The organism is Arthrobacter sp. MA-N2 (genome assembly GCF_000517125.1).
GTDB lineage: Bacteria > Actinomycetota > Actinomycetes > Actinomycetales > Micrococcaceae > Arthrobacter > Arthrobacter methylotrophus.
This window is the reverse complement of record NZ_KI912155.1, coordinates 229,764-345,106: the sequence shown is the minus strand read 5'-3', so window position 1 is coordinate 345,106 and position 115,343 is coordinate 229,764. Positions and strand designations below refer to the sequence as shown.

General features: G+C 62.9%; 93 protein-coding genes and 2 tRNA genes (2 of these 95 cut by a window edge). 59 read left to right on the top strand and 36 right to left on the bottom strand.

Going from position 1 to position 115,343, the window contains the following annotated elements; all coding sequences use genetic code 11:
• Nucleotides 1–969: the 5' portion of a glutamyl-tRNA reductase gene (locus tag A3M3_RS0101890; protein WP_028264910.1), read on the bottom strand. The gene continues 357 nt to the left of window position 1, outside the view; only the first 969 of its 1,326 coding nucleotides appear in the window; it begins with the start codon at nt 967–969; the stop codon falls past the left edge of the window.
• Nucleotides 970–1,117: 148 nt separating this feature from the next.
• On the opposite strand from A3M3_RS0101890, the gene hemE reads away from it, so the two are divergent.
• The 10 genes from hemE to A3M3_RS0101840 all read left to right on the top strand — a co-directional run bounded on the left by hemE (nt 1,118) and on the right by A3M3_RS0101840 (nt 12,462).
• Complete coding sequence (gene hemE / locus A3M3_RS0101885) at nt 1,118–2,260, top strand: uroporphyrinogen decarboxylase (protein WP_028264909.1); 1,143 nt, start codon at nt 1,118–1,120, stop codon at nt 2,258–2,260.
• A gap of 71 nt (nt 2,261–2,331) precedes the next feature.
• Nucleotides 2,332–3,753 carry a protoporphyrinogen oxidase gene (gene hemG, locus A3M3_RS0101880; RefSeq protein WP_035742092.1) on the top strand — a complete coding sequence of 474 codons (1,422 nt, stop codon included), beginning with the start codon at nt 2,332–2,334 and terminating at the stop codon, nt 3,751–3,753.
• A 72-nt stretch (nt 3,754–3,825) separates the two neighbouring features.
• The gene (gene hemQ, locus A3M3_RS0101875) at nt 3,826–4,527 is read left to right on the top strand and encodes a hydrogen peroxide-dependent heme synthase (protein WP_028264907.1); all 702 of its coding nucleotides are present in this window, start codon (nt 3,826–3,828) and stop codon (nt 4,525–4,527) included.
• Complete coding sequence (locus A3M3_RS0101870) at nt 4,524–5,768, top strand: ferrochelatase (RefSeq protein WP_028264906.1); 1,245 nt, start codon at nt 4,524–4,526, stop codon at nt 5,766–5,768. The genes hemQ and A3M3_RS0101870 overlap by 4 nt, the downstream gene beginning before the upstream one ends.
• A complete protein-coding gene (hemC, locus tag A3M3_RS0101865) occupies nt 5,765–6,766 on the top strand; it encodes a hydroxymethylbilane synthase (protein ID WP_028264905.1) in 1,002 nt (333 codons plus the stop codon). The genes A3M3_RS0101870 and hemC overlap by 4 nt, the downstream gene beginning before the upstream one ends.
• A 19-nt stretch (nt 6,767–6,785) precedes the next feature.
• The gene (locus A3M3_RS0101860) at nt 6,786–7,679 is read left to right on the top strand and encodes a uroporphyrinogen-III synthase (RefSeq protein WP_051422882.1); all 894 of its coding nucleotides are present in this window, start codon (nt 6,786–6,788) and stop codon (nt 7,677–7,679) included.
• Nucleotides 7,676–8,656, top strand: a complete 981-nt coding sequence (gene hemB, locus A3M3_RS0101855) for a porphobilinogen synthase (protein ID WP_028264903.1) — start codon at nt 7,676–7,678, stop codon at nt 8,654–8,656. The genes A3M3_RS0101860 and hemB overlap by 4 nt, the downstream gene beginning before the upstream one ends.
• Nucleotides 8,656–9,732, top strand: coding sequence for an LLM class flavin-dependent oxidoreductase (locus A3M3_RS0101850; RefSeq protein ID WP_028264902.1), 1,077 nt, complete (start codon nt 8,656–8,658; stop codon nt 9,730–9,732). Before hemB ends, A3M3_RS0101850 begins: the two co-directional genes overlap by 1 nt.
• Nucleotides 9,733–9,772: 40 nt before the next feature.
• Nucleotides 9,773–11,095 (top strand): glutamate-1-semialdehyde 2,1-aminomutase, encoded by a 1,323-nt coding sequence (gene hemL / locus A3M3_RS0101845; RefSeq protein ID WP_028264901.1) that lies wholly within the window; start codon nt 9,773–9,775, stop codon nt 11,093–11,095.
• A 62-nt stretch (nt 11,096–11,157) separates the two neighbouring features.
• Nucleotides 11,158–12,462: a glycoside hydrolase family 3 N-terminal domain-containing protein gene (locus tag A3M3_RS0101840; RefSeq protein WP_231497158.1), complete on the top strand. Its 1,305-nt coding sequence runs from the start codon at nt 11,158–11,160 to the stop codon at nt 12,460–12,462.
• A 91-nt stretch (nt 12,463–12,553) separates the two neighbouring features.
• Here the strand turns inward: A3M3_RS0101840 and A3M3_RS0101835 are convergent, their stop codons facing one another.
• The 4 genes from A3M3_RS0101835 to A3M3_RS0101820 form a co-directional block, all read right to left on the bottom strand.
• Nucleotides 12,554–13,291: an amino acid ABC transporter ATP-binding protein gene (locus tag A3M3_RS0101835; protein ID WP_028264899.1), complete on the bottom strand. Its 738-nt coding sequence runs from the start codon at nt 13,289–13,291 to the stop codon at nt 12,554–12,556.
• Complete coding sequence (locus tag A3M3_RS0101830) at nt 13,288–14,052, bottom strand: amino acid ABC transporter permease (protein WP_028264898.1); 765 nt, start codon at nt 14,050–14,052, stop codon at nt 13,288–13,290. Before A3M3_RS0101830 ends, A3M3_RS0101835 begins: the two co-directional genes overlap by 4 nt.
• A gap of 12 nt (nt 14,053–14,064) precedes the next feature.
• A complete protein-coding gene (locus A3M3_RS0101825) occupies nt 14,065–15,018 on the bottom strand; it encodes an ABC transporter substrate-binding protein (RefSeq protein ID WP_028264897.1) in 954 nt (317 codons plus the stop codon).
• A gap of 354 nt (nt 15,019–15,372) precedes the next feature.
• Nucleotides 15,373–16,083, bottom strand: a complete 711-nt coding sequence (locus tag A3M3_RS0101820) for a 3'-5' exonuclease (RefSeq protein ID WP_028264896.1) — start codon at nt 16,081–16,083, stop codon at nt 15,373–15,375.
• Between the two features lie 88 nt (nt 16,084–16,171).
• Here A3M3_RS0101820 and A3M3_RS0101815 point away from each other — a divergent pair, with 88 nt between their 5' ends.
• The 3 genes from A3M3_RS0101815 (at nt 16,172) to A3M3_RS0101805 (ending at nt 23,453) form a co-directional block, all read left to right on the top strand.
• A complete protein-coding gene (locus A3M3_RS0101815; protein ID WP_028264895.1) occupies nt 16,172–16,588 on the top strand; it encodes an MGMT family protein in 417 nt (138 codons plus the stop codon).
• Between the two features lie 80 nt (nt 16,589–16,668).
• On the top strand, nt 16,669–19,920 hold the full coding sequence (locus A3M3_RS0101810; RefSeq protein ID WP_028264894.1) for an ATP-dependent helicase: 3,252 nt from the start codon (nt 16,669–16,671) through the stop codon (nt 19,918–19,920).
• On the top strand, nt 19,917–23,453 hold the full coding sequence (locus A3M3_RS0101805; RefSeq protein WP_028264893.1) for an ATP-dependent helicase: 3,537 nt from the start codon (nt 19,917–19,919) through the stop codon (nt 23,451–23,453). Before A3M3_RS0101810 ends, A3M3_RS0101805 begins: the two co-directional genes overlap by 4 nt.
• 39 nt (nt 23,454–23,492) lie before the next feature.
• On the opposite strand, the gene A3M3_RS0101800 is transcribed toward A3M3_RS0101805, so the two are convergent.
• Complete coding sequence (locus A3M3_RS0101800) at nt 23,493–24,731, bottom strand: macrolide 2'-phosphotransferase (RefSeq protein WP_051422881.1); 1,239 nt, start codon at nt 24,729–24,731, stop codon at nt 23,493–23,495.
• Between the two features lie 144 nt (nt 24,732–24,875).
• Here A3M3_RS0101800 and nudC point away from each other — a divergent pair, with 144 nt between their 5' ends.
• From nudC to A3M3_RS0101785, 3 genes are read left to right on the top strand one after another with little or no spacing between them, the layout of a single operon-like run.
• Entirely contained in the window at nt 24,876–25,862 is a 987-nt protein-coding gene (gene nudC, locus A3M3_RS0101795; RefSeq protein ID WP_028264891.1) for an NAD(+) diphosphatase, read from the top strand.
• A complete protein-coding gene (locus A3M3_RS0101790; RefSeq protein WP_028264890.1) occupies nt 25,859–27,991 on the top strand; it encodes an ATP-dependent DNA helicase UvrD2 in 2,133 nt (710 codons plus the stop codon). The genes nudC and A3M3_RS0101790 overlap by 4 nt, the downstream gene beginning before the upstream one ends.
• The gene (locus tag A3M3_RS0101785) at nt 27,991–28,593 is read left to right on the top strand and encodes a M48 metallopeptidase family protein (protein WP_028264889.1); all 603 of its coding nucleotides are present in this window, start codon (nt 27,991–27,993) and stop codon (nt 28,591–28,593) included. The genes A3M3_RS0101790 and A3M3_RS0101785 overlap by 1 nt, the downstream gene beginning before the upstream one ends.
• Before the next feature lie 40 nt (nt 28,594–28,633).
• Here A3M3_RS0101785 and A3M3_RS0101780 read toward each other — a convergent pair whose 3' ends face one another.
• Nucleotides 28,634–30,079, bottom strand: coding sequence for a zinc-dependent metalloprotease (locus tag A3M3_RS0101780; RefSeq protein ID WP_028264888.1), 1,446 nt, complete (start codon nt 30,077–30,079; stop codon nt 28,634–28,636).
• A 214-nt stretch (nt 30,080–30,293) separates the two neighbouring features.
• Between A3M3_RS0101780 and A3M3_RS0101775 the strand changes: the two genes are divergently transcribed.
• The 9 genes from A3M3_RS0101775 (at nt 30,294) to A3M3_RS0101735 (ending at nt 40,366) form a co-directional block, all read left to right on the top strand.
• Nucleotides 30,294–31,481 (top strand): YlbL family protein, encoded by a 1,188-nt coding sequence (locus A3M3_RS0101775; protein ID WP_442853087.1) that lies wholly within the window; start codon nt 30,294–30,296, stop codon nt 31,479–31,481.
• A gap of 132 nt (nt 31,482–31,613) precedes the next feature.
• The gene (locus A3M3_RS0101770) at nt 31,614–34,610 is read left to right on the top strand and encodes a UPF0182 family membrane protein (protein WP_028264886.1); all 2,997 of its coding nucleotides are present in this window, start codon (nt 31,614–31,616) and stop codon (nt 34,608–34,610) included.
• A 201-nt stretch (nt 34,611–34,811) separates the two neighbouring features.
• A tRNA-Met gene (locus A3M3_RS0101765) sits at nt 34,812–34,885 on the top strand.
• Nucleotides 34,886–35,109: 224 nt separating this feature from the next.
• A complete protein-coding gene (locus tag A3M3_RS0101760; RefSeq protein ID WP_155854258.1) occupies nt 35,110–35,247 on the top strand; it encodes a hypothetical protein in 138 nt (45 codons plus the stop codon).
• A gap of 917 nt (nt 35,248–36,164) precedes the next feature.
• Nucleotides 36,165–36,238, top strand: a tRNA-Met gene (locus A3M3_RS0101755).
• Nucleotides 36,239–36,404: 166 nt separating this feature from the next.
• Nucleotides 36,405–37,172 (top strand): electron transfer flavoprotein subunit beta/FixA family protein, encoded by a 768-nt coding sequence (locus A3M3_RS0101750; RefSeq protein ID WP_028264884.1) that lies wholly within the window; start codon nt 36,405–36,407, stop codon nt 37,170–37,172.
• Nucleotides 37,173–37,184: 12 nt separating this feature from the next.
• Entirely contained in the window at nt 37,185–38,156 is a 972-nt protein-coding gene (locus A3M3_RS0101745; protein ID WP_028264883.1) for an electron transfer flavoprotein subunit alpha/FixB family protein, read from the top strand.
• A 90-nt stretch (nt 38,157–38,246) separates the two neighbouring features.
• Nucleotides 38,247–39,179, top strand: a complete 933-nt coding sequence (locus tag A3M3_RS0101740) for a cytochrome b/b6 domain-containing protein (RefSeq protein ID WP_028264882.1) — start codon at nt 38,247–38,249, stop codon at nt 39,177–39,179.
• Nucleotides 39,180–39,229: 50 nt separating this feature from the next.
• Nucleotides 39,230–40,366 (top strand): acyl-CoA dehydrogenase family protein, encoded by a 1,137-nt coding sequence (locus A3M3_RS0101735; protein ID WP_028264881.1) that lies wholly within the window; start codon nt 39,230–39,232, stop codon nt 40,364–40,366.
• Nucleotides 40,367–40,478: 112 nt separating this feature from the next.
• Here A3M3_RS0101735 and A3M3_RS0101730 read toward each other — a convergent pair whose 3' ends face one another.
• Nucleotides 40,479–41,267, bottom strand: coding sequence for a PspA/IM30 family protein (locus A3M3_RS0101730; protein ID WP_028264880.1), 789 nt, complete (start codon nt 41,265–41,267; stop codon nt 40,479–40,481).
• A gap of 100 nt (nt 41,268–41,367) precedes the next feature.
• Entirely contained in the window at nt 41,368–43,413 is a 2,046-nt protein-coding gene (locus A3M3_RS0101725) for a TPM domain-containing protein (protein WP_028264879.1), read from the bottom strand.
• Nucleotides 43,414–43,743: 330 nt separating this feature from the next.
• Here A3M3_RS0101725 and A3M3_RS0101720 point away from each other — a divergent pair, with 330 nt between their 5' ends.
• The 6 genes from A3M3_RS0101720 (at nt 43,744) to A3M3_RS0101695 (ending at nt 50,227) form a co-directional block, all read left to right on the top strand.
• Entirely contained in the window at nt 43,744–45,393 is a 1,650-nt protein-coding gene (locus A3M3_RS0101720) for a S1C family serine protease (protein ID WP_028264878.1), read from the top strand.
• A 281-nt stretch (nt 45,394–45,674) separates the two neighbouring features.
• Complete coding sequence (locus tag A3M3_RS0101715; RefSeq protein WP_028264877.1) at nt 45,675–46,475, top strand: electron transfer flavoprotein subunit beta/FixA family protein; 801 nt, start codon at nt 45,675–45,677, stop codon at nt 46,473–46,475.
• A 14-nt stretch (nt 46,476–46,489) separates the two neighbouring features.
• Nucleotides 46,490–47,443: an electron transfer flavoprotein subunit alpha/FixB family protein gene (locus A3M3_RS0101710; protein ID WP_028264876.1), complete on the top strand. Its 954-nt coding sequence runs from the start codon at nt 46,490–46,492 to the stop codon at nt 47,441–47,443.
• A 5-nt stretch (nt 47,444–47,448) separates the two neighbouring features.
• Nucleotides 47,449–48,228, top strand: a complete 780-nt coding sequence (locus A3M3_RS0101705) for a PIG-L deacetylase family protein (RefSeq protein WP_028264875.1) — start codon at nt 47,449–47,451, stop codon at nt 48,226–48,228.
• A gap of 74 nt (nt 48,229–48,302) precedes the next feature.
• Complete coding sequence (locus A3M3_RS0101700) at nt 48,303–48,857, top strand: gluconokinase (protein WP_035741210.1); 555 nt, start codon at nt 48,303–48,305, stop codon at nt 48,855–48,857.
• Nucleotides 48,854–50,227 carry a GntT/GntP/DsdX family permease gene (locus A3M3_RS0101695; protein ID WP_028264873.1) on the top strand — a complete coding sequence of 458 codons (1,374 nt, stop codon included), beginning with the start codon at nt 48,854–48,856 and terminating at the stop codon, nt 50,225–50,227. Before A3M3_RS0101700 ends, A3M3_RS0101695 begins: the two co-directional genes overlap by 4 nt.
• Before the next feature lie 87 nt (nt 50,228–50,314).
• Here A3M3_RS0101695 and A3M3_RS0101690 read toward each other — a convergent pair whose 3' ends face one another.
• The 6 genes from A3M3_RS0101690 to A3M3_RS0101665 form a co-directional block, all read right to left on the bottom strand.
• Entirely contained in the window at nt 50,315–51,076 is a 762-nt protein-coding gene (locus A3M3_RS0101690) for a MerR family transcriptional regulator (RefSeq protein ID WP_028264872.1), read from the bottom strand.
• Nucleotides 51,077–51,124: 48 nt separating this feature from the next.
• Entirely contained in the window at nt 51,125–52,012 is an 888-nt protein-coding gene (locus A3M3_RS0101685) for an anti-sigma factor (protein WP_028264871.1), read from the bottom strand.
• A gap of 1 nt (nt 52,013) precedes the next feature.
• Complete coding sequence (gene sigK / locus A3M3_RS0101680; RefSeq protein ID WP_028264870.1) at nt 52,014–52,628, bottom strand: ECF RNA polymerase sigma factor SigK; 615 nt, start codon at nt 52,626–52,628, stop codon at nt 52,014–52,016.
• Nucleotides 52,629–52,867: 239 nt separating this feature from the next.
• On the bottom strand, nt 52,868–53,335 hold the full coding sequence (locus A3M3_RS0101675) for a tRNA (cytidine(34)-2'-O)-methyltransferase (RefSeq protein WP_028264869.1): 468 nt from the start codon (nt 53,333–53,335) through the stop codon (nt 52,868–52,870).
• Nucleotides 53,336–53,355: 20 nt separating this feature from the next.
• Nucleotides 53,356–54,309 (bottom strand): J domain-containing protein, encoded by a 954-nt coding sequence (locus A3M3_RS0101670; RefSeq protein WP_028264868.1) that lies wholly within the window; start codon nt 54,307–54,309, stop codon nt 53,356–53,358.
• A 107-nt stretch (nt 54,310–54,416) separates the two neighbouring features.
• Nucleotides 54,417–54,848 carry a hypothetical protein gene (locus A3M3_RS0101665; protein WP_028264867.1) on the bottom strand — a complete coding sequence of 144 codons (432 nt, stop codon included), beginning with the start codon at nt 54,846–54,848 and terminating at the stop codon, nt 54,417–54,419.
• A 90-nt stretch (nt 54,849–54,938) separates the two neighbouring features.
• On the opposite strand from A3M3_RS0101665, the gene A3M3_RS0101660 reads away from it, so the two are divergent.
• Both A3M3_RS0101660 and A3M3_RS23475 read left to right on the top strand, forming a co-directional pair.
• Complete coding sequence (locus A3M3_RS0101660) at nt 54,939–55,604, top strand: helix-turn-helix transcriptional regulator (protein ID WP_028264866.1); 666 nt, start codon at nt 54,939–54,941, stop codon at nt 55,602–55,604.
• Nucleotides 55,605–55,629: 25 nt separating this feature from the next.
• Nucleotides 55,630–56,910 carry a cysteine desulfurase family protein gene (locus tag A3M3_RS23475; protein ID WP_051422880.1) on the top strand — a complete coding sequence of 427 codons (1,281 nt, stop codon included), beginning with the start codon at nt 55,630–55,632 and terminating at the stop codon, nt 56,908–56,910.
• On the opposite strand, the gene A3M3_RS0101650 is transcribed toward A3M3_RS23475, so the two are convergent.
• Nucleotides 56,889–58,127 carry an NAD(P)/FAD-dependent oxidoreductase gene (locus A3M3_RS0101650; RefSeq protein WP_028264865.1) on the bottom strand — a complete coding sequence of 413 codons (1,239 nt, stop codon included), beginning with the start codon at nt 58,125–58,127 and terminating at the stop codon, nt 56,889–56,891. The two genes, A3M3_RS23475 and A3M3_RS0101650, sit on opposite strands and share 22 nt — an antisense overlap.
• A gap of 220 nt (nt 58,128–58,347) precedes the next feature.
• Between A3M3_RS0101650 and mnmA the strand changes: the two genes are divergently transcribed.
• From mnmA to A3M3_RS0101625, 5 genes are all read left to right on the top strand, one after another.
• Complete coding sequence (gene mnmA / locus A3M3_RS0101645; protein ID WP_035742083.1) at nt 58,348–59,469, top strand: tRNA 2-thiouridine(34) synthase MnmA; 1,122 nt, start codon at nt 58,348–58,350, stop codon at nt 59,467–59,469.
• Nucleotides 59,470–59,771: 302 nt separating this feature from the next.
• Nucleotides 59,772–61,400: an ABC transporter substrate-binding protein gene (locus A3M3_RS0101640; protein WP_028264863.1), complete on the top strand. Its 1,629-nt coding sequence runs from the start codon at nt 59,772–59,774 to the stop codon at nt 61,398–61,400.
• A 115-nt stretch (nt 61,401–61,515) separates the two neighbouring features.
• On the top strand, nt 61,516–62,604 hold the full coding sequence (locus tag A3M3_RS0101635; RefSeq protein WP_028264862.1) for an ABC transporter permease: 1,089 nt from the start codon (nt 61,516–61,518) through the stop codon (nt 62,602–62,604).
• A gap of 1 nt (nt 62,605) precedes the next feature.
• Nucleotides 62,606–63,640: an ABC transporter permease gene (locus A3M3_RS0101630; protein WP_028264861.1), complete on the top strand. Its 1,035-nt coding sequence runs from the start codon at nt 62,606–62,608 to the stop codon at nt 63,638–63,640.
• On the top strand, nt 63,637–65,346 hold the full coding sequence (locus A3M3_RS0101625) for a dipeptide ABC transporter ATP-binding protein (protein ID WP_028264860.1): 1,710 nt from the start codon (nt 63,637–63,639) through the stop codon (nt 65,344–65,346). Before A3M3_RS0101630 ends, A3M3_RS0101625 begins: the two co-directional genes overlap by 4 nt.
• Before the next feature lie 78 nt (nt 65,347–65,424).
• On the opposite strand, the gene A3M3_RS0101620 is transcribed toward A3M3_RS0101625, so the two are convergent.
• Nucleotides 65,425–66,084: an NAD(P)-binding domain-containing protein gene (locus A3M3_RS0101620; RefSeq protein ID WP_028264859.1), complete on the bottom strand. Its 660-nt coding sequence runs from the start codon at nt 66,082–66,084 to the stop codon at nt 65,425–65,427.
• Between the two features lie 78 nt (nt 66,085–66,162).
• Between A3M3_RS0101620 and A3M3_RS0101615 the strand changes: the two genes are divergently transcribed.
• Complete coding sequence (locus tag A3M3_RS0101615; RefSeq protein ID WP_028264858.1) at nt 66,163–66,549, top strand: chorismate mutase; 387 nt, start codon at nt 66,163–66,165, stop codon at nt 66,547–66,549.
• Nucleotides 66,550–66,553: 4 nt separating this feature from the next.
• Nucleotides 66,554–67,591: a hypothetical protein gene (locus A3M3_RS0101610; protein WP_028264857.1), complete on the top strand. Its 1,038-nt coding sequence runs from the start codon at nt 66,554–66,556 to the stop codon at nt 67,589–67,591.
• Between the two features lie 4 nt (nt 67,592–67,595).
• Here the strand turns inward: A3M3_RS0101610 and A3M3_RS0101605 are convergent, their stop codons facing one another.
• Genes A3M3_RS0101605 through A3M3_RS23465 form a run of 6 tightly spaced genes read right to left on the bottom strand, consistent with a single transcriptional unit; the run spans nt 67,596 to nt 73,649 of the window.
• Complete coding sequence (locus A3M3_RS0101605) at nt 67,596–68,327, bottom strand: DUF4166 domain-containing protein (protein WP_028264856.1); 732 nt, start codon at nt 68,325–68,327, stop codon at nt 67,596–67,598.
• Nucleotides 68,328–68,379: 52 nt separating this feature from the next.
• Complete coding sequence (locus tag A3M3_RS0101600; protein ID WP_028264855.1) at nt 68,380–69,672, bottom strand: DUF58 domain-containing protein; 1,293 nt, start codon at nt 69,670–69,672, stop codon at nt 68,380–68,382.
• A 50-nt stretch (nt 69,673–69,722) separates the two neighbouring features.
• Nucleotides 69,723–70,775, bottom strand: a complete 1,053-nt coding sequence (locus A3M3_RS0101595; protein WP_028264854.1) for an AAA family ATPase — start codon at nt 70,773–70,775, stop codon at nt 69,723–69,725.
• A gap of 11 nt (nt 70,776–70,786) precedes the next feature.
• Nucleotides 70,787–71,977 (bottom strand): DUF4350 domain-containing protein, encoded by a 1,191-nt coding sequence (locus A3M3_RS23470; protein WP_155854257.1) that lies wholly within the window; start codon nt 71,975–71,977, stop codon nt 70,787–70,789.
• Nucleotides 71,974–72,660: a DUF4129 domain-containing protein gene (locus A3M3_RS0101585; protein WP_051422879.1), complete on the bottom strand. Its 687-nt coding sequence runs from the start codon at nt 72,658–72,660 to the stop codon at nt 71,974–71,976. Before A3M3_RS0101585 ends, A3M3_RS23470 begins: the two co-directional genes overlap by 4 nt.
• Nucleotides 72,657–73,649 carry a hypothetical protein gene (locus tag A3M3_RS23465; RefSeq protein ID WP_051423277.1) on the bottom strand — a complete coding sequence of 331 codons (993 nt, stop codon included), beginning with the start codon at nt 73,647–73,649 and terminating at the stop codon, nt 72,657–72,659. The genes A3M3_RS0101585 and A3M3_RS23465 overlap by 4 nt, the downstream gene beginning before the upstream one ends.
• A 399-nt stretch (nt 73,650–74,048) precedes the next feature.
• On the opposite strand from A3M3_RS23465, the gene mtrA reads away from it, so the two are divergent.
• The 7 genes from mtrA (at nt 74,049) to secA (ending at nt 84,587) form a co-directional block, all read left to right on the top strand.
• The gene (gene mtrA / locus A3M3_RS0101575; protein ID WP_028264852.1) at nt 74,049–74,723 is read left to right on the top strand and encodes an MtrAB system response regulator MtrA; all 675 of its coding nucleotides are present in this window, start codon (nt 74,049–74,051) and stop codon (nt 74,721–74,723) included.
• Nucleotides 74,695–76,698: an MtrAB system histidine kinase MtrB gene (gene mtrB / locus A3M3_RS23460; protein WP_081736663.1), complete on the top strand. Its 2,004-nt coding sequence runs from the start codon at nt 74,695–74,697 to the stop codon at nt 76,696–76,698. Before mtrA ends, mtrB begins: the two co-directional genes overlap by 29 nt.
• Nucleotides 76,695–78,431, top strand: a complete 1,737-nt coding sequence (locus A3M3_RS0101565) for an LpqB family beta-propeller domain-containing protein (RefSeq protein WP_035741206.1) — start codon at nt 76,695–76,697, stop codon at nt 78,429–78,431. The genes mtrB and A3M3_RS0101565 overlap by 4 nt, the downstream gene beginning before the upstream one ends.
• Nucleotides 78,432–78,559: 128 nt before the next feature.
• Nucleotides 78,560–79,552, top strand: a complete 993-nt coding sequence (locus A3M3_RS0101560) for a ComF family protein (protein WP_035741204.1) — start codon at nt 78,560–78,562, stop codon at nt 79,550–79,552.
• A gap of 158 nt (nt 79,553–79,710) precedes the next feature.
• Nucleotides 79,711–80,436: a ribosome hibernation-promoting factor, HPF/YfiA family gene (hpf, locus tag A3M3_RS0101555; protein ID WP_028264849.1), complete on the top strand. Its 726-nt coding sequence runs from the start codon at nt 79,711–79,713 to the stop codon at nt 80,434–80,436.
• A gap of 32 nt (nt 80,437–80,468) precedes the next feature.
• Nucleotides 80,469–81,710, top strand: coding sequence for a winged helix-turn-helix domain-containing protein (locus A3M3_RS0101550; protein ID WP_028264848.1), 1,242 nt, complete (start codon nt 80,469–80,471; stop codon nt 81,708–81,710).
• Between the two features lie 132 nt (nt 81,711–81,842).
• A complete protein-coding gene (secA, locus tag A3M3_RS0101545) occupies nt 81,843–84,587 on the top strand; it encodes a preprotein translocase subunit SecA (RefSeq protein ID WP_028264847.1) in 2,745 nt (914 codons plus the stop codon).
• Between the two features lie 131 nt (nt 84,588–84,718).
• On the opposite strand, the gene A3M3_RS23455 is transcribed toward secA, so the two are convergent.
• Both A3M3_RS23455 and A3M3_RS0101535 read right to left on the bottom strand, forming a co-directional pair.
• Nucleotides 84,719–85,141, bottom strand: a complete 423-nt coding sequence (locus A3M3_RS23455; RefSeq protein ID WP_231497157.1) for an Rv3235 family protein — start codon at nt 85,139–85,141, stop codon at nt 84,719–84,721.
• A gap of 65 nt (nt 85,142–85,206) precedes the next feature.
• Nucleotides 85,207–85,995, bottom strand: a complete 789-nt coding sequence (locus tag A3M3_RS0101535) for a LysM peptidoglycan-binding domain-containing protein (RefSeq protein ID WP_051422878.1) — start codon at nt 85,993–85,995, stop codon at nt 85,207–85,209.
• A gap of 183 nt (nt 85,996–86,178) precedes the next feature.
• Between A3M3_RS0101535 and A3M3_RS0101530 the strand changes: the two genes are divergently transcribed.
• A complete protein-coding gene (locus tag A3M3_RS0101530; protein WP_331280351.1) occupies nt 86,179–86,700 on the top strand; it encodes a hypothetical protein in 522 nt (173 codons plus the stop codon).
• A gap of 32 nt (nt 86,701–86,732) precedes the next feature.
• Here A3M3_RS0101530 and A3M3_RS0101525 read toward each other — a convergent pair whose 3' ends face one another.
• Nucleotides 86,733–86,948, bottom strand: coding sequence for a helix-turn-helix domain-containing protein (locus A3M3_RS0101525; protein ID WP_028264844.1), 216 nt, complete (start codon nt 86,946–86,948; stop codon nt 86,733–86,735).
• A gap of 148 nt (nt 86,949–87,096) precedes the next feature.
• Between A3M3_RS0101525 and A3M3_RS0101520 the strand changes: the two genes are divergently transcribed.
• The 4 genes from A3M3_RS0101520 to A3M3_RS0101505 are packed head-to-tail and all read left to right on the top strand — an operon-like array spanning nt 87,097 to nt 95,461.
• The gene (locus A3M3_RS0101520) at nt 87,097–87,741 is read left to right on the top strand and encodes an SAF domain-containing protein (RefSeq protein WP_028264843.1); all 645 of its coding nucleotides are present in this window, start codon (nt 87,097–87,099) and stop codon (nt 87,739–87,741) included.
• Complete coding sequence (locus A3M3_RS0101515; RefSeq protein ID WP_028264842.1) at nt 87,738–89,051, top strand: AAA family ATPase; 1,314 nt, start codon at nt 87,738–87,740, stop codon at nt 89,049–89,051. The genes A3M3_RS0101520 and A3M3_RS0101515 overlap by 4 nt, the downstream gene beginning before the upstream one ends.
• A 57-nt stretch (nt 89,052–89,108) precedes the next feature.
• Nucleotides 89,109–93,962 carry an NAD-glutamate dehydrogenase gene (locus A3M3_RS0101510; RefSeq protein ID WP_028264841.1) on the top strand — a complete coding sequence of 1,618 codons (4,854 nt, stop codon included), beginning with the start codon at nt 89,109–89,111 and terminating at the stop codon, nt 93,960–93,962.
• Nucleotides 93,963–93,991: 29 nt separating this feature from the next.
• The gene (locus A3M3_RS0101505; RefSeq protein ID WP_028264840.1) at nt 93,992–95,461 is read left to right on the top strand and encodes a sensor histidine kinase; all 1,470 of its coding nucleotides are present in this window, start codon (nt 93,992–93,994) and stop codon (nt 95,459–95,461) included.
• A gap of 160 nt (nt 95,462–95,621) precedes the next feature.
• Here the strand turns inward: A3M3_RS0101505 and A3M3_RS0101500 are convergent, their stop codons facing one another.
• Entirely contained in the window at nt 95,622–95,870 is a 249-nt protein-coding gene (locus A3M3_RS0101500) for a WhiB family transcriptional regulator (RefSeq protein ID WP_003804966.1), read from the bottom strand.
• A gap of 228 nt (nt 95,871–96,098) precedes the next feature.
• Here A3M3_RS0101500 and A3M3_RS0101495 point away from each other — a divergent pair, with 228 nt between their 5' ends.
• Entirely contained in the window at nt 96,099–96,596 is a 498-nt protein-coding gene (locus A3M3_RS0101495; RefSeq protein ID WP_028264839.1) for a hypothetical protein, read from the top strand.
• Nucleotides 96,597–96,601: 5 nt separating this feature from the next.
• On the opposite strand, the gene A3M3_RS0101490 is transcribed toward A3M3_RS0101495, so the two are convergent.
• A complete protein-coding gene (locus A3M3_RS0101490; RefSeq protein WP_028264838.1) occupies nt 96,602–100,648 on the bottom strand; it encodes an FtsK/SpoIIIE domain-containing protein in 4,047 nt (1,348 codons plus the stop codon).
• Nucleotides 100,649–100,859: 211 nt separating this feature from the next.
• On the opposite strand from A3M3_RS0101490, the gene glf reads away from it, so the two are divergent.
• From glf to A3M3_RS0101470, 4 genes are read left to right on the top strand one after another with little or no spacing between them, the layout of a single operon-like run.
• The gene (glf, locus tag A3M3_RS0101485; RefSeq protein WP_028264837.1) at nt 100,860–102,047 is read left to right on the top strand and encodes a UDP-galactopyranose mutase; all 1,188 of its coding nucleotides are present in this window, start codon (nt 100,860–100,862) and stop codon (nt 102,045–102,047) included.
• Nucleotides 102,048–102,061: 14 nt separating this feature from the next.
• Nucleotides 102,062–104,026: a glycosyltransferase gene (locus A3M3_RS0101480; protein WP_081736868.1), complete on the top strand. Its 1,965-nt coding sequence runs from the start codon at nt 102,062–102,064 to the stop codon at nt 104,024–104,026.
• Nucleotides 104,027–104,896, top strand: a complete 870-nt coding sequence (locus A3M3_RS0101475) for an ABC transporter permease (RefSeq protein WP_028264835.1) — start codon at nt 104,027–104,029, stop codon at nt 104,894–104,896.
• Between the two features lies 1 nt (nt 104,897).
• The gene (locus tag A3M3_RS0101470) at nt 104,898–105,665 is read left to right on the top strand and encodes an ABC transporter ATP-binding protein (RefSeq protein ID WP_028264834.1); all 768 of its coding nucleotides are present in this window, start codon (nt 104,898–104,900) and stop codon (nt 105,663–105,665) included.
• 38 nt (nt 105,666–105,703) lie between these two features.
• Here the strand turns inward: A3M3_RS0101470 and A3M3_RS0101465 are convergent, their stop codons facing one another.
• From A3M3_RS0101465 to A3M3_RS0101430, 8 genes are all read right to left on the bottom strand, one after another.
• Complete coding sequence (locus A3M3_RS0101465) at nt 105,704–107,668, bottom strand: DUF6541 family protein (protein ID WP_028264833.1); 1,965 nt, start codon at nt 107,666–107,668, stop codon at nt 105,704–105,706.
• Between the two features lie 9 nt (nt 107,669–107,677).
• A complete protein-coding gene (gene rfbA, locus A3M3_RS0101460) occupies nt 107,678–108,541 on the bottom strand; it encodes a glucose-1-phosphate thymidylyltransferase RfbA (RefSeq protein ID WP_028264832.1) in 864 nt (287 codons plus the stop codon).
• A gap of 65 nt (nt 108,542–108,606) precedes the next feature.
• Nucleotides 108,607–109,521, bottom strand: coding sequence for a glycosyltransferase (locus A3M3_RS0101455; protein WP_197023095.1), 915 nt, complete (start codon nt 109,519–109,521; stop codon nt 108,607–108,609).
• Nucleotides 109,522–109,531: 10 nt separating this feature from the next.
• Nucleotides 109,532–110,419, bottom strand: coding sequence for a glycosyltransferase (locus A3M3_RS0101450; protein WP_028264830.1), 888 nt, complete (start codon nt 110,417–110,419; stop codon nt 109,532–109,534).
• 8 nt (nt 110,420–110,427) lie between these two features.
• A complete protein-coding gene (locus A3M3_RS0101445) occupies nt 110,428–110,811 on the bottom strand; it encodes a DUF2304 domain-containing protein (RefSeq protein ID WP_028264829.1) in 384 nt (127 codons plus the stop codon).
• On the bottom strand, nt 110,811–111,563 hold the full coding sequence (locus A3M3_RS0101440) for a glycosyltransferase family 2 protein (protein WP_035741199.1): 753 nt from the start codon (nt 111,561–111,563) through the stop codon (nt 110,811–110,813). The genes A3M3_RS0101445 and A3M3_RS0101440 overlap by 1 nt, the downstream gene beginning before the upstream one ends.
• Nucleotides 111,564–111,577: 14 nt before the next feature.
• Nucleotides 111,578–112,510 (bottom strand): glycosyltransferase, encoded by a 933-nt coding sequence (locus tag A3M3_RS0101435; protein ID WP_028264827.1) that lies wholly within the window; start codon nt 112,508–112,510, stop codon nt 111,578–111,580.
• A 10-nt stretch (nt 112,511–112,520) separates the two neighbouring features.
• Nucleotides 112,521–113,759: a polysaccharide biosynthesis protein gene (locus A3M3_RS0101430; protein ID WP_028264826.1), complete on the bottom strand. Its 1,239-nt coding sequence runs from the start codon at nt 113,757–113,759 to the stop codon at nt 112,521–112,523.
• A 123-nt stretch (nt 113,760–113,882) separates the two neighbouring features.
• On the opposite strand from A3M3_RS0101430, the gene A3M3_RS0101425 reads away from it, so the two are divergent.
• A complete protein-coding gene (locus A3M3_RS0101425; protein WP_028264825.1) occupies nt 113,883–114,653 on the top strand; it encodes a glycosyltransferase in 771 nt (256 codons plus the stop codon).
• A 34-nt stretch (nt 114,654–114,687) separates the two neighbouring features.
• Nucleotides 114,688–115,343 carry the 5' portion of a dTDP-glucose 4,6-dehydratase gene (gene rfbB / locus A3M3_RS0101420; protein ID WP_028264824.1) on the top strand. It continues 343 nt past the right edge of the window, so only the first 656 of its 999 coding nucleotides appear in the window; its start codon is at nt 114,688–114,690; its stop codon lies off the right edge, out of view.

The following is a 115,343-nucleotide window of genomic DNA, read 5'->3' as shown; positions in this document are numbered from 1 at the left end:
GGAAACAATGGTGCTCGCCTGTGCCAGGGATTCCGCCTGTTCCTGAGGTGCCGCCAGCCGCACGGATTCGAGCGTCAGCAGTTCAACGCCGTCGAGCTCGCCGACTGCGGGATCGAAGTCGTGGGTGAGTGCGAGGTCGATCGCGATGAGCGTCTGGGTGGACGCCGCGCGGACCTTGGCAAGCTCTGCGGCCTCAACGCGGGTGTCCGATCCGCTGCAGCCGATCATGACATCGGCGGCGGCGACGGCGGCGGGGAGGGTTTCGGCGTCGAGCGCGGTACCGCCGCGGGTCGCCACGAAAGTCCCGGCCCGGCCGGACGACGAGTACACCGAGACGTCCGTGCAGCCGCGTTCACGGAGCAGCGACATCGTGGCGCCGGCGTAGGCGCCCGTTCCGAAGACCACGACCTTCTTGGTGCTCCAGTCGGCGTTCTCCGAAAGATCTGTAGCGAGGTCCAAGGCGACGGACACGATGGACAGGCCACGCGAGCCAAGAGCGGTCTGCGCCCCGACATCCTTGGCGGTCTTGGAAGCCGCCTGGAACAGCCGGACCAGTCCGGGGCTTGCGGTTCCTTCATGCTGGGCGGTGATGAGGGCGCGGCGTACTTGGCCGGCGATTTCGCGTTCGCCGACGACGGCGGAATCCAGTCCGGCGCTGACGGTGAAGAGGTGCCTGCTGACCTCAGGACCGGTGCGGGTGCTGAAGGCACGCGAAACGACTTGTTCGTTGAGCCCACTCAGTCCGCTGATCTGGGCGACGAGTGCCGAGCGGGCGGCTTCAAGGTTCTCAGCGTGGGGCGTTTCGCCATAGATTTCGTAGCGGTTGCAGGTGGCCAGGACCACGGTGCCGGAGACAAGTCGGGAATCGGCCAAGGCGAACGAGGCAACCTCGGATGAACCGTTGCTCAACTGAGCGACGGTCTCAAGATCGATGTCGGCGTGTGTAGCCACCAATGAAAAAAGAACCACAGCAGAGTAATCATAGCTTTTTCGTCGCCATGTAGAACAACGCGCGCCAGTGGTTCTCCGCACTGTCAGGAGTGACGTCCGTCACGTCGTTGCGCGCGGGACAGGCTGTCGTTATCTTTTGACCCCGAACTTCGGCACAATCGAAGGCATGACTTCCAGTTCTGCATTGCCTCACTCCGTGTCTGTCGACGGCGGACCGGCCAGCGGTGTTTCAGGCGCCGCCGCCCCAAGCCTGGACGCAAACCATCCGCTCATGGATGGCCGAACCGCGGACTCCCCGCTGATCCAGGCATATCGTGGCGGCAAACCGTCCCGCCGTCCGGTGTGGTTCATGCGGCAGGCCGGCCGATCGTTGCCCGAGTACCTCAAGGTCCGTGAGGGTGTGGCGATGCTGGAATCCTGTTTACGTCCCGAGCTCGCATCCGAGATCACCCTGCAGCCGGTCCGCCGCCACGATGTTGACGCTGCCATCTTTTTCTCCGACATCGTCATCCCGCTCAAGCTGGCAGGCGTCGGCGTGGATATCGTCCCCGGCGTCGGGCCCGTCCTGGACAAGCCGATCCGCAGCGCCGCCGACGTCGCGGCGCTGCCGCAACTGACGTGGGAGGCTCTCGAGCCGATCCGCGAGGCCGTACGCCTGACGGTCGCTGAGCTGGGGACTACGCCCCTGATCGGCTTCGCCGGCGCGCCGTTCACCCTCGCCGCGTACATGGTGGAAGGCAAGCCTTCCCGTGACCACCTGGGCCCGCGCACCATGATGCACGCCGACCCGGAAACCTGGACTGCCCTGGCCAACTGGGCTGCGGACGCTTCCGGCATGTTCCTGCGGGCCCAGTTGGAAGCCGGAGCTTCGGCCGGTCAGTTGTTCGACTCCTGGGCCGGTTCCCTCGGCCTGGCCGACTACGCAAAGTACGTTGCCCCGGCCTCGACGCGCGCCCTCGACCATGTCCGCCACCTCGGAGCGCCCTTGGTCCACTTCGGTACCGGCACGTCCGAGTTGCTCGTCGCGATGCGCGACGTTGGAGTGGATGTCGTGGGCGTGGATTACCGCCTCCCGCTGGACGAGGCAAACCGGCGCCTGGGCGGCACCGTGCCGTTGCAGGGCAACATCGACCCCGCGCTGCTTTCGGCGCCGTGGGAAGTCCTGGAAGCCCACGTTCGCGAAGTGATCGCGGCCGGCTCCACGGCCCCGGGCCACGTCCTGAACCTTGGTCACGGGGTACCTCCGGAGACTGACCCTGCCGTCCTGACCCGCGTCGTGGAACTCATCCACTCGATCCCGGCGGTCTAGTGCCCATGCGCGGCGGACGTCCACAGCCCGGACACGCACTCAATGGGGAGGCGCCAGCCGGACTAGGAGCCATCGTCGTGGGCGGCGGCATCTCCGGTCTGCTCGCCGCGTACCGCCTGGCCAAAGCCGGGATAACGGTCACCGTGCTCGAAGCGAACGACGCGTGGGGCGGTTGCGTGGGAAGCCACACCGTTGGTGGCCTTGCGCTGGACAGCGGGGCGGAATCCTTCGCCACGCGTTCTACCGCGGTGGCCGATCTTGCCCGCGAGCTCGGACTCGGGGACAACATCGTTGCGCCACATCCAGGGGGCGCCTGGGTGCAGTTGCCCGGCGGTGCCCAAGAACTCCCCAAGACCGGCGTGCTCGGAATTCCCGCGAACCCGTGGGATCCCGAGGTTCGGCGTTCCCTGGGGTTCGCGGGATCGTTGCGAGCCTCCGTGGACCGCTACTTGCCCAGCTCGGTGGGCACCTCCGCCGAGGTTACGAGCGTTTCCGCGTTGGTCCGGGCGCGGATGGGCAAGCGGGTGCTCGAACGGCTTGTGGCGCCGGTGGTCGGGGGAGTGCACTCTGCCGATCCAGGTCTGCTCGACGTCGACATGGTGGCCCCCGGCCTCCGTTCAGCTTTGCGTCAGCACGGCTCGTTGGCCGGGGCGGTGGCCAGCCAGCGCAAGGCCGGGCAAGCGTCGTCAAGTCCAACAAGACCAAGCGGTGCCGTAGCAGCGAAGGCCGGATCCGCGGTCGGTGGCTTGAAAGGTGGAATGAACACCCTTGTCTCCGTCCTCGTTGCGGAGTTGAGCTCGCAAGGCGTGACTCTCGTTACGGGAGCGCGGGTGGATACCATCAACCATGTTGACGGCGGTTGGCAGGCCATAGCGGCAGGAAAAACCTACGACGCCGGGCGGCTGGTAGTGGCGCTCGACGGTCCGTCCGCCGTCGGGCTGCTGGAGAACGTGCTTCCGGAGCTGTCCGGGCTGCGTCCCGCCGCCGGCCCCTTGGTGAGCCTGGTGACGCTCGTGGTGGACGTGCCCGAACTGGACCGCCACCCCCGCGGCACCGGGATCCTCGTCGCCCCGCAAACCGCCGGCATCGAGGCGAAGGCACTGACGCATGCTACGGCGAAATGGGACTGGCTGGCAGGGGAAACCGGCCCCGGTACGCATGTGCTGCGTCTTTCCTACGGGCGGGGGGAAGGTCGGGATGCGCCTGGGTCGGCGGCCGCGCTGGATGACGATGCATTGTTCGAGGCTGCGCTCCGTGATGCCTCGACGTTGCTGACTGTGCCGATTGTCCGCGAAGACGTCCTCGACTGGGACGTGGTCCGTTGGGCTGGCGCCTTGCCGTTTGCCGCCGTCGGTCATAAACAGCGCGTTGCCGAGGTGCGCCGCATCTGCGCCGAAGCCGACGGTTTGTCTGTTGTGGGCGGCTGGCTTGCCGGAAACGGCCTGGCGGCCGTAGTCGCGGATACTTCCGCGTGCATCGACGCAGTACTGTGAAATGTATCACTTCTACGCTTTGTAGAAGTGATACATTTCGACTTAGCGGCATCGACGGGGCAGACTTGGATCATGAGCCACACTTCTGCCGAATCTGTCACTAAAACTGCTGAATCCGAAGAGCAGTACTTTACGCTGTGGACCGTGTTCAAGCGGTCGGGAGATGTCTTGCGCAGCGCCGATGCTGCCCGGGATTTCGATCAGCTGACTGCCAAGCTCGCCGAGGACGGCGTCGTCCTTCGCGGAAGCTATGACGTCTCCGCCATGCGTTCCGACGCCGACATCATGGTGTGGCTCCACGGGGCCAAGCCCGAAGCCCTGCAACAGGCCGTCCGTGACATCCGTCGCAGCACGCTGTTCGCCGGCACCGAGATCGTATGGTCCGCCATGGGTGTCCACCGCGAAGCCGAATTCGCCAAGAACCACGCTCCGGCCTACGCCCGTGGCGTGGAACCCAGCACCTGGCTGTGCGTCTACCCGTTCGTCCGCTCCTACGAGTGGTATATCCTTCCGGCCGACGAGCGCGGCAAGATGCTGCGCGATCACGGCATGCTTGGCCGCGACTTCCCGCAGGTCCTCTCCAACACCGTGTCCTCCTTCGCCCTGGGCGACTGGGAATGGATCCTCGGCCTGGAAGCGCCCGAACTGGTTGACCTGGTTGACCTCATGCGCCACTTGCGGGCCACCGATGCCCGCAACCACGTGCGGGAGGAAATCCCGTTCTATACCGGTCGCCGAATCACAACTGCGGAGATCGCTGAGGTTCTTGCATGAGCGGCCGCCACTCCACCGGGTCCACCAGCCTCACCGAAGTCAATGAGGTCACCGAGGCCGGGCGCATGGCTCCCAAAGAGTACGACGCCGTCCTCCTCGCCTCCTTCGGCGGTCCCGAAGGCCAGGACGATGTCATTCCCTTCCTGCGCAACGTGACCCGCGGGCGCGGCATCCCGGATGAGCGCCTCGAAGAGGTATCCCACCACTACCGCGCATTCGGCGGCATCAGCCCCATCAACCAACAAAACAGGAACCTCAAGGCGGCCCTCGAGGCAGAGCTCGCTGGCCGCGGCATCAGCCTGCCGGTGTTGTGGGGCAACCGCAACTGGGACCCCTACATTCCGCAGACGCTCCAGGAAGCCTACGACGCCGGCCACCGAAAGCTGCTGATGGTCACCACCAGCGTCTACTCCTGCTACTCCAGCTGCCGCCAATACCGGGAGGACATCGGCATCGCGCTGACGGAGAGCGGCCTTGACGGCAAACTCGAAGTAGACAAAGTCCGTCAGTATTTCGACCACCCCGGCTTTGTCGAGCCCTTTGTCGAGGGAACTGCGGCAGGACTGGCGGAAGTCCAGCAAAAACTGGCCGAAGCCGGCCTCCAGGACGCTCCGATCCACATCCTGTTTGCCACCCACTCCATTCCCACGCGTGATGCCGAAGCCGCGGGCCGTTCAGACGCCGAGCCGCGCGCTTTCGAGGAGGACTCGGCCTACGTGGCCCAGCACTTGGCCAACGGCGCCGAGGTCGTCCGGCGGGTCGAAGCGGAATCCGGACTCACCGCTCCGTGGTCCTTGGTGTACCAGTCCCGCTCCGGTGCTCCGCATGTTCCCTGGCTTGAGCCGGACATCAACGATGCCATCGAAGAGTTGGCCGGGCAGGGGATCAAGGGAGTCGTGATCGTTCCCCTCGGCTTCGTTTCCGACCACATGGAGGTGGTCTGGGACCTGGACACCGAGGCCCTGGAAACGTGCAAGAACCTCGGCCTCGCCGCCACGCGGGTTCCCACCCCGGGAACGCACCGCACGTTCGTTTCCGGCCTCGCGGACCTCATTTGCGAGCGAACAGTGGCGAACTATATCGCCGAGCGTCCTGCCATGACGGGCTTGGGGCCGTGGTATGACGTCTGCCGGCCCGGCTGCTGCGCAAACTTCCGCGGAGAGAAGCCCACGATTGCGGGTGCGGACACCACCGTCGGCACCGGCCATGATGCGTACCCCGCAGGAGAAGGCGCGAAATGACGGTCCGGATCGGCACCCGCGCGAGCAAGCTTGCGCTCACCCAGAGCCAGCAGGCAGCGGATCAGCTCGCCGCCGTCGGGGGCTTTCCCGTGGAATTGGTGCGCGTCAGGACCGAAGGCGATGTACGCACGGGCTCGCTCTCCAAGATGGGCGGCGCAGGTGTGTTCGTGGCCGCCCTTCGCGACGCGCTCCTGGACAATGCGTGCGACGTCGCGGTGCACTCCCTGAAGGACCTCCCCACGGGTGCGGCGCCGGGACTCACCATCGCCGCAACGCCCAAACGGGTCGATGTCCGGGACGCCCTGTGCGCCCGGGATGGCCTCAAGCTGGCGGATCTTCCGGCAGGCGCCAAAGTCGGTACCGGATCGCCGCGCCGCGCCGCACAATTGCGGGCCGCCCGTCCAGACCTCGACGTCATTGATATTCGCGGCAACGTGGATACCCGCTTGGGCCGGGTTCCAGGGCTGCCGGGGAACATCGACGACACGTTGGTTCCCGGGAAGTGCGGCGACCTCGACGCCGTCGTGCTTGCTGCGGCGGGGCTGGAACGGATCGGCAGGCTCGACGTCGTGACTGAGTTCTTCGAAACGGACGTCATGCTCCCGGCCCCTGGACAAGGCTCGCTCGCCATCGAGTGCCGCACGGCGGATGCTCCGGGCCCGGCCGGCTCAGCCGACGGTGCCCCGAATGCCCTGGCCCAGGCCCTGGCCGCGCTGAACGATGAGGACACCCGACTGGCCGTCACCGCGGAACGCTCCGTTCTGGCGCGCCTCGAGGCCGGTTGTGCTGCCCCCGTGGGCGCCTACGCCTACCGCAAGGGCAGCATGCTCTACCTGGAAGCCGTGGTCTGCGCCGTAGACGGCAGCAAGACCGTTCGCGAGAAGAAAGCGACGGACGGGCTCACGGAAGTGGGCGCCACCTTGCTGGGCATCGAAGTCGCCGAGCTCCTGCTTGCCGGGGGCGCCGCGGACATCGCAGATCTTGCCGCGTCACGATAGCAGGAGCTGACAGGAGATTATGGGGCGGCATAGCGCGGTGAAGTCCGGGGAGACCCGGGCCCTTGTCGGCGCCCGGGTCCTCGTGACGCGCAGCCCGGACCGTGCCGCCCCGCTCATCACTGCGCTGCGCGAGGCAGGGGCCGAACCGCTCCTGTTGCCGTTGATCGACTTCGAACGCGCCCGGGATCAGCACTCCCTCGAGGTTGCCTTGGACGCGCTCCGTGCAGGAGCATACGGCTGGCTCGTGGTCAGCAGTATCACCACCGTGCGGGCCCTGAAGGAAAAAGCCGCCGAACGTCGTCTTGACCTGAGGGACATGATTCCGGAATCGGTCAGGATCGCGACGATTGGCCCGTCGAGCCGGCGGGTCCTCGAAGCGGAGGGCGTTGCCGTGGACCTCGCGCCCGACGATGTCCAGTCGGCTGCGGGACTGATTGCCGTCTGGCCGTCTGGCCCCGGTAATGTGCTCTTGCCGCAAGCTGACATCGCCGGTGCAGCGTTGTCGGCCGGGATTGAGGCCAAGGGAGCCGTGGTCCAAGCCGTCACGGCTTACCACACCGTGGAGTACCCGGCCGCCCCCGAACGCCGACTCACAGCTTCCCTCGCCGCGGCGAATGGCTGGCAGGCCGGGATCGGATCCGGAGCGCCGGAACTCACTCCGGCAGCGGCCAAAGCCGAACTCGCCAGGGGCCTGCTCCATGCCGTCATCGCCGCGTCGCCCAGCGCCGCGCGGCGCATCCACGCCGCACTGGCACCGCTTCAGGACTGCCGCTTCATTGCGATCGGGCGCTCGACGGCGGCCGAGGCTGCTGCCCTCGGCATGCCGGTAACGGCAATCGCCAAGGAACCCACCCCGGCAGGCATCGTGACTGCCCTACGCACCGTATTCGCCACCGAAGGGAACGAAAGTTGAGCTTTCCACACCACCGGCCCCGCCGGCTCCGCACCACCCCTGCCATGCGCCGGATGACGGCCGAACACCGCTTGGCGCCCGCCGACCTCATCCTGCCGGCCTTCATTCGCGAAGGACTCAGCGAGCCGGCTCCAATCACGTCCATGCCCGGCGTTGTGCAGCACACCACCGATTCGCTCAAGCGTGCAGCCGTCGAAGCCGTGGAACTTGGCGTCAGCGGCATCATGCTGTTCGGGGTGCCCGCCGTCCGTGATGCCCGCGGCACAGCCTCCCTGGATCCCGATGGCGTGCTGAACAAGGCCATCCGCGACGTCCGTGCCGAGGTGGGCGATGACCTGGTGGTCATGGGCGACGTGTGCCTGGACGAATTCACGGACCACGGCCACTGCGGGGTCCTGGATGCCAACGGCTATGTGGACAACGACGCCACGCTGGAAATCTACGCTCAGATGGCCGTAGCGCAGGCCGACGCCGGTGCCCACGTCCTGGGGCCGTCCGGGATGATGGATGGCCAGATCGCAGTGATTCGGCAAGCCCTCGAAGAGGCCGGACACCAGAACACCGCACTCCTGGCCTACGCGGCGAAATACGCCTCGGCCTTCTACGGTCCGTTCCGGGAGGCCGTGGATTCGCAGCTCAAAGGCGATCGCCGCACATACCAGATGGATGCGGCCAACCGTCGTGAGGCCATCATCGAAGTGGAACTCGACCTCGAGGAGGGCGCCGACATGGTGATGGTCAAGCCCGCGATGAGCTACCTCGACATCCTTGCGGACGTTGCGGCCATGAGCCCGGTTCCCGTGGCGGCCTACCAAATCTCCGGTGAATACGCCATGATCGAAGCGGCCGCCGCGAACGGATGGATCGACCGACGGGGTGCCATCACAGAATCCGTGCTCGGCATCAAACGAGCCGGCGCCGACATGGTGCTGACATACTGGGCCTCAGAGCTTGCCGGCTGGCTCAAGGAGTCCTGATGACCGATTCCCCTTCCACCCCGACAGCCCCGGTCGGTCCTGCGGAAATCCTGCTCGGGCTGAACACCTTCGGTGACGCCGGCGTGGACGCCGAAGGAAACCCGAAACCGCATGCCCGGGTCCTACGGGAGCTGCTGGCCGAAGCCGAGCTGGCGGACGCCGTCGGACTTCATGCCTTTGGCGTGGGAGAGCATCACCGCCGCGACTTCGCCGTCTCGGCGCCCGAAGTGTTCCTTGCAGCCGCGGCCGCCCGGACATCGCGGATCAAACTCGGCTCGGCCGTCACCGTGCTCAGCTCTGACGACCCCATCCGGGTCTTCCAGCGCTTTGCCACCGTTGACGCGCTCTCCAACGGCCGGGCAGAAGTGATGCTGGGCCGTGGCTCGTTTGTGGAATCCTTCCCGTTGTTTGGCCTGGACCTCGCCGACTATGAAGTCCTGTTCGAGGAAAAGCTCGAACTCTTCGACAAGGTCCGGACGCAAAAGCCCGTGTATTGGGAGGGCCGCACCCGGCCGAATGTGCACGGGATGAGCGTCTTTCCGCCGCTGGAACACCACTTGCTGCCCACGTGGATCGGTGTGGGTGGCACTCCTGAATCGGTGCTGCGCTGCGCCCAATACGGCTACCCGATCATTTTTGCCATCATCGGCGGAGAACCGCGCCGTTTTGAACCGCTCGTGAAGCTCTACCGCGAGGCAATGGGCAAGTATGGGCACCCCATGCAGCAAATCGCCACGCACTCGCCGGGGTATGTCGCTCCGAGCGATGAACAGGCCCGCGAGGAACTGTTCCCGCACTGGCTGGCCCAACGCAACCGGATTGGTGCCGAACGTGGCTGGGGGCCGGCCAGCAGGGGGGAGTTCGACGCCATGTGCGGGCCGGAAGGCGCCCTTTACGTTGGTTCCCCGGAAACCGTCGCTCGAAAGATCGTGCTGCTGAAGCAGAACCTCGGCGTGGACCGTTTCGACCTCAAATACAGCAATGGAACCCTGCCCCACGAATCCATGATGCGCTGCATAGAACTCTTCGGCACGGTCGTGGCCCCGTTGGTGGCCGAACTGCTTGCCGACTCCTGAAGGCGCCTGACCTCACCGAATCCCTGAAAGAATGGACACCATGACTTCACACACCCCTGTCTCCGACCAGCTGTTCGACCGTGCCCGTTCCCTGATGCCCGGCGGCGTCAACTCGCCGGTACGCGCCTTCGGCTCCGTGGGCGGCACCCCGAAGTTCATGGTCTCCGCGAAGGGTCCCTACCTGACCGACGCGGACGGCCGCGAGTACGTGGACCTCGTCTGCTCCTGGGGGCCCGCGTTGCTGGGGCACGCCCATCCGGCCGTGCTGGACGCCGTCCACGCAGCGGTGGACCGTGGGTTGTCGTTTGGCGCGTCGACGCCTGATGAAGCAAACCTCGCCGCGATCGTCAAGGAACGCGTCCCGGTCGTCGAACGCCTCCGCATGGTGTCCACGGGCACTGAGGCCACCATGACTGCCGTCCGCTTGGCCCGGGGGTTCACCGATCGCAATCTGATCGTGAAGTTCGCGGGCTGCTACCACGGCCACCTCGATGGACTCCTGGCCGCCGCGGGCTCGGGCCTGGCGACCATGGCGCTGCCCGGTTCGGCTGGGGTCACCGCGGCGGCCGCTGCTGAGACCCTGGTGCTGCCGTACAACGACCTCGCTGCCGTGGAAGCGGCCTTCGCGGCTCACGGCAACAACATTGCGGCCGTCATCACCGAGGCTGCTCCCGCCAACATGGGGGTCGTCACCCCGAACGAAGGCTTTAACGAGGGACTGTCCCGCATTACCCGCGAACACGGCGCACTGCTGATCCTCGACGAGGTGCTCACAGGCTTCCGCACCGGCTATGCAGGCTACTGGGGACTGACCGGCCGCCAGGAAGGCTGGGCGCCGGACCTGCTGACCTTCGGCAAAGTCATCGGCGGCGGGATGCCGACGGCGGCACTCGGTGGGCGTGCCGACGTCATGGACTATCTCGCGCCGCTTGGCCCGGTCTACCAAGCCGGTACCCTGTCCGGGAACCCCGTGGCCATGGCCGCCGGCGTCGCTACCCTGACGCACGCGACGCCGGAGGTGTACAGCTACGTGGATGCCCGGTCGTTGGAACTCTCTGCGGCGCTCTCATCGGCGCTTGACACCGCCGGCGTGGACCACTCGATCCAGCGCGCAGGGAACCTTTTCTCCGTGGCGTTCGGCACCTCGGCCAACGGCGTCCACAACTACGCCGACGCCCAGGCCCAGGATGTGTTCCGCTACGCGCCCTTCTTCCACTCCATGCTGGACTCCGGCGTCTACCTGCCGCCGTCGGTCTTCGAAGCGTGGTTCCTGTCCGCAGCCCACGACGACGCCGCAATGAACAGGATCTTCGACGCGTTGCCGGCCGCAGCCAAGGCGGCCGCGGAGGCCAGTGCCGTGTAGAGGCACTTTCCCGATGTAATGCAGCCTGCTCCCCGCGCGTGCCTACGGGCCGGGAGCAGGCTGTGGGCAACGATCGAATCGACAAGGCGATGATTCATCTGCTCAAGCCGTCCAAAATTCCACTGCTTATCCTCACAGCGCTGGTGGCAGCGCTGTTTGCGGGCGTTGCGCGTTCCGATACCGCCGGGCAAACGCCGGATCCGGTGGCCGCACCGACTCCCCATCCCACATATTCGGCGTCGGCGATGGCCGCGCCATCGGGTTCCTCGGCTCCGAGCGATCGGACGCCGATTGCTCCTGCGAAGCCTCATGAGCTGCCGTCTCCTCCGCCCCCGACGCCGGAACAGCGGCTCACGGCCCTGACCTTGGAGCAAAGGGTAAGGCAGTTGTTCATGGTCGCAGCCAAGGCTGACGGAAGCGATGCGGGCCCGGTGTCCGGTCTCCTGAACGACTACGTGGGCAACATCTACCTGGCCGGACGCAGCCAAGCAGGCGTCGCAGCAACGGCATCGCTCGTGGCGGAACTGAAGGCCGGCATATCGCCGGCCGCAACGCGGGGGCTGCCGCTGTTTGTCGCGACGGACCAGGAAGGCGGCTCGGTCCAAGTCCTCAGGGGACCCGGATTCCTGCCTATTCCCGCGGCCTTGGACCAAGCAAAGTCAAGCCCGGAACAACTTCGCGCCGACGCTCGGAGCTGGGGTAGCCAGTTGCTGCAGGCCGGGGTGAATGTTGACCTGGCGCCAGTGCTGGACACGGTTCCCAGCCCCGAATTCGCGCCGTCGAACAAGCCGATCGGTGCCTTCCAACGCGAGTACGGTTACACCCCCGCCGCGGTCTCCGAGCACGGGAACGCGATGGCGGCCGGGCTGCGGGACGCCGGGGTAGCGCCGGTGGTCAAGCACTTCCCCGGCATGGGACGCGTGAATCTGAACACGGACGTCAGCGCCAATGTCCACGACACCGAAACAACCCGGAGCGATCCGTACCTGGCGCCATTCCACGCGGCAATTGCAGGCGGGGTCCGCTGGGTCATGGTCTCGAACGCGTACTACGACAAGATCGATCCAGACCACGTCGCTCCGTTCTCGCCCATCATCATGCGCACCATGTTGCGGACCGATGCGGGATTCACCGGAATCATCGTGTCCGATGATCTCTGCAATGCCGTGCAGCTGTCGGCGTGGAGCATGGGGGACCGGGCGACGAATTTCATCGGTGCAGGCGGGACCATGGTGCTGTGTGCAAACACAGCAGCCGTTCCGGTGATGTATGGCCAGGTCCTGCAGCGGGCGAAGACGGATCCTGACTTCCGCAAGGCAGTGGATGCAGCAGCCCTGACCGTTCTCGAGGTCAAAACAGGGAAGTAGCCGGGATGCGAAGAATCCCCGGCCTCCGGACGATTCACTACCGCATACGCGGGTATTCAGTCCGGCCGCCGGGGATTCCCGTGGCGAAGGCCTAGAGTACGTCCGAAAGGAAGCCCTTCAGACGATCGGTCCGAGGCGCGGAGAAGAGCTGTTCCGGCGAGCCTGTCTCCACAACGACGCCTGCGTCCATGAACGTCACGGTGTCCGACACGTTCCTTGAGAAGCCCATCTCGTGGGTCACCACCACCATGGTCATGCCGCCCTTGGCCAGCTCGGCCATGAGCGCCAGGACGCCCTTGACGAGCTCAGGATCGAGGGCGGATGTTGCCTCGTCGAAGAACATGACCTCGGGCTTCATGGCCAGCGCCCGGGCAATGGCAACACGCTGCTGCTGCCCGCCGGAGAGATTCGCAGGCCGGGCGTCGGCCTTGTGCTTGAGTCCCACGAGGTCCAGTTGCGCCAGGGCCTCTTCCCGTGCCTGATCCTTGGACATGCCGCGCAGTTTGCGCAGGGCCAAGGAAACATTCTCCGCCACGGTCTTGTGGGGGAACAGGTTGAACTGCTGGAAAACCATGCCGATCCGCCGACGCAATTCGTCCGGATTGTCCTTGAGCACCGAACGCCCGTCCAGCAGAATGTCCCCCTGCTCGGGTTCGATCAGCCGGTTCATGACCCGCAGGAGCGTGGACTTGCCTGAACCGGAGGGGCCTATCACGGAAGCCGTGGTGCCCTTCTCGACGTGCAGATCGATGCCGCGCAGGACACGGTTGGACCCGAAGGACAAGTGGATGTTCTTTGCGGTCAGCGTTCCGGAAACGAACTCGCTCATGCCTGGGCTCCCTTTCCGACGACGGCGGCAGCCTCGTCCGGTTCCTTCTTCTCGGGCCGGCCCGAGCGAAGACGGCGGTCAATCCAGTTCACGAAGTGCGTGAGCGGGATCGTCAATGCGAGGTAGAAGATGGCTGCGGCGACATACGGCGACAGGTTTCCACTGTTGGACGCCGCGTCCTTGCCGATCTGGAAGATCTCCCGCTCAGCCGCCACGAGCCCCAAGGTGAAGAGGAGGGACGATTCCTTGATCAGGGCGATGAACTGGTTGACCAATGCGGGAAGGACCCGCCGGACTCCCTGGGGGACCACCACCAGGCGCATGGAAGCGCCATAGCCGAATCCCAGGGCCCGCGTTGCCTCGAGCTGTCCCTTGTCGACGCTCTGGATCCCGGAGCGGAAGATCTCGCCGATGTACGCCGCCGACATCAGGGACAGTGCCGCGATGGCCAGCGGGTAGGGGCTCGTGGAACCTGTCAGCTGCTTGATGATCGGGCCGAAGCCGAGGCCAATCACCAGGATGGTCAGGACCGGCGGGAGCCCCCGGAGGATATCGGTATAGACGCGGGCGATCCACCGCGCCACTGCGTTCCGGGAGATCCCCATGAGGGCGAGCAGCATGCCGAGCACCGTTCCGATGACGCCGGATGTGACGGCCAAAACCAGGGTGTTCGGCAGCCCGACCGCGAACATCTTGGGAAGGACTTCGCCGATCGCCTTCCAGTCGAGGAAGGTCTCAGAGAGCAGTTTGAGGATATCCATGGAACGTCGGGCCTACTTGGCGGGAATCTGGACGGCCTTGCTGCCCGGCTTCCAGCCCTGCGGGGTCTGATCCGCCGTCGTCGGGCGGTCCTTGTACCACTCGGCGGTGAGCTTGGTCCATGTGCCGTCGGCGATCACTGCGTCAAGCCCCGAGTTGAGGGCATCGATCAGGGCCGTGTTGTCCTTGTTCACTGCGTAGGCGGTGAAGTTCTGGGTGTTGACGACCTTTTCGGCGATCTTGGTGTTGTCGCCATCCTTGACCTGGCCCGTGGCCTGCTGGGACGGGGCGACCCAGGCGTCCACTTGGCCGCTCTTCACGTTGGCGTAGACCGTGTTGTAGTCCGGAAAGCGGACGGGCTCCAGCTTCAGCGTGTTGGTGACGTAGTCGTCCTGGACGGTGCCCTGCACCACGCCGATGCGCACGTCGGACTTCAGGTCCGCGAAGCCTTTGACCTTGGAGTCGGTCTTGGTCACGACGGCCATGTAGCCAAAGTCGTAGCCGTTGGTGAAGCCGACGGTCTCGCGTCGCTTGTCCGTAGTGGAGATCGAGGAGGATCCGACGTCGAACTGCTTGTTCTTCACCTGGGAGAGCAACGCGGAGAAGTCGGTGGAGGCGAACTCGACCTTGAGGCCCAGCTTGTCACCAATGGCGCGCAGGAGCTCGTTGTCGTAACCCGTGAACTTGCCCGAGGGGTCGATGAAGATGTTGGGCGGGGCATCGGACAGGGTGCCGACGCGGAGGGTGCCGTCGGTGATGAGGCCCAGCTTGGACTTATCGATCTTGTCCAGCGGAGTGACGTCCTTGGTGGTGTACTTGTCCAGCGTCTTCTGGTCGCTGCCTTGGAGGGCATCGGTCGGCGAGGCGCTGCCAGTGCTGCCGGCTCCGCCACCGCAGGCGGCAAGGGAGACGGCGAGAACTGCAGCCACGGGGACAGCAGAGAACCACTTCAGGGCTTTGATTTTCATCAAGCAAATCACTTTCATCGGGGAACACGCGTTCGTATCGAGACGGGCGGGGAACGCAGCCAAAGCAGGTTTGGGCCGCAATATCAGAAGTCGACCCGCCAAACTTAATTATGTCATCAGCATATTCAAGGATGAATTGGCGACAGTAGGACGCGTGATTTGCTCAAATCCCGAATTAAATTCACTATTCTTTGCGGATATATTGTGAAACGCCGCGTCGTTTGGGGTAAGGAGGGAATCCGTGACTGGCGTGCAGCTGGCATTCAGGTAGCTCGGTAGATGTGACGTGCGTCCCATCATGCGGACGCAAGGAGACATGTCCAGTCCGTGGACCGTGCCGTTTGTCTATCCGCTCTAGAAGTCCCCGCGGCTGGCGTCTTCCGGGGGGAGCACCGGCCAGTTGCCTTCAATGACGGCTGTTGGTTTTGTCTTGCGCAGGTAGCTCTGGAAATCGGCGGCCTGCGCGGCCGCCCAATCGACCTGAAGGTGGTGCAGCTTGGAAGCGGGCATCTGCAGTTTCGGGAATTTGCCGGCCATGGCATCGAGGACCCGCAGGGTGGCAAGGGCGTCTGCGGCCGAAGTGTGGGCGTTGTCCAAGTCCACTCCGTATTCCTCGCATAGCGCCGTCAGGGTCCGCTTGCCCTTGCGGTACCGGTCAACCTGCTTGTTCATGACGTACGGGTCAAGCACGGGGAACCGGGTCAGCTGGGGCACCCCGTAGCGGGCGGATTCGGCGGCAAGGACAGTGAAGTCATAGCTGGCGTTGAACGCAATGACCGGCACGCCGTCGTCGAACAGTTCCTGTAGCGCGGCCGCAACTTCGCGTGTCACTTCTGCGGCCGGGCGGCCCTCGGCCCTCGCCTTTTCCGTGGTGATGCCGTGGATCTCACTGGCTTCCAGGGGGATCTCCACACCGGGATCCGCCAACCACTCGAGCTCCTTGACGACGCCGCCATTGTCTTCCACCACGGTGACGGAGGCGGTGACGATCCTGGCGGAACGGGAGTTCCGCCCCGTGGTCTCGAGATCGAACGCGGCGCGGGGGAGGGTGTTCCAGGAGCTCATAGTTCAACGCTACCGGCGCCCTCCGACAAGAACCGGAGCGACACTCCATCTGCACCGATCGGGCCACCTCTGCCTATACGCTGGAAGCATGCGGATGGAGTTTGTGACGGCGGTGTTGGCCGTCGTGGATCTCATGCCGCCCGGGGTTGCCGTGTCCTACGGCGATGTTGCGGAACTTCTGGGCTCTGGTGGTCCACGGCAGATCGGGTCCGTCATGAGCCACCACGGGAGCGCTGTTGCGTGGTGGCGTGTGCTGCGTGCCAGCGGCGAAGCGCCGCCGGGCCTCGAAGTGGAGGCGTTGCGCCACTATGTGGACGAAGGAACGCCTCTGCGCGGCGCCTACGCGGAGTATCTGCGGACCGGCGATGGCCGCTGGCGGGTTGATTTGGGCTTGGCCCGGTGGGCTCCGACGGACCGCGATTTCGACAGTATCGATGTGATCTCTGCCCAACTCGAGCGTCGGCTCCATAAATTGTCGCTGCCCGATGATGAGATGACTCTGTGAGTCCAACACCGGCACCGCAATCAAAAACACCGCAGCCTAAGCCAACCCAGCAGAAGCCAACACGGCAAACGCCGGCAAGGTTGCGCTTGCTTCCGCCGCGTGAGGTCCACTATGCAGCTCCCGTGTTCTCTGCCGACCAAGCTGCCGTCGTCGGGCTTCCGCACGGATCCGGGCCGGTATTGGTCCCGGGAGCGCCGGGCACCGGGAAGTCGACTGTGCTGGTGGAAACTGCTGTCCAGCGGGTTCAGCGCGATGGCGTGGATCCGGAACGGATCCTGATCCTGGCGCCGGGGCGGCATGCGGCGTCGGCGTTACGGGACACTTTTACGGGGCGGCTGGACCGCAGCTTGAGTACGACGCCGGCACGCACCTGGGCGTCATACGCCTTCGATCTGATCCGGCGCGCCAAAGCCGAGGGAGTGCTGCCGCTGCAGCGGCCACCCAAGTTGCTCTCGGGACCGGAACAGGACCTCATCATCAAGGAGCTGCTGGAGGGGCACGCCAAGCCGGGCTTTGAGCTTCCTTGGCCCCAGGACTTGGCGGCGGCGTTGCCCACTCGGGGTTTCCGGCAGGAGATCCGGCAGCTCTTTGACCGCATCATCGAATCCGGCCGCACGGCGGAAGACCTCACGGCGCTTGCTTACGAATGCGGCCGACCGGACTGGATCGCCGCGGCGGAGCTGTACACGGAATACCGCGATGTCTTGGATCTGCGCATGCCGGAAGCTTTCGATCCGGCAGGAATCATCACGGCGGCGCGCCAGATCTTCCAGGATTCCCCCGGGTTCCTGGCGGCGGAGCGCGAGCGGCTGCAATTGATCCTGGTGGATGACATCCAGGAGGCGAATCCTGCGGTTTTTGAACTTCTCGCGGACATTGCCGAGGGCAAGGACGTTCTCGTGGCGTCTTCTCCGGACACCGTGGTCCAGGGGTTCCGCGGTGCCCGCCCGGACCTTGTTGCCGAACTGCCACGGCTCCTGGGCGGGCTTGAGAACAGTGTGCGTGAGCTTCCGCTCTGGCACACCCACCGGCATCTCCCGGAGCTCGCGAGGGCCTGGACCGGCCTGGCGGCGCGAATTTCGCAACGGGCGGGTGGCCAATTGGCGCGGCGTCTGGATCCCCTGCCTGCGTTGGTGGAGGCGCGTGCCGGAAGTACGCAGGCTACTGGCCGGGTGGAAGCGCACGTCCTTCCCTCCGCAGTGCACGAACTGCGTTACGTGGCACAGCGCATTCTTGAAGCACAGCTGCGTGAGAACCACGAGTTCGGTGACATCGCAGTGATTGTGCGCAACGGGGGGCAACTGGCGCAATTGCAGCGCTACCTGGGAGGCCAGGGAATTCCCGTCCGCGTCCCGGTTGCGGATTCCGCCGTCCGCGACGAAGTGGCAGTCCGTCCCCTGCTCGAGGTGTACGGCGTGGTGCTGGACGCAACGAAACTGACACCCGAATCCGCGGTCTCGCTTCTCACGTCGAGGATTGGGGGAGCTACCGCCATCGAGTTGCGCCGCCTGCGGCAATCCCTGCGCAGGGAGGAATTACTGGGCGGCGGTGGACGGTCCAGCGATTCGTTGCTCGTCGAGGCTTTGCTGGAGCCTGGCGCCCTCGGTTCTTTGGGTATCGAGGGTAGCTCGGCACGGCGCTTGGCCCGCATGATCGCGGCAGGACGCCTGGCTGCCACCGACCCTGGTGCCAACGCGGAGACGGTGTTGTGGGCGTTGTGGCAGGCCACCGGGCTCGCCTCGCGGTGGACGGAAATGGCGCTCGACGGCGGCGCTGCGGGCGCCCGCGCGGATCGCGACCTTGACGCCATGATGGCTTTGTTCCACACCGCCGAGCGCTATGTGGACCAACTTCCGGGTTCCGGCCCCGAACAGTTCCTGGAGTATTTGCTCAGCCAGGAACTACCGATGGACACCCTTGCGGCGAGGGCCCAAGTGGAGGAAGCCGTCGAGCTGATGACGCCGGCAAGCGCGGCGGGGCGGGAATGGCCCGTCGTCATCGTCGCGGGCTTGCAGGAAGGCGTCTGGCCCAACACGAGGCTCCGTGGCGAACTCCTCGGAAGTACATTGTTCGCCGATGCCGTGGAGCATGGTGTTGAATACGCCTTGCAGCGGGGACCCCTCAGCCGGCTGCGGGATATCCGCTACGACGAATTGCGCAGCTTCTCCACAGCCGTTTCGCGGGCTCGGGAAGTCCTTATCTGCACGGCAGTTTCTTCCGAGGATGAGCAGCAATCGGCCTTCCTCGATTACGTCGCGCCCCTCGATCCGGGACAATACCGTCGTGAGTTCACGCCGGTAGACCGGCCCATGACCCTGCGGGCCCTGGTAGCCGAGCTGAGGCAGCGTGTCCAGCCCGACGACGCGGGACTGGCCCGGCCAGGCGCTGCAGGAGAGGCGGTCGAAGCTGCCCGGGTTCTGGCCCGTCTGGCCACTGCGGAACCTCCAGTACCGGGAGCACATCCGGATTCCTGGTGGGGATTGGCACCACTGAGCAGCGAGGAGCCGGTAGTCCCGAAGGGCGGTACTGTGTTCGTTTCCCCCTCGAAAGTTGAGACCGTCCACAAATCGCCGTTGGATTGGTTTGTCCAGGCGGCGGGTGGCGAAGCCGCTACCGACTTTGCCCGTAGCCTTGGAACTTTGGTCCACGCGATTGCCCAGGAGCTGCCGGATGCATCTGGTGGCGAGTATGTCGCCGAGCTCGTGCGACGCTGGCCGACTCTTGGCATGAAGGACAACTGGGAGGGCAGGCTGGACTTCCAACGTGCGGAGCAGATGGTCCGGAAGCTTGCCCAATACGTACTTGTCATGCGGAGCGAAGGCCGAAGCCTTACCGGGGTGGAACAGGACTTCGAGGTCCCCCTTCCCGCGGTACACCTTGGCGACGTTGTTGGCGATCCTGACGCTACCCGGGATGCCGTGCTTCGGGGACAAGTGGACCGCTTGGAAATAGACCAGGAGGGCCGGCTGGTGATTGTCGACCTTAAGACGGGCAAGCGCCAGCCCAGCAAAGCTGAATTGGCGAAGCACCCGCAGTTAGGTGCGTACCAGGCGGCGGTGCTGCACGGGGCATTCCAGGGCCTGCCGGTTCCGGGGGGCGCGGTCCTGGCACAGCTTGGCACGAAGACCAAGACGCCGGCCGTCCAAGCGCAAGAGCCCCTGGACCCCGGCGACAACTGGGCGCAGGACCTTGTCAGCGAGGCCGCCGTGCTCATGGCCGGAGCCAGCTTCGAGGCGCGCCATGATCCTTCGAAAGGCAGCCACGGAGGCCACGGCTGCCGTCTACCCGATATCTGCCCGTTGTGCGCCCGGGGAAAGCAGGTTACCGAATGACCGTCCAAACACTCGCCGGAATCGGGACTGGAGATACCGTCGGGGATGCCGCGGTATTGCCTGAACCTCGGTTCTCGCCTGGCGAATTGGCGGAGGTCCTGGGCGAACGGAACCGCCCCACGGAAGAGCAGTCCGCCATCATTGCGTCGCCTTTGACCCCGCGGCTGGTCATCGCGGGCGCGGGATCCGGGAAAACCGCAACCATGGCGGACCGCGTGGTGTGGCTTGTGGCCAACGGGTGGGTGCGCCCCGAAGAAGTCCTCGGCGTCACCTTCACCCGCAAGGCTGCGGGGGAGTTGGCAAGCCGGATCCGCGCCAAATTGGCCACGCTTCAGCGCATCGCCGCCGAGGACAAAGGACAGCACGGTTTCCCCGAGGGAGTTGCAGGCTCCGACGAACTTGAGCCCAAAGTGTCCACGTACCACTCCTATGCCAGCGGGATCGTGGCCGACTACGGCCTGCGTTTGGGGATCGAACGCGATGTGGTTCTGCTCGGTGGTGCCCAGGCCTGGCAACTTGCGAGTGAAATAGTCGAGGCCTACGACGGCGACTACGAGCACTTCACCGCTGCCAAGTCCACGCTGGTCAGCGCCGTGATGCAGTTGGCCGGCGAGTGCGCCGAGCATTTGCGAGAGCCGGCCGAAGTTCAGCGCTGGTTGATGGACCGGGTGTCTGAATTCGCCCAATTGCCCTATGTGTCCGGCGCCAAAAAGAATCCAAGCCAAGCTGCCCGCGATCTCGACGCCATGTTGCGCACGCGGGCCAGCGTTGCGGACATGGTGGGGCGTTACCAAGAGGCCAAGAGGAACCGCGGGGTCCTGGACTTCGGCGACCTCGTAGCGCTCGCTGCGAAAATTGCCCGGGACATACCATTGGCCGCTTCCACCGAGCGGGCCCGCTACAAGGTGGTGTTGCTGGATGAATTCCAGGACACCTCGCACGCCCAACTGGTCCTTTTCTCCCGCCTATTCGGGGGAGGGCACGCCGTGACGGCGGTGGGGGACCCCAATCAATCCATCTATGGGTTCAGGGGGGCTTCTGCTGGCCAACTCTTCCATTTCGTCCAGGAATTCCCCGTCCGGGTACATGACAGCTTGGGAACGGCAGCCCTTGCCACCGCACCCACTTCATACTTGACCACCGCATGGCGGAACGGACGCAACATCCTGGCTGCGGCCAACGTCATTTCGGCGCCGCTCAACGGCGCGGTCTCTGAGCGAGCGGCTTCGAATGGAGGAGCCCCGGGTACAAGAACCTTGGAAGGCTCCGTGGCAGTACCGCCTCTCGAGCCGAGCCCAGCAGCTGTGAACGGCAACGTAGTTCTCGGACGCTTTGCCACGGACGAAGACGAGGCGGCAGCGATCGCCCGGGACGTCCGCCGTTACCGCCGCACAGTCTTTGAAAGCGAGGCCGATGGTGCGCCCGTTTCGCCTACTATGGCCGTCCTCTGCCGCCGCCGCGCACAGATGGAGTGCTTGCGGCGTGAATTCGAGGTCCAGGGGATCCCGTACGAGATTGTGGGTCTCGGCGGGCTGCTCGACACTCCGGAAATAGTGGATCTGGTGGCGGCGCTCCGGGTCCTGGCCGATCCGGGCCGCTCCGACGCATTGATGCGTCTTCTGGCAGGAGCCCGGTGGAGGATAGGGACGGCAGATCTCATGGCATTCCGGGACTGGTCCCAATTCCTGGCCAGACGGCGCTCGCAAAGCGGCTCGGGAGACGGAGGGGCAGACGCTTCGGCAAGTGCGGACGAAAGCCCCGCGGAGAAGGCCATGGAGAGCGACATTACGGACGCAGCCAGCCTTGTGGAGGCATTGGACTTCCTTCCGCGCCCGGGATGGACCTCAGGCCACGGACGCTCCCTCAGCCCATTGGCTTTGGAACGTCTCGGCCGGCTGTCAGCTGAACTTCGGAACCTCCGCGGATTCATGGGAGATGATCTCTCCACCCTGCTTGGCGAAGTGGAACGGGCCATGTTGCTGGACATCGAGGTCGCAGCGAAACCAGGCACGAGCATCCACCAGGCTCGTCGGAACCTGGACGCATTCCACGACGCCGCTGCGAGCTTCCTACGAACCTCGCAGCGCGTGGACCTCCTGGCTTTCCTTGCGTGGCTTGAGGCCGCCGCCGCCGAAGAGGGCGGCCTGGATATGGCAGACGCAGAGGTGAATCACGAGGCCGTGCAATTGCTGACGGTCCACGCTTCCAAGGGCTTGGAATGGGATGTTGTGTTTGTGCCCGGGCTCAATGCCGGAGCTTTCCCGAGCAACCGGGACTCCCGATGGAGCAGCGGTACCGCCGCCCTGCCATGGCCCCTCCGTGGCGACCGGGCAGACCTTCCTCAATGGGACCTGGACCAATCAGACCAGAAAGGTTGGCTGGACGCTGAGAAGGACTTCAAATCGGAGGTCCAGCATCATGGCGAGGCTGAGGAGCGGAGGCTTGCGTATGTTGCGTACACGCGTGCGAAGTACGTCCTGTGGGCATCGAGTGCCGCCTGGAACGGTTCCCGGGCAGGCATTGCGGAGACATCGCCGTTCCTTGCCGAGCTGGCATGCCTGGCCGATCAAGCAGCTGACGACGCCGGTGGAGCGTCGATCGCCTCAATTCACCCCCAGTCGCTCAGCGAAGACGCCCTGCCCACGGAGAGCCCCTTGACGGTCGGCACGGAAGTGGCGCTCTTCCCCTATGATCCGCTCGAAGGCCCCAGCGATCCGCGCACCGGGGAACGGCTCCGGCTGGTACCGGGGCGCCGGGCCGCTATGGAGGCCGCGGCAACCCGGGTCAGGGACGCCATCGAGGCGCTTCGGGAGGATGTGCCACTGGTCACCGATGACCCGCAAATATCCCTCCGTGGCGCGGCAGCCGGCTGGGCTGCCGAGGCAGAGTTGTTGTTGGAACGGCAATCGCGACGTAAACCGGTCCAGGACGTCCATTTGCCGGGGCACATTTCGGCGTCCATGTTCGTCGATCTCGGAGATGATCCCGGGGCGGTCCTCGCGCAGCTCCGGCGCCCGGTGCCGCGGCAACCCGGCATCTCCGCACGCAAAGGAACCGCTTTCCATTCATGGGTGGAAGAATACTTCGGAACCAGCGGCATGCTGGACCTCGACGAAGCACCCGGTTCCGATTCCCACATCGACGAAGCCTACGGACTCGAAGACATGGTGGCGACGTTCACCAACTCGGAATGGGCACACCGGGCCCCGGCATTCGTTGAAGTTCCCGTGGAGACACGCATCGGGGACGTCGTGGTGCGTGGCAGGATCGATGCCGTCTTCCTCGGCACTGACGGCACCTGGGAACTGGTGGATTGGAAGACGGGTAGCCGTCCGGCTGGAAAGCAGCTCGCCACCCGCGCCGTGCAACTTGCCATCTACCGCTTGGCATGGGCGCGCCTCAAGGGAGTGCCCTTGGAAAAGGTCAGCGCAGCGTTCTACTACGTTGCCGAAGACGCTGTGGTGAGGCCCCACGATCTGGGCACGGCCGAAGAACTGGAGAACATCATCGCCTCCGCGCTGGGCGGCGGCTAACGCCTGGGGGGCCGAAAAAACCGGGGGCGCCGAAAGTAGCTAGACGTCCTTGGCGTCCTGCAGGGGAGCGGGTTCCACTACCTGGAGGGCCGTCGTCGACGTGTCTTCGGTCTCGGATGGCGCCTCCGGCGTCGATTCGGCACCGCTCACTGGTCCTACTGGAAGCACAGGGGCCGCTTCCGGCAACGGTTGTACCGTAACTGCCGGTGCAGTGATGTCCGGTACGGGTACCACCGTAACCGATGGGGTTGCGGCTTTCGTCGTCGGACCGGCTGGCTGAATGGTCTCCGCAATGGCTGCCGCACTTACCGCGGGCTTCACGGGGTCCTCGCCTGGAGCCGCGGCTTCCTCGGCTGCCAAGGCGTTCTGTTCCTCGATATCGTCGGCGAGGGACGTGAGCATGGCCTCAGCCTCGGCCGTCATTTCACTGTGGCCTGCCGCCAAGGCCTTGACGAGATACTGTGCCAAGGCGAATTCGGCGAGAAGGGCTGAACGGCGCAACAGGTGACCATCAGGGGTGTCCCGCCGGGCTTTCGTATAGTGCCGCAGCACGGACTCCACAAATGTTTGTTCGTTCGAGGCCACGAGCCAGGCGAAGTCATCGGCAGGATCGCCGATGCGGAGCTCGGTCCATCCCGTCACGGCCGTGACACTGTCGCCGTCGATCAACAAATTATCCTCATGGAGATCGCCATGAACCACGCACGGGTTGAAGCGCCACAGCGCCACGTCCTCAAGTGCGTGCTCCCAACGGCGCAGCAGGGCAGGCGGAATCTTGCCCGTGGTGGCGGCCTGGTCCAGCTCGTTCAGCTTGCGCTGGCGGAATTCGTTCGCCGTGTAGCTGGGAAGATCGGCGTTGTTGACAATGGACTGGGGGAGGTCATGGATGGCCGCCAGTGCGGTCGCGATCTCCTTGGCCAAGGTGTCATTGCACGTGGACAGCTCTTCGATGCTGCGGGTGGACCCGCCCAAGTGGGCGTAAACAAAGGTGCTCAATGCGCCTTGGCGCACTGTCCCGGCCACAGTCGGCATCAGGAAGGGCAGCTCGGCCCGGATGGCCGGGGCGAAGGCACGCAGGATCATGAATTCGGTCTCCAGCCGGGCGCTGGCTTCCGGATGGCGTGGTGAACGAACGCGCCAACGTTTGCCTTCCGAGTCCAGCAGAAGCGCCGAATCGAAATCGGCAGCATCATCCGGGGCGGAAGCGGCAGCCGTCGGCGTCAGGCCGGGCACCGCCGCAGTTGCTATGGCGGCCAGTTCGAACGGTGTTCTTCTCACGTGTTCCACGGTAGATTGACTGACGCCTGTGGGAGCGATGCAGTGCGGCGAGTCTTGAGATCCGCAAGAAATCAGCAGGCAAGCAGTGTGCAGCGTCGATAGATCCAAATGTTATTTGTCGGTGGGAGTCAGTACGGTAGGTACATGAGTTTCACCGAGTTCCGGGCACCGGCAAATCACCTGATAGACACCGTTCTTCCGGTGCGCGCCGCCATGATTGACCGGGGATCGGCCGAACGCATGAAGCCAGGCATGCTTGACCACGTGATCTCCTCAGGCAAGGCCAAGGCCATGGTGTTGTCGCAGCGCCAAGCCTTGGTGGTCGGTGACACCCTGTGGCTTGGTGACGCCGAGCCGCTTTTTGAAACCCTTCAGGCAGCCGGTGGACCGCTTACCGCCGTCTATCTCGGCCGGACGCTGGCTCCCTCATCGGTTCCCGCGCAAACACCCATCGTCCTTTTTGTGCCCGGGGAGCCGATCGCTCCTGGAACGGCGGGGCTTCCGGCCGACGGTACCTGGACAGGATTCCGGGACATCGCTGCGCGCCTTGGTGCCATCGACACTGCCTTGTTTGTCGAAGCCAGCGCTATTTCCAATTGGCATGCCACCCACACCCACTGTCCGCAGTGCGGGACTCCGACCGGAATTGAGGCCGGCGGTTGGGTGCGCCGGTGTCCGCGGGACAATTCCGAACACTATCCGCGGACAGACCCGGCCATCATCGTCACGGTGGTTGGCTCGGACGGCAGGTTATTGCTCGGCGGAGGCGGGCCCGTTGACGCCAAGAATTATTCCACGTTGGCCGGCTTCGTTGAGCCGGGAGAATCGCTCGAACAGGCCGTCGTGCGGGAAATCGGTGAAGAGGTTGGTGTGCGGGTCACCGCTTGCCAGTACCTGGGCTCCCAGTCGTGGCCGTTTCCGGCCTCCCTCATGCTCGGGTTCACTGCCACCACGGACGACGCCGAAGCCCGGCCCGACGGCGTCGAGGTCACCCGGGCGCGCTGGTTCAGTCGCGAGGAACTCCAAGCAGCCGTGCTCGCCGGCGAGATCACGATCTCCACGAGGCTTTCGATTGCGCGTTCCCTGATCGAGCACTGGTACGGCGGCGTCATCGAGGATCTCCAGCCGTGACAGACGGTATTTTCAGCGACACCGTTTCACTCGAGGACCGGATACTCGGCGGGCTTGATGCCGAGCAGAGGGAAGTCGCCAGCAACCTCAAAGGACCCATGTGTGTCCTCGCTGGAGCGGGTACGGGAAAAACGCGGGCCATTACCCACCGCATCGCCTACGGCGTCCACTCCGGCGTGTACAGCCCCCAGCGTCTCTTGGCTGTTACCTTCACCTCCCGTGCCGCAGCCGAAATGCGCAGCCGGCTCCGGGATCTCGGCGTCGGAAACGTCCAAGCCCGTACTTTTCACGCTGCTGCGCTCAGGCAATTGCAGTTCTTCTGGCCGCAGGCCATCGGTGGGGTCCTGCCGAACTTGCTGGACCACAAGGCGAACATGATCGCCGAAGCTGCCCGTCGTCTCCGGCTGAGTACGGATCGGGCTTCCATCCGTGAGCTTGCGGCCGAAATCGAGTGGGCCAAGGTTTCCATGTTGACCCCCGCCAATTATTTGGAGAACGCCCACGGCCGGGGCACCCCGGGTGGTTTCGACCTCACCGCCGTCGCAAGGGTCTTCCAGTCCTACGAGGACGTGAAAACCGACCGCAACGTGATCGACTTCGAGGACGTGCTGTTGATCACCGTCGGCATTCTCCAGGAAGATCCCAAGGTGGCGGCAACGGTCCGCGAGCAGTACCGGCACTTCGTCGTGGACGAGTACCAGGACGTTTCCCCGCTGCAGCAGCGGCTCCTGGAACTGTGGCTTGGTGGTCGCGACGAACTCTGCGTCGTGGGCGACTCCAGCCAGACCATTTACTCCTTTACCGGCGCCTCGCCCCAGCATCTTCTTGGCTTCAAGGGCCGGTACCCCGCGGCGACGGTCGTGAAACTGGTTCGTGACTACCGTTCCACGCCCCAAGTGGTGAAGTTGGCGAACGAACTTCTGGGATCCCGCCGCAGCGGTGGAACGGTGGCCGACGCAGCGTGGGCAAAGCCTTTGCAACTGGTGGCCCAGCGTCCCGCAGGTCCGGAGCCGCGGTTCATGGAATGTCCCGACGACGAAGCCGAGGCAGCGGTCGTCGCAGGCCGGATCCGGGAATTGATCGACGCCGGCACCAAGGCGAGCGAGATTGCCGTGCTTTTCCGCACCAACGGACAATCGGAAGCCTACGAACAAGCACTCGCATCGGCGGGAATCGGTTACCAGCTGCGAGGCGGTGAGCGATTCTTCGCCCGCAAGGAAGTCCGGGATGCCATTCTGCAGCTGCGTGCCGCGACGCGTGCCGTGGCCGAGGACTCTGCCATGGAGCCGCTCGGCCAACTGGTGCGGGACATTGTGGCTTCGCTCGGGTACACCGATGCCGCCCCGCACAGCGGCGGCGCCTTGCGCGAACGCTGGGAATCGCTGGCAGCCCTGGTTGCGCTCGCAGACGAGCTCGCCATTAGCCGTGGGCCGGAATTCACCTTGATGGAGTTCGTCAACGAACTCCAGGAACGTTCCGTGGCCCAACACGCACCGACGGTTCAAGGCGTCACCCTCGCATCATTGCACGCCGCGAAGGGCCTGGAATGGGATGCCGTGTTCCTGGTCGGCTTGAGCGAGGGCCTTATGCCCATTTCCTTTGCCGACACTCCCGAGAGCGTGGACGAGGAACGCCGACTGCTCTACGTCGGGATCACGCGGGCGCGCGAGCACCTGAACCTGTCCTGGTCCACGGCCCGCACGCCCGGCGGCCGTGCCAACCGCAAGCCTTCGCGCTTCCTCGACGGACTCCGTCCTGATTCGGTGCTCGGAGCCAGCGCGCGCAGCCGCGCCACGCCACGGCGCAAGGCGGCAGCACCGGCGTCGTGCAGGGTCTGCGGCACCATGCTCGCCACCGGCGTCGAACGCAAAGTGGGTCGCTGTAGCCAGTGCCCGCCCACGTACGAAGAACAGACTTTTGAGGCCTTGCGGCAATGGCGCAAGGAAGAGGCCTTGAGCAACGATGTCCCCGCCTACGTGGTGTTCACGGACGCGACCTTGACTGCCATCGCCGAAGCCAGGCCCGCTTCGCTCGAGGAACTGGCGAAGCTTGCGGGCGTGGGGCCTTCGAAGCTGGAAAAGTACGGTGAAGCCGTGTTGGCGGTCCTGGTCGAGAACGGGTCGGCCTGATGGCGCGCGGCGCTGACCAGTCCGCATTGCCGCTGACTACCGACGACGGCGCGCCGGTTGTCGTTCGCCGCTCAGCCCGCCGCCGTCGCACGGTGGCCGCTTTCTGGGAGGACGGGAAAGCGGTGGTTGCGATCCCTGCCCACTTTACGAAGGCGCAAGAGAGCGAATGGGTCCGCCGGATGCTGGACAAACTCAAACGCCAGGGGGAGAGACAGAGCCAAGGCGCTGGACGGAGGCGTCCTGCCAGCGATGCCGCACTGGCCGGGCACGCCGCGGAACTGTCGGCACGGTATCTGGGCGGACGTGCCAGGCCGGCGTCGGTCCGCTGGGTTAGCAACCAGAAGTCGCGTTGGGGTTCGGCAACGCCGGCGGACGGGACCATCCGGCTTTCCGACAAGCTCCGGGCCATGCCGCAGTGGGTGATCGACTACGTGTTGCTTCACGAACTCGCACATCTTCTGGTAGCCGGACACAACCACGCGTTTTGGAGGTTGCTGGAGGCGTATCCCGAAACGCAGCGGGCCAAGGCGTTCCTGGAGGGCGTTGCCTTTGCGACGTCGCGCGGTCTTGGGCCGGATGAACAAGACGCCGACGCCGATTAGCCGACCCTGATGAGGGACAGCGCTTCGAAGCCTCGGGCGGTTAGGCCTTGGGCTCGCCTGGCTCCGTGTTGTCAGGGGAGTTTCCGTCTTCGGGCTTCGGAGCCTCCGGAGTGCCCTCTGTGTTCCCCTCATCCTTCGGAGTGTCGTAGCCCCCCTCCAGGAGCTTCTGCAGGGCATCGTCCACCTCGGTATCGCTAGCTTCAGCGAGGCGACGTCGTTCGGTGAAGCCCTTCGGATCGTCGAGGTCATGGGCCGTGGGGAGCAAATCCGGGTGCTGCCAGATGGCATCGCGGCCAGCGATTCCACGTTCGTCCTTCAGCACAGCCCACAGTGTGGCGGCTTCGCGGAGTCGCCGTGGGCGCAGTTCCAGTCCCACCAGCGAAGAGAACGCATGCTCGGCGGGTCCTCCCGTGGCGCGACGCCGACGCACCGTTTCGCGGAGTGCGACGGCGGATGGCAGCACGTTCTCGGTCGCAGCGGCCGTGAGTTCGTCCACCCAGCCCTCAACAAGCGCCAAGGCCGTTTCGAGTTTCTCCAGTGCCGCTGCCTGTTCAGGAGTGCGTTCGGGCGTGAACACTCCTTGGGAGAGGGCTTCTTGAATGCCCTCGGGGTTGCCGGGGTCCAATTCGCGGGCGAGCTCCTCGACGCGCGACATGTCAATATGGATTCCCCGGGCGTAAGCTTCGATCGCTCCGAGGAGGTGGCCGCGGAGCCAGGGAACCTGCACGAACAGCCGGGCATGCGCGGCTTCCCGCACGGCGAGGAACAAGCGGACGTCGGTTTCGGGGACACTCAGGCCTTCGCCGAATTTGGCCACGTTGGCCGGCAAGAGGGCCATCTCGAGATCAGCAAGTGGAACTCCGATGTCGGTGGAGCTGACCACTTCGGCCGACAGCGCGCCGATGGCCTGGCCCAGTTGCATGCCGAAGATGGCTCCGCCCATGTTCTGCAGCATGGATGAGGTGCCACCCATCATGGTCTTCATTTCTTCCGGCATCTGCTGGGTCAGCGCGTCGGAGAGCGCATTGGCGATGCTGTTGGCCACGGGCTCTGTGAGCCTTTTCCAGGTAGCGAGGGTGGCTTCCACCCACTCAGCGCGGGACCACGCACGGCCGATCAAGCCCGTTGCCTGAAGATCGGTGACAGGGTCCAACCAAAGTTCCGCGAGCCGGAGTGCCTCGTCGACTTCGCGGGTCTGCAGCGCATTTACCGACGGATCCGTGCCGGCGGCGGCAACGCGGCGGGCATTTTCGTGCGCGAGTTGCCAATTGACGGGGCCCTCGGAAGTGGAGCTCATCATGGCCTGCACTTGGGCGAACATTTGCTGCAGCATATTGGGATCGCTCGGCAGCCCCGCGGCCTTCGCCAACTCTGCGGGGTCGATGTCGCCCATGCCTTGCCCGCCCATGAGTTTCTTCAGCATTTCAGCCAAGGGGTCCTGGGGTGTTTCGTCTCCATTGGAGGGCGTGTTGGGGTTGGAGGTCATGGTGCCGCCGATCGTCGGTGTGACTGGTGATCACTTTCAAGGTACCGCGACGACCGGGGGCTGTCTGCCTTAGGGACGCGTCGTTCGCTCTAGGCAAAGCATGACTGGCAGGTGCAGCAAGTAGGGTGGATCGTTGGTATGTTTACTGGCCTCCACTCGAGGGGCCGAAACGGTAGCGTTGGGCACGGTGTTCCCGGCGCGGAGAGGTCCTTCATTGACTAGTTTGCCGAGCTCCGGAGCTGCCGGGGATCCCGGACAGCCTCTCGATCCCTCCAACTCGCCGTCCGCGCCAATCCCGCAGGACCCTTCCTTGGCGGAAGAGCAGCCCCACACGCCGGGTCCGGCGAAGCGCCGGGACGGTCGGTACTACGCGATGTTGGTTTCCGGTGCCCTGACGGTTGTGTTGGGTATCGCCGCTGCCGTTCTCCCCGCTCCTTACGTCGTGGAGTCGCCGGGCCCGACGTTCAACACCCTGGGTGTGGACCACAACAAGCCGGTCATCAGCATCACGGGGCATGCGACGTATCCCGCGAAAGGAAGTCTGGACCTGACCACGGTCTACATCAACGGCGGACCCAACGGACCCGTGAGCATTTTCGAGGCGTTTCAAGCCTGGCTTGATGGCTCCAAGGCCGTGTACCCCGAAGAACTGCTTTATCCCAAAGGCGTCACCAAGCAGCAATCCGAACAGGAAAGCGCGCTTGCCATGACCACCTCGCAGGAGAACGCCGTTGCCTCCGCCCTCCAGGAAGAGAACATTCCCTTCGGTCAGAAGCTTGAAGTCGCAGGGTTGTCCGACGGCTCGGCCTCGGCAGGCAAACTCCAAACAGGAGATGTGTTCACCTCGATCAACGGCAAAGCGATCACGTCGCTCAGCGTGGTCCAGACGGCGCTCTCCGACGGCGCAGGCGCGCCCGCAGCGGTCGTCGTCGATCGGAACGGCAAACCGGTGACGGTGAACATCACCCCGGGCAAGAGCTCAAGTGGAAAATACATCCTGGGGGTTCTGTTGCAGTACAAGTTCACGTTCCCGTTCGACGTCAAGATTTCCTTGGACCAGGTGGGTGGGCCGAGCGCCGGCATGATGTTCGCGCTCGGCATCATTGACAGCATCACGCCCGGCGACCTCACGGGTGGCAAGCATGTGGCGGGTACTGGCACGATTTCCCCCGACGGAACCGTGGGACCCATTGGCGGAATCGCCCAGAAAATGCGAGGAGCCCGCAACGGCGGAGCCACGCTTTTCCTCGCGCCGGCCGCTAATTGCGATGAGGTTGTGGGACACATTCCGGACGGGCTGCAGGTTGTCAAAGTGGAGACCCTGGCGGATGCAAAGTCAGCTGTTGAACGACTCGCCTCGGGCCAGGACATGTCCCGCCTCCCGACCTGCTCCAACAACTAGACTGATGATGGAACTTAGCTCCACCGCCACTCGTGGCACTAATGCCGGTCTCCGCCATTAGTGCACGGCATGGAGCCGACGAACACACGCACTGATGACCGTTAACTGACGACCAGCGATGAGGTACCAAGTTTGTCCCGTCCAGCCAGCACCAGCCCGCCCGGAAGACCGACGCGGAGACGAGGTGCCCTCACTCCGACCTTGATCATCGTGGCCGTCGCGGTGGTGGGGTTCATCTTCTTCGCCAACGTGTGGACAGACGTCCTCTGGTACCAGCAGCTGGGCTTCTTCGAGGTCTATTTCAAAGAAAACCTCTCCCGGATCCTGATCTTCCTGGCGGGCTTCGTCCTGATGGCCGTGCCGGTTTTCTACGCGATCCGAGTCGCCTATCACGCCCGGCCGGTCTATGCTCCGGATGCCGAGGTCAGGGACAATCTGAACCGTTACCAGGCCCAACTCGAACCCGTACGCCGCGTGGTCATGATCGGCATCCCCGTGCTGTTCGGGCTGTTCGCCGGGAGCGCTGCCGCGAGCCAGTGGCAAACGGTGCTTCTGTTCTTCAACCAAGTGCCGTTCGGCCAGACCGATCCTCAATTTGGCCTGGACATCAGCTTCTATCTCATGACCTTGCCGTTCCTTGGCTTTGCCACGGGCTTCCTCATGAGTGTTGTGGTGATTGCCGGGATCGCCGGAATCCTGACCCACTACCTCTACGGAAGTATCCGGCTCATGGAGCGGGGCATCTTCACCAGCCGCGCGGCCCAGATCCACTTGGCCGTGACCGGTGCGATTTTCCTGTTGCTGCTTGGAGCCAACTTCTGGCTCGACGTCTACGGCACCGTCCAAAACAACGGGGGGCATTGGGCAGGTGCCCTCTACACTGACGTCAATGCGGTGATTCCCACGAAGACCATCCTCGCGGTTGCCGCGGGCTTGGTGGCGATCCTCTTCATTGTGGCCGCCGTGATTGGCCGTTGGCGCTTGCCTGTGATCGGCACGGCCATGCTGATCATCACCTCCATACTCGCCGGCGGGGTCTACCCTTGGGTCATCCAGCAGTTCCAGGTCCGTCCTTCGGAGCAGACACTGGAGAACAAGTACATTGACCGCAATATAACCATGACCCGGGCCGCTTATGGTTTGGACAAGATCCAGGTATCCCCTTACAACGCCACTACGGATGCCAAGACCGGCGCGCTAGCCAAGGATGCGCAGACGACCGCCAATATCCGGCTGCTGGACCCGAACCTCGTTTCTTCGGCGTTCTCCCAGCTGGAGCAGTACCGGCCGTACTACCAGTTCCCGAAGTCCTTGAACGTTGACCGCTACACCGTGGACGGCAAGACCCAGGACACCGTAATTGCGGTCCGCGAGTTGAATCAGGACGGGTTGAACGCCAGCCAGCAGACTTGGGTAAACCGGCATATCGTCTACACTCACGGTTACGGCGTGGTGGCTGCCAAGGGCAACACGGTCACAGTTGATGGCAAGCCGGACTTCCTGTTGTCAGGTATCCCGTCCATGGGCACTCTCGGTAACGATGCGAGCTATCAACCCCGCATCTACTTCGGTGAAGATTCTCCGGACTACTCGATAGTCGGCGCCCCGGACGGCGCTCCGCACCGCGAGCAGGACCGTCCGGCCGCGACGGACAGCACCACTGAAACCCAGTACACGTTCACCGGCAACGGTGGCCCCAACGTGGGTAACTGGTTCAACCGCCTCCTGTACTCCATCAAGTTCCAGTCCTCGGATCTGCTGCTCTCGGACGGCGTCAATGAGAAGTCGCAGATCCTCTATGACCGGACCCCGCGCGAGCGAGTCGAAAAGGTCGCGCCGTACCTGACGGTAGATGGCAGCGCTTATCCCGCTGTGGTCGACGGGCGGGTGAAGTGGATTGTGGATGGTTACACCACCAGCCAATACTTCCCGTACTCCCAGCAGCAGCAACTGCAAACCGCTACGGCCGACTCGCAGACGACCTCCGGACGCACTGCGCTCTTACCGAACAACACCGTCAACTACATCAAGAACTCGGTCAAAGCTACTGTTGACGCCTATGACGGCTCAGTGACGCTGTACGCCTGGGATGACCAGGACCCCATTCTGAAGTCGTGGCAGAAGGTTTTCCCGAGCACTATCAAACCGATTTCGGAGATGTCCGGACAGCTGATGAGCCACGTGCGGTATCCGGAGGATCTCTTCAAGGTTCAGCAAGAGTTGCTTGGGCGGTACCACGTGACCAATGCGGACAGCTTCTACCAAAACAACGACGCATGGAGCGTCCCGAACGACCCCACCGTCTCGGATCCCGTCCGGCAGCCTCCCTACTACCTGTCCCTGCAGATGCCTGGCCAGACCAAGCCGGCCTTCCAGCTGACGTCGTCCTTCATCCCGCAGGTGGTCAACGGCAACGCTCGGAACATCCTGTACGGGTTCCTTGCCGCTGATTCCGACGCCGGCAGCCAGAAGGGGGTGAAGGCGGACTCGTATGGCCAGTTGCGATTACTCCAGTTGCCAACGGATACCCAGGTTCCGGGGCCAGGCCAGGCCCAGAACAAGTTCAACTCTGATCCTGATGTGTCGCAGCAACTTAACCTGCTCAGACAGGGCGCCTCGGATGTGCTCAATGGCAATCTCCTGACGCTTCCTGTGGGTGGCGGCCTGTTGTATGTGCAGCCGGTGTACGTGAAGTCAACGGGTGAAACGTCCTATCCAACCCTTCAGCGGGTGCTCGTAGCCTTCGGCGACAAGGTAGGTTTCGCCTCCACTCTGGATGCCGCGCTGAAGGTTTTGTTCGGCGGCGATTCCGGGGCCTCGGCAGGGGACTCGGCCAATAACGGCCAGACCCCCACCCCGCCGGGGACCACCACTCCACCCGCTGCGGCGGATGCCCAGGCACAGTTGAAGGCTGCGCTGGATCAGGCCAACAAGGCCATCCAGGACGGTCAGGCTGCGCTGGCCAAGGGCGACTTCGCCGGATACGGCGTCCAGCAGAGCCTCCTTTCCGCGGCACTGCAGAAAGCGCTCGACGCCGAGTCCCGGCTTGGTGCGACTCCTGCACCGTCATCAACTGCCACCCCTTCGGCGAGCCCGTTGCCGACGCCGACGCCGACGCCGAGCAAGTAGGCGGTTCTCCGGCTGAGTGATTTCGGCTTAGCCGCGGGATGACAAGACCGGGCCAACCCAGACCAGGGCTGGCCCGGTCTTTCCTGTGAACCGGCTGTCCTGCCGTCGGCTTGCCGCAGGCCGCTCCAGGAGTGGAGAGACGGAGGTCACGTCGCCAGGATTTGGCCTGACATTCACCTGCAGGTAAAGTAGATCTTGCGACGCGGGGTGGAGCAGTTCGGTAGCTCGCTGGGCTCATAACCCAGAGGTCACAGGTTCAAATCCTGTCCCCGCAACTGGAGAAAAGGTCCGGCACAGTGGAAACACTGTGCCGGACCTTTTTGTTTTCCATCCGTTTGAGGGCGAATGCGGGGTTATTAGGACAAAACGTGTGTAAATCCCGGGAGTGTCACGAGCGCCTTGGGATCGTCTTCGCTCGGATGTCGGATTCTGCTCAATGATTCGAATGGACAAACTCCGGACCCGCGGACTCACGGGACCGGCAACTTCGGCGAGGAGAATGATCCAGCAGAATCCGACGTTGTCCATAGATCCCGTCGATCTGGATCTGGTCATGGACCTCGCCGGCACCGGGATCCGCTGGGCAATGTTTCCGCTGGGCGATGTTCCAGCACCAGGTCGTGCGGCGGCGGAATGACCGGCCGGCGCCGAACCAGGTGAGCGAAGACTGATTGGCGGTACCCATTAGCCAGCCAAGGAACGCCTCGAGTTCGGAGCGTATGCTGACGTCCTGGCGTTCACCGGAGCGGCTGGCCCTGCAGCCCAGAGACTGGCAGCGCTGCTCACCTGCGGCCGTCTTTCCGTTCCGTACCAGCGCCTGACCACTAACCAGACAGTCCTGAGGTATGCAAGCACCCAGCCACCCTATGCTTCCAAAGCTTAGCTATCCCGAAATTCGCCCGCCAACGCGGGGAAGCAAGCCCCTCTCATACACACGTTTTGTCCTATAACCCGCGAATGCATCGGGGAACGTCGGATTCTGCTGGATCATCCGCTTCGGCAAGTCCCGGTGCCCCGGAATCACGCGGCGGGCACCACTGACGGGTGGAATGATCCAGCAGAATCGAACTCTTTGGCAGTAGACCCAGGGTTCCGGGGAGATGCTTGCCGCCCTGCCTTCATCGGGTGTTCTTCAAGGCTCGATGCGGAACCTCTGCTTGCCCTCAGCCGGTCTTCCGTTCCGGACAAGCCCTCGGCCGGACAAGCCCTCGGGCCGGACAAGCCCTCGGCCGGACAAGCCCCCGGCCGCAGATCAAACAAAGAGAAGATCTACAAGCACCCCGGCAGCCTAAGGTCCGAATGCTTAAACATCCCTGATTTAGCTAGCCGACAGTGGGAAGCAAACCCCTCCCTTACACGCGTTTTGTCCTATGGTCCCGCGTCCGTCCTGGCCGTCTTTGCCCCGGATCGGAGCCGAAATGATCCGATTCGCCGTGTTCCGGGCGTTTTCCCGAAGCAAAGAAGGTCACGACGGGGCCACGTATCGGCGAGTGCCGCAACCCACGGGCGAGTGGTCGGAGGCGCCCTGAATGTGCGGTAGAGTTGATTTTGCGACGCGGGGTGGAGCAGTTCGGTAGCTCGCTGGGCTCATAACCCAGAGGTCACAGGTTCAAATCCTGTCCCCGCAACTGATAAGAGGTCCGGCACAGTGGAAACACTGTGCCGGACCTTTTGTTTTCCGCAGAGGAATCCTAGGCTTTCCAAGCATTCGTCCCTTCGCTCCATGGTAAATACTAGGAGTTCCTAGTATTCTCGATTCCAAGCGTCAGCCATGTGCATCGAGGGAGCTGTTGAATGAAGATCGTCGTGCTCGTCAAACACGTGCCGGATACGGCCGAAGAGCGGAAGCTCGATCTGGCTACGGGTCAACTCGATCGCGAGGCCACCGGCGGCGTGGTCGATGAAATCAACGAGCGCGCCCTCGAAGCCGCATTGCGCATCAAGGATTCCAACAAGGGTACGGAAGTGGTGGCGATGACCATGGGCCCTGAGGGAGCGGCCCAGGCCTTGCGGAAGGCTCTTTCCATGGGAGCGGATTCCGGGGTTCACATCGTGGATGACTCCCTGAGCGGCGCGGACACGGGTCGAACGGCGGCAACGCTGGCGGCTGCCTTGCGGTCCACCGGTTTTGACGTGGTGCTGGCTGGCAACGAATCGACGGATGGCCGCGCCGGGGTCATTCCCGCCATGCTGGCCGAACATCTTCAGCTGCCGCTGTTGGGCTCGCTGATCTCCGCCGAAATCACCGACGGCGCGGTAAGCGGCGTTCGCCAGGGAGAAGGTGGAACCCTTGATATCCATACGGGACTGCCTGCCGTCCTCACGGTGACCGAACGGTTCCCGGAGGCCCGGTTTCCCAACTTCAAGGGCATCCTGACGGCCAAGCGCAAGCCCATCACCACCCTCTCCGCGTCCAGGCTCGGAGTTCAGGCCCCCGTCAGCCGCACCGTGGTGATTTCCACCGTTGAACGGCCGCCGCGCCCAGCGGGCCGGAAACTCATCGACGACGGGACCGCAGCAAACGAGCTGGCTGAGTTCCTCGTGGCGAATCGCTTGGTCTGAGGAGGAGAAGAAATGTCGAATGTCTTGGTACTCATCGAATTTTCCCCACGCGGCGAGATCGCCGCTTCCGCCCGCGGGCTGCTGGCTGCCGCGGCCACGCTGGGTTCGCCCGTCGCCGTCGTGGTCTCCGCAACACCGCTGGCGGACGACGACGTTGCGCACCTGGGTGAGCTCGGAGCGGCAGGGATCTACTCGGCTGTAACAGCCGCCGCCGGCACCGTTTTGCTGGCGCCAGCCGTGGACGCCCTGAGCGGAGCCGTCGACGCCTACGAGCCGGCTGCCGTGCTTGCCGCGAACTCGGTGGACGGCCGCGAAGCCGCCGCCCGTCTTGCTGTGCGGGTCGGCGGCAGCGTGCTCGCCGACGTCGTGCACGTGCACAACAACAACGGAACCGTGGTTGCCCAACATTCAGTCTTTGGCGGTGCCTACACGGTGGAGTCGGTGGTGGAAGGCGGACTGCCGATCCTGACCATCCGCCAAGGCGCGATCGAAGGCCAGGCTCCCACGGTTCAAGCCGAGCTCAAGACTGTGTCCCTGGGAAACAACGCAGAATGCGCCGCCCTCATTGACCGGTTCCATGACGATCCCGCCGGCTCCGCGCGACCCGAGCTCCGCAGCGCGGCAACGGTGGTTTCAGGGGGACGTGGACTTGGCTCATCCGAGAACTTCGTGCTGGTGGAACAGCTCGCCGATACCCTGGGTGCGGCTGTCGGCGCGTCGCGCGCCGCCGTCGACGCCGGGTACGTCGCCCAGACCGCGCAGGTCGGCCAGACCGGTGTCAGCGTGTCCCCGCAGCTGTACATCGCTTTGGGAATATCCGGAGCCATCCAGCACCGCGCTGGCATGCAGACCGCCAAGACCATCGTGGCCATCAACAATGACGAGGACGCGCCTATTTTTGAGGTGGCCGAATTCGGAATCGTGGGGGATATTTTCACGGTGGTTCCGCAACTCATCGAGGCCGTCAAAGCCCGATCCAACTGACGGCGTAACAGGCTTTGGCCGCTCCAGCCCAAAGCCTGTTAGCTTGATGCGTCCCTGATTGCAAAGTTCTTCCGAGAGGTGTCTGAGAAGATGTCCACCCCCGCGAAAAAGTCGACGGCAGCCAAGAGCAGATGGTCCCAACCCCTCTGGGTAGTTCCGGGCGTGCTGATCGTACTTTTGCTCATTGTCCTGTTGGCCAAATGGTTGACGGGCCTGTCGGGTGTGCAGTCGTTCCTGCACGACTACCCGGGCGCATCGAGCCTCCCGGAGAACGCTCCCGTAGGGTTCCCGGCCTGGCTGGGGTGGCAGCATTTCCTGAACGTCTTCTTTATGGTGCTCATCGTTCGCTCCGGCTGGCAGGTCCGCACCGCCAAGAGGCCTCCGGCCCAATGGACGCGCAACAACACAGGGTTGATCCGGACCAAGAATGCGCCCACCAAGATCAGCCTCGACCTTTGGTTCCACCTGACCCTTGATGCATTGTGGGTGTTGAACGGAATTGTCTTCGTCATCGTGATCTTTGCCACCGGGCAATGGATGCGGATCATTCCCACCAGCTGGGATGTGTTCCCGAACGCCGTCTCCGCGGCCCTCCAGTACGCCTCCTTGAACTGGCCCACCGAAGACGGCTGGGTCAACTACAACGCCCTGCAATTGCTGACCTACTTCGTCACGGTCTTCATCGCCGCTCCGCTTGCGATCATCACCGGCCTGCGCACGTCCTCGGCATGGCCGAAGAAGGCGGGCACCGTGAACAAGCTGTACCCCATCGAACTTGCCCGGGCAGTGCATTTCCCGGTGATGGTGTACTTCGTGCTCTTCACCATCGTGCACGTCACCTTGGTGCTCGCCACCGGGGCGCTACGCAACCTGAACCACATGTACGGCAGCAGCGACGACATCAACTGGGTTGGCTTCGGCATCTTTGCCGTGTCCCTCCTGGTCATTGTGGGCGCGTGGTTCCTCGCCAGGCCGTTGTTCCTTCGCCCCATCGCATCCCTGATGGGGAAAGTCAGCAAATAACCCCAGCGGACAGCTAGAAATAGACCGGACAACCCGGAAAAGGAGTGACAATGTTTGAGCTCACAGAGGACCAGCAAGCCGTGGTGGAGATGGTGCGCGACTTCGCCACGACGGCCATTGCCCCACACGCCGCAGAATGGGATGAGACCAAACACTTCCCCGTGGATGTCCTGAAGGAAGCGGGCACCCTTGGCATGGGAGGCATCTACGTCCGGGAAGAGTTCGGCGGCTCAGGCCTCAGCCGCACCGATGCCGCGTTGATTTTTGAAGAGCTGTCCAAGGCAGACCCCACTATCGCGGCGTATATTTCCATCCACAACATGGTGGTATGGATGATCGACGCTTTTGGCAACGATGAGCAGCGGGCCAAATGGGTGCCGCAGCTTGCGTCCATGGAGGCCCTGGGCAGCTATTGCCTCACGGAGCCCGGTGCAGGCTCCGATGCCGCGGCGCTGAGCACCAAGGCAGTCCTCGACGGCGACAGTTATGTCCTCAATGGAACCAAACAGTTCATTTCCGGTGCCGGCGTTTCGAGCCTCTATGTGGTCATGGCGCGGACCGCCGACACCGGCAGCCAGGGCATCACCGCCATCGTGGTACCTGAGGATGCTGCGGGCCTGTCCTTCGGCCCGAACGAAAAGAAAATGGGGTGGAACGCCCAGCCTACCCGGCAGGTCATCTTCGAAGACGTACGCGTCCCCGTGGCAAATCGGCTGGGGGAGGAAGGCAGCGGATTCGGCATCGCCATGAAGGGCCTCAACGGAGGCAGGGTCAATATGGGCGCCTGTTCCCTGGGAGGGGGCCAAACGGCGTTGGACAAGTCCATCGCCTACCTCAAATCGCGTTCGGCCTTCGGCGGACCGCTCATCAACCAGCAGTCGCTGCTCTTTGATATCGCCGATATGGATACGGAACTCGAAACCGCCAGGACGTTGATTTTCCGGGCGGCCGACGCTTTGGACCGCGGCGCTCCGGACACCGTGCGGCTGTGCGCCATGGCCAAACGCGTCGCCACGGACGCAGGGTTCAACGTGGCAAACAAGGCCATCCAACTTCATGGCGGCTACGGATACTTGTCCGAATACGGACTCGAGAAGATAGCGCGGGACCTGCGTGTTCACCAGATCCTGGAAGGCAGCAACGAGATCATGCGGCTGATCGTCGGCCGGCTTGCGGCGGGAGCATAGAAACACTCCTCAAACGGCCGGCCGGGCCTATTTGGAGGCCCGGCCGGCCGTCATGCTGATCAAGGATTCTGCTTAGCCAATCGCCGCGCGGAGGCAAACCGGCGGCAAGGTCCTAGAGCTTGTCGAAGTCGGCTTCATCAACCGTGTCGTCAGCCGGGGCAGTGGCGCCCGATCCGATCGCAGCGTTCGAACCACCGGACTTCAGGGCCGCCAGACGAGCTTCGATTTCCGTCTGTTCGCCGAGGTCTTCAAGCTGGTTGAATTGCGCGTCGAGGCTGGAGGCTGCAAGCTCTTGCTGCCCGAGGACCTTGGCCTCTTCGCGCCGGATCTTCTCTTCGAAGCGGCCAACCTCACTGGTGGGGTCCATGATGTCGATGCTCTTGAGGGCATCGTGCACCTGGGTCTGGGCAGCCACGGTCTTTGAGCGGGCAATCAGCTCATTGCGCTTGCTGGTGAGCTCGTTGAGCTTGCCCTTCATCTGGTCGAGACCGCTCTTGAGCTTTTCCACGACTTCCGACTGCGAAGCGATGTTGGGCTCTGCGGCCTTGGCTTGGTTCTCGGCCGACATCTGGCGCTGGATGGCCACCTTGGCAAGGTTGTCGAACTTCATGGCGTCGCTCGCGTTACCGGTAGCGCGGTATTCATCCGCTTTGCGGGAGGCGGCAAGGGCCTTGTTGCCCCAGTCCTGGGCGTTCTTGATGTCCTCGCTGTAGTCGGCCTGGAGCATTCGGAGGTTGCCGATGGTCTGCGCTACGGCCGACTCGGCTTCGGCGATGTTGTTTGAGTAGTCGCGGACCATCTGGTCCAGCATCTTCTGCGGGTCCTCGGCCTGGTCGAGCAAGGCATTGATGTTCGCCTTGGCGAGTTGCGCTATCCGCCCGAAAATGGACTGCTTAACCATGGTGTTGCCTTTCGTCCTGCTCAGTGGTGCCCACTGAATCCAGTGATCAGTTCTTGTACCGTTCCACGTAGGGGACTAGCCCCCACTTGGTTTTCGTGAGCTAGAAGCTCCCGTCTCCACCGGAGTCGCCGCCCCAGCCGCCTCCGCCACCGCCGTCGCCGCCGAAGAAACCGCCTCCGCCACCGCCGTCGCCACCGCCGAAGAAACCGCCACCGCCGCCGTTGTTTCCGCCGCCCCAGCCGCCCCCGCCGCCGTGGAGGATGGAGTTGATGAGGATGCCGCCGAGAATCGCCCCGCCGAGGCCGCCACCGCTGCCCCCACCACCGAACATGCCGCCCCGGCCGTAGCCTTGGTTGGCGAAGCCGCCGAATTGATCGACGTCGGACTGGGCCAGTTGGGCGGCTTGAGCCGCGAGCGACTGTGCCTGCTGGGCGTACGTCAGGGCGGTGACCGGGTCATTACGGGAAATGGACAGGGCGTAGTCGAGATTCCGTTGGGCCTCAGCCAAGCGGGTACGGGCTTCGGTTCCTACGCCGCCGCGTCGCGCCGCAATGTAGTCCGAAGTGGCGCTGATCTGGGACTGGGCAGCCATGATGGTCTGCTGCAGCGAGGCCTGCGCACGCCGGACCTGTTCCTGCTGGTCACGGATTCCGGAGAGGGCCTGGTCCAAAGCCTGGTGCGCCTTCTCCACCCGGTCCAAAGTGGCGATGGGATCGATCTTTCCGCCTTGGATTTCGGTGTTTACCTGGGCCAGCGAAGCTTCGACTGCGGCCACTGGACCAGTCAGTTCCGGGTGTTCGCCGGCCTGGATCATGGCCTTGGCCTGCGCCAGGTCCTGGCTGGTGTCTGCTACCGCGCCCTCGAGAGAATTCCGGGCTTCGTCAAGGCTGCCTGCCACCTTTGAGATTGCATCGAGCAGGACGTTGGTCTGGTGCAGGCTCTCTTCCGCGGCACGGACGGCCACCGCAGCCAGGCTGCTCTCACCCGCCGCCAGCTTTTCCTGGGCTGTGCTTGTCGCATTCTGAACGAAGGCAAGCCGGTCCTTGGCCTGCGTGATGTTGTCGCTCACGTGGCCGAGTGCGCTGTCTGCGTACTTTTCGCGCAGCCCCTTGAGGGATTGCTCGGCACTGCCGATCTTTGCTTCGGCTTCCTGCGCGCCCGCAGCCACGGCAGCCAAAGCCTGGGGCGCGTTCTTTTCGAGCTCACGCAAGGAATCGAAATCGGCCTTCTGCTCGCGCAGCGACTCGAGGGCAGCTTCCGAGCGTCGGATGATTTCTCCGAGCCAACTGCGCTGCTGCTCTTCCGTGTCCGGGATGTGGTCATCGAGCTGTTGCTGCAGCTTGAATGATTCGGTCATATGGTTCTTTGCTTCCAGCAAGGCCTTGGTGAAGTTCCCGACGGCGGCATCGCCGTATTGTGCTTGGGCGAAGCCGAGCTCTTGCTCGCTGGACTTGATGGTGTCATCCGCTTCGATGAGCAGGGAGCCGGACTTGCGGCGCAGTTCCGCGATGCTCATGGAAGCAAGCGGATCGAGCTGTTCTCCCTGGGGACCGTAACCAGGGCCCGGGGCGAGGCCCTTCTTGCGACGGTTTCGGAAATAAAGGTAGGTTCCCACGCCACCTGCGGCGACAACGGCCGCACCCACGAGTGCAGCAGCGCCCCCGGCTGAATTCTGGGTGTCGCCGATCGCTTTGGCGGCATCGATCGCGGCTTGGTCGTAGTTCTTCTTGTTCTGGACGAGATTTGCAAGCACCGCGTTTTTGATGTCGTCGCGCTGGGAATCGGTGATCTTGCTGCCTGGGCCCCGGGTGATGTTGATTTGCCCTGCGTCCGTGGCGATGGCCAACAGGACGTCAGTGGACCCGAAGGACTTTTTCTTGGCTACCGCGTTGCCCCAGTCGGTAGGCGTGTTGGGGTTGGTGAAGGTCTTTTCGGTGACGACGTAGAGATTGAACTTGTGGTTGTCGTAGAGGGACTTGATGGCGTTTTGAACCGCTGTCTTGTTCTGCAGGACGCCGGCGTCGTCAGTGATGTTTTGGCCGGACGGGATAATCACCGGATCAGCTGCCCAGGCTGCGGCTGCCGGAATAGCCAGCATTCCAGCCAAGCCGATGACGGCGAATACACGTTTCAACATTGACCGCATGTGCAACCCTTCAGCACGTCTGCGACTGGTCCAAGCCGGAACAATCGAAACAGAATGCGTCAGCGCCCCCACGCATGGTTGTCAAGCCGCAGGCCGCTGTGGCAATTCCACTTGATTCTATGGTGCACCTTTCGGAGCGTCCACAGCGGCAAATATGCCGCTAGCGAAACGGGGAGAGATCGTCTCTCCTCCCTCGTTGAGGGGTTAGCCGAGGATGTTCGCGGCGCGGATCCGTTCCATCGGCGGCATTCAGCAAGCTCCCAGCGAACGTCGACTCTTGATTCAGCAAGAGCGAGCATAGTTAAGGGGACGAGGAAGAAAGGAAGTCCCATGACGGAGAACCCAGCACAGGGCGCCGCGCCTGAGAACAATGGCCCCGAGAACCATGGTCCTGAGGGCACCGGCAAGGCGGAAGCGGACAAGCAAGCCAATTCGCAGCCTACGGCCCCGCTGCCGGCATACCAGCCGGGTCAGGATTTCACACCCAAGCCCGAGTACACTGCCCAGCCCCCGGCAGCTCCCGCGCCGTGGGCCCACGGCCCCGCCGAAAACGCTACCGAGCAGATCCAGGCGCAGCACGGCGCGCCGCAAAGCGGTGGCCCCCAGCACAACTCGGCGCCGCAGCATCAGGGGCCCCAGCCGGGCTATGCTGCCGGTCAAGGAAACCACTATCCGCAGCACCAGCCTTTCTACGGTGGACCGAACCCCGCGCAGCACTATCCCACGCAGCAGTTCCCGGCTGCGCCCCACCAGGGTGGTCCCGCGGCGGGCCCAAAGCGCAAGCCGGTCTTCGGCGTCGGGACCCTGGTAGCCAGCATCCTGGCGGCGGGACTGGTGGGCGGCGGCGTCGTGGCAGCCAGCGATCAATTGCTCGCCAGCCGGACCCCCGCCGCGGCCAGCAGCAGCCAGACCGGGACGGTCATCGTCAACAACACGGATGACGTCAACGCCATCACCGCCGCGGCGGCCAAAGCCTCGCCCAGCGTCGTGACCATCATGGCCTCCAGCGGAAGCCAGGGTGGCACCGGTTCGGGGATCGTCCTCGACGATCAGGGACACATCCTGACCAACACCCACGTGGTGACCCTCGATGGCGCCAGCGCCAACGCCGCAATCGAAGTGCGGTTCAGCGACGGACGCGTCATGAAGGCGACCGTGGTGGGTACCGACCCGCTTTCGGATCTTGCCATCATCAAGGTCGACAACGCCTCGGGCCTGGTCCCGGCCACGCTTGGTGATTCAAGCAAGATCAACGTCGGGGACAACGCCGTCGCGATCGGTGCCCCGCTCGGCCTGCCTGGCACCGTCACCGACGGCATCGTGTCCACGCTCAACCGCACCATCAGCGTCGCGTCCTCGGCCGTTCCCAACGGCGGCTCGGACAACTCGCAAGGCGGCGGCCAGGGCGGATTCCAGTTTGCTCCTCCAGGCGGTGGCCAGAGCCAGCAGAGCGCGAGCCAGGGTACCGTTTCGCTCAACGTGATCCAGACCGATGCGGCCATCAACCCGGGCAACTCCGGTGGGGCCCTGGTCAACACGAAGGGCGAGATTATCGGCGTCAACGTGGCGATCGCCTCTGCGGGTAGCAGCAGCTCCTCCTCCTCGTCCAGCGGAAACATCGGCGTGGGCTTCAGCATTCCCATCAACAACGCGAAGCGTATTGCGCAGGAAATCATCAAGAACGGCAAGGCCACTCACGGGCAGTTCGGCGTCAGCGTGCAGCCCAAGTCGGCTACCGGTAGCAGTTCCGGGTTCTCGGTGGGTGCCCAAGTGGCAAGCGTGAGCGCAGGCTCTGCCGCTGAGAAGGCAGGCATCAAGGTGGGCGATGTGGTGACCAAGTTCGCCGGCAAGGACATCACTGATCCGGAACAGCTCACGGCGGCTGTCCGCGAACAGCCGGCAGGCGCCACCGTCAAGGTGACCGTCCAGCGCGGCGGGCAGTCCCAGGACCTCGATGTGACCCTGGACGCAGCCCCGTAACGGCAGCCCCTTGACCGCGGATTCCAGTCGGAAACAAGCAGCTAGCGACGACGGCGGGCGGCACCACAGCGGTGCCGCCCACCGTCGTCGCTAGCTGTTTTGCCGCGGCAAGCGCGAGCAATCCTCGAAACAGGAGTTCATGGGGGACCGCGCCGTTGTCCGCGTTGTCCCGCAATATGCTTAGCTAGGACGAGCCCATATGCTGGGCACTCTTGGCCATGCGCCTAGTTGCTGGCCATCCCCGAGTATGGAAGGCTGCCTCGAACACAGTGGGAGATACATTGAAGATTGTTGTTCTGGTCAAGCACGTCCCGGACGCGCAGTTCGACCGACACCTCACAGGCCCAGGCAACACCACGGACCGCGACGAGAGCATCCTGTCCGAATTGGACGAGTATGCGCTTGAAGCTGCGCTGCAACTCAGCGAGGCCCGCGGAGGTGCGAAGGCCGGCAATGAGGTCATCGCCTTGAGCATGGGTCCCGCCGGTGCCGTGAACGCCGTCAAGAAGTCCTTGCAGATCGGCGCCTCATCAGGAGCGCACCTCAGCGATGACGCCTTGGCCGGCTCGGACGCCGCCGCTACCTCATTGGCGCTCGCCGCGGCGATCCGGTATCTCGGTGCCGATTCGCCTGTGGACCTTGTCTTGACGGGCATGGCCTCGACCGACGGCGAAACGTCCTTGGTTCCCGCCCAGCTCGCCGAACGGCTCGGGCTGCCGCAAGTCACTTTTGCTTCCTCCCTGGATGTCGATGGGGAGCGCATCATCGCCCGCCGTGACGGCGACGCCCACGCGGACACCGTCGAGGCAACGCTTCCCGCCCTGGTATCCGTGACGGACCAGATCAACGAGCCGCGATACCCCAACTTCAAGGGCATCCTTGCCGCCAAAAAGAAGAAAATCACAGCACTCACCCTCGCCGATATCGGCGTCGATGCAGCCCAGGTGGGTGCCGCGGGTTCGCTGACCGCCGTCGAGACCGCGGAGGCGCGTCCGCCGCGCACAGCCGGCACCATCATCACTGACGAAGGCGACGCCGGCATCAAGCTGGTTGATTTCCTGGCCGCCCAGAAGCTGCTCTAAAAGGATTCCGACACATGGCAAAAGCACTTGTATTCATTGACAACCCGGGAGCAGCGCTCAAGAAGAGCAGCCTCGAACTCCTGACGATCGCCCGGTCCCTCGGGGAAGTGGCCGTTGCCTTCAACGGCGAGCTGCACGACGACGTCGCTGCCGCCCTGGGAGCGTACGGCGCCTCGGTTCTCTACCGGCCGTCCGCTACGGATCTCGACGACTACCTGGTTGCGCCGAAGGCCGCCTATCTTGCTGCGGCAGTTGCGGCTTCAGGAGCCGAGACCGTCCTCTTGGAGAACACGGCCGACGGCAAGGAGATCGCGGCGCGTCTCGGCGTGAAGCTCAACGCCGGCGTCATCACGGATGTCGTAGGTGTCGACTCCGACGGCACAGCCCACAAGTCGGTCCTGGCCGGCTCCTACACCACCACTGCTAAGGCGCGCACGGCCGTCGCCGTCCTCACGGTCAAGCCGAACAGCGTTGACGTCGAGTCCCCGGCCGCGGCAAGCACCCCGGAAGCCGTCACCGTCGAGGTGCCCGGCGATGCTACCGCGAACGCCGCACGGATCACCGGACGCGCAGAAAAGGCCGCCAGCGGACGTCCCGAGCTCACCGAAGCCCGGATCGTGGTTGCCGGCGGACGCGGCGTCGATGGCGACTTCGGCCCGCTCGGGGAGCTTGCCGACGCGCTGGGCGGTGCCCTCGGGGCGTCCCGTGCCGCGACGGACGCAGGCTGGATCGGCCATGACTACCAGGTGGGCCAGACGGGCAAGACCGTGTCCCCGCAGCTCTACATCTCGGCAGGCATTTCCGGAGCGATCCAGCAGAAGGCCGGGATGCAGACCTCCAAGGTCATTGTCGCGATCAACAAGGACGCGGAATCGCCGATTTTCGAGATCGCGGACTTTGGCATCATCGGCGACCTTTTCAAGGTTGTTCCGCAGGCCACCGAAGAGATCAAGAAACGGAAAGGCTGATCCTCTTGTCTTCTGACTATTCGTCAGCAAAGAGCCCGTTCAACGCCTCCACGGAGCGCGTTGAGCGGGTGCTTTGTTTTACCGCCCACCCGGACGATGTCGACTTCGGTGCGGCCGGCACCATCGCGGCCTGGACCGCTGCCGGCGTCGAGGTCAGTTATTGCGTGATGACCGACGGCGATGCCGGAGGCTTCGATCCTGCCCACCGCGCAGAGATCATCGCCATGCGCGCAGAGGAGCAGAGGCAAGCTGCGGCCCTCGTCGGCGTGACGGACGTGCACTATTTCCATGAGCGCGACGGCTACCTGGAACCGACGCATGATGTCATGAGGCAGGTGGTGAAGTTGATCCGCGAAATCCGCCCCGACGTGGTCCTGGCCATGCATCCGGAACGCAATTGGGACAGGATCCAGAAGAGCCACCCGGACCACCTTGCCGTCGGTGAGATCGTGACCCGCGCGGTATACCCTGCGCTGGAAAATCCCTTCGCGTATCCGGAACTGGCGGAAGCCGGTCTTGCGGCCTTCCGGCTGCCCTGGTTGTGGCTCTTCGCCGGTCCCGAAGCGCGGGAGAACCATTTCGTGGACGTCACGGGGCATGTGGACGCGAAGCTTGCCGCGATCCGGATCCACGCGAGTCAGCATCCCGATCTGGAGGGCATGGAGCGCGCCGTCCGGGGCATGCTCGCGCACAATGCCTCGCGTGCAGGAATGCCCCGCGGCCGGAGCGCCGAAGCGTTCCACGTGGTGGAAGTCAACGGCTCCCAGACCATCGCAGGCTTCTGAAATTGCTGATATGTAACCTGTGTCATATGCTTACACTCGTTTAAATCATATTTAATTGAGGAAGGCAGACTTTGATGGCGAAGACTGCACAACAACCGGTATTGGTGATCATGGGCGTCTCCGGTTCCGGCAAATCGACAGTGGCCGGTCTGTTGGCCGGACGGCTGGGGTGGGACCTCGCCGAAGGCGATGACCTGCACCCCGAAGCGAACGTGGCAAAGATGCAGGCGGGCCATGCCCTCAGCGATGAGGACCGTTGGCCGTGGCTGGGCCTCATTGCCGATTGGATCAAGGAACGCACCGCAGCGGGAAAGCCCGGCATCATCACATGCTCGGCGTTGAAGAAGCGCTACCGGGATGTCCTTCGCGGCGAGGGGGTTGTATTCGTCTTCCTCCAGGGAAGCAAAGACCGGATTTCCGACCGGCTGGCTTCGCGCCACGGGCACTTCATGCCTCCCGCGTTGCTGGAATCCCAGTTCGGCGCCCTCGAAGTGCCCACGGAGGATGAGGACCACATCTCGCTGTGTGTATCTGCTTCCCCTGCGGAAGAGGCTGACGAAATCGTCGACCGGCTCGGCCTCAAGGCCCAGACGGCCCCGACGGCCCACATGCTTGGTGGCGCAGCGTGAACTGGACCGGGCACGACACCCAACTCCTTGTGGTCGCGGCAATCGGCATTGCGCTGATCGTCGTGCTGATCGCCGAATTCAAGGTCCACCCCTTCCTTTCCTTGGTACTCGGCTCGGCCTTTGTTGGCCTGGCATCCGGAGTCGGGCTCGACAAGGTGGTCAGCAACTTCGAAGACGGAGTGGGAGGCGTCCTGAAGGAAGTCGGCCTCCTGATTGCCCTGGGCGCCATGCTGGGGAAGCTCCTGGCAGACTCCGGCGGTGCCAACCGGGTGGTGGACACCTTGCTGGAGAAGGCCAGCGGCAACAAGGTGGTCTGGATGATCACCTTGGTCGCGGTCATCATCGGCCTCCCGATGTTCTTTGAGATCGGCCTCGTCTTGCTGCTTCCGGTGATTGTCCTGGTCACCCAGCGTTCGCACATGTTGCTCATGCGCATTGCCATTCCGGCGCTCGCGGGCCTGTCGGTGTTGCACGGCTTGATCCCGCCGCACCCCGGGCCGCTCATCGCCGTCAGCGCGGTGAAAGCCGAACTGGGTACCACCCTGGCACTGGGGCTCCTGGTGGCCGTCCCCACGGTGATCATTTGCGGTCCGTTGTTTTCCCGCTTGGCCGCGCGCTGGGTTCCAGTGGATGCCCCCGCAGTGGCCGGTGGCGTGGACACCAAGCACGCCGTCGACCTCAGCGAAGTGAAGCGCCAGCCGACCTTCCCCGTCACTTTGCTGACCATCATCTTCCCGGTAGTACTCATGCTCCTGAAAGCCATCGCGGACATTGTCTGGCCCGACGCCACCCACGCCCCGATGATCCGTACGGTCCTTGACTTCATTGGCCAGCCCCTCGTGGCGATGACCCTGGCTGTGCTCGCCGCCATGGTGACCTTCGGCTACGCCGTGGGCTTCACCGGAAGCAAGATCACGGGGAAGCTAGGCAACAGCCTCGGACCGATTGCCGCGATCCTGCTGATCGTGGGTGCCGGCGGTGGTTTCAAGCAGACCCTGATCGGAGCCGGGGTCGGTGACGCGGTCAAGAAATGGGCTGAGGGTGCCAACATGTCCGTACTGGTCCTGGGCTTCATCGTGGCTGTGGCGCTTCGCCTGGCCACGGGCTCGGCGACAGTTGCCACGGTGACGGCTGCGGGCATCGTGGCTCCGTTGGCGAGCAGCCTGAGCCCGACGCATGCCGCACTCCTTGCCTTGGCCATCGGCGCCGGCTCGCTCTTCCTGTCCCATGTCAACGACGCCGGGTTCTGGCTCGTAAAGGAGCTCTTCGGCTTGACTGTCGGCCAGACGTTCAAGACGTGGTCGGTGATGGAGACGCTCATCTCGGTGGTCGCCTTCGCCTTTATCATGGTGCTCTCGCTGATCATCTAGCGGGACTACTCAGTGGCTAGCACGACGGCGGCCCGTCCCCGGGGTTCCAGTGGGGACGGGCCGCCGTCGCGCTTCAGCGGGAAGAAGCTAACTGAGCTTTTCCGCCGCGTAAAGCTTGATGCCTTCCAAGAGGTAAGGCGCTAATCCGGGCCGGACCTTGTTGTAATTGGCGCTGAATCGGGGGTCGTCCACGTACATTTGGCCCAGGCCCACATAAGATCCGGCGTTCGGCGTCCAACTGGCGCAGATCCACTTGTAGTGGCGGTCGACGGCGGCCTGGACCTCCGGGTGGTCCGCCGGGAGGCTGGCATCGAAACAACGCGCCAGATCCTGGTTCAGGGCCGCATACTCCTCCATGAAGGCCTGCTTTTGGGCCGGGGTCAAGGCCGAATGCCGGGCGTTGCTCTCGTCGACGGCCCGATCGCCCCAGCGCTCGCGAGCTTCGGCTTCGTAGGGGTTGTGGTCGAAATCCCTGAAGATGTTTTCCGCGGTCATGGTTTCTCCTCGACGTAGTGCTGCGATAGTTGCGTCGACCGTCCTGGACATCCGGTCCATGCGGTCACGCTCGGCCAGGAGCCAGTTCCTGTGCACGGCAAGCGCCTCGACAGGATCGGCCTGGCCGTCCAGAACTTCGCCGATGGTCTCGAGCCCCAGGCCAAGTTCACGAAGCAGGAGGATCCGCTGCAGGCGCAGCAGTTCGGGCTGGCCGTAGTACCGGTAGCCGTTGTGCCCCGTGTGGGATGGCTCCAGCAGCCCGAGTTGGTCATAGTGCCGCAAGGTTCGCGAGGAAACGTTGCTGGCCTTGGCCACTTCGGAAATGGTCCAGGTACCGCCCTTGTCCTGCTTCATGTATCCAGCGTAGAAGTTGACGCTACGTCAAGGTCAAGCCCCGGCTTATTACGCGAGGGGCGCTGCGGCAACCGTGGGAAGCGTTGGTGTCTTGGAGCCGCCCAAAGGTTCCACGGTGATGCCGAGGGACGCCGCGCTGGAAATGCCCGAGACGACCGCCGGATGGCTCAAGGCTTCGGCGTCCATGAGTCCCTGGGATACAGGGGCGGAGCCGTCCTTGGGAATAAGCCACATCTGGTAGACCTTGCCCGCGGGGGGAGCGGGCACGCCGTTCATGCGGACCACTACGGCATTCTTCGAGGTGGAAATGGACACCGTGGCAGTGCCGCCGCCGTTGACGTTGACGGTGGCTTGGCGGACATCGCCGGCGTGCAGGACCTGGTTCACGGGGTCGTTCTGCCCGGCGACGTACACGCCAACGCCTATCCCGCCAATGGCAATCACCGCAGCGGCCGCAGCGGCAGCCACCCAACCACGGACACCGCCGAAGAGTCGACGTCGGGTCCTGGCCTCTTCGAGATCCACGACGCCGGCTGCAGGTGCCGTTGCGGCAACGGCAGAGGCTTCGGTGCCGCCGGCAGGATCCGACGGCGGAGCGGAGGCCGTCCGCGGGTCGGCGGAACCGGCTTGCCGGGGGAGTTGCCGGAGGATGTCCTCCAGCAGGCCAGCGGGAGGCTCCGCCTCGTCCGTGAACGTCATTGCGAGCGTTTCGCGTGTTTGCCGAACCCGTTCCAGGAATGCCGAGCGAACAGGTGCGGTGGCAATGTAGTTGTCGATTTCAGCGCGTTCAGCGTCGCTTAGCGCATCAAGGGCATAGATCTCGGCGAGCTCCAGGACGCGGCCTTCAGCAAGATCCGTGGCGATATTGCCAGCAAACATTCTGCGGAGGTAGCCGTCCTTCCCGAAGTTCCGGGTGTTGTCGTCGTGTTCGGTCATGTCAGCTCACCCCCAGGCAAGTCTTGAGTCGGAGAAGTCCATCGCGGATGCGGGACTTGATGGTCGGAATCGCGGCGCCGAGTTGTTCGGCTACCTCCCGGTAGGTGAGTCCGCCGTAGTATGCGAGCCGCACGGATTCCAATTGTGTTTCCGTGAGGGTTCCAAGGCAGCGGGTAACGGCCTCGGCCTCGAGGCGGCCGCTGGCCTCTTCTTCCACGGAATCATGGTCGAGGTTCTGGCTTGCGGCCCCGTACTTCGCTTCGCGCTCCGTGGCCGACTGGGCCGAACGGACGCGGTCGATCGCACGCCTGTGGGTGATGGTCATGAGCCATGCGAGCGGACTGCCGGCGTTCGGATCGAATTTGCCGGCGTTCTGCCAGACCTGGATGAACACTTCCTGCGCGGTATCTTCGCTCAGGCCCGTGTCTATCAGTACGCGCTTGGCCATGCCGAATACCCGCCGCGCAGTGAGCCGGTAGAACTCGCTGAAGGCAGCCCGATCGCCGTCGGCCATCAGTCTCAGCAATTCAGTAAGCTGTGCATTGCTGCCGGCAATCAAGCCAGGGGCCTCAGGCAGGCCAAGGGCCTCGGGACCTCGCACATTCGGTGTATCCATTACCGTCCAGCATAGGTCGCTAGCGGCCCTTGCAGTACCAGAAGGACTGCGGGACTTGAGAGTAGTCACCTGCGCCCCTTCCATGGTCCGTCGCTCCCCGGCCCGCTGTTCACAGGCCGGGTGCCTGCCCAGGCTCTGGTGCCTGTACAGGGTATTCGGTGCAACAGGCCGTATGGATGGGCGGTCCAACTGGGACTTTAGGCCCGAGCGGCGGCCGGGGTGCCTGTTAAGGCTGGCTGCTAGAGCTTGGCGCCGGCGAAGCCGTGTTGGCGCCAAGCCTCGTACACCGCGATCGAGGCCGCGTTGGCCAGGTTCAGGGAACGCAGGGACGGCAGCATGGGGAGCCGAACACGGGCCGTGACGTGCGGGTCCTGCTTCAGCCAGGACGGCAAGCCAACGGATTCGGGACCGAAAAGCAGGACGTCGCCCTCTTGGTAGGCGATGTCCGTATAGGAAGACTCGCCGTCGGACGTGAACGCGAAGACCCGCTCGGGCTGCAAAGCCGCCCACGCGGCGTCGATGTCCTTGTGCACGGTGACCACCGCGAGGTCGTGGTAGTCGAGTCCCGCCCGGCGCAGCTTCGCGTCGGAGAAGTCGAAGCCCAGCGGCTCCACGAGATGGAGCTCCGCGCCGGTGATGGCGGCGAGCCGGATGGCGTTTCCCGTGTTGCCCGGGATTTCAGGGGTGTGGAAGAGGATGCGGAACACGTATCAATCCTAGCCAGCGGCTAGTGCATGCCGCGAAGTAGCCGGGCCAGGACCGGGACGACCACCGTATTTGGCACGGGACCGGAACTCAGGAACCGCTTGAGCCCGCGGGCCAGCCCGGCGGCGTTGACCACCTGCACCGAACCGAAATCCCCGTCCGTGCGTCGGTAGTGGTCGATGACCGGTTCATGCGGGTTCCCGTCCGGGCTGTGGACTACCACCCAGCCGGTCACGTTCAGCTCCGGGAAGATCTCCTGCATGTGGCGCACCGTCAGCTCGAGCCGGGGCGGTGGAACGGAACGGCCGCCGTGTTTGAGCGCCACGCCGTCCCACGCGTACGCACCCTTGGGCAGCAGCATGGATCCGATCAACGCGAGCCGGTATCCGGAAAGCAGCGCATGATCAATGTGGCTGTCGTCCGAGGGGGAGCGGAGACCGTTGATGAGCCGGGCTGCGGGAATGGCAGGCAGGATCTGGCGGCTGATGAGCTGGACCGTCCGCATTTCCCGCTGGATGCGCGCTTCGGCGCCGAAGATTCCGCGTTTCCGGGGAATCCCGTGGATCTGGAGAGCGGCCTCGCCTTTGGAGAGGAGGGGGACCTCGCGGGGATCATCGAAGGACGGGACGTAGACGGGGGGATCGCCAGCAGTGTTGCGCGGGGCATTCTGCCGGTGGACCCCGGCGGCGGTGCGGGTTTCCGGAGCGCCGGCACCGCCGTAGTCCGGTCTTTGCGTTGGGAAGGGGTTCGCTCTTCCGGAAGGACCGCTGGCGTAGCGGCGGTCGTACTCCGCGCGTCGCTTGGGATCAATCAGCGTCTCGTACGCAAGTGTGACCTGTCGAAAGATTTCCGGATCCCCGCCATGGTCCGGGTGGGCGTTCCTCGCGGCTTTCCGGTAAGCCACCTTGATCTCCTTGTCGGTCGCCGTGACGGGAACTCGGAGGATCTGGTAGTGGGAACTGCTGCCCTCAGCCAACCATGGGCCTTTCTCTGGGATTCTGACGATTTCCGCCGACCCCGGTGTGGAGTGGCGATCCTGGCAAGTCTAGCCAGCCATCCTTGAGAACGACCGCGCGCCCCGCTTTAGTTCCGGGAGGCTCGACCCGCGGCGACAGCCAAACGATTGAGCGCGAGTGCGGCCACCAGGAGCCCGAAGTCGCGCAGTGCCACGTCGAAGAAGTTGCCGAGTACCAGCAGGTTCACGATGATTCCCAGAAGCCACATGGCCACCAGGAGCGAGCCGAAGCGCGGGCGGACTGCTACGGCAATCCCGGCTACGATCTCGACGACGCCCACGATGTACATGAATGTCTGGGCCGGGATCGGCACCACCGACGTGGCCATAGGGGCCAAGTAGATCGTCCAATGGGTGAGCAGGTTGGCGAACTTGTCCAGGCCGAAAATGATCGGTGCCACCGTGAACACGGTCCGGAGGAGGAGGAATGCCTGTCGTTGGGGATCCATGGCCAACAGTGATCCGGACTTCGTGGGGGCTGGGGATGATGCGGTGTTCATGATGCCTTCTCTCTAAAAGTAGATAGTTTGATTTTAGAAAGTTCCCCGGGATTAAGCAATGAGTGTTGATTTTAGAGTTAAGCTGGATGCATGACCGGACTTTCCTGGCTGCGTCGGCTTTCCGCTCTGGCATCCCTTGACGACGGCAATCGCCGCCGCCTGTACGAGCACGTCTGCGCTGCAACCCGCCCGGTGAGCCGGGACGACGCCGCGATGGCCCTCGGACTTCCCCGCAGCACTGCTTCCTTCCACCTGGACCGGCTGGTCCGTGACGGGCTCCTGGATGTCGAATTCCGCAAGCTCGGTGGCAAGGTCGGGCCGGGTTCAGGGCGCCCTGCAAAGCTCTACGCAGCCGTTGTCGACGAGATCGGCGCCTCGGTTCCCGAGCGCCACTATGACCTCGCCGGGGAGGTCATGGCTTCCGCCATCCAGAACTTGATGGCGGAGGGGGGTTCCCCCCGCGAAGCGCTCCTCGAAACCGCCTACGCCCGCGGCCGTGAGGCCGGTGCCGCGGAGCCACGTTTCGAGGATGTCCTGGCGAGCTTCGGCTACCGTCCGGAAGCTGACGACGACGGCGGGTACTCCTTGGTCAATTGCCCGTTCCACCGGCTGGCCGAAAGTCACACAAACGTCGTCTGTGCCATGAACGGCGCCTTCCTGAGCGGAGCGGCAGCTGCGTGCGGAATCGCGGAGGACCGGATCGCCGATGACAACCGCGAAGGCCATTGCTGCGCCAGGATCCGCCCGGCAGGCTGAGCAGCTGCTTCGATAGACTTGGGTAGTGCCTGTTTACCTGGACCATGCCGCCACCACGCCCCTTGCCGCCGTTGCGCTCACCGCAATGACCCGCGAGCTGGCGCGGACGGGAAATCCCTCATCGCTGCACGCCTCGGGACGTCGTGCCCGGCGATCCGTGGAAGACGCCCGCGAGGCTATCGCGGCAGCGGCCGGGGCGCATCCGTCCGAACTCATCTTCACCTCCGGCGGGACCGAGGCGGACAACCTTGCCGTCAAGGGGATCTACTGGGCCCGCCACGACGAAGACGGCCGCCGCAAGCGGATCCTGTGCTCCGCCGTCGAGCACCATGCAGTGCAGGACACCGTCGAATGGCTTGAACGCCACGAAGGAGCCGAAGCGGTCTGGCTCCCCGTCGATTCCGACGGCGTGGTTCGGCTCGACGCCGTCCGGACCGAGATCGAACGTGATCCGGGATCGGTGGCCTTGGTCACAGTCATGTGGGCCAATAACGAGGTGGGCAGCATCCAGCCCATCAAGGAGATCGTGGACATCGCCTCTGTCCATGGCATTCCCGTGCATTCGGACGCGGTCCAGGCATTCGGCTCGATTCCGCTCAGCTTTCGCGATTCCGGCCTCGCGGCGATGTCCGTATCGAGCCATAAAATCGGCGGCCCCGTGGGTGTTGGCGCCCTCTTCCTCGGACGGTCCACCAAGGTGACGCCGGTCCAGCACGGGGGCGGGCAGGAACGCGACGTCCGCTCGGGAACCCTCGATACGGCGTCGATCGCGGCCTTCGCCGCCGCGGCGGACTCGGCGGCTCAAAACCTGGTGGCGGAGCGCGAACGAATCAGTGCCTTGCGGGACCGGATCATTGACGGAGTCCGGGCTGCCATTCCGGAGGCAGTTTTGCGCGGAGCCCCTGGCGACGCCCGGCTCCCCGGCAACGCGCACTTCACCTTCCCGGGCTGTGAAGGCGATTCCCTGCTGTTTCTCCTGGACCTGGCGGGCATCGAATCTTCCACCGGATCCGCCTGCACTGCGGGCGTTCCCAGGCCTTCGCACGTCTTGCTTGCCATGGGGTTGGATGAGGACACCGCCCGCGGGGCACAACGATTCAGCCTGGGACACTCTTCGAACGACGCCGACGTCGACGCGCTCCTCAGAGCCCTGCCGGATGCCTATGCCCGGGCGAAGGTGGCCGGAATGGCCGGACACGAGTCCAGCATCCAGACGGCAGCCACGGCAGCGCGCGGTTACGGCGACGGCTTTGGTAAAGACCGTGCCGTCGGCACGGCAAGCGATCAGGTGCCGGGCAACAACTGATCCAGCGGCACGGCTGGGTCGGCCAGGCGGTCCACGTCCACCGGAATGCGCCCGGAAATGAGTGCCTTGATGGGCTTTTGTACCCGTTGCTGGTTGACGCTCATAGCCGCCACCACGGCCCCGTCCCGCAGCCAGAAGGCGAGGAAGCTGTCTTCCTCCATGGAACCTCGGATCACGGGTATGGAGCCGGCAGAGAGCGTGGGATATCCCCAGTACTCCATGGAGACCTCGAACTGGTCCGTGTAGAAATAGGGGACCACGTCCAACACTGCGTCCTGGCCCAGCATCGCTTTTGCCGCGACCTTGCCTCCGTTAAGGGCGTTGGACCAGTGCTCGCTGCGGTGGTGCTCGCCGGTGAAGGGGTGGAGTGCGTTGGCGACGTCTCCCGCGGCGAACACGTCCGGGCTGCTGGTCCGGAGCGAAGCATCGACCACGATTCCGTTCCGGAGATCAAGCCCGGCGGCCTCGGCCAAGGCCGTATCCGGGACCACGCCGACGGCCACCACTACGAGATCGGCGGGAAGAACCTCGCCTGAGTTGGTGACGACGGCGCTCGCCTTGCCCCCGACTCCGGCGATTTCCGCTGCGCTCGCGGGCAGCCGGAACTGCACGCCATGTTTTTCGTGCAGGCTGCGGAAGAAGCCTCCCAGTTCGGGGCCGATGGCCGTGCTGAGCGGAACCTCTTCCAGGCCCAGCAGCGTCACCGTGTTGCCGTAGCCGCTGGCCGCCGCGGCGAGCTCCATGCCGATCCAGCCCGAGCCGACCATCACGACGTTCCTTCCGCCGTGTGCCAGCTCTTCCTTGAGCCTGCGCGAATCATTGAAGGTCCGGAACGTCATCACGCCGGCAAGGTCGGACCCCGGGAGCGGGATCCGGCGCGGCTGCGCACCCGTCGCGATGAGGAGCTTGCTGTACTGAAGCTCGGCCCCCGAACTCATGTGCACCGTGTGGGCGGCAGGATCGGCAGCCGTGACCGCCTCGCCAAGGAGGAGTTCGACGTCGTTCTCCCGGTACCAGCCCGCCGCCAGCACCGGGACGGTGTCCTCAGCGGCCTTGCCGAGGAGGAACTCCTTGGAGAGGGGAGGGCGCAAGTAGGGCTGTTCGTCTTCGGCGCAGGCCACCGTGATCCGGCCTTGGAACCCTTCGGAGCGCAGGGTCTTGGCTGCCGTGGCGCCTGCCAGGCCGCCGCCCGCAATAAGGATGTGTTCAATGTCCATGGTGACTCGATTCGCTTGGCCTTGGAACGCGTGGACCAGGAAACGGCCACGCGGCCGAACATCTAAAACTCGTAGCTTTGACTTTAGAATCGCCCGCGAAGCCGGTCAAGGCATTTTTGGGCCGGATTCCGGCGGGCGCTAGAATAGTTGGGCGCTTACTCTCTTTAGTCGCAAATACTTCCCCCATCAACAGAAAGCCAGCATGCGAGTTCTTGCAGCCATGAGCGGCGGAGTCGACTCCGCCGTTGCCGCCGCCCGCGCCGTCGAAGCAGGGCACGACGTCGTCGGCGTCCACTTGGCGCTGTCCCGCATGCCCGGAACGCTGCGCACCGGCAGCCGCGGCTGCTGCACCATCGAAGACTCCCGTGACGCTTGGCGCGCCTGCGACGTGCTGGGGATTCCGTACTACGTCTGGGACTTCTCGGAGCGCTTCAAGGAAGATGTGGTCCAGGACTTCATCGACGAATACGCCGCGGGCCGGACTCCCAACCCCTGCATGCGCTGCAACGAGCGGATCAAGTTCGCCGCCCTGTTGGAGAAGGCTATCGCGCTGGGCTTCGACGCGGTCTGCACGGGCCACTACGCCAAGGTGATCCAGGATGCGGACGGCAACCCCGAACTCCACCGTGCGGCGGACTGGGCCAAGGACCAGAGCTACGTGCTTGGTGTCCTGACCCATGAACAACTCAAGCACTCGATGTTCCCGTTGGCGGAGACCCCTTCCAAGGCCGAGGTTCGTGCGGAGGCCGAGCGGCGCGGCCTGTCCGTGGCGAACAAGCCGGACAGCCATGACATCTGCTTCATCCCGGACGGCGATACCGCCGGCTGGCTCGCGGAAAAGATCGACATGACCACGGGCGACATCGTGGACGAAGCCGGAACCAAGGTGGGGGAGCACCCGGGAGCCATCGCCTTCACCGTCGGCCAGCGCCGAGGCCTTAAGCTGGGCACTCCTGCCGCTGACGGCAAGCCGCGCTTCGTGCTGGAAATCCGGCCGAAGGAAAACAAAGTGGTGGTCGGACCCGAATCTCTGCTCGCCATCGAGGAGATCCGCGGAATCAAGGTGTCCTGGGCCGGCCTGCCCATCGCCGAGGTCGCCACTGGCGCCGAATTCGATTGCCATGCCCAAGTGCGCGCCCACGGCGACCCCGTACCTGCCAAAGCATCGGTCGAACGGCACGTCGACGATGCCGGCATCGAACGTGTTGGCCTCGTGGTGAGGCTCGTCGATCCGCTCCGTGGCGTGGCGCCCGGACAGACCGTCGTGCTGTACCAGGGAACCCGTGTTCTTGGCCAGGCAACCATCGACGCCGCCCGCTCGCTGCAGCGAGCTGCCCTCTAGGCTTTGGGCGTAGCCGCCCCACCCCTCCGCTGATCGAGCAGAGGTGGATCGCCCTCGGGAGACGAGGCGCACCCACTGAATTCTCAGCGCTCCCAAACAGTTGCGTTTTTGGTCCCGGACGAGCAGAGCGCCGTCGCCGCAGCCCGCGGCGGGCTAAAAGAAAAAGTAAATTTTGTGTCTCAACTCACAAAATCAAACGTTTCACCAAGAAACCTTCTGATTGAATCGTGGAATCAGGAGTGTGTGCTCCGAAGAAATTACCCACGGCGGTTCGCCGTTTCCATCGAACAGAAAGTTCACTGATGGCATTGAACAAAAAAGCCTTGCGCAGCGTTATCGCGTTCGCGGGCATCTCCGTATTCGCTCTGACAGCCTGCACGGGCCCGTCGGGCGGCGGCGGTTCGGCTTCTTCAGCTGCCAGCAGCCCGATCGCTTATGGCACCACCGACAAGGTGACTGCACTCGATCCCGCGGGCTCGTATGACAACGGTTCCTTCATGGTGATGAACCAGGTCTATTCCTTCCTCCTCAACTCGAAGCCAGGAAGTGCCGAGCCCGTTCCGGACCTGGCAGCGTCGGCATCGTTCACGTCGCCGACCGAGTACACCGTCAAGATGAAGCCCGGACTGAAGTGGGCCAACGGCCACACGCTGGACTCCACCGATGTCAAGTTCTCCTTCGACCGGCAGCTCAAGATCAACGACCCCGCTGGTCCTGCAAGCCTGCTCGAAAACCTGGACAGCGTCAGCGCCCCTGACCCCAGCACTGTCGTTTTCAAGCTGAAGCTCGCCAACGACCAGACGTTCCCGCAGATCCTCAGCAGCCCGGCCGCGCCGATTGTGGACCATCAGGTCTTCCCGGCCGACAAGCTGCTTTCCGATGACGACATCATCAAGGCCAAAGCGTTCTACGGCCAATACACGATCGACAGCTACAAGAAGAACGAGCTCATCAGCCTCAAGGCCTACCCGGATTACCAGGGTGTCCTGGGCAAACCGGCCAATGACGCCGCCACCATCAAGTACTACGCCGAGCCGACCAACATGAAGCTGGACATCCAGCAGGGCAACATCGACGTTGCTAACCGAAGCCTCAGCGCCACCGACGTCGACGACCTCAAGAAGGACTCCAAGGTCAAGGTCAACGTTGGTCCCGGCGGCGAGATCCGCTACATCACCTTCAACTTCGACACCATGCCGTTCGGCGCCAAGGCACCCGGTGCCGACCCGGCCAAGGCACTTGCCGTGCGACAGGCGATCGCCAACCTCGTTGACCGCCAGGCAATCGCGGACCAGGTCTACAAGGGCACCTACCTGCCGCTGTACTCCAACGTCCCCAGTGGCTTCCTGGGCGCCAACGAGTCGTTCAAGGATGCCTACGGCGACAACGGAAAGCCGAGCTTGGACAAAGCCAAGAAGGTCCTTTCCGACGCCGGTGTCAAGGACGTCGTCACGTTGAACCTCCAGTACAACCCCGACCACTACGGCAAGTCCTCGGGTGACGAGTACGCCATGATCAAGGACCAGCTCGAGAAGTCGGGCCTCTTCAAGGTGAACCTGCAGTCCACCGAATGGGTGACCTACAGCAAGGCCAGCCGTGCCGACGAGTACCCCCTGTTCCAGTTCGGTTGGTTCCCTGACTTCAGCGACCCCGACAACTACCTGACCCCGTTCTTCCCGAACGGTGGCTTCTTGAAGAACCACTTCAACGACCCGGCCGTGACGGACCTGATCAACAAGCAGCTGACCACCACGGACAAGTCGGCTCGTGAATCCACCATCAAGGACGCCCAGAACGCTCTGGCAAAGGACATTTCCACTTTGCCGCTGCTCCAGGGCGCCCAGGTTGCCATCTCGGCACAGGGCGTGAACGGCGTCGACAAGACGCTTGACGCATCCTTCAAGTTCCGATTGGGAACCATTTCAAAGTAAGCAGCCGGTCGGGGGAGGCGGGTGCCAACAGGCGCTTTGCCTCCCCCTCTTGCTGATTGCCTCACATATGAGCAAAACCCCGTGCGATCCGCGGGCAATGAACTTTTAGGTAGCAATGACAACACTTATAGAGATGCCCGACGTCGAACCGGACGCGGTCGCTCCCAAGAGCAAATCAGCGGGCGGAGGTCTGGGCAGGTACATCGTGGTCAGGTTCTTCCTGATCATTCCCACGATCTTCATCCTCGTAACCTTGGTCTTCTTCCTGATGCGGGTCATCGGCGACCCCATCACTGCCGCGCAAGGCGGCCGGCTTCCGCCGGACGTCCTGGCACAGCGAATCCACGACGCCGGTTACGACCGGCCGATCATCATCCAGTACTTCGAATACCTGGGACAACTGGTCACCGGCAACTTCGGCACCACCATCACGGACCGCCGCCCCGTCGTCGAAATGCTTTCGACCTTCGGTGCAGCCACCCTCGAGCTGACGATCAACGCGCTGATTGTGGCCCTCGCGGTCGGCATCCCGCTGGGCCTGATCGCCGCGCAACGGCGCGACAAGGCCACCGACGCCTTCCTGCGTTGCTTTGCCATCCTCTGCTACGCCACTCCGGTCTTCTTCTCCGGACTCCTCCTCAAGCTGACGTTCTCCGTTTGGCTCGGCTGGCTCCCAGTGGCCGGGCGCGTGTCCACCCGCACTGAGCTGGCCATGGGCCAACTGGCCGCTCCCACCGGCATTTTTTGGCTCGACGCCTTGCGCAGCGGGAATTTCGCCGCACTCGGCGACGTCATATCCCACGCGGTGCTTCCCGCTATTGCCCTGGGCCTCCTGACCGCCGGTGTCTTCCTGCGCCTCGTTCGGACCAACGTCATCGGAACCCTGGGCAAGGACTACGTCGAGGCCGGCCGTTCCCGCGGCGTCAGCGAATTCCGACTCGTGACAAAGCACGCTTACAAGCCGGCGCTCATCCCCATCATCACCGTCATGGGCTTGCAGATCGCCCTGATGCTCGGCGGCGCCGTGCTCACGGAGACCACCTTCGAATGGAAGGGACTTGGCTACCAGCTGGTCCAGTACCTGAACGCCAGGGACTTCGTGGCAGTCCAGGGCATCGTGGTTCTGTTGGCCGTCATCGTCGCCTTTACCAACTTCGTCGTGGACGTCGTCGCCGCGCTGATCGACCCTCGAGTGAGGTACTGACATGAGCACTGCAACCCTTTCAGGACGGAAGAAGTCCTTCCTGTCCGGACTTCCCGTCATTTCCCACCTCAAGAAGAGCGTTGGCCTCCAGCGAGGCATGCTCATCACCGGGCTCGTGCTGACCGGTTTCTTTCTCCTCTCCACAGTGCTCGCTCCGTTGATCGCACCCTACGGCTACGCCCAACTGAGTGACGCTTCCGGTTCGTTCCCCACCCAGGATGCCCCCAGCAGCAAGCACCTGTTCGGAACCACCGTCGGCGGATATGACGTCCTCTCCCGCGTCCTGTGGGGTTCACAGACCGCCGTGACAGTGATCGTCGTTGCCGTGGCGATGTCCATCTTCCTCGGCGTGGCACTCGGTCTCCTCAGTGGTTACTTCGGTGGCTGGCTGGACCGGGTGCTGGTGGTCATCGCCGATGCCATTTATGCCTTTCCTTCCCTGCTCCTGGCGATCGTCATGTCCATCGTCATCAGCCGCGGCCAGTCGAGCTTCTGGGGCGGCATCCTCGCCTGCGCCTTCTCGATCACCGTGGTGTTCGTTCCGCAGTATTTCCGCGTGATCCGGGCAGAGACCATCAGGCTCAAGGCAGAGCCGTTCGTGGAATCGGCAATGGTCCTGGGCGCATCCAGCCTGCGGATCATCACCCGCCACATCTTCAAGAACGCCACCAGGACCCTTCCGCTGATGTTCACGCTGAACGCTTCTGAAGCGATCCTGACCCTTGCCGGCCTTGGCTTCCTGGGCTTCGGCATCGAACCTTCCTCAGCCGCAGAATGGGGCTTCGACCTCAACAAAGCCATGGCGGACGCATCCTCCGGCATCTGGTGGACGGGTGTCTTTCCCGGTATCGCGATCGTCCTGACCGTGCTGGGCCTGACGCTGGTCGGCGAGAGCATCAACGACCTCAACGATCCCCGCCTCCGCGGACGCAAGCGAGCCGGGGGCAAGGCCTCCCGTTCCAAGGCTGCGGCAGGAACCGACGGCAAGAACACAGGGGCTACTACTGCTCCTGAACCAGAAGCAGGTAAGGCATGACCACCAACATCGGCAACATTTCGGACCAGCCGCTCCCATCCGGGCAGCCCGTCCTGGACATCGAACGGCTCAAAGTCACCTTCGCCACGGACAGCGGGGACGTCTACGCCGTCAAGGACGTCAGCCTCGAGGTCAAAGCCGGGGAAGTTCTGGCAATCGTGGGAGAGTCGGGTTCCGGCAAGACTGTCACGGCAAAGACCATCCTCGGCTTGCTCCCGGAAACAGCCATCAGCTCGGGCGCCGTGCTGATCAACGGCAACAACGTCATCAGCGTCAGTGCGTCAAAACTGCGCAAGATCCGCGGCCGTGACGTGGCCATGGTCTTCCAGGAACCGTCAACGGCCCTGAATCCAGTGTTCACGGTCGGCTGGCAGATCGCCGAAGGCATCCGGGCCCATGCCTCGGACGGACACCGGGTCTCGGCCAAGGAAGCCAAGAAACGGGCCACCGAGGCCCTGCGGAAGGTGGGCATCCCCGATCCCGAAATCCGCGTCAACTACTATCCCCACCAGCTTTCCGGAGGTCAGAAGCAACGCGTAGTCATCGCCGCTGCGCTCGCCCTGAACCCGGGATTGATTGTGGCGGATGAGCCGACGACTGCCCTGGACGTCACTGTCCAGGCCGAGATCCTTCAATTGCTCCGGGACCTGCGGGACAAGTACGGCACCTCGATTGTGCTCATTACGCACAATATGGGTGTCGTGGCCGACCTGGCCGACCGCGTCGTGGTCATGTACCAGGGCGACGTGGTCGAAGAGGCCACCGCCAAGGTCCTGTTCGCCGAGCCCAAGCAGGACTATACGAAGAAGCTGCTGGCCGCCGTGCCGCACCTTGGCCGTAACTCGGCTTCCGAAGGGGCCACCGAACGGTTGCATCAGGGGGGAAAGATCCTGGTCGAGGCCAAGAACCTCACCATCGAGTATCCGGGGCGCCTCGGCAAACCAGGGTTCAAGGCTGTGGACAACGTTAGCTTCACGGTCTCCGAGAATGAGGTCTTTGGCCTGGTTGGCGAGTCCGGTTCCGGCAAGTCCACGATCGGCCGGGCCATTGCAGGCCTCAACAGGGTAACCGGCGGCAGCCTCAAGGTCCTCGGCTACGAAATGCTGGACTTCAAGGAACACACGTTCAAGCCGCTGCGCAAGGATATCGGCTTTGTCTTCCAAGACCCGGCGGCCTCGTTCAATCCGCACCTGACCATTGGCGAGTGCGTTGCGGAACCGCTGCTCATCCATACCCACCCCAGTCCGGCCCAAGCACGCCTGCGGGTGGCGCAGTTGCTCGAATCGGTGCAGCTTCCGGCGTCGTACGCTGAACGCTTCCCCCACGAGCTTTCCGGTGGACAGCGCCAGCGCGCTTCGCTGGCGCGCTCGCTCGCGCTCAACCCGCGGCTTCTGATCGCCGACGAGCCCACCTCGGCCCTTGACGTTTCCGTGCAGGCAAAGGTCCTGGAACTGTTCAAGGACATCCAGGAGGAGTTCGGATTTGCCGCGCTCTTCATTAGCCATGACCTCGCAGTAGTGGACATCCTCTCCCATTGGGTGGGTGTCTTGTTCAAGGGCAAGCTTGTGGAGCAGGGGATCGGCAGCCAGATCATGGGCAATCCCCAGCACGAATACACGCGCAAGCTCATCGCCTCGTTGCCAGTTCCGGATCCTGATGAACAGGCCCGACGCCGGGAAGAACACCGCGCGCTGTTGGGCATCTGACCGGCCATCGTTGCGACCATCCAGAAGCACATGCCCGCCCTTCTCCTCGAAGGGCGGGCATGTTCTTTTTTGCCGTGGCTATTCGGACACGATGCTGATGTTGAAGAGCTTGTCCTTCGGTTGGCGCATGAAAATCCGGAGCCACAGCGGCATCCACATTTCAAGGCCGCGGGCGACGTCGAGCCCACCCAGATCGTGGATGCGTTCCGGTAGCCAGCCGAACTCCCGCAGGAGCGCGACGACGGTGGCTTTCGCGTCGTCGTCGTTCCCTGCTACGAACACGTCATGGGCGCCCTCAGCGAGTCGGAGCGGATCGACCATCAGGGGAGCAGTCAAGGTGTTGAGGGTCTTGACCACACGTGCCTCCGGGAAGGAGCGCTGGATGGTTTCGGCAATGCTGTCGGTATTGCAGACGGAGAGCGACGGCGGAAATCCGGCCGAAAAATCCAAGGGGTTGGACACATCCACCAGGATCTTGCCCGCCAGGTTTGCTGCCCCGGCTTCGCTCAACGCGGCGAGCGAGACCATTCCCGGGGTTGCATTGACCACGATCTCAGCCATGGCTGCGGCCTGGGCGAAGGAGCCGGAGCTTGCTCCCGGACCTGCCTGCGCCGCCCACTCCGTCCCTTTCGGATTGCCGGCTTCCCGGGAACCCATCATGACTTGGTGGCCAACCGCCATCAGTTTGCTGGCCAGTGCATGCCCCACCATTCCGGTGCCAAGAACTGCGATTTTCATGCGTGCTCTCCTTCTCGTCGGCGCGGACATGCTCATTGTGCCCCTCAATGCTCGGCCAGCACACCCTAGACTGTAGGAATGACCGAGCAGAACCACGCCCTCCCCGACGCCGATTCCTTCGATCCTTCTGCCAGCTCCCTCGCTGGCCGTGTGGACCAGGCCGTCATGGACGAGCTGCTCTCCATCCGCTCCAGCATTGACAACATCGACGCCACCCTCGTCTTCCTACTCGCCGAGCGTTTCAAGGCCACCCAGAAGGTGGGCGTCCTCAAGGCGACGCATCAGCTCCCTGCAGGGGACCCGGGCCGTGAGTCCGCCCAGATTGCGCGGTTGCGCCGGCTCGCCGAGGAAGCGCATCTCGATCCGGCATTCGCTGAGAAATTCTTGAATTTCATCATCAGCGAGGTCATTCGGCACCACGAGGCAATCGCCGAAGGCCACCAGGCTTCCATCGCGCAGGGCTGAACACATGCCCGCCGAAACCGTGCAGAAGCAGGTCACCGCCACGGCATTGGGTCCGTGGCCCGGTACCGATCCCGCCGAGGCTGCACGGGTCATCCGTGGCGAGCTGGGCAGCCCGCATTTGCCGTTTCTGGCTGAGCTGCCGGACCGCGGCATCGGCTCGGATACCCTTGGCCGGACAGCGTCGCTGCTTGTTGACATGGCCATCGATGTGCAGCCGCACGGCTGGCGCTTGGTTGACCGACCCGGGAAGGACCTGCGGCGGGCCAAGTCCGCTCTTGCCACGGACATCAATGTCCTGGCCGACATTGCCGGCTCGGAGGAATCCTCCGCGGAGGCGTTGAAGATCCAGCTGCGCGGCCCCATGAGCCTGGCAGCCGGACTGTACCTGCACAATGGCGAGCGCGCCCTGCTTGACTACGGTGCCCGCCGGGACATCGCGGAATCCCTGGCCGCCGGCGTCGCCGAGCACGTGGCCAGGATCCGCGCCGCAGTGCCGGGCGCCGAGGTGGTGATCCAACTCGACGAACCGGACATCGCTTCCGTCCTGGCCGGTACCATTCCCACTGCGAGCGGGTACCGCACCCTACGGTCCATCCCGGGCGAAGAAGTCACAGGCGCATGGCGGCTGGTGATCGACGCGTTGCGCGCTGCCGGAGTGGTGGAGACCGTGGTCGCGGTTCCGGAGATCGAAGCACCGATCCAGCAGATCCTCGCCGCCGGGGCCGACGGCATCGCCGTTCCGCTCAAGGCACTAACTACACGCCAATGGGAACACATCGCCACCGCAGTGGAGGCGGGCAAGCGCTTCTGGGCAGGCGCGTTGCCTACGGACGATCCGCGGGCAACACTGCCGCGCACGGCCGAGGTGGTGGACACCGTCTGGCGGCCTTGGCACCAACTCGGCTTGCCGGCGTCGAGCCTGGGCGCCGTCCGGGTCACGCCGTCCGGCGGCTTGGCCGGGTATTCGCCGTCGGGAGCCCAGGAAATCCTGAGCCGGTTGACCCAGCTTGCCGACGGGTTGAACCAACTGGCCCTCGGTTAGCCTTCTAGACCCGCCGTTCCCAGCGGTCAGGTTCGGCGTATCGGGGGAGCCCGACGGCGGCAGTGGCGGTTGGTGCGGCCGCGGCGTTCGGGGCGGGTAGCGAGGGCGCCAAACGGTAGTCAAAGGAACCCGCGTAAACGAGCACCAGTCCAAGGTGTTTCTGGAGCACCTTCACTTGGATCCGGTGCTTGCCTTCCAGCGGATCCCACCACTGCTCTGCGAAGGCCTTCGCATCGAGGGACGCCGGTAGGCTGAGCCGCAAGGGACCCAGGAACAAGCGTGACGCGCTCGAGACCCCCCGAAGCCGCCCCTCCGGTGTGGCATCGAGATCCAGTGCCGTCGCGAGTCGGCGATACCTGCCGAGGTAGTCGACCAGCCGGGTGCCGCCGTCGTCGCCGGTTTCGGCCACAGTAGTGTCATGGAACAGCCGGGTACGGCCGGGAAAGAAAATTTCGCGCCGGGCCGTGAGGCTGGACCGCCCGAACGGGTCCAGGTGCGCGTGGTTCTCGATTCGGAACGGGATGCGCTCGCCGTATTCCGGGAAGAAAGCCTGTTCCCCGGCGACCGCGGCAAGGAGGGGTCGGAGCCACTTCTGTCGGCAACCGACCACATCGAACACGCCCTCGCCAATTCCGTATGATCCGGAGCCGGGCGCGAGGGAGAAGTACTCCTGGAGTTCAGGCTGCAATCGCCCGAACTTGCTGCCCAGCGCCAACTCGTAGATGGGTGTGCTCATGTAGTGTCCTCGGTTCTGGGAACGGGTACTGGGATTGATTCCTGCCTCAAGGCTACAAGCGGCCCGCAGCCTTCAGGCGGATGTATGCATCCGACAAGAGCGGCGGTAGATCCAGAGGCTCGGCGTCGACCACCTCCGCACCAAGCTGGCGCAATTGGGCACTGACGGCTTCCCGGTCGAGTAAGGCACGTTCTGCGGCCGAGGCACGAAAGACCTGGCTCGCAGTGGTACGTTGTTCCTTCATCCGCCCCAGCAAGGGGTCCCTCACCGATCCAAGAAGCACCACATGCTGCCGGACCAGCTGCGCCACCAGGGGAATGAGGCCTTCTTCCGGGGCTCCTCCGTCAAGTGATGTTAATAGGACTACGAGGGAACGGTGAGCCGAAATTGCCCGCACCTGGGTGGGGATCTGGGCCCAGTCCATCTCGATCAGTTCTGCCTCGAGCGGGGCCATGGCTTGGACCAGGGAGCCGAGGAGAGTGCCTTTGGCCGCTGAATCGACGCGACCGCGGACGCGTCGGTCGAAGGCGAAGAAGCCCACCCGGTCTCCGCCTCGCTCGGCGAGCACGGCCAGCAAAAGAGCCGCTTCCATCCCGGTGTCCAAACGTGGCTCGTCGTCGATCCGGGCTGCGGCCGTGCGGGAGGTATCCAGCATGATCACGACACGGCGGTCCCGTTCGGGACGCCAAGTGCGAACCACGACGGCGGTGCGTCGGGCGGTTGCCCGCCAGTCGATGGAACGCACGTCGTCGCCCCGGACGTAGTCGCGAAGGGAATCGAACTCCGTGCCCGCACCCCGTATCTGAACGGCGGCCTTGCCGTCGAGCTCCCGCAGTTTTCGTAGCTTGGAAGGAAGGTGCCGTTTTGAGTGGAAGGGGGGCAGGACACGCATGCGGCCCGGGAGGGGAACAGTACGTTGCCGGGCGGCCAAGCCAAGCGGTCCAAAGGAACGCATCGTGACGTGCCGGGCCGCGAGGTCGCCGCGACGCGTGGGCTTTAGCCGAATTGTCATGCGCCGGCGCTCCCCAGCCGGGATCTCGACGCGCTGGACGGGGGCGACAGGTCCAGCGGAGGGTTGCCAGGCGTCACGCACCATTCCGCGAAAGGTCCGTTGGTTGCCGTTTTCCAGCGTCAGGACGGATTCCGTTTCCGAGTGGAGGGTCACGTTCCCGGGTCCCTTCCGCTGTAGCTCAACCCTGGCAGGAGACGCCGCCAACATGATATCGGTCACCAGCAAGGCCAGGAGCACGGCCACCGCGAGCAGGACCGTACCCCAGGCCGGGAACAGCACCAGGGGCGCCAAAGCGGCGAACGCCAGTAGTACAAAGCGGCCTGTAATCGCCATTCAGTACCCCTGGACAGTCATAAGGTGGACAGTCATCAGGCTTGGCACCATCAGCGCGGGACGGGAACAGAAGCCAGGATGCTGCCCAAGACATCATCGACGTGGACGCCGTCCATCTGGGCTTCGGGGCGAAGCCCCACCCGGTGCCGCAAGCATGGCAGGGACAGGGCCTTGACGTCGTCGGGGGTGACGAAGTCGCGTCCGGATAACCATGCCCAGGCACGGGAGGTATTCAGCAAGGCAGTGGCGCCGCGAGGGGAGACTCCCAACTGGAACGACGGCGCTGCCCGGGTGGCGCGGACGACGTCCACAATGTAGCCGAGGACCTCGGGGGCCACAGTCACAGCGGCGACGGCGTCACGTGCGTCTTGGAGTTCTGCGGCGCCCGCCACCGGCCTGACTCCGGCCGCGTGCAGGTTCCGCGGATCGAAGCCTTCCGAATGCCTGCGGATCACTTCGATTTCTTCGGCACGGCCGGGAAGCGGCATGGCGAGCTTGAGGAGGAAGCGGTCCAATTGGGCCTCGGGCAGGGGATAGGTGCCCTCGTATTCCACCGGGTTCTGCGTGGCGGCGACAATGAACGGTGACGGCAACGGACGGGAGAGTCCGTCCACGGAGACCTGGCGCTCCTCCATGGCCTCCAGCAAGGAGGCCTGGGTCTTGGGAGGCGTTCGGTTGATTTCGTCCGCCAACATGATATTGGTGAAGACCGGCCCTTCGCGGAAGGTGAATTCCGAGGTGTGCGAATCGTAGACGAGAGAGCCTGTGACGTCACCCGGCATGAGGTCCGGGGTGAACTGGACGCGTTTGGTATCCAGGCTCAGTGCGGTGGACAAGGCACGCACCAATAGGGTCTTGGCAACGCCAGGAACACCCTCAAGCAGCACGTGGCCCCCGCAGAGCAGCGCGATCAGCATGCCAGTCACCGTCGCATCCTGTCCGACCACGGCCTTTCCCACCTCGTGACGGACGTCCAGCAAGGCTTTGCGGGCAGGATCCGGCCGGGATGTTTCTTGGGCCGGTGGTCCTTGCGGTGCTGCCCCTCCCTGAGGGCCGTCGTAGCCGTAGTTGCCGTCAGTGAAGCTGTTTGCCGGGTTGCTCATTGCTTGATTACTCATGGGGCTGTAGCCTCCTGCTCGAGTTTTTCGATGCTTTGTGCCCACCGGACCAGTTCGGGCTCGGTGTGGGGCCGGTGGTCCAGCAACAGCATCCGTAGCTCCGGTACCGGCCGGTTGACTTTTCGGCCCACCGCGTCCAGGACGGCCTCCGCGCCGGCCTCGGGGCCGAGCCGGAAGTGCCTTGCGAGCCTGGTCAAAGTACCGGCCTGCAGATTGTCAGCTGCCCGGCCGACGGCGCGGGAGTCCTGGTACAGGCGGGCGCGGCCTTCGGCCGTCTCGGCAGCCTTGACGACTACGGGCAGCGGTTCGAACACGAGCGGACCGAGCCGCCGGCCACGCCACAGTATGGCGAGCACTGCGACCACCGCCAGCCACATTCCCAGGAAGCCGAGCCAAGGCGGCGCCAGTTCATCGAGCGTGGCCGGTTTGTCGTTCCGCGGCACGTCTCCCAAGCCGGGGAGGTACCAGAGCAGATCCGCCGTTGGACCAAGGGTCCGGAGGGTCAACGCGGCATTGCCCTCCTGTTGCAGGAGATCGTTGCTGAGCAGCGCTGTGCTGCCGAGAACCACCAGCCGGCCGTCCACGCTCGTCGCATACATGCCGCCGTCGCTGCCATCAGGCCGGTAGCAAACAGCACCGGCTCCCGTGTACAGGAACCCGTCCTTGCCGGAGACCGGCCCCGCGGCGAGTGGATCCGCTTGCCCGCATCCCGCATCCAACGTTGACGTGCCGTTGGGAACAACTCCGGCATGACGGATCTGGCCGCCCAGCCCGGTCAGCGTCTGGAAGCCGGGAGCCACCACCACCACGCGGGCTGCCGAATCCAGCAGCTTGTGCAACTGGGTGGAGTCGAGATAGCCGTTGCGGTCATACAGCAGCACCGTCGCCTGTGGCTTCCGGGCAAGGAGCGAGGTGGTCGTCACGAAAGAATCGGATTCCGTGACCATGACTCCGTGTCGCCGGAGAATTTCGGCCGCGGCCATGGCGCCGTCCGGGGCCGGATTGCGGGCGGACAAGGGTGCCTTGTCTGTGTTTGCGGGGGACTGGGCCACCGTCACTATGCCGAGCACCGCGATGATGGTTCCGATGATGATCCAGGCCATGTGGCTTCGCGACCAGTCCCGCACAGTTGTATTGCGTGCTTTTGCTGCAGCGGGCTCCATCGCCGTGCCGCGGGCCGGCGTCATCGCGGTACCGCCAAACCATTGCCCGGCTGCCCAGCGAAATCAGGCCTCATGGACAGCAAATCGGTGTCCAGTGCGAGGACAGCGGCATGATCGGACGGGGTGGCTGTTGCCTTGCCGTATTTCACGCCATCGAAGAGCCTGGCGGCGTTCTCAAGCCGGGAACCGGCAGCCCCGAAGGCGCGCCCCAATTGCTCAGCCGCCTCATCTGCTGTCCGGCCAGGCTGGATATCAACGACTGCCCGGTCCTCCGCAGCGCGAACCAAAGCGCGGAACTGCTCGACGACGGCGGTGTGCCAGTCTCCGCGATTTGCCGCGGCAGCTGCCCGACGGCGGAAAGCATCGGCATCAACTGGTGCCCCGCCGTCGAAAACCTCCGCAGACTCTTTCTTCCTGGCGTTGAGCCTCGGCCTGACAACTATCACGGCACCCACGATCAGGACCACAGCCAACGCCCCGATTAACGGCACGCCTATATTCGACCCGGTGGTGAAATCGCCGTTCAGGGAGCGGAGCCATTCGAGAAACTGGTTCCACAACCCATCGATCCAACCGGTTTTGGCCGATGCATACTGCGACTTGGAGAGTTCCTCAACCGCCCAACGTCGGGCCCCCTCGCGGTCCGGATCAACGGGAGGCTCGACGCCAGTGGAAAGAAGGGTCAAGAACGTCGGTGCGGGGATCATCCGGTATAGGGACCCTGACCGGGCACGGGCGGCCATAAACGGGCGTCTGCCTGACGTGCGCTGCGGCGCCCCGGAACGCCGTCGGGCTCTTCCCCGGTCTCCAAAAGCCGCAGCAGCTCCACGTCCAGTCCGTCGCGCCTCATCCGCAGATCCATGTAGATCAGGGCTGCCACCGAGGTTTGAAAAGCGAGGCCGACCGCACCTATGAGGGCACCTACAAGCAGTGAAACCACCAGCAGGACCGTTGTTGTCGTCGCCGCTTGTTGGGCGCTCGCATGCGGGGAAAAGACGGCAGTCATCCCGCCGGATGCCAAGGTCAGGGGAATCTGGATGACCTGTGCGATGACTCCCACCATGAATCCCACCAGGAGGGTGATGCCGAAGATCCGCCACCAGTTCCTCGCCGTGAGGGTCCAAGATCGCCGAAGGCCGGCGAAGACGCCGAGTTCTTCAATGGTGATGGCGGCCGGAGTCACAAGGAGCTTGGTATAGACCCAGACGCAGACGACGACGGCGCCGAGTCCCAAGGGGAGAACCAGAAGCAGCCCGAGCGGTCCCAAGCCAGTCAAGATGAGGGCGGCCAATAATGTCAGGACCACGAAGAACAGCAAAGATCCGCCAAGCATGAGGAAAGCAAACCCCAGGAGGGGCCAGATGCGTGAGCGGGCCAAAAACCACATTTGCTTGAAGCCCGTGGGGCGGTTCAATGCCGACCGCGCGACAGGGATGGCCATCACGCCTTGCAGGATCGAACTCAGGACCATGGCCAGCAATGAAACACCCAGGACTGCGACAACGGCGCCAAACACCGGGCCGAAAAACCGCATGGCTTCGTCTTGGCTCGTGAAACCCCTTGCGGGAGGCTGGGCCATCCCGAGCATTCCCATCGAGGCCACTCCGCTCAAAGCTCCGATGATGGCCTGGACAACAAGCGCGGATCCGAACATGGTCTTGGCGTTCCGGCGCATGGTCTGGAAGGAGCCGTCCATGATCTCACCAAAAAAGAGCGGCCGGAGAGGCACGATTCCTGGTTTTGGGGGAGCGACATAGCCAGCTTGGCCAGAGGGCGGCGGACCGCCGCCCTGCCAGCGCGGATCGACCGGGACGCCCCAGGATTGTCCCGGATACTGTGGCGGCCCCCATTGTGGTTGCGCGCCCCACGGCGATGCCGGTCCCTGTTCAGGCCGGCTGCCCGGATCTGGCTGTGACACGTTTTCCTCCCCCAAACGATGCGCCCGCAGCAATGCACGGACCGGAATGGGACCGTCCGCTCCAGCCTATAGTTCCGCCGTCGCGCCTCATAGCCCTCGCGGCTTTCCTATTGCAGTGCGCCATGCCGTGATCGGGCTCAACGGGACAAAGGCTGGACGATAAGGGAATATATAACTATGAAGGCACGCATCCTGGTGGTAGACGACGACGAAGCGCTGGCTGAAATGATCGGCATCGTGCTGCGGAACGACGGCTTCGACCCGGTTTTTTGCGCGGACGGCGGGCAAGCGCTGGAGGTCTTCCGTTCCTCGAAGCCTGACTTGGTTCTGCTTGACCTGATGCTTCCCGGCTCGGACGGCATCGAAGTTTGTCGCCAGATCCGTGGGGAGTCCGATGTTCCCATAGTCATGCTTACCGCCAAAGCGGATACCTCCGATGTTGTCCGGGGCCTCGAATCCGGTGCTGATGATTACGTGCCAAAGCCTTTCAAACCGGCTGAGCTCGTGGCTCGGGTGCGGGCCCGGCTGCGCCCGGGCGACCAGAAGGCGCCAGAGACCCTGCGGATTGCCGATGTCACTATCGACGTCGCGGGCCACTTGGTGACGCGGGGCGGAGAACGGATTTCGCTGACGCCCCTGGAATTCGATCTCTTGGTCGCCCTGGCCCGCAAGCCCTGGCAGGTCTTCACCCGTGAACTGCTCCTTGAGCAGGTGTGGGGCTACCGCCACGCTGCCGACACCCGGCTGGTCAATGTCCATGTCCAGCGGCTGCGGTCCAAGATCGAACGTGATCCGGAAGCCCCTGAAGTTGTATTGACGGTTCGTGGTGTCGGATACAAAGCAGGCGCCTGAGTCTTCCACCGGCGAGCCCGGCGCTGGCCCTGAGACGGATAAGGTCAAACATCCTGTTTCAGGACATACCGTCGTTTCAGGACATACCGTCCCGGAACACACCGACGCCCGGGCATTGAACCTTGCGTGGATCCTGGAGCGGACCCGCATTTGGACGCGGCGCGCCCTGATCTTGGCACTGCGTGTATCACGTCTGGTCTTGACGGGACTTCGCCACATTCGTCCGGGACTTCGTTATCTCTGGCGGGCCCTGCTGCGGCGATGGCGCCGCTCGCTTGAATTCAGGACGGTCGCCGTGACGATAGTCCTGTCGATGGCGTCATTTGCGGTGGTCGGCGCGTACCTCTCAAACCAAATAGCGAACAACCTGTTCCAGGAACGCCTGAAGCAGGCCGAATCGGAAAGCCGCTACTACGTCAAGCAAGTCCAGGACACGTTCGACGGTTCACAGGCCAACGATCAATCCAGCGTCATCACCCTGGTCTACGACACCCTCAAGGCAGTGGAGGGCAACGGCTCGGTTATCCAGCGGCGGTACGTCTTCGAGGCCATGCCCGAACAGACCAAGCCGCGCAACCGCTGGGTGGAATCGCGGGCCTCGGATCAATTGACGGTCCGGGTCATTCCACCGGCGCTTCGCAAGTCCGTCCAGGAATCGGGCAAGGACCAGTACTGGGCCTCCACGGAGTTTCCCGTCGGCAACCAGGACCACCCCGGCATCGCAGTCGGCAACAAAGTCACGTTCAACGGCACGGTCTACGAGCTTTATCTCCTCTATGACCTTGATACCGCCCAACAGACGCTGGACGAAATCCAGAACGTGCTGTGGGCAGGCGGCGCCGCACTCATCCTCATGATCGGCGGGATTGCCTGGTATGTAACCAGGAACGTCGTGAGTCCGGTGAGCCACGCCGCCGTCGTCTCCGAGAAGCTGGCCGCCGGTCAGTTGCAGGAACGAATGGTGGTCAAGGGCGAAGACGAGGTGGCCAGGCTGGGCGCATCGTTCAACCATATGGCCGCGAGCTTGCAGGAACAGATCACGCAGCTGGCCACTTTGTCCCAGATGCAGCAGCGGTTCGTGTCCGATGTGTCGCACGAGCTGCGGACTCCGCTGACGACCGTCCGAATGGCAGCAGAAGTGTTGTTTGATGCCAGGGATGACTTCGACCCCATCAACAAGCGCTCCGCGGAGCTCCTCTACAACCAAGTGGAGCGTTTCCAGTCTTTGCTCTCAGACCTGCTGGAGATTTCACGCTTCGACGCGGGGGCTGCCGTTCTGGACTCCGAGCCGACGGACATTTTCCAAGTGGTGTCCCACGTTATCGACGGTGCCTCACTGGTCGCCGCGGACTACGGTTCAGAAGTGCGCCTTACCTCGCGCCATAAGCGCATCATCGTGGAAATGGATGCCCGAAGGATCGATCGCATCCTGCGGAACCTGCTGCTCAACGCCGTCGAACACGGCGAGGGGAGGCCCGTCCACGTCTCCGTTGCAGCCAATCACGACGCTGTGGCCATTTCGGTGCGTGACTTCGGCATAGGAATGAGTCCAGCGGAAGCCGCGCGGGTCTTCGATCGTTTCTGGCGGGCCGATCCAGCCCGCGCCCGGACAACCGGGGGCAGCGGCCTGGGACTTTCCATCGCCGCGGAGGACACCAAGCTCCACAACGGTTGGCTGCAGGCTTGGGGCCGCAAGGGGGCCGGTTCCAACTTCCGTCTGACTCTGCCGCTCAAGAAGGGAGGAACCATCGTGAAATCACCTTTGCAGCTCGAACCGGCAGATATCAACCTGCCAGGCGCCGCCCCGGAACGGCAGATCCTGGTGGTGGATGCAGGTGACGCCTCCTCGGAACAAGGTTCCGTTGCAGACCCGACGCCGGAGGACGCTCCGGCGTTGCCTCCTGTACTGCCTCCTGTACTGCCGCCGGCGGGGGAGAACGACGCCGACAAGACCGGGGAGGGAACGGGACTATGAGTTCACAACACTCCTACCTGACTCGACGCCCCTTCCTGTTGAAGGCCACGATCTCCCTTCTTGCGGTCCTCATGGTGATCCTGAGTTCCTGCGCGCAGATTCCACGGTCCGGTCCGGTCGGAAAGAGCAAAGACGAGAGCGCGGGCAACCCGAACGCTCCGGTCTTCTTTCCGCCGCCGCCACATCCCGGAGCCAGCCCGGCGTCGATCATCGAAGACTTCTACGGTGCCGGCAGCGGGTACGAAGGCGATTATGCGGTGGCCCGGCAGTATCTGACGCAGTCGCTGTCCGTCAGTTGGAAGTCCGACAAGCGCACGCTCGTCTTCCGCAGTGCGACCGTCGTCAAGACCGGCGTGGAAAACGAGTTCAAGTACCAGCTCGACCTCGCCTATGCCGTCGACGCGGACGGCGTTGCCACGCAGTTCCCGGAAGGAACCACCGAAACCATTCCGGTGACCCTGGAACAAGTCGACGGCGAGTGGCGGATCTCAGCGGTCCCGGATGGCACCGCTATCCCGGAAGAAACGTTCAAAGTCATCTACGCGGCCCAGCCCATCTACTTCTACGATCCCACTTTTGCGTACGCGGTTCCGGACATCCGCTGGTTCATTAAGAAGAACACCGTCAAGGCGATGACCAGCGCCTTGCTTGCCGGTCCTGCGCCTTACCTCCGGGGCGCCGTCGTCAGCGCCTTTCCCTCCGGAATGAAACTGGCCCGGGAGTCGGTGCCGGTTGTGTCGGGAGCCGCCCAAGTGGACCTTTCCGCGAAGGAACTCGTGGATGCCTCGGCGGAGGACAGGCAACGTATGCAAAACCAACTCACCCTCACCTTCCGTAGCCAACCGGACGTGGTGAACGTCCAGCTCCGGGCTGACCAGGATCTCGTCCGTGTGGAAGACAATGGCTCCGTCCTGCCGCCTGTGCTCGAGAAAAATGTTCCGGCGCGCCAGATCGCCGTCGACAACGAAGAACTCGTGCGCTACGAGAACAACAGAGTCTCGGCCCTTCCGGACATGCAAGCCGTGGCTGGACTGAATCCGATGGCTCCAGCTGAATCCCCGACTTCCCAAGCCGTGGCCTTCCTCAACGACGCGGGAACTGTCCTGTATTCGATGATTCCGGGGCAGCCTGCCCGTCAACTGACAACCAGGAGTACGCTGAGCCGTCCTTCCTTCAGCCCCCAGGATTGGGTCTGGACGGCAGGTCCGGGAGCTACTGGCGCCACCGAAGTAGTCGCATTCAAACCGTCCGATGTTCCACAAGGCCAGACCGTGCCCACGGTGACCATCACCCCGTCATGGTTGGCAGGGCGCGTAGTGAGGGACTTCCGGATATCCCGTGAGGGTACGCGCGCACTGGTCGTTTCCGAGATGAACGGCAAGTCATCCGTTCAGGTAACCGGTATTGTCCGCAATCCCGATGGCACCCCCAAGGATCTGACCGCCCCGACGACCTTGTTCACTTCTTCCCCCGTTGACCAAGGGGTTTGGGTCAATTCCACAACAGTTGCCGTGATGAAAGCCGATTCGACTCAGAACGTGGTTCCCGAGTTGTTGTCCCTCACGTCAGGGCAGCCGCAGTTGTTGCCGGCTTGGCCGAACCTGACAACCATTAGCGCAGGCAACGGAACGGACCAGATTTTCGGGCAGTCCGCAGCCGGAGTCTTCCAACGGGTGGGCAACGGATGGGAATTGCAACTCAAGGGACCGGTAGACCCGGCCTTCCCTGGCTAAGCAGGGGTTCCGGCAACTTCTCGGCATCGCTTCCTGGCGCATATGGCTTCATAGTGCACATAGCTTCATAATCCACATAGCCCGGTTCGGTGCTGTCCGCCACGGCTAAAGCACTGGATGCTTGGGGCATGGGGAACGCCAACAAGCGCCGCCGGGTGCATGACCCCGACCTCGGGGCCACCTGGAACAATGGCGCGCGCCATCGGGGAAGGCATCCCGATCGATTGATGCGGCTCACACAGGGCCTGGTTGTTGCCTTCGCCGAGCTGCTGGCAGTCCTGGCTCCCGTGGAGTGCGTGTGTTGTGGCGCCGAAGACTCCACGCTCTGTGGGCCCTGCGCTCGCCAGGTGCGTCTTCTGTGCACCAGCCCCTTCCGGGCTGAAGGACAGGCGCCGGCCTTGCTCACCGTGGATGGGGCCGTCATTCTGCCTGTCGTCGCGGCGGGCCACTATAGGGACGAACTGGCCCAAGCCCTGCTCTCGTTCAAGCATCTCGGCCAAGGACGCTTGGCCTCGGTGCTCGCGCCTGCGCTGGGCAAGGCTGTCCGGGCAGCCGTCGGAAACAGGACGGACATCTTCCTTGTACCTATTCCCAGCAGTAACGCGGCCTTCCGGAACCGCGGATTCAGCCCGGTCCATCTCTTGCTCGGCCATCTACGGCGCCGGAACGCATTGCCGGGTCTACAGATGAAGGACGCCTTGAAGAAGGTCAAGTCCAGGCTCGCGTGGCGCGACCTGGTCCAGGCTGCGCGCGCCCGGGACGGCACTTCCCTCCGGGCCGGCTTCGCAGCCCTCGGCGCGGGGATCCTCGGCGTCGGGACCCGAAGACCGGGAAGTGGTCAGAAGGGCTTGGGCCGTGGGGAGCGCGTGCGCCGCGTCCGGGGCTCCATGACCGTTCGGCTGTTCCAGGAAAGGGCCTTGGAAGGCAAGGCGTGCATCATCGTGGACGATGTCCTCACCACAGGTGCCACCCTCTCCGAAGCCGCCCGGGCAGTGTCAAAGGCGGGAGGCGTGGTGTGTGGTGCGGTGGTTCTCGCTGCCACTCGTCCGCCGGCCGGACGCGGGCTCTCTGCCGAGAGACCGAAGATGCAGTCCGAACCGACTCAAACAAAAAATAAGTGACGAAAGGATGAATTAGCCGTGGCGATGAACTAACGTCGGGTATGGGTACCAAGAACAGATGTACCTGTCGATAGCGGCTCGGAAAGGGGCTCGACTGTCCGTCAGATCAGCCCCGAGAAGCGCCCTTATCGTGTCACCTGAGTTGTTTGGAGGGCACCATGGAGTTCATGATCAGCGGCCGTAATCTGACCGTTTCCGATCGCTTCCGCGAGTATGCAAGCGAGAAGATTTCAAAGATTGAATCGCTTGGGGACAAAGTCCAGAGGGTTGACGCGAAGGTTTCAAAGGAGACCAATCCACGCCAGGCACCGGGCCAACTCACGGTGGAAGTGACGGTCCTGGGCCGCGGCCCCGTGATCCGGGCCGAAGCGAGCGCCGCTGACAAGTTTGCCGCCTTTGATCTCGCATACAGCAAGCTGCTGGAAAGACTCCGCAGGGCCAAGGACCGCAAGAAGGTCCACCACGGCCGCCACACGCCCAAAGCAGTTCGTGAGGCAACTGCAACGCTTGAGCCTGCCAGCGCGAGCGAACCCATCTACGTAGAGGCCAGCAATCACCAGGAGCAAACCACGGCACCGGTGGAGACCTCGCCCTACGACGTCGACAACGATATCCCGGCCGGTGATTCCCCGGTCCTGATTCGTCGCAAGGTTTTTCCCGCCGCTTCGCTCACCCTTGATGACGCGGTGGACAACATGGAATTGGTGGGCCACAATTTCTACCTGTTCGTAGACAAGGAAACCAACACGCCGTCGGTCGTCTACCGTCGCCGCGGCTGGACCTATGGAGTAATCACTCTGGACTCCACCTGCGAACCAGGAGACCAAGCTGTGGAGGAAAAGATCCACGCTTACCGCTCGAGTGACCAGGCCGCCACAGCCTAGGCCGCATTCGCATTCCCCACGAAAGGACTGGCATGGCCTCTTCGCTGAGCCTCTTGCAGGCACGGCGGATTGCATTGGCAGCCCAAGGACTGGACAAGGAACGGCCCACCGGCCCCGTGACGTCACGGGCGGTGGGCCGTACCTTTGCCCGCCTCCACGTGGTGCAGATCGACTCCGTCAATGTCCTCTCCCGCAGCCACTACCTCCCCTTCTTTTCAAGACTCGGCAACTACGATCGACGCATCCTTCATGCCATGACAGGGCGAAGTCCGCGGCGCATGATGGAGTATTGGGCGCATGAGGCCAGCTTCATCCGCCCGGAACACTTTCAGGATCTGCTGCTGTGGCAAAGTCGCGCGTGGGTAGGCGCTGCCCATCTGGAGCACGGAGTCCGCGAAGACATGGCCAAACGGATCCTCGATGCGCTCGCAACGGGGCGCCCTATGACGGCAGCCCAGCTGACTGCGCACTTGGGGCACGCGGAAGAGCGCCAGCACGACAACTGGGGCTGGAACTGGAATCTGGTCAAAAGGGTGCTGGAGCACTTGTTTGAAGAAGGACTCGTCACTGCTGCTTCGAGGACGGAACAGTTCGAGCGCCGCTACACCCTGACCTCGCGGATCCTGCCACCGGGATTGACTGCGGACTTCCTCCGGGCAGGAGCGCTCCGGGACGGAGGCTCCGAGCTATCGACAGCGGCCATGGACCGGCTAATTGACGCCGCAGCCCAGGCCCATGGGATCGGTACAATCCGTTGCTTCGCCGACTACTTCCGGACCCCGGTGAAGGCCGCGGCAGCATCGCTCGGCAGGCTCGTTGCCGCAGGACGATTGGAGCCAGTGACAGTGCGTGGCTGGGACCGGGCGTTGTATCGACACGCAGAGGCCAGGCTTCCCCGCACCGCCACGGCACGGGCATTGCTTAGCCCGTTTGATTCCCTGGTGTTTGAACGTAGGAGGCTCGAGGAGCTGTTCGGCTTTCATTACCGGATTGAAATCTACACACCGGCGCAGAAGCGCAAGTTTGGCTATTACGTGCTGCCGTTCCTCCTCCGGGACGCAGTGGTAGCCCGGGTGGATCTGAAGGCCGACCGCGCGGCCAAGCAGCTTCTGGTGCGTGCCTCCCATGCCGAGCCGGACGCCCCTGCGGACACCGCCGTCGAACTTTCTGCCGAGCTGCGGCTGATGGCTGATTGGCTAGGCCTCGACGACGTCGTGGTGTCACCGAAGGGCGATCTCGCGTCGGCGCTCGCTTCAGCTGTGGCCCGCGGCTGAGCTCCTGGGATAGCCTTCGATGGCGCAGCCCCCGGCGCTCTGCTCTCAGGGAAACGAGGCCGCGTGGCGTTGGTCTCTCCCGTAGACTGAAATCGCCAGAATTCGGCAGCTTGAGACTGGGAGCAACTTTACGTGGCATCACTTATCGAAAAACTTCTCCGCACGGGTGACAAAAAAATCCTGAGGCAACTGCGGACCTATGCCGATTCCATCAACGCCCTCGAAGACTCCTTCAAGACCTTCTCCGACGCCGAATTGCGCGAAGAGACGGACCGGCTGCGCGCCCGTCACGAGGACGGAGAGCAGCTCGACGACCTCTTGCCGGAGGCTTTCGCAGCCGTGCGTGAAGCTTCCTCCCGCACGCTGGGGATGCGCCACTTCGATGTCCAGCTCATGGGCGGGGCCGCCCTTCACCTCGGCAATATCGCCGAAATGAAGACCGGTGAAGGAAAGACGCTCGTGGCCACCGCGCCGGCGTACCTCAATGCCCTGACGGGAAACGGCGTGCACGTCGTCACAGTCAACGACTACCTCGCCGAATACCAGTCCGAGCTCATGGGCCGCGTCTACCGCTTCCTTGGCCTCAGCAGCGGCTGCATCCTGTCGAACCAGGATCCCGCAGTGCGCCGTCAGATGTACGCGGAAGACATCACCTATGGCACCAACAACGAATTCGGCTTCGACTACTTGCGCGACAACATGGCGTGGGACAAATCCGAGCTTGTGCAGCGCGGCCACCACTTCGCGATTGTCGACGAAGTGGACTCCATCCTCATCGACGAAGCCCGTACCCCGCTGATTATTTCCGGTCCGGCCCAGGGCGACACCAACCGCTGGTACAGCGAGTTCTCCAAGGTAGTGCAGCGCCTCGAGCCTGAAATCGACTATGAGGTCGACGAAAAGAAGCGCACGGTCGGTGTTCTCGAAGCCGGCATCGAGAAGATCGAGGACTACCTCGGCATCCAGAACCTCTATGAATCCGCCAACACCCCGCTCATCGGCTTCCTGAACAATGCCATCAAAGCCAAAGAGCTCTTCAAGCGGGACAAGGACTACGTCATCCTGGACGGCGAAGTCCTCATTGTCGACGAACACACCGGCCGTATCCTTGCCGGACGGCGTTACAACGAGGGCATGCACCAGGCGATCGAGGCCAAGGAAAACGTCGAGATCAAGGCCGAGAACCAGACTCTCGCCACCGTGACGTTGCAGAACTACTTCCGCATGTATTCCAAGCTCTCGGGCATGACCGGTACAGCGGAGACCGAAGCTGCCGAGTTCATGAGCACATACAAGCTCGGCGTAGTGCCGATTCCCACCAACCGGGACATGCAGCGCATTGACCAGTCGGACCTTGTGTACAAGAACGAAATCGTGAAATTCGAAGCCGTCGTCAAGGACATCGCGGAACGCCACGAAAAAGGCCAGCCCGTGCTCGTCGGTACCACCAGCGTGGAAAAGAGCGAATACCTTGCCAGGCTCTTGGCCAAGGAAGGCATCCGCCACGAGGTACTGAACGCAAAGAACCACGCTCGCGAAGCCGCCATCGTTGCGCAAGCGGGACGCAAGGGCGCCGTCACTGTCGCGACCAACATGGCAGGCCGTGGTACTGACATCATGCTGGGCGGTAACGCCGAGTTCACGGCCATTGCCGAACTGGCAAGGCAGGGGCTGGACCCGGAAGAAAACTCCGAAGAGTACGAGGCCGCGTGGTCCGGGGCGCTCGAAGCAGCCAAGCAGGCAGTCAAGGACGAGCATGAAGAAGTGCTCGAACTTGGCGGGCTGTATGTGCTGGGCACGGAACGCCACGAGTCCCGTCGAATCGACAACCAGCTCCGCGGACGCTCAGGCCGCCAGGGCGACCCGGGGGAGTCGCGTTTCTACCTCTCGCTGACCGATGACCTGATGAGGCTCTTCAATTCTGGAGCCGCTGAGCGCCTCATGAACAGCTCCGTGCCGGACGACGTCGCTCTCGAATCCAAGCTCGTGTCCCGTGCAATTGCTTCGGCACAGGGCCAGGTTGAGAGCCGCAACGCCGAACAGCGCAAGAACGTCCTCAAGTACGACGACGTCTTGAACCGCCAGCGCGAAGCCATCTATGGCGACCGTCGGAGGATCTTGGAGGGCGACGACCTGCACGAAAAGGTCCAGTTCTTCCTGGAAGATACGATCAACGCTTTGATCGACGCCGCAACTGCGGAGGGAACCGGCGACGACTGGGACTTCCATCAATTGTGGACGAACCTTAAGACGCTGTACCCGGTAACGGTCACGTCGCAGGAAATCATTGACGAAGCCGGTGGAAAGTCCCGCGTTTCCGTTGAGTTCCTCAAGAACGAGGTCCTTTCGGATGCGCAGCTTGTCTACAAGGAGCGCGAAGAGGCCATTGGCTCCGAGAACATGCGTGAGCTTGAGCGCAGGGTTGTCCTCTCGGTCCTAGGGCGCAAGTGGCAGGAACACCTCTATGAGATGGACTACCTCAAGGAGGGAATCGGCCTGCGCGCCATGGCCCAAAGGGATCCCCTGGTCGAGTACCAGCGTGAAGGTTTCACGATGTTCCAGAGCATGATGGAGGCCATCCGCGAGGAGAGCGTTGGCTTCCTCTACAACCTGGACGTGGAAGTGACGCCTGCCGAAGACGTTGTCGTTGTGGACGGTAGCGCTGAAGGCGGCCATGTGGAACATCACGATCCACAGATCCACGCCGCCGGCCTCGAAGCCCCGGAGAAACCTGTTCAGCTGCAGTACACAGCGCCTGGCGAAGACGGTGCGAGCCAGACTCGGGTTGAGAGACGTGGCTCGGGGCGTTCAGGCAACCCCGCCAAAGCGGCCGACGATGACAAGCAGCGCGGATCCAACAAGAAGAAGCGTCGCTAACACTCTGATTGCCTTGCGCACCTGGCCGTTTGACCAGGCAACGCACAGGCTGAGGATGAAACGGAGGAGGACCAGAACATTTGTTCTGGTCCTCCTCCGTTTTTGGTCCCTGTTCTTCGTGGACATCCGCATCAGCCAATTTCGAGGGCAGTGACTTTCCACGCGCTATTGCTTCCTTCAAGCCTCATAGCTACGGCGCGGGAGCGGTGCTCTTCCCAGACAACAATGCTGGCTTCGTAGACTCCCTCCCGCACGGCGCAGAGGTGCACGGAGCGGACCATCGGACTGCGATGAATCCGTGACCGTCCGGCATGGGCACGCGTCAGCGCGGCCCGGTGCTGCAATGCGCTGAGGCATCGCGGGTCCAAGGACCGGGAGAGTTGCTGCACGGGCCGGGTGCCCGCAAGGACTTCGACGGCGGCTTGGGCGATACTGCGGGCCAGCGTGCGTATTTTCTGGTCAAGGTCGGCAACGTGGACTGCTTGGGGTACAGGAGACGGCACGGTTGGGACTGCTGCATTGGGCCGGGCAGGAACAGCTGATGTCGGGCTCATGGACTTCCTCGTGACGAATCGGTGGTTCCGTGGCTGGCGGTGTTGGTTCTGTTGGTTCTGTTGGTTCAGCCAAGGGGCGGCGGTTGCAGGATCTGGCCCGGAATGAGGACTCCCGGGTTGTCGCCGATGATCTGTCGGTTTGCGGCGTACCACTTTGGCCAGTGGAGGGCAATGTCGACATCGCTGGCCGTGGGGCCGAGCTGCTGCGCTGCAATTGACCACAGAGAATCTCCCCGGCTCACCACCACGGTGCCCCGGCTTGGCGAGGCAGGCGGTTCCATGGCCCGCTGGGGCCTGGATCCCAGGAACCCAAGATCGGTAGCAGGTGCGCGGGGTTGCCAATTCGGTTCGATGTCCGATGGGCCGGGCTCAAGGGATGGCAGGCCGGGCGGGTACGCAGAAGGACCCGTGCCGGGTACCCATTGGGCAGCGGCGCTGCTGGCCGGTGTTGATCCGTCCGCCGGGCTCCAGACGGGTTCAACAGCAGCCTGAGCGGCATTCGCCAACGGAATTCCGACGAGGTTCAGGCCAAGGATTGCCACGGCCAGCCGGCGCATGAAGGCTGGGCTGAGTCTTGCGGTGGCGGTGGCGCTGCGGTCGTTGCCCGATTGCCGGAGGACTGCTGTGGCGATGGCGAGCAAAAAGGCGGCGATCCACCAGCCAACGATCGCCAGTCCGGTGGCGGTGGCAACAAATCCGAGGAGATCCTCGAACATGGGTTCTTGGCGCCGTTCCGCTGCGGAGTGCCATTGGTCAATCAAGATCAGCCCGGTCCCAGCGAGCAAAAGACCCAGAATCAGGATGATCGCTGCCATGGCCGCGTCGTTTCGAACGGGCGTGCTGATCTGTTCCATGGGTTCCCCTTACCCGTTTGATGTCATTTGATGCAGTTTGATAAGTCTTGATTCATTTTGATCATAGAAAGTGCCGCTTGTCTAGAATGCGGGTGTTGGTCGAGAAGAATTGACCATCGAGTGGTGCCAGCTTACGCTGACGCAATGCGCTGGGATGCTCTATTTGAGGACATGGAGGCGCAAATGGCCTCCGAACGATTGCTGGGGCTTGAATCCGAAATTTCAGAACGGGCCCGGGTGGAGATCGCCGGGATCGCAACCTCGGACAGGCTGCGTGGAGCACTCGGCCAGAAGATTGATGTGACGCTTCGCTCCGGTTCGGTGGTGTCCGGGGCGCTGAGCCACGTCGGGAGCGAATGGGTGGTCCTGGACGAAGGTCGCCACCAGTGGCTGGTGCCCACCGCGGCAGCATTGACTTATCAGGGGCTGAGTCGGCAGGCGCGCGCAGACCAATCAAAGGGGACGCAACGGCCACGCTTGGCCAGTGCACTCCGGACGTTGGCGCGCGATAGGGCCGAACTTGCGGTCCATTTGCTGGGGTTGGTGCCAGAGGGCACAACGTTGGGCGGCGTTATTGACCGCGTGGGCAGGGACCACTTTGATCTCGCAGTCATGCTTCCTGGCGAAGTCCGCCGGTCCGGCAACGTCGTTTCCGTGGCGACGGTTCCGTTCCAGTCCCTCGCTGCATTGCGGTCATTGCGGTGACAAAACCTGTGTCTTTGCTGCATGGATGGTGATCAGACGGACTTGGATTTGGCCCCTTGGATCATCCTGTTGGCCTCGGCATAGCGTTCTTCGATGTACTGCTCCAGCATTTTTTCTTCTACGCGCCACTGGCCCCGGCCACCCACTTGGATGGCCTTGAGTTCCCCGCTTCGCACCAAGGCGTACGCCTGCGGTGAGTTGATCTGAAGCTGTTCGGCGACATCAGCCAAGGTGAGGAATCGGGGCATTCCTCCATTTTGCCACTGTTGGGCGCTCTTGTTGAGGTTATCCACAGTTTGGCGTGATTTGCCTTACTTCACTTTCGGAAGCCCCATCGATTCAGTGAGAATGAGGGCGACTGAATCACCGCCGTCGGACTATGCAATGGGGAGCAAAATGAGTGTGGCTACCGCGGCCGCTGCAGCGCGGCTCAAGAAACCATCATGGAAGGACCCACGTCTCTTGGTGGGGATTCTCCTCGTCTTGGCGTCGGTGGCCGGGGTCATCGCCCTCGTTGGAACCGCCGACCACACCGTCCAGGTCTATGCGGCACGCGAATCGATTGCCGTAGGCCAGCAAGTCAACAAAGACGATCTCGCCATCGTCAAAGTGCGGCTTGACGACGTCGAGCCCAGCTATGTGACCGTGGCGGACGGTCTGCCTGAAGGAAGAGTTGCAGTCCAAAGAATTGCCAAGAACCAGCTGGTTCCGCAGGAAAGCCTCGGGTCCGCCGATGCCTTGAACCGCAAACCGGTAGCGATCTCGATACAGGAATCGCTGCCTTCCCAAGTCGTGGCAGGATCCCGCGTTGACGTTTGGGTGGCGCATCCCGACGCGCGCAACGGTTTCGACACTCCACACCTGCTGCTGCCCGGTGCGGAAATCGCCCAAGTCACCGAGGGTTCTTCCACACTCGGAGCTTCGAAGGAGAAGGTAGTGCTGGTCCTAGTGACCGATGACCAGATGCCGAAACTTCTTGGTGCCCAGGCAAACAAAGCGAAGATCGCGGTGGTCTGGAATCCGGGCGGTGTCGGCAAGTGAGTATTCCCGTAGTGACGGTCGGGCAATCCGAGGAAGACTTGGTCGGGGGACTCGAACGGCTCCACGGGCCGGTGACCATTGTGCGCCGGTGCGGCGAACTCGCCGAACTCCTTGCCGCCTGCCAAGGCGGCCTCGCTCGGGCGGCGGTCATAGCCGAAGGGGCTGAGGAGTTGACTGCATCGCTTGTCCATCGGCTGGCGGCAGTCGGAGTCTCCATTATTGCCTTGAGCGACGATCCTACGGAATCAGCCCGCTTGGACAGTATCGGTGTCGTGACAGCATCTCTGGATGTTGATTCGGCAACGCTGGCTTCGCAGATCTCGGATGCCGTGCTCCGGCTGCCCGGGCAGGGAAGGCGGCGTGCCGAGCAACGGGACTCGGCGTTCGGAGACACCGCCGCAGACCTCCGTCCCTCCGATGTCGTGGAAGAAGCGGAGCGGGTTCCGGCGGGGAACGGCCGGATCGTTGCGGTCTGGGGGCCTATAGGAGCGCCGGGCCGCACACTTGTGGCCGTCAATATCGCCGCAGAGCTCGCGGCCGAAGGCAAGTCCGTAATCCTCGTCGATGCGGACAGCTATGGGGCCAGCGTCGGCGCTTCGCTGGGTCTGCTGGAAGAATCCTCCGGACTAGCGCAGTCTTGTCGATTGGCAGACCAAGGGATGCTGGAAACTGAATCCCTCAAGCGGATCGCGGCGCCTGTCTTTACCAAGGCCGGCAGTTTCCGCGTTCTTAGCGGAATAACGCGTGCGGACCGGTGGACTGAGCTCCGGGCCAATGCTCTTTCCTTGGTACTCGAATACGCCAAGGAAATCGCTGAGGTCGTTGTGGTCGATGCAGGGTTCTGCCTTGAAGCCGACGAGGAACTCAGCTTCGACAGCATGGCTCCCCGACGCAACGCCGCCACCCTCCGCAGTATCGAATTGGCGGACACGGTTTACGCAGTGGGCGCAGCAGATGCCATCGGGGTTCCCCGGCTCGTGCGTGGCCTCGCGGAGCTTGAACGGTCCGTTCCGCAGGCGGCTCCCCAAGTGGTCCTGAACAAGGTCCGGGCAGCATCCGCAGGGCGGTCACCCGAACGGGAGCTTCGCGAAGCATGGGAGCGGTACGGGCCCGGGCACGGTATCGAGGTGTTCCTTCCTGCAGACACAGAAGCCTGTGACGCTGCCTTGCTAGCCGGCGGCGTGCTCTTCGAAGTGGCGCCCGAATCCGCCCTGAGGCACGCGATAGCGAAAATGGTCTGTGCACCCGTCCATCAAAATCGCAAATCCTCTGTCATCTATTCCAGAGCACGGCGACGTCTAAAGCGTTAGGCTCGCCATGTGGGCTGCAAGGACGCAGCAATCAAGATGTGATGGAGGCGTTTGTCGATGTCGTCAGGATCCAGCGTGGAGGATCGTTCCAAACCTGCAGTAGTCCGTGAAGGGTTCTTCGGAGACTACTACGAGCATCTCGCAGAGGAGGACGCCCGCAGATACGCTGGCGAGCAGCTGACCTTAAGAGCCGAGAGGCATCGGGAGGTAGGAAAGAGCCGCAAACCGGGTACCGCGAATGTCGAGATGACCAACGAAGCGGATCGCAGCATTCTTTTCATCGTGACGGATGACATGCCGTTCCTCGTGGACTCCGTGAATGCCGAACTCGTACGCCAGCATTGCGCCATCCGGCTCGTGATGCACCCGCTCTTCGTGGTTTCGCGTGATCGCCAGACGGGCGATCTCTCCGCTATCGCCCGCGTGCCTTCCAACATCGGCATCTCAAGCGGCGACACCGCGGCAATGCCTAATGTCGCCCATCTGATCGCGCAGGGTGACAACGTTTCGCACATGGAGTCGTGGATCGCGGTCGAGGTTGACAGGGTGGCCGACGACTTCCAGAAGGAACTGGTGGAGGGAATCCACCGCGTCCTGAAGGACGTCCGTGCTGCCGTGGAAGACTGGCCCAGGATGCGGACCAAGGCCCTTGAGGTGGCATCCTCTTTGGACAAAGTGGCCCATCCCGACGACATCGCTGAACTCAGGCAAGCACAGGACCTCCTGCACTGGTTGGACAACGGCAACTTCACGTTCCTGGGTTACCGGGAATACGACCTCATCACCGAGAGCGGTGAAGACGTCCTTGAGCTGCGCGAAGAGAGCGGCTTGGGACTCTTGAGGGCCGGTGACCATCCGCACCAAATCCAACACCTCACCGACGCTGGACGCAGGAAGGCGCGCGAGAAGCGTGCCTTGGTCATCACCAAGGCCAACTCTCGGTCCACCGTGCACCGCCCTGCGTACTTGGATTACATAGGCGTCAAGAGCTTTGATGTTGCGGGCAACGTCAACGGCGAGCGCCGCTTCATTGGCCTCTTCGCCACTAGCGCGTACACCGGTTCAGTAAGGAACATTCCTATCGTCCGGGAAAAGGTTGACGCCGTGCTCCGCTCGGCCGGTTTCCCGCAGGACTCCCATTCCGGCAAAGACCTCGTTGGTATTCTCGAGACGTACCCCCGCGATGAACTCTTCCAGATCGAAACCGACGATCTGGCAGCAACAGCTTTGGGTATCCAACGGCTTCAGGAGAGACGGCGTACGAAGCTCTTCCTGCGTCCGGACATTTACGGACGGTTCATGTCCGCCCTCGTCTACCTTCCCCGTGACCGCTACACCACCAACGTGCGGCAGCGTATTGAGCAGGAACTGCGGGACACCTTCGAAGCCGAGAGTATCGACTACGAAGCACGGATCACGGAGTCGGCGCTCGCAAGGGTCTTCTTCCGAATCCGGCTGCCACGCGAGGCGGAACTGCGCGACGTCGACGCCGGTGAGCTGGAAAAGCGGCTCGTCCGGGCTTCGCGTTCTTGGGCGGAAGGAATCGCGGAGGTGCTTCGCGAGAACACCAGCGGCTTGGACGCCGAGCAACTGTCCCCCCTCTGGGCGGATGCATTCCCCGCTGGCTACCGCGTGGACTACGAAGTCGAGGACGCGCTTCAGGACATCGAGCGCTTCGAGAAGTACAGTGCCTTCGCCGATCGTGATGCCGTCGCAGTCCAGGCAACTCCCGGGGTGCACGTCTACTTGCCCAGCGGCGCCGGTGAACTCCTTGAAGAGGATGCGCGTGTCAAGCTCTACCTTTTGGAGCCCAAGAGCCTGAGCCAGATTCTGCCCTACTTCCACAATCTCGGCCTTGAGGTTCTGGATGAACGACCTTTCGAAATCGAGACGGCCGACCACCGGGACTTCTTCCTCTACGACCTCGGCCTGAAATACCCCGCCGGCGTCGAGCCCGTGGCCACCGGCCAGCTTTTGGCAGATTCCTTCAGCGCCGCAGTGACAGGCTCGGTGGAATCCGACAGTTTCGATCGGCTGGTGCTCCGCGAGGGAATTCATTGGCGGCAAGTCGTCATGCTTCGTGCCTATGCGAAGTACATGCGCCAGATGGGGAACACCAACTCCTTTGAGTTCATTGCGGATACCCTTCTTGCCAACCCTGAGGTTGCCCGGGGGCTGATTGATCTCTTCGGGGCCCGCTTTGACCCTGCTTCTGCTGCATCCGCGCGGCCGGCCCGCCAGGAGAGCGCCCGAGCCGCACTGGCCGAAGCGATTGACCAGGTGGCCACGCTCGATGCCGACCGGGTCCTGCGGACGTTCGTCAACCTCATCGAGTCCACGCTGCGCACGAACTACTTCCAGGACAAGTCGTATGTCAGCTTTAAGTTGGATCCGACCAAGATCGACGGCTTGCCGTTCCCGAGACCAAAGTTCGAAATCTGGGTCTACTCGCCCCGCGTTGAAGGCGTGCATTTGCGCTTCGGCAAGGTGGCCCGTGGCGGCCTGAGATGGTCGGACCGTCGTGAAGACTTCCGGACCGAGATCCTTGGTCTGGTCAAGGCACAAACGGTGAAGAACGCGGTGATTGTGCCCACCGGCGCCAAGGGCGGGTTCTTTGCGAAGCAACTCCCGGATCCGGCAGTTGACCGCGCAGCCTGGATGGCGGAAGGCATTGAGAGCTACAAGACCTTCATCCGCGGCCTGCTTGACCTCACCGACAACCTCGTGACCTCAGCAGACGGCGAGAAGATCGTGCCGCCGTCGGACGTTGTCCGCCAGGATGACGACGATTCCTACTTGGTGGTGGCTGCAGACAAGGGCACGGCGACATTTTCGGACACGGCCAACGGCCTCGCTGCCGAGTACGGATTCTGGTTGGGGGACGCGTTCGCGTCCGGTGGTTCCGTTGGCTACGACCACAAGGCCATGGGCATCACGGCCCGCGGCGCCTGGGAATCGGTCAAGCGCCACTTCAGCGAGCTGGACCTGGACACCCAGACCGAGGAATTTACCGTGGTTGGCGTCGGCGACATGTCCGGCGACGTGTTCGGCAACGGTATGCTGCTGTCCAGGCACATCCGTCTGCTGGCCGCCTTCGACCACCGCCACATCTTCCTGGATCCCACTCCGGATGCGGCTTCTTCCTTCGATGAGAGGCAGCGTCTCTTCGAGCTGCCCCGCTCCTCCTGGGATGATTACGACCGGTCGCTCATCAGTGCAGGGGGCGGGGTCTTCCCGCGCCAGGCAAAGGTCATCCCGATCTCGCCACAGGTCCGTAGCGCACTCGGCCTGCCGGATGGAACGGTTCAGCTGAGCCCGCCCGAACTTCTGCGGGCTATCCTCCTCGCTCCGGCCGATCTCCTGTACAACGGCGGGATCGGAACGTACATCAAGGCCAGCACCGAGTCCAACACCGAGGTGGGGGACAAGGCAAACGACGGTATCCGTGTGAACGGTCGCGAGCTGCGCGTTAAGGTTGTCGGCGAAGGCGGCAACCTCGGAATGACCCAGCGCGGACGTATCGAGGCGGCACTGCAAGGAGTCATCCTCAACACTGACGCAATCGACAATTCTGCCGGCGTGGACTGCTCCGACCATGAGGTCAACATCAAGATCTTCGTCGACCGTATGGTCGCCGCCGGGAAACTTGATGCTTCCGAGCGCACATCATTCCTCGCCGACATGACCGACGAGGTCGGGCGCCTCGTGCTCGAAGACAACATCGATCAGAACATCCTGTTGCTCAACGACCGAGCACGTGTCGCCGAATGGAGCCCGAGCTACGAACGCCTGATGGACTGGCTCGAGAAGTCGGCCGACCTCAAGCGGGACCTTGAAGCCTTGCCGACCACGGACACGCTTCGTGAGCGCCTGGAACAGGGCCAAGGCCTGACGTCTCCGGAGCTGTCGGTCCTTGCCGCCTATGCCAAGATCGAGTTGGGCTCGGCTTTGCGCGACAGCGACCTGGCTGACGATCCCTGGTTCCGCAAGACAATTCGCTCCTACTTCCCGAAGCAGCTCCGCGAACGGTTCGACGCCGAGCTGGACACCCATCCCCTGCGTCGCGAGATCATCGCAACCGTGGTTGCCAACGACATGATCAATCTGGGTGGCATTACCTTCGCGTTCCGCACCATGGAGGAAACCTCCGCCACCGAGGTTGCCGTAGCGAAGGCGTTCGTCGCCCTGCGCGAGATTTACGAACTCGACTCGATGGTGAAGGAGCTCAATGCCCTGCCGGCCTCGTTCCCGACGGAACACTGGAGCACCGTGCACCTGGACATCCGGAGACTGCTGGATCGTGCCGTTCGCTGGTTGCTGAGTCAGGGTAACGCCTCGAAGCCCATCTCGGAGATCGTCGCGGAATTCAAGCCGATGATGGATCCGATGCGGGCCCGGGTGCTCGACTACCTGCGCGGCGGCGACAAGGAACGGGTGACTGCTTGGCTCGAGAAAGCGCGCGCTTGGGGCCTTCCCGAAACGCTCGCCCACCGCTGGGCCGAGCTTTTCGAGAGCTTCGTGCTCCTGGACATCGCCAAGATCGCGCAAAGCCGCGAGACCCGTGTGGAAGAGGTCAGCCACGTCTACTACACCGCGTTTGACCGCTTCCATGTTGATTCATTGCTTGAACGGATCACGGCACTCCCACGGGATGACCGGTGGCAAGCACTTGCACGTGCGGCCCTGCGCGACGACCTCTACTCGACAGTGGCCGACATGACGACGTCGGTGCTCGAAACCACCGACGCCGGGCTCGACGCCGAAGCCCGTTTGCGGGCTTGGGAAGGCCTCAATGCTGAGCAACTGGGGCGTGCGAAGAGCATGTTTGACGAGGTCAACGCCTTGGAGGCCGACGACATGGCTTCTCTGTCGGTAGCATTGAGACTCTTGAGGTCAATCGTTCGACGCTAGGTTCAAGCCCGGCGTTATATGGAGGTGCAGTGGCAATCTTTACAGACCCCATCAGGGAGCACGCTGATTTCGGGCCTGGAGATGCCGAATGGCTGCACCTCCTGGTCGGCGACTGGCAGATGGTCGCCGACCTAGCGTTCGCGGACCTGGCCTTGTGGTTTCCGCATCCGGAATTCGGTTACATCGCGCTGGCACACGTCAGGCCATCGACGAGCCACACCGTGTTTCATGCGGACTTCGTTGGAGAGGGCATCCGATCGGATTTGCAACCCATAGTCGACAAGGCATGGTCCAGCCGTTCCATAGAACGCTCCAGTGAAACCAATTGGAGCAGCGACATGGCGCTGCGGGTTGAAGCAGTCCCTATGGTCCGGAACGGGCGGACACTGGCCGTCGTCACGTCGCACATGGATCTTTCCAGCTCACGGATGCCTTCCCGCCTGGAACTCACATACCGACAATGCGCCTATGATCTGCTCCGGATGGGCACGTTGGGGTTGTGGCCGGACTTCGCCTCCCCGACGGGCTCCCGGCGCGGAGCTCCCCGGGTGGGTGACGGCCTGATCAGGCTCGACGCCGACGGCATCGTCCAGTACGCGAGTCCGAACGGCGTTTCCGCATTCCGCCGCCTCGGCGAGGTGGAGACCTTGGAAGGACGATCCCTTGCGGAGGTAACCGCAGGACTCCTCAAAGACCGGCGCATGGTGGACGAGACTCTGCCCCTGGTGGTCACCGGCCGGATGCCGTGGCGGAGTGAGATTGAATCCCGTGGCGTGAGCTTGTCCTTGCGTGCAATTCCATTGCGCGATGAAAAGAATCGCTTCGGCGCTTTGGTTTTGTGTCGCGACGTCTCCGAGCTTCGTCGACGCGAGCTCGAGCTGGTGACCAAGGACGCTACGATTCGTGAAATTCACCACCGGGTCAAAAACAACCTGCAGACCGTGGCTGCTCTGCTGCGCATGCAGTCGCGACGCATGGTCAGCGATGAGGCGAAACAAGGCTTGGAACAGGCGATGCGGCGCGTCGCGACGATTGCGCTCGTGCACGAGACCCTCTCGCAAGGCCTGACGCAAAGTGTCGATTTTGATGAACTGATCGGACGTCAGTTCCGGCTCTCGGCCGAAGTGGCGTCCCCTTCACAGCACGTGAGGACCGAGCGCGCAGGTCTGTTCGGTGAGTTGCCCAGCGATTTTGCCACACCCCTTGCCCTTGTCATCAACGAGCTCGTAACGAATGCTGTGGAGCACGGGCTTGAAGGACGGGCGGGAACAGTATGGCTGATGGCCGATCGTTCGACGGGGGAGGGGGGCGACGAACTCCTGACGGTGACGATTGCCGATGATGGCGTCGGTCTGCCCGAGGGCTCGTACACAGAAGGTCTCGGCCTTCAGATTGTGCGGACGCTTGTCACGAGCGAGTTGGGTGGCACTATCAAGTGGAGGGCGCGCGATGGCGGAGGCACTGCCGTGGAGATCGTTCTGAACTTGGTGCGAACCTGACGCCAAGTGCCCGCTCCCTGCGGTGTTACTACCCGTGATGAGCCATACAGGGTTGGGATAGGCACGATTGGCACATACAAGGATGGCCCGGACCGAAAGGTCCGGGCCATCCTTGTATGTGCCAATGCTGCGAGCGCTGGGTCCGATCGGCCGAGGGCGCTTAGGAAGCGCGGCGTGCGCGGGCTGCACGGCGCTTAAGCGCGCGACGCTCGTCTTCGCTCATGCCACCCCAGACACCCGCATCTTGGCCCGATTCAAGGGCCCACTGAAGGCAAGTGTCCACGACTGGACAGCGACGGCATACGCTCTTCGCTTCCTCGATCTGGAGAAGCGCAGGGCCGGTGTTGCCGACTGGGAAGAAAAGCTCCGGGTCCTTGTCAAGGCAGGCTGCGCGGTTACGCCAATCCATGCTGATCAGTCACTCCATTCGTGAGTACTAGTTAAGCCTTTTGTGAAAATATTCACTAGAGGCTTCATAGGAAAGGGGACCCATTGGGCCCCCTTGGTCGTCTGAGTCAAGCGTGTCATGTTAACGCCATGTAAACAAGGGGTCCAAGCCTTTGAAATCGTGAGCGATGCATCACACCGAATACCGGTCCACTCGCAAGTATTCGACTATGTCGGGTAGGGTGCCAGTGTGTCAAGACCCCCTCTAAACCCTGCCCAAGACCCAGCGGACCCCGGTGACGACGGTCCAGCGGCCAGCCGCGGGAGCTCTGCTGGAGTATCTGGCGGAGAAACGCGTCCCTTAGGAATTGTTGTTATTTCGATTGTGGTTGTCCTGGAAGCCCTCGCGCTCTTGACCGCTGCGGTCCTGTATCTCTACCAGCTGGCCATTGGGGCGCCAGTAGCCTCGTTCTGGGGGGCCGTTTTTACCTTGGGTCTACTCTTGGCTTTTTCGGCGTGGTTGTTTGCTGTGGGACATTTCCTGTTCCGTGGATACCGCTGGACCCGTGCGGCCGCGTTGGTCGCTCAATTGTTCGTCCTGACGATTGGGGTTCCTACGATGACTGGAGGGCTGGCCCTCGCAGGTCTTGCCATGGTGGTACCGGCTTTGGCCGTGATCGTCTTTCTCTTCGACAAACGGGTCGTTGCGTTTGCGTCCCGAACGGGCGGATCCGGCGCCGCGCTCTGACGGTTCTATTCTGGGCGTTTACCTTGTGGCGCAGCTTCCTCATCCGGAGCAGCGATCTGGACGGAACGTGTTTGTCCATTCTCGATCAGAACGGCACGGCCTGGTGGCGGCGCCGGTTCGACGTCGACGCGGACGCCGAAGAAATCTCCGGCGTGAGGGGACCTTTTGCCGAGCAGGATTCCGCTCCCATGGTTCCGGGCCAAGGAGGCGAGCGGCAACCGCTGCAGAAGGGCTGGGCTTTGACCGGCAGTTGCCACCACGGAGAAACCCATGCTGGCAAGTTCGGCAAGAAGGATACCGGTTTCACTGCTCAAATATTCGGCGTCGTCTACCAGTAGGACAGTGCCGGCACTCTCGAGCTTGCGGCTTGCATCCCTATGGAATTCCGCCCAAAAGGCATCAGGATCGGCGCCTTGAGGGGGTGTCCGCCACTGACAGCCTGGATTGAGAAGCGGTAGTGCTTTGAGCAATAATGACTTGCCGGAACCAGGGCTACCTAGGGCGAGAAGGACGGCTGAGCTCGGCAGAGAGATCCGAACCGCTTCGTGGTCATCCCCGCCAAGCCCAAGCAGCAATGTTTTTGGCGCGCGAGCCGCGGAATGGGCGATTGGGTCTTTCGCCACAACCCGCGACGCCCGGACGAATTGCGGCAAAGGCTCCACCCGAAAAGGGCGCCGGGCAGGATTAGGGGGCGCGCAGTAGGGCCAAGGCTCGCTTGGTGGCGGAGCCATGAGTTGCGCGACTGCCGTATCGACATCAAGGAAGTTGCCGCATACGACGGCCCGGCCCCTCAGCGGCTTCATCGCCGCAAAACGGGGCCACGCCAGCCGCCCTTCCTCTGTCGTCCCAGCGGGAAAGTAAGCGCGATTGGGTATTGACGCGAACATCCGTGACGCGACCAGTTCGCGGTCGCCCGTGACAACGACAGTTAGTCCTGCCCTCGGACCATCACGGACAACGGTGTGGACGAGGTCTTCCGCCCAAGCGAGCGGCCCAGCCCGCAACTCGGATTGCCAAGAACCCCAGCTGGAAATGACGAGCAGTAGGGGAACGTCCCCGGCGACGTGACCTTGCGATTGCCGCACCGACATTTCGTTCGCGAGCCGTTCCAGGATACGGACGCCCCTTTTGAGGTGGTTGAGTGACGCGATGGCCCCCACGCGCCCCTCGACCGCGACATCGGCGAACGAACCGTCACCGTCGAGGGCATAAAGATGGAGCTCTTCGGCACCGCCCACAAGCTGTGCTGTCGTGGTACGGCAGGTGTCTTCAACGCCACTTGCAGGAGGCCCTATGAGCGCGAGGTTCCCGTGTGCGCCGGGGTTCCAACACAGCTCCGCAATACGCTGTTGCGTCGGCAAATCCACCAGACCAAGGCGGGCATTTGGTCCCGCCGATGTGCCGGGTGCCGCGCGCTTTCCCTCTGGCCCCGCCGCCCCCAGGCGCTGGCGCAACGAGATGGATTCAGGAAGGGCGTCCGCAACCGGTCTCCGGAGCGGTTTACCTCCGCGGGCGTCCCATACCCGACTGATTGATTTGATAATGGGACGTGCCGTTTCCGCAGGGGTCGGCTCTGCCCTTTGAAAGTCTGCCCCGGTGGTCACAGACCAACCGCTGAAGCGAAGCGACCCTGATGCCGGTCCGGCAAAGGTTCCGGTGAGTGATTGGTCTTCCTCCCCGTGGGAAAGAATCGCTGATTGGAAGGGCTCGGCGTCCTGCATCCCGCGCACCATGTAGGCCCGGCCAGGAAGGGAGAGCGGAATCGACGCCGCAGTCGGTGAATTGATGACGTCCCGTGACTCCATTTCTGATTGGACGCGAAGAGCGATGCTGGTGGTGACGTTGGCGCGGATGTCCGCACTCAAGGCACCCTGCGGACGTTGTGTTGCCATGATCAGATGGATGCCCAGGGACCGGCCCAGGGTCGCGACCCGCATCAGTTCGGCCAGGGTGGCCGGGGCCCCTTCAATGAGCATCCTGAATTCGTCGATCACCAGCACCAGTCGGGGGAGCGTAGGTAACATGCCCCGTCCAAGCTGGGCTTCGTGACCGATCCCGCCGGTCCTGGCCCAGTAAGCGGGCAGATCAGGGACATCGGCCTTCGCTAAGAGTGCCTCCCGCCTTCGAACTTCGGCCCGGAGGGAGGAGAGCATACGTTCGAGTTCGTGCTCGTTGAGGTCCGTGAACATTCCGACGCAATGGGGCATTTCAACCAGGGGCCCGAGTCCGGAACCTCCTTTGAAATCAACGAACAGGAAGTTGACCTTGTCCGGGCTGTGGTTCAGCGAGATCGCCGCCACAATAGTGCGCAGGAGTTCGGACTTTCCGGATCCCGTGGTCCCGGCCACAAGAAGGTGCGGGCCATCCGCAACCAAGTCCAGGGAGCGGGGCGCATCGGCTCCTTGCCCAATGACCGTGGATAGGCCGCTCTGTATTGAAGAATCCTTCCATCGTGCCGCGATGCTTGAGGGGTCGATCGGAAGCAGTCCAGCCAAGAGGCATGTGGTGGGGACGGTCGATGACCTTGCTTCCGCCAGTGCCGGCACTGATGCCAACGAACGACAGTATCGGTCAAAGACTGAACCCGGGACCAAGTCAGGCTCAAATTCCGTTGTTGAAAGACACGAGCGGAGGATCGCGCGTCTGTTCCGCAACTCGACGATGAACTCGCTCTTATCTCCGTATGCTGTGCGTTGGAAGACTCTCCAACCAGATTCGAGCGCTTTCTGCCGGAGCGAGTCGGTACCGGGATCGGGGCCCGACCCCATGAGAAGCAGGACTCCCGGGTGCCCAGCAGACGCGGAAAGGGAGGCTGTGGCTGAGGGTACGTCGGTTGTCAGCGTGACGCGCGGAAGGAACCGGGCGCTCGCTGGCAAAAGGGCCATTGGACCGTGGATGAGGACGGGGACGGCGGCTGCGCTGCGAAAAGCCGTCAGTTGCATGAGCAGAAACCTGAACAATCCATCGACCATGGCTTCGGTTCCCGACACGGAAACCGAAGGGATGGCTGGATCCAGAACGATTGGAACCGGGCTCAATTCTGGCGGGTCAAAACCTGGATCCGCGGGATCGAGCACAACCCTGGCCTTCTGCGGACCGGTGCCGAGCCGAAGCCAGATTTCGTTGCAGTCCACTTCTTCCTGCGCAGTGGCGGACGCAGATGAGCCGATAGCAAAGGCGAGCTCTGCGGCGGATGGTGAGCAGCGCCGTCGTCGGGTTCTGTCTTGTTGTACGGCCTGTTCAATCGCGGCGGCCAAGAGGCGGCGCTGGCGCCTTCCCGACATTGCGGGTGCAAGAACCACGATCGCAGAAATCGCCGTAAATCCGAGGAACATCCACATGCCGGTGACCAATGCCATGCCGACTCCCAGCAGGAGTGGCAAGCCGGCCGTGAAGAGCAGTTGCGTGCGGTTGCTGGCATCATGCCGCCGGGGGACCATGATCGGCTCGCCGATGCCCACGCCGGCTGCCCCCAGTGACTCAGCTCCATGGTCTTCGTTTCCGAAGACTATGGACATGACCGAGCCGCCGCAGCGGATCCTGGAGGCGGTCGAGAGGAAGGCTGTGCGGACTTTCCTTCCGTCCACGAGTGTTGCGTTCGCGCTCGCGTTGTCGGTTATGGTGACCGCTGTCTCGGAGATCGTCAGGACGGCGTGAACACGGGAGACGTCAGGATCCGGGAGGCAAATATCCGCTCCGCTCCGGCCGATCCTGTAAGTGCCCCGTTCCAGCGGAATGACCAGGCCTGCAGAAGGTCCGGCATGCACCATCAGGGACAACGGCGCCTGTTCATGTCTGCCGGGGGAAGTTCCTCCCGGATCCGAACCAGCGCCGTCCACCAGGACGGCTCCGGTCATCAGCGGCGGAGTTCCCACCGTGAGGCCGATGAGTGGCAGGCCGCCGACCGTCAGGTCCCCGGTTCCGAACTCATTGCCGACAGCAGCTTGGACGAGGGCACCGGGGGTACCTTCGCCTATGTCCAGCGCCAGCTCAACGGGCCCACCTTGCTGCAAGGCCCGCGGTCCCCTGACCAGGGTGCAATGGAGTGTCACTTTGCCCGCTCCTTCAGCGCGAGTAACTGCTTTTCTTTCACGATATTTGCAATCGGCACCGGACGTACCGAGTCACTTGGCGTATGTGGAAAACGCTGCGCTCCTCGGGCAGCGAACGAGCTCCACCGCAATTGGATGCGGCATCTCAGGTAGGCTTGACCTGCAGCCAGTGCGGACCATTGGGCTGCCCGCATTCGAACCAGGAGTATTTGTGACCGCTGACCTCGTCATCGTCGGGGCGGGCTTTTTTGGCCTGACAATCGCAGAACAGGCAGCCACCGAGTTGGGCTTGAAGGTTGTTGTCATCGACCGCCGGCACCACGTCGGTGGCAACGCTTATAGCGAATCGGAAGAGCAGACCGGGATCGAGGTGCACCGCTACGGTGCGCACCTCTTCCACACCTCGAATGAGCGGGTGTGGGAGTATGTCAACCGGTTCACGACTTTCACCAACTATGTTCACAAGGTGTATGGCGTCCACAAGGGCGAGGTCTACTCGCTGCCTATCAACCTCGCAACGATCAATCAGTTCTTCAGAGCCAATCTGACCCCCGGAGACGCACGGGCACTCATTCTGGAGCAGGCGGGCGAGCTTGCGGGAACCGATCCCCAGAACCTCAACGACAAGGGCATCCAGCTAATCGGCCGTCCGCTGTACGAGGCATTTATCAAGCACTACACGGGCAAGCAGTGGCAGACTGACCCCAAGGACCTGCCTGCCGGGATCATTTCGCGGCTTCCCGTCCGGTACAACTACGACAACCGTTACTTCAACGACAAGTACGAGGGGCTGCCCACCAACGGGTACACGGCGTGGATCGAAAAGATGGCCGAGCACCCGAACATCGAAGTGCGCCTGAACACGGACTTCTTTGACGAGTCGCATGCGTGTTCGAAAAACAAGGTTGTCGGCAAGATCCCCGTTGTCTACACCGGCCCGGTCGACCGCTACTTCGACTTCGTCGCCGGAGACCTGTCCTGGCGTACTATCGATTTCGAGGAAGAAGTCCTCGAGGTGGGTGACTTTCAGGGAACTGCGGTTGTCAACTACAACGACGACGACGTCGCGTTCACGCGCATCATCGAACCGCGCCATTTCCACCCCGAGCGTGAATACCAAACAGAGAAGACCGTCATCATGCGGGAATTCTCCCGATTCGCGGAAAAGGGCGACGAACCGTACTATCCGGTCAACACGCCGGATGACAGGGAGAAGTTGCTCAAGTACAGGGATCTCGCCGCTCTGGAAGAGAATGTGCTTTTCGGGGGTCGATTGGGCACCTATAAATACCTTGACATGCACATGGCCATCGGGTCTGCCTTATCCATGTTCGACAACAAGATCCGTCCGCACTTTGAAAGTGGTATAGCAATGGAAAGCGGAGGAGTGGACGCGTGAGCAACGGAACCAGGATGCAGGTGTTGCAGCGGGTTATCCTGCCAGCTGATGACCAGCTAGACACGACGGCGCTGTACGTCGACGCCGGCCCGGCAAACGGTATCCGCCTGCGCGAGAACGACGAATTCGCAAGGAATCCGAAGTCGGCCGAGGAGAAACTTCACTTCGTTAGTTCGGGCAGCGAAGAGGTCCATTTCGAAGACGTCCTCTCCCGGAGTTCCGTCCGGCTCCGCGCGGGAGAGCAGCTTTCCTTCGGAACGTACTTCAATGCCTTTCCTGCAAGCTATTGGCGGCGCTGGACGGATCTGCAATCGATCCGCCTCGTCGTCCGGACCACGGGCCACGGCACCGTCACTGTCTATAAGTCGAACGCGCGGGGTACCCTCCAACGCGTTGATGGCGCACGGGTCCAAGGCACTGCTGTCACGGAATTCGAGCTGTCCCTCAAACCCTTCGGGGACGGCGGGTGGTACTGGTTCGATCTCGCCTCAAGCCGTGAAGAACTGACGCTCGATGCAGCGGAATGGCAGGGAACAGCGCCCGAGCGCGCCTCCGGCAGGGTGACCCTGGAGATCACCACCATGAACAAGCCGGGCTTCTGCTTGAATAACGCCAGGATCCTCGCCGAAAATCCTGAGGTCCTGGAGCACGTCCAGGAAATCCTCATCGTTGACCAAGGAACCCAAAAGGTTGCCGAGCAGCCAGGCTTTGCCGACATAAAGTCAGCGCTCGGTGACAAACTGCGGATCATCGACCAGGCCAATCTCGGCGGCTCGGGCGGCTTCTCGCGCGGCATGTACGAAGCCGTGGAGAACGGCAGCGACTACGCACTCCTGTTGGATGATGACGTCGTCATCGAACCAGAGAGCATTGCGCGCCTGCTGGTTTTCTCGGATCACTGCCGCAAGCCGACCATCGTGGGTGGCCACATGTTCGATCTCTACAGCCGAAGCGTGCTTCACACCTTCGGTGAAGTGGTGGATCCATATCGATTCGTGCCCGCAATGCCCCACGCGGACATGGAAATGAGGCACGACTTCAGCGTCGCGAACCTTCGGCAGACTCCGTGGCTGCACCGACGGGTCGACGTCGACTACAACGGTTGGTGGCTGTGCATGATCCCCACTGAGATCATCCGCGAGATCGGGCTGTCCCTTCCCCTCTTTATCAAGTGGGACGACGCCGAGTACGGACTCCGCGCGCGTGAAGCCGGCTTTGCCACGGTTTCCCTCCCCGGCGCCGCCGTCTGGCATGTCTCCTGGATCGACAAGGACGACCTTGTTGGCTGGCAAGCCTATTTCCATGGCAGGAACCGCTTGATTACGACGCTCATCTACAGCCCCTATAAGAAGGGGGGACGGGTTATCCGGGAGTCGTTCCAATCGGACGTCAAGCACTTGGTTTCCATGCAGTACTTCACCGAACATTCGCGGCTCGATGCTTTGGAGGGCCTCTTTCTTGGTCCCGAGCACCTGCATCGCAATATTGCCACAAAGCTCGGCGAGATCAATGCGCTCAAGTCCGACTACCCCGATGCAGAAATGCGCGAGAACGTGGACGACTTCCCGGCCCCGGCATTGGGACGTGGACCCTCCGGGCTCAAGCCCATTGGACTTCCCAACAAGAAGGACCTCGTCAAATGGGGGGTCACCACGGTTGCCCGCCAATTGGTGAAGAAGCCGGCGGCGGAATCCGCGGAGCGACCCCAGGGCTTCCTGGCCCATCGCGACAACAGATGGTTCCGCTTGGCGCACTATGACAGTGTCGTCGTCTCGAATGCCGACGGCACCGCGGCATCCTGGTATAAACGCGACCCTGAGAAGCTCAGGTCCATGCTCGCGGAAGCAGGAAAACAACACGCCAAACTTTACCGCCACTGGGAGGAACTCTCGGAGCAGTACCGTAGGGCACTCCCGGAGATCACTTCCATGGAGGCTTGGAAGAAGACATTTGGCCTGGCTGACGAGAAGGGTCACTAGATGACACAGCCCGTGACCGAGTTGGTCCAACCGGGTCGTGGCCGCGGGATCATTGACGTCTATAAGCACAAGTTCTTGTTACAACTGCTGGTGCGCAAGGAAATCAAGATCCGCTACCGTGGCTCTGTTCTGGGACTCCTGTGGTCGTACGTTAAGCCGTTGATGCAGTTCTTGATCTACTTCGTGGCGCTCGGGGTCTTCCTCGACATGCAGCGGGGAACCCCCAACTACGCGATCTACCTGTTTGCAGGAATTGTGCTGGTCAATTTCTTCACGGAATCGCTAGGCAACGCCACGCGCTCCATCGTCGACAACAGGGACCTCATCCGGAAGATCTACCTGCCCAGGGAGCTGTTTCCGGTCTCCACGATCTGGGTCTCTGCAGCCCATTTGCTTCCACAAGTAGTGGTTTTGGTCGGAGCTTGTTTGTTGAGCGGTTGGAGTCCAGCAATTTGGCAACTTCTCGCTGTCGTTGGGGCATTCGTCCTGACAGCGATTCTTGCCACCGGCCTCGGCTTGTTATTCGGCGCTGCGAACGTGTATTTCCGGGATTCCGAGAACATCGTCGACATGATCCTCATGATCGTCACGTGGGCCTCGCCCGTCCTCTACGTGTGGCCGATGGTTCAGCGCGTCATGGGTCCCTGGTTCTTTTTGTACCAGCTGAATCCCGTGACTGTCGCCGTCGAAATCTTCCACTGGGCCTTTTGGTCACCGACGCTGAGCGCCGCGCAGTCGGGATCGATTTCCATGCCGCCGGACCTGCTCGCCGTTTGGTTCCCAGCTGCCTTTGGCGTCGCTGCACTCGTCCTCGTAATTGGACAGCTCGTCTTCATGAAGCTGTCAGTACATTTTGCCCAGGAGCTTTGACATGTCCGTACCCCCGGGAGTCTCCGACAGCGTCGCCATCACCTGCCGAAACTTGCGGAAGAAGTTTGTGCTCCGCCATACCCGGAGCATGAAGGAAGCGATTGTATGGTTGCTGAGCGGGCGCAAAGGGGATCTTTCCAAAAAGTTCGATGCGCTGAAAGACGTTTCGCTTGATGTCGAGCAGGGCGAAACCGTGGCATTGCTTGGGCTAAACGGTTCAGGCAAATCAACCCTTTTGAAGCTCATTTCAGGCGTGCTTCAGCCGGATGAGGGTACCGTTCATACGCGGGGGAGGGTGGCCGGCCTCATTGAGGTCGGAGCTGGATTCCATCACGACCTGAGCGGCCGGGACAACGTGTACCTCAACGGGGCGATCCTGGGCATGAGCCAGAACCAGATCGATCAGATGTTCGATTCGATCGTCGAGTTCTCTGAAATCGGCGAGTTCATCGATACAGAGGTCAAGTTCTATTCCTCCGGTATGTACTTGAAGCTGGCCTTCTCGATTGCAGTCCACACCGACCCTGAGGTTTTCCTCATTGACGAAATCCTTGCAGTCGGGGACGAACCGTTCCAGCGCAAGTGCATTCTCAAAATCAACGAACTGGCGGATGCAGGAAAAACGCTTTTCGTGGTGAGCCATGACTTGGACCTGGTCGCTTCCGTGTGTAAAAGGGGAGTGCTCTTGGAACACGGTCAGATCATCATGGACGGCGAAGTGCACGCTGTGGTGAAGGAGCTTCGACGGCGATCGGCCGCCGCAGAGTGATTGGGCTGGCGCCCCGCGCGGTGCCAGCCGTGCGGGGCCTAGTTGTCTCCGCAAGCCGTGATCTTGTACAGCTTGGCAGGGCCCTGGCTGTCTACTAGCTTGACTCCGGGGTTTTGATCCAGGTGCAGGAGGCCGGCGGGAGTATGGTTTCCGCCATGGACTTCGGTGAGGCCGAAGTCCAAGACGTAGTAGGAGTGCTCACTACGGACTGCCCTGCAAACATCCGGGTCGCCGGTGACGTTTGCCAAACGATCGTAGATCTCCTGGAGATCGGGGGAGACGTAGCTGAGAATGTGGAGCTGGGCGGAACGGCGGTCGCCGAGGGCGTAGGAAAGGGAAGCCCCGGTATACGGGTTCCCGAGCAAGATCGCATTCTGGGGAATGTCGGCCGGCAATCTCTGGATCAGATGCAATTCATCGCTCGAAACCAAAGGTGAATTCGGCGTCAAAGCGTACTTCGATGATGCTTGCGCAACTTCCTTGTTGACTCCGCCCACTTGCCCAAGGAGCACGGCAAGTGCGACGAGGACAAAGGCCGCGCCGCGTTGAAGGGCGGTCCGGAGACCGGAAGGGAGGGTCCGTGAGTCGCTTCGAAGAAGTACCCGCTTGAACCATTGCCGTATGTAGGGATTGTGGCAGATCCACTCGACCCCCACGGCAGCAAGCAAGACGGCGACCAGGGGCAACAGCGCTGCGATGCGGTAGCTGTCGTTGTACCAAACGCCGGTCAGAATGCTCCGTATTCTGGAAATCGGGAACCCTGAAACCACGACGAAGAGCCCAGTGAAGATCAGGAAAACTGCGGCGAGCCACCTGTACCGAAGCTGCCGTGCGGCTGCCCACAGGCCCAGTAGTGCAAGCGGTGCCACCAACCAGGCGGCTGGCAAGTCCAAGGGCGAGAAGACAATCGCCTCGCCCAGGGCTTGCGGGGCCGTATGGTATGGGCCCCAGAATGATGCGTCCGGTGGCGGCCGGAGGAAGGCCCAAAGAATAACGAAAGCCACGCAATAGCTGATCAGGGGGACCGTGAACCTGGGATGCCAAACCCGCAGCAAATTCCGTTTCCGGAGTTTGATGGTCTTCCATGAAAGGAACCCCACCATAGGGGCAGTCCACGTCAGCCACGCCATGAAGGTGGTGGGATGCGCAACAACCAGACCCGCAAGGCTCAACAAGAGTGCGAGGACCGCCGGTAGGTCCCGCGGAACCCAGTCCGGGGACACCCGCAAAATTGCAGCGGCAAGGGCAACTGAACTCGGCAGGAGGCTGATCGACAGCAGATTGGGGTACAGGACGCCGAAGTCCATCATCAGGAGCGGGAATGCGCCAAGCGAGGCGCAGGCTACGCCCACTGCCAGAGCAACCTCGGCAGACCGGCCTATGGTCCACCGAGCTGCCAAGAGGCAGCCCAGCGGCCAAAACACTGCACCAAGGATGACGCTCGTAAGGTTTACAGCGGTGGGTACGTCCAGCCCAAAGGTGGACGCGACCAACGTTGCAACCGCGTTCCAACCCGCGGGATAAAACCCCCCACCGGTCATGTCGCCGATCGTCAGGGACGACGCGTTCCCGGTATCAAGGGCGTATTTGACGGAGTTAAGGTGAAAGACGGCGTCGTAGGTTTGGGAAAAATGTTCCGGGGCGCCGATGGCCTGCATGACCCTGGCGCCAATCACTACGAATGCAAGAAGCCCGGCAACAAATGGTGCCGCGCTCCGCCAAAGTCCGGACCCCGGCACCGTTCCGGCGCGCGGACGGGACCGGGAAACGAACCACGCGATCCCGCCGAGCACTACGGCCACGACAGCGACCGGAAGGAGGTTGAACCTCACATGCAAGAAGGGGCTCACCGTCGAAGCTATGACGATCACGCCTACCGACAGCGCAGGGGAGAGCGCCAGCGCGTCGAAGCCCCGATAGCGCAAACCCCAGGCTACAAGGAAGCCGGGAGCAAGCAATAAAAGGACAGCACCGATCAATTGCGGGAGGACAGACCACCACACAGGCCGAGGCTAACCTTCGAGCAAGCCGTGGAGATACGCTCCGTAGCCGCTCTTGATCAGCGGCTCTGCGCGCTCGCGCAGTTCGTTGTCCGAAAGGAAACCTTGGCGCCAAGCGATTTCCTCGGGAGCGCCGATCTTGAGGCCCTGGCGGTTTTCCACCGTACGGATGAAGTTGGAGGCGTCATTGAGGTCGTCAAAGGTCCCGGTATCGAGCCAGGCAGTGCCTCGTGGAAGGATCTCAACGTGGAGCTTCCCCGCCTCGAGGTACTTCCGGTTGACGTCGGTGATTTCCAGCTCGCCGCGAGCTGACGGCGTAAGGTTCTTCGCGATATCTACGACATCGTTGTCGTAGAAATAGAGCCCAGGAACCGCATAATGTGATTTGGGGTGGCTGGGTTTTTCTTCCAAGGAAATAGCCTTGCCGGCTTCATTGAATTCGACCACACCATACGCTTTGGGATCTTTTACCCAATAGCCGAAGACTGCACCGCCCTCGATGTCTGCATGTTTCCGAAGCTGCGTGCCCATGCCTTGGCCGTAGAAGATGTTGTCACCGAGGACAAGCGCCACAGTCTCGTTTCCAATGTGCTGCTCGCCCAGGATGAATGCTTGCGCAAGGCCGTCGGGCGAAGGCTGCTGGACATAGGAAATGTTGATACCGAATTGGGAACCATCGCCGAGAAGCCGTTGGAATTGTTCGGCATCATGCGGGGTGGTGATCACCAAGACATCGCGGATGCCCGCCAGGATGAGAGTGGAAAGGGGGTAGTAGATCATCGGCTTGTCATAGACCGGGACCAGTTGCTTGCTGATGCCGTGAGTAATCGGGTGCAGACGAGAGCCGGTGCCACCGGCAAGAATGATTCCACGCATGATCTACATCATCCCTCACCGGGTAGTCCCCGGCAAAACCAGCGGTCGTTGGCGCGGGACGGAGCTTAGCTGCTGTGGCCCTTTCCGCTGCGGCCGCGGACGCCGTCGACAAGCCCTCTCAACGCTGAGCTGAGCCTGGCACTGCGCCCCGGGGCCAGGACGGTGACGAACAGGAGATGCCTCAGGTCCAGCAACAGACCGCCGGCAATCCATACCGGGTGAACTTTCGCATATCGGCGGCCGACGAGAATCCTGTTCCGGAATATGTAGTAATAGCGCCAGGAAGCTGCAATGCGTACTTTCAATACCCGATTCTGGTATCTAATGTTGCTGCCCCATATATTTGCATCGACAAACGATCCGAGCGAATGATCGAATTCTGCATCCGCAAGGACCGTCGGAAGCCCTGCATCAAGCGCACGGAAATAGTATTCGGTATCCACCAGATCTATGAACAGTCCGTCCCAGAAGTTGCCGATTTTATCAAGGGTGGAAACTGGAATCAGCAATCCGGATTGAATGGGCTCCCGTCCGAGCGGGACTCCCGATTTTGACCCGGCCGTCTTGACGGGATTGCCATGGATTCGTGCGGGCGATACGAGGCCGGGAGTAACACCCGCGGCGGCTGCAGAGTCAGCGGCGTCTACTAGCCGGCGGACATAGTCGGTGCTCAGGAGCGAATCTTGGTCCACCGTGATGATGTAGTCGACCGCCTTTGTGCGCGCCAAGTCGATGCCGGCATTCAAAGCTGAAGCGATTCCGGAATTCTTTTCGAGCCGCAGCACCATGGCGCCGGCGTCTGCGGCGGCGTCGAAGATCTGGTCGAAACCCGGACCTCCGCCATCATCTACTACCACCACGGTGGCCAGTTGCCGACGCAGGGACGAGACGCTTTCGATCAATTGCGAGGTGGGACGAAAGGCTGTGACAACGGCGGCAACCTTGGTCAGCAGCATCGGCGGTTCAATATCGGGTTGCAAGTCGATTTCCCTATCTTCCAAGAGTATGCCGAAGAAGGGAGCGCACGGCTGCGGGGCTGCCGTGTTGCGCCGCAGCGGGCAGGAGGAGGAAGGCATGGGCCCGGGAGGTGAGGCGCAACTTCGCGGCCCTGGACGCCTTTCGCCAACCCTTGTTCATGCAGAGCTCAGCGGCAAGTTCGAAGTATCCGCGCTCCCCAGCGAACCGGGAACCGTCAAGCAATTTGCTGGCGGAGGCACTACCGGTGTGTCTTCTGTACGCGAAGCATACCTCTGGTTCGATGAGGAGCTCTGCTCCAGCCAAGACCATGTCGATGATCAACCCGAGATCCTGAATCACGTGAAGACCATCGCGAAAATCGAAGTCGTGAATCTTGTCTCGACGGAAAACCAGCGACGGCCAGTAGAGCCAGTCGCCATGAAGGAGGCTTACCGCAAGCTTCTCGCCACTGAGCACCCTGGATTTGGATCCGTGAGGTTTGACCACGTGTTGCTTCACGAGATCAACGATCGGCCGGGTGGACTCCCCGGTTTCATTGATCACTTCCACGCCAGGCTGGATGATCCAGGCGTTCGGAAAATCCCGGTGCGCGCGAAGGGTGACGTCCACGAAGTTCGGCAGAAGGACGTCGTCGCAACCCATGACGACAAGCGCGTCTTGCGTTGCCAGTGACACACAAGTGCGGAAGTTCTCGGTGATGCCTTGGTTGGTTTCTTTGCGGATATAGCGAATCCGGGGGTCGTTGATTTCTTCCAGATATCTGCGGACCTCATTACCTGGATAGGCGTCGTCCACAACAGTCAGAAGCCAGTCGTCCGAATCCTGGCCAAGTACGCTGTCGACTGCCTGCCGCATGAAGTCAGGATCCCCCCAATAGGGGATGAAGATGTCCAGGGCCATTCGGTTCCTTACTTCGGGCCGGAGGGTGTGGAAGTGTCGTCCTCTGCGGTTTCGGCGGTCTGCAGTTGCTCGAGGAGGGCGCGCATGATCGCAACTTCTTCCGCCAACGTCCGGGTTTCATCTTCGACCACGGAGATTTCCCAAGAGAGGTGCAAACAGACCCCCAGCAGCAGCAGGATGCTGATGATGAACAGCAGATTCGATGGCAGCTGCACGCCAACGAGTTCGGCAACGATGGTTAGCAAGCGCGGGAACGCCGCAAGGACCAAGGTTCCAATGCCGACGACGAGCCAAAGCGCGGCGTACTTCTCACGGAGTTTCTTGCGCCGGAGCATTTCGAAAACGATCCCCACGATCGCCAAGGCGAGGAGGAAAGCAGCCAGATTTCCCATCAGGAAGCCTCCTGGGCCGACGATGATACGGACGGAATGGTGGACCGCTTACGGGTCAGCGCGAAGAGCAGCGCGAAGGTGGAACGGCCGAGATAGATTGCGGCTTTCGCAGGGTTGTGGCTGGGGGTTCCGCCCTGCCGAGGGCGCATCGCCACGGGAATCTGCGTCACTTTGCATCCCGAACGGATGGCCACGACGAGGGAGTCGATAGTGTCGCCGAGGTATTCTGCGGGATAGTGGTCCAGATACTGGCTGATGGCGCGATCGTTGGCAGCCCGGAATCCGGACGTCACATCCGTAAGACGTGTTTTTGCCAGGCCGGAGATCACCTTTGCAAGAAATTGCATTGCCCATTTTCGAGGGCCGCTTACTATGTATTCGCCCTTTTCTGCGAATCGGGCACCAATTGAAATGTCGGCATGCTCCAGCCCCGCGAGGACTTCGCCGATATTCCGGGGGTCATGTTGGCCATCGGCGTCTACTTGGATCACCTGTCGATAGCCCAGCCGCTTGGCGTACTTGAAACCAGCGCGCATGGCGCCTCCGACGCCCAAGTTGAAGGGGAGGTTCAGCACCGTTGCTCCGGCTTCGGCGGCTAGCGCCGCGGTGTCGTCCGTGGATCCATCGTTGACGACCAGCACATCGTAGGGACCTCCGACGCCCAGCACTTCCCGCACCGTGTCGCCGACGGACTCAGCTTCATTCCACGCTGGCATGATGACGAGGACCCGAGTTGAGTCATGAATTTCCATTGTTCTCCTGTATGTCATCGTGGCTGGATGCGGTTGAGGAGATCCTGATTGATGCGGCCCTGCCTTCCGCGGCACGAATCGACGACCCCCTCCCAAGCGGCGATCGCTAGAGAACGCCTATCCGGGCTGAATGCGAAGCGGAGAAGCTGTGCTTTCGCGTCCTCCACCATGCGGCGGAGGACCCATGCTGGGTTGCTGCGCCAGTACCTGCGGGCAAGAGTGGTCCCGTTACGCATGATGTAGTACATCCGGAACGGTGAGTAATAGTTGAAGGACAGATCTTTACCACGGAGTCGGAGTGGCCATCCGAACACCTTTGCGGGTAGGCGCGCTCCGAGACGGTGCCTGACTTCGCAGCCAGATCCAATGACGATGCTATAGCCAGCGGCCCTCACTCGCGCGGTGAACTCCGAATCCACGCAGTCGATAAAAAAGCCGGCCTCGAAGTTTCCGACATGGGCCAAAGTGGAAAGCGGTATGAAGAAACCGGACTGCATGGGGTCGAAAGCCTCTGACACTCCGTTGGAGGCTCCGAGAACCGGAACTCGATGCCCGCTGAACGTCTCTGCGCTCACGAAACCCACTTTTTTCCCCACGGACGCCGCGCGGTCGTATGTGGCGAGCGCGTTCGCGACGTATTCCCGGACCGGCAGGGAGTCTTGATCGAATGTCAGTACAAAATCCGGGCGCGTGGACGATTCCAGTTCTTTGATACCGCGGTTCAGCGCGGCCGCAATGCCGGAGTTGCTTCCCAGCCGCAGTACCTTTACTCCGGTCGCGGCAAGGTCATCAAAGATCGATTCGGCTGCCGACGACGTGCTGCAATCATCGACGACAATGAGTTCGTCGACTTGCGCTGCGATCGATTCAGCGTTGGTGAGCAGCTCGTTGTCGGGGTTGAACGCGGCGATCACAGCTGCCGTTCGTCGTTGTGGACTTTCAATCACGGAGATGATCCTACCCGTCCACACTTATAGCTTGTGCTTTGGCAGGCAGCACCCTGGACGCCGGAACTAGAAGACCGAAGAAGAGCAGAGCTTCGCTGAGTGCCATACCAAGGGCAACACCAGGGACATTCGACCCCAAGCCTGCTACGACCATGAACGCGACGCCGATCGACGCCGACAGCCCGGTCCACAAGAGGACGGTCTTCTGGTGACCGGCGGGAATGAGAAGGTTCCTGATCAGGGGAGTGGAAGCCGAGAGGAAAAAGAAGGAAAGCCCGTAGAACGCAGACGTCAAGGAGTCTGCCTTGACTGGATCGCCGAACAGGATCCCGGAAGCCCAGGGCCCCAGGAAACCGAGTCCGAGGGCCCCGGCCGCCCCGAGGACGAGGTGGGTCACGAGCGCAACTTCGTGCCGCCGTCGTGCGCCTTCCGGCTTGCCCTCAAGCGTCCAACTTTGGAAGGTGTTTCCGACGGCCACAACGCTGAATAGCCCGAAGCGGTAGATGCTGTCGGCGGAGGCAAAACCGGCGGTGGCGGTCGCCAAGGGGACGGTCGCAGTTGCAATCGGGACGGGGGAGGAAGCATAAGCGCTACCGGCAAAGTTGATTGCGGCCGTTCCCGCGTCGGGAAGGATTTCGCGGACGACCTTTGCCGGACGCCGAGGGAACCAGGTCCCGGGTTCCCCGAATCGCAACTGGAACGCCACGGAGGCTGTAATGGTCGCGAGAACAGCCAAGACGCCATAAATCCAAATCTGGCCCGTGGCGATAATCAAGGGCACGCTGAGTAACGCTCCGCAAAAACGGGGGATTGTGTCGTAAACGGCAAGGATTCGCGGCTGACCGGTCCCGATGCCGTACCAAGCCGGCGAGAATCCCGTAAGAGCGGTGGACCACGCCATAGTGACCGCGTCGAGGCGGTAACCATCGTGTGCCACGAAGGCGGCGATGATGCTCATAATGGGGAGGACCAGAACGCCAATGACGATTCGCGTCCGCATGCTTTTTGAATAGATCGACGCGCGGTCGTGTGGCTCCCGGCTCCGGGCGACGGCCACAGGACCCGAGATGTTCCAGCTCCACAGGATAATCGTGGCGGCGAACACGCCGATTGCCTGGCCGGAGGTGATGCTCGACCAACCTGGCGCGCCTGCGACCCGGGAAATAACAGGCAGCAAAAGGAATGGCAGAACCAACGTGAGCAGGGGGAGCAGCGTGAAGCCTGCGAGTCGAAGCAACACGGGTTTCATTACTTGTGGGTCCTATTGCTCGATTGCGTGACCTTTCGATGATACGCGATTACGCCCCGCCCCCCCGGGTGGCCGCGGCCGCCCGAGCTACCCACCAAAGCCAACTCGCCTAGAGTGGACAGCATGAACGATTCGACGACACCGGAGGGTCAGGCAATCCGTGTGAGTGTCTGCCTTGCGGCCTACAAGGGATCCCGCTACATCGAAGAGCAGATTGACTCCATCCTCCGGGACCTTGGACCCAACGATGAATTAGTAGTTGTGGACGACGCCTCGCCGGATGACACGGCTGCCGTAGTCAAGAGGATCACGGATCCGCGGATCCGCTTCATCGCATCGTCAGTCAATAAAGGGTATGTGCGGACCTTTGAGCAGGCGGTGGGCTTGAGCCGGGGCGAGTTCATCATGCTTTCCGACCAAGACGACGTATGGATCCCGGGTCGGGTGGAACTCATGTTGACGGCGTTGGAGGACCACAAGGTTGTTGCCGGGAACTTCGATGTCCTCGGTGGAGGACCGCGCCCGTGGATCCCACGCCTCCGGGCGTCGGACTCGACGAGGCACCTCGCCAACTTGTTCGCAATCCTGATTGGTTACCGCGCTTACTATGGATGCGCGATGGGGATCCGCCGGGACGCGCTGAGCTACTTTGTGCCGATTCCCGGCTACGTCCATGAGTCCCATGATCTTTGGCTTGCCATCTGCGGCAATGTTGCGCAATCGATCCGTCATTTGGATGATTCGATCATCCTTCGGCGCCTGCATGACGAGAACCAAACACCGGCCGGGTGGAGATCACTGTCACGAATCGTGAAAGCGCGGTTCATGATCCTCCGCTTGGTGTTCGAAGCAGTCCGCAGGGTACGCGGGGCTGACCGAGCGCTTGCCGCGTAAGCGAGCGAAGCGTGCCGTTCGGTAGGCTGGTGCCATGCAGAAACTTCTGGTCACCGGCGGCGCCGGTTTCATCGGTTCGAACTTTGTCCACTACGTCCTCGAGAATACCGACAACCAAGTCACGGTCCTCGACAAGCTCACGTACGCGGGCAATCGGGAATCGCTGAACGGCCTACCGGAAGACCGGTTCCACTTCGTCCAGGGTGATATTGCCGATGCCGAGCTGGTCGAACGCCTCGTCGCAGACTGCGATGTGGTAGTTCACTACGCCGCAGAATCCCACAACGACAATTCCCTGCATGACCCCCGGCCGTTCCTCGACACCAACATCATTGGGACATACACGCTGATCGAAGCGGCCCGCAAGCATGACAAGCGCTTCCACCACATCTCTACCGACGAGGTTTACGGGGACCTGGAACTTGGGGACCCGCAGCGCTTCACCGAGAACACGCCCTACAACCCGTCCAGCCCGTATTCCTCCACAAAGGCTGGATCCGACCTGCTTGTTCGGGCCTGGGTCCGTTCCTTCGGACTACGGGCCACCATCAGCAATTGCTCCAATAACTACGGTCCCTACCAGCACGTCGAGAAGTTCATTCCGCGGCAGATCACCAACGTCATCGACGGCACCCGGCCCAAGCTGTACGGCAAGGGCGAAAATGTCCGAGACTGGATCCACGCGAACGA

What these genes read in the sequence shown, in the direction of transcription:
- hemE (WP_028264909.1), top strand. Translation starts at nt 1,118, where the DNA reads ATGACTTCCAGTTCTGCATTGCCTCACTCCGTGTCTGTCGACGGCGGA.
- hemQ (WP_028264907.1), top strand. Translation starts at nt 3,826, where the DNA reads ATGAGCCACACTTCTGCCGAATCTGTCACTAAAACTGCTGAATCCGAA.
- A3M3_RS0101870 (WP_028264906.1), top strand. Translation starts at nt 4,524, where the DNA reads ATGAGCGGCCGCCACTCCACCGGGTCCACCAGCCTCACCGAAGTCAAT.
- hemC (WP_028264905.1), top strand. Translation starts at nt 5,765, where the DNA reads ATGACGGTCCGGATCGGCACCCGCGCGAGCAAGCTTGCGCTCACCCAG.
- A3M3_RS0101860 (WP_051422882.1), top strand. Translation starts at nt 6,786, where the DNA reads ATGGGGCGGCATAGCGCGGTGAAGTCCGGGGAGACCCGGGCCCTTGTC.
- A3M3_RS0101850 (WP_028264902.1), top strand. Translation starts at nt 8,656, where the DNA reads ATGACCGATTCCCCTTCCACCCCGACAGCCCCGGTCGGTCCTGCGGAA.
- hemL (WP_028264901.1), top strand. Translation starts at nt 9,773, where the DNA reads ATGACTTCACACACCCCTGTCTCCGACCAGCTGTTCGACCGTGCCCGT.
- A3M3_RS0101835 (WP_028264899.1), bottom strand. Translation starts at nt 13,291, where the DNA reads ATGAGCGAGTTCGTTTCCGGAACGCTGACCGCAAAGAACATCCACTTG.
- A3M3_RS0101830 (WP_028264898.1), bottom strand. Translation starts at nt 14,052, where the DNA reads ATGGATATCCTCAAACTGCTCTCTGAGACCTTCCTCGACTGGAAGGCG.
- A3M3_RS0101825 (WP_028264897.1), bottom strand. Translation starts at nt 15,018, where the DNA reads ATGAAAATCAAAGCCCTGAAGTGGTTCTCTGCTGTCCCCGTGGCTGCA.
- A3M3_RS0101820 (WP_028264896.1), bottom strand. Translation starts at nt 16,083, where the DNA reads ATGAGCTCCTGGAACACCCTCCCCCGCGCCGCGTTCGATCTCGAGACC.
- A3M3_RS0101815 (WP_028264895.1), top strand. Translation starts at nt 16,172, where the DNA reads ATGCGGATGGAGTTTGTGACGGCGGTGTTGGCCGTCGTGGATCTCATG.
- A3M3_RS0101805 (WP_028264893.1), top strand. Translation starts at nt 19,917, where the DNA reads ATGACCGTCCAAACACTCGCCGGAATCGGGACTGGAGATACCGTCGGG.
- nudC (WP_028264891.1), top strand. Translation starts at nt 24,876, where the DNA reads ATGAGTTTCACCGAGTTCCGGGCACCGGCAAATCACCTGATAGACACC.
- A3M3_RS0101785 (WP_028264889.1), top strand. Translation starts at nt 27,991, where the DNA reads ATGGCGCGCGGCGCTGACCAGTCCGCATTGCCGCTGACTACCGACGAC.
- A3M3_RS0101780 (WP_028264888.1), bottom strand. Translation starts at nt 30,079, where the DNA reads ATGACCTCCAACCCCAACACGCCCTCCAATGGAGACGAAACACCCCAG.
- A3M3_RS0101760 (WP_155854258.1), top strand. Translation starts at nt 35,110, where the DNA reads ATGATCCAGCAGAATCCGACGTTGTCCATAGATCCCGTCGATCTGGAT.
- A3M3_RS0101750 (WP_028264884.1), top strand. Translation starts at nt 36,405, where the DNA reads ATGAAGATCGTCGTGCTCGTCAAACACGTGCCGGATACGGCCGAAGAG.
- A3M3_RS0101745 (WP_028264883.1), top strand. Translation starts at nt 37,185, where the DNA reads ATGTCGAATGTCTTGGTACTCATCGAATTTTCCCCACGCGGCGAGATC.
- A3M3_RS0101740 (WP_028264882.1), top strand. Translation starts at nt 38,247, where the DNA reads ATGTCCACCCCCGCGAAAAAGTCGACGGCAGCCAAGAGCAGATGGTCC.
- A3M3_RS0101735 (WP_028264881.1), top strand. Translation starts at nt 39,230, where the DNA reads ATGTTTGAGCTCACAGAGGACCAGCAAGCCGTGGTGGAGATGGTGCGC.
- A3M3_RS0101730 (WP_028264880.1), bottom strand. Translation starts at nt 41,267, where the DNA reads ATGGTTAAGCAGTCCATTTTCGGGCGGATAGCGCAACTCGCCAAGGCG.
- A3M3_RS0101725 (WP_028264879.1), bottom strand. Translation starts at nt 43,413, where the DNA reads ATGCGGTCAATGTTGAAACGTGTATTCGCCGTCATCGGCTTGGCTGGA.
- A3M3_RS0101720 (WP_028264878.1), top strand. Translation starts at nt 43,744, where the DNA reads ATGACGGAGAACCCAGCACAGGGCGCCGCGCCTGAGAACAATGGCCCC.
- A3M3_RS0101710 (WP_028264876.1), top strand. Translation starts at nt 46,490, where the DNA reads ATGGCAAAAGCACTTGTATTCATTGACAACCCGGGAGCAGCGCTCAAG.
- A3M3_RS0101700 (WP_035741210.1), top strand. Translation starts at nt 48,303, where the DNA reads ATGGCGAAGACTGCACAACAACCGGTATTGGTGATCATGGGCGTCTCC.
- A3M3_RS0101690 (WP_028264872.1), bottom strand. Translation starts at nt 51,076, where the DNA reads ATGAAGCAGGACAAGGGCGGTACCTGGACCATTTCCGAAGTGGCCAAG.
- A3M3_RS0101685 (WP_028264871.1), bottom strand. Translation starts at nt 52,012, where the DNA reads ATGACCGAACACGACGACAACACCCGGAACTTCGGGAAGGACGGCTAC.
- sigK (WP_028264870.1), bottom strand. Translation starts at nt 52,628, where the DNA reads ATGGATACACCGAATGTGCGAGGTCCCGAGGCCCTTGGCCTGCCTGAG.
- A3M3_RS0101665 (WP_028264867.1), bottom strand. Translation starts at nt 54,848, where the DNA reads ATGAACACCGCATCATCCCCAGCCCCCACGAAGTCCGGATCACTGTTG.
- A3M3_RS0101660 (WP_028264866.1), top strand. Translation starts at nt 54,939, where the DNA reads ATGACCGGACTTTCCTGGCTGCGTCGGCTTTCCGCTCTGGCATCCCTT.
- A3M3_RS0101650 (WP_028264865.1), bottom strand. Translation starts at nt 58,127, where the DNA reads ATGGACATTGAACACATCCTTATTGCGGGCGGCGGCCTGGCAGGCGCC.
- mnmA (WP_035742083.1), top strand. Translation starts at nt 58,348, where the DNA reads ATGAGCGGCGGAGTCGACTCCGCCGTTGCCGCCGCCCGCGCCGTCGAA.
- A3M3_RS0101640 (WP_028264863.1), top strand. Translation starts at nt 59,772, where the DNA reads ATGGCATTGAACAAAAAAGCCTTGCGCAGCGTTATCGCGTTCGCGGGC.
- A3M3_RS0101635 (WP_028264862.1), top strand. Translation starts at nt 61,516, where the DNA reads ATGACAACACTTATAGAGATGCCCGACGTCGAACCGGACGCGGTCGCT.
- A3M3_RS0101630 (WP_028264861.1), top strand. Translation starts at nt 62,606, where the DNA reads ATGAGCACTGCAACCCTTTCAGGACGGAAGAAGTCCTTCCTGTCCGGA.
- A3M3_RS0101625 (WP_028264860.1), top strand. Translation starts at nt 63,637, where the DNA reads ATGACCACCAACATCGGCAACATTTCGGACCAGCCGCTCCCATCCGGG.
- A3M3_RS0101620 (WP_028264859.1), bottom strand. Translation starts at nt 66,084, where the DNA reads ATGAAAATCGCAGTTCTTGGCACCGGAATGGTGGGGCATGCACTGGCC.
- A3M3_RS0101615 (WP_028264858.1), top strand. Translation starts at nt 66,163, where the DNA reads ATGACCGAGCAGAACCACGCCCTCCCCGACGCCGATTCCTTCGATCCT.
- A3M3_RS0101610 (WP_028264857.1), top strand. Translation starts at nt 66,554, where the DNA reads ATGCCCGCCGAAACCGTGCAGAAGCAGGTCACCGCCACGGCATTGGGT.
- A3M3_RS0101605 (WP_028264856.1), bottom strand. Translation starts at nt 68,327, where the DNA reads ATGAGCACACCCATCTACGAGTTGGCGCTGGGCAGCAAGTTCGGGCGA.
- A3M3_RS0101600 (WP_028264855.1), bottom strand. Translation starts at nt 69,672, where the DNA reads ATGGCGATTACAGGCCGCTTTGTACTACTGGCGTTCGCCGCTTTGGCG.
- A3M3_RS0101595 (WP_028264854.1), bottom strand. Translation starts at nt 70,775, where the DNA reads ATGAGCAACCCGGCAAACAGCTTCACTGACGGCAACTACGGCTACGAC.
- A3M3_RS23470 (WP_155854257.1), bottom strand. Translation starts at nt 71,977, where the DNA reads ATGACGCCGGCCCGCGGCACGGCGATGGAGCCCGCTGCAGCAAAAGCA.
- A3M3_RS0101585 (WP_051422879.1), bottom strand. Translation starts at nt 72,660, where the DNA reads ATGATCCCCGCACCGACGTTCTTGACCCTTCTTTCCACTGGCGTCGAG.
- A3M3_RS23465 (WP_051423277.1), bottom strand. Translation starts at nt 73,649, where the DNA reads ATGGACGGCTCCTTCCAGACCATGCGCCGGAACGCCAAGACCATGTTC.
- mtrA (WP_028264852.1), top strand. Translation starts at nt 74,049, where the DNA reads ATGAAGGCACGCATCCTGGTGGTAGACGACGACGAAGCGCTGGCTGAA.
- A3M3_RS0101565 (WP_035741206.1), top strand. Translation starts at nt 76,695, where the DNA reads ATGAGTTCACAACACTCCTACCTGACTCGACGCCCCTTCCTGTTGAAG.
- A3M3_RS0101560 (WP_035741204.1), top strand. Translation starts at nt 78,560, where the DNA reads ATGGGGAACGCCAACAAGCGCCGCCGGGTGCATGACCCCGACCTCGGG.
- hpf (WP_028264849.1), top strand. Translation starts at nt 79,711, where the DNA reads ATGGAGTTCATGATCAGCGGCCGTAATCTGACCGTTTCCGATCGCTTC.
- A3M3_RS0101550 (WP_028264848.1), top strand. Translation starts at nt 80,469, where the DNA reads ATGGCCTCTTCGCTGAGCCTCTTGCAGGCACGGCGGATTGCATTGGCA.
- A3M3_RS23455 (WP_231497157.1), bottom strand. Translation starts at nt 85,141, where the DNA reads ATGAGCCCGACATCAGCTGTTCCTGCCCGGCCCAATGCAGCAGTCCCA.
- A3M3_RS0101535 (WP_051422878.1), bottom strand. Translation starts at nt 85,995, where the DNA reads ATGGAACAGATCAGCACGCCCGTTCGAAACGACGCGGCCATGGCAGCG.
- A3M3_RS0101530 (WP_331280351.1), top strand. Translation starts at nt 86,179, where the DNA reads ATGGCCTCCGAACGATTGCTGGGGCTTGAATCCGAAATTTCAGAACGG.
- A3M3_RS0101525 (WP_028264844.1), bottom strand. Translation starts at nt 86,948, where the DNA reads ATGCCCCGATTCCTCACCTTGGCTGATGTCGCCGAACAGCTTCAGATC.
- A3M3_RS0101520 (WP_028264843.1), top strand. Translation starts at nt 87,097, where the DNA reads ATGAGTGTGGCTACCGCGGCCGCTGCAGCGCGGCTCAAGAAACCATCA.
- A3M3_RS0101510 (WP_028264841.1), top strand. Translation starts at nt 89,109, where the DNA reads ATGTCGTCAGGATCCAGCGTGGAGGATCGTTCCAAACCTGCAGTAGTC.
- A3M3_RS0101500 (WP_003804966.1), bottom strand. Translation starts at nt 95,870, where the DNA reads ATGGATTGGCGTAACCGCGCAGCCTGCCTTGACAAGGACCCGGAGCTT.
- A3M3_RS0101480 (WP_081736868.1), top strand. Translation starts at nt 102,062, where the DNA reads ATGCAGGTGTTGCAGCGGGTTATCCTGCCAGCTGATGACCAGCTAGAC.
- A3M3_RS0101475 (WP_028264835.1), top strand. Translation starts at nt 104,027, where the DNA reads ATGACACAGCCCGTGACCGAGTTGGTCCAACCGGGTCGTGGCCGCGGG.
- A3M3_RS0101470 (WP_028264834.1), top strand. Translation starts at nt 104,898, where the DNA reads ATGTCCGTACCCCCGGGAGTCTCCGACAGCGTCGCCATCACCTGCCGA.
- rfbA (WP_028264832.1), bottom strand. Translation starts at nt 108,541, where the DNA reads ATGCGTGGAATCATTCTTGCCGGTGGCACCGGCTCTCGTCTGCACCCG.
- A3M3_RS0101450 (WP_028264830.1), bottom strand. Translation starts at nt 110,419, where the DNA reads ATGGCCCTGGACATCTTCATCCCCTATTGGGGGGATCCTGACTTCATG.
- A3M3_RS0101445 (WP_028264829.1), bottom strand. Translation starts at nt 110,811, where the DNA reads ATGGGAAATCTGGCTGCTTTCCTCCTCGCCTTGGCGATCGTGGGGATC.
- A3M3_RS0101440 (WP_035741199.1), bottom strand. Translation starts at nt 111,563, where the DNA reads ATGGAAATTCATGACTCAACTCGGGTCCTCGTCATCATGCCAGCGTGG.
- A3M3_RS0101430 (WP_028264826.1), bottom strand. Translation starts at nt 113,759, where the DNA reads ATGAAACCCGTGTTGCTTCGACTCGCAGGCTTCACGCTGCTCCCCCTG.
- A3M3_RS0101425 (WP_028264825.1), top strand. Translation starts at nt 113,883, where the DNA reads ATGAACGATTCGACGACACCGGAGGGTCAGGCAATCCGTGTGAGTGTC.